The sequence below is a fragment of the Pseudoalteromonas sp. G5_S1_14_S5 genome, assembly GCF_054968605.1.
Genome location: NZ_JBQKUM010000001.1, coordinates 1 through 115,343, shown reverse-complemented (window position 1 = coordinate 115,343; position 115,343 = coordinate 1). Strand labels below are relative to the sequence as shown.

The 115,343-nt window shown below is 44.7% G+C and carries 97 protein-coding genes and 1 other RNA gene (1 of these 98 running past the window's edge); 52 read left to right on the top strand and 46 right to left on the bottom strand.

Features of this window, described 5'->3' with window-relative positions; genetic code table 11:
* The 6 genes from ACTRWI_RS00490 to ACTRWI_RS00465 form a co-directional block, all read left to right on the top strand.
* Positions 1-330, top strand: partial view of a YfgM family protein gene (locus ACTRWI_RS00490; protein WP_499128377.1) — the 3' portion only. 285 nt of this gene lie to the left of the window's left edge; only the last 330 of its 615 coding nucleotides appear in the window; its start codon lies off the left edge, out of view; the stop codon is at positions 328-330.
* Between the two features lie 10 nt (positions 331-340).
* Entirely contained in the window at positions 341-1,501 is a 1,161-nt protein-coding gene (gene bamB / locus ACTRWI_RS00485) for an outer membrane protein assembly factor BamB (RefSeq protein ID WP_004740326.1), read from the top strand.
* A gap of 158 nt (positions 1,502-1,659) precedes the next feature.
* Positions 1,660-3,141, top strand: coding sequence for a ribosome biogenesis GTPase Der (der, locus tag ACTRWI_RS00480; protein WP_499128373.1), 1,482 nt, complete (start codon positions 1,660-1,662; stop codon positions 3,139-3,141).
* A gap of 132 nt (positions 3,142-3,273) precedes the next feature.
* A complete protein-coding gene (locus tag ACTRWI_RS00475; RefSeq protein WP_499128370.1) occupies positions 3,274-4,173 on the top strand; it encodes an alanyl-tRNA editing protein in 900 nt (299 codons plus the stop codon).
* A gap of 273 nt (positions 4,174-4,446) precedes the next feature.
* Positions 4,447-5,448 carry a sensor domain-containing diguanylate cyclase gene (locus tag ACTRWI_RS00470; RefSeq protein ID WP_499128367.1) on the top strand — a complete coding sequence of 334 codons (1,002 nt, stop codon included), beginning with the start codon at positions 4,447-4,449 and terminating at the stop codon, positions 5,446-5,448.
* 36 nt (positions 5,449-5,484) lie between these two features.
* Positions 5,485-5,712, top strand: a complete 228-nt coding sequence (locus ACTRWI_RS00465) for a zinc ribbon domain-containing protein (RefSeq protein WP_499128364.1) — start codon at positions 5,485-5,487, stop codon at positions 5,710-5,712.
* Positions 5,713-5,802: 90 nt separating this feature from the next.
* Here ACTRWI_RS00465 and xseA read toward each other — a convergent pair whose 3' ends face one another.
* The gene (xseA, locus tag ACTRWI_RS00460; protein WP_499128361.1) at positions 5,803-7,143 is read right to left on the bottom strand and encodes an exodeoxyribonuclease VII large subunit; all 1,341 of its coding nucleotides are present in this window, start codon (positions 7,141-7,143) and stop codon (positions 5,803-5,805) included.
* Between the two features lie 242 nt (positions 7,144-7,385).
* Between xseA and guaB the strand changes: the two genes are divergently transcribed.
* The 5 genes from guaB to ACTRWI_RS00435 all read left to right on the top strand — a co-directional run bounded on the left by guaB (position 7,386) and on the right by ACTRWI_RS00435 (position 12,973).
* The gene (gene guaB / locus ACTRWI_RS00455) at positions 7,386-8,849 is read left to right on the top strand and encodes an IMP dehydrogenase (protein WP_499128358.1); all 1,464 of its coding nucleotides are present in this window, start codon (positions 7,386-7,388) and stop codon (positions 8,847-8,849) included.
* 365 nt (positions 8,850-9,214) lie between these two features.
* Positions 9,215-10,768 carry a glutamine-hydrolyzing GMP synthase gene (guaA, locus tag ACTRWI_RS00450; protein ID WP_499128356.1) on the top strand — a complete coding sequence of 518 codons (1,554 nt, stop codon included), beginning with the start codon at positions 9,215-9,217 and terminating at the stop codon, positions 10,766-10,768.
* Between the two features lie 306 nt (positions 10,769-11,074).
* Positions 11,075-11,311 (top strand): hypothetical protein, encoded by a 237-nt coding sequence (locus tag ACTRWI_RS00445; protein WP_499128353.1) that lies wholly within the window; start codon positions 11,075-11,077, stop codon positions 11,309-11,311.
* Complete coding sequence (locus ACTRWI_RS00440) at positions 11,308-11,952, top strand: Na+/H+ antiporter NhaC family protein (RefSeq protein WP_499128351.1); 645 nt, start codon at positions 11,308-11,310, stop codon at positions 11,950-11,952. The genes ACTRWI_RS00445 and ACTRWI_RS00440 overlap by 4 nt, the downstream gene beginning before the upstream one ends.
* A 427-nt stretch (positions 11,953-12,379) precedes the next feature.
* A complete protein-coding gene (locus tag ACTRWI_RS00435; protein WP_499128349.1) occupies positions 12,380-12,973 on the top strand; it encodes an acetate uptake transporter in 594 nt (197 codons plus the stop codon).
* Between the two features lie 119 nt (positions 12,974-13,092).
* Here the strand turns inward: ACTRWI_RS00435 and ACTRWI_RS00430 are convergent, their stop codons facing one another.
* From ACTRWI_RS00430 to ACTRWI_RS00410, 5 genes are all read right to left on the bottom strand, one after another.
* Positions 13,093-14,640 carry an alanine/glycine:cation symporter family protein gene (locus tag ACTRWI_RS00430; protein WP_499128347.1) on the bottom strand — a complete coding sequence of 516 codons (1,548 nt, stop codon included), beginning with the start codon at positions 14,638-14,640 and terminating at the stop codon, positions 13,093-13,095.
* A gap of 455 nt (positions 14,641-15,095) precedes the next feature.
* Entirely contained in the window at positions 15,096-15,971 is an 876-nt protein-coding gene (locus ACTRWI_RS00425) for an MBL fold metallo-hydrolase RNA specificity domain-containing protein (protein WP_499128345.1), read from the bottom strand.
* Positions 15,972-16,105: 134 nt separating this feature from the next.
* Positions 16,106-16,447 carry an MBL fold metallo-hydrolase gene (locus tag ACTRWI_RS00420; protein ID WP_499128343.1) on the bottom strand — a complete coding sequence of 114 codons (342 nt, stop codon included), beginning with the start codon at positions 16,445-16,447 and terminating at the stop codon, positions 16,106-16,108.
* Between the two features lie 142 nt (positions 16,448-16,589).
* Positions 16,590-17,357, bottom strand: coding sequence for a 1-acylglycerol-3-phosphate O-acyltransferase (locus tag ACTRWI_RS00415; protein WP_499128341.1), 768 nt, complete (start codon positions 17,355-17,357; stop codon positions 16,590-16,592).
* 191 nt (positions 17,358-17,548) lie between these two features.
* Positions 17,549-18,493, bottom strand: a complete 945-nt coding sequence (locus tag ACTRWI_RS00410) for a hypothetical protein (RefSeq protein ID WP_499128339.1) — start codon at positions 18,491-18,493, stop codon at positions 17,549-17,551.
* Positions 18,494-18,764: 271 nt separating this feature from the next.
* Here ACTRWI_RS00410 and ACTRWI_RS00405 point away from each other — a divergent pair, with 271 nt between their 5' ends.
* The 4 genes from ACTRWI_RS00405 to ACTRWI_RS00390 all read left to right on the top strand — a co-directional run bounded on the left by ACTRWI_RS00405 (position 18,765) and on the right by ACTRWI_RS00390 (position 24,330).
* Positions 18,765-20,477, top strand: a complete 1,713-nt coding sequence (locus ACTRWI_RS00405) for a class I SAM-dependent methyltransferase (RefSeq protein WP_499128337.1) — start codon at positions 18,765-18,767, stop codon at positions 20,475-20,477.
* A gap of 51 nt (positions 20,478-20,528) precedes the next feature.
* On the top strand, positions 20,529-21,257 hold the full coding sequence (locus tag ACTRWI_RS00400) for a DUF429 domain-containing protein (protein ID WP_499128335.1): 729 nt from the start codon (positions 20,529-20,531) through the stop codon (positions 21,255-21,257).
* Positions 21,258-21,336: 79 nt separating this feature from the next.
* Positions 21,337-22,146, top strand: a complete 810-nt coding sequence (locus ACTRWI_RS00395; protein WP_499128332.1) for a M15 family metallopeptidase — start codon at positions 21,337-21,339, stop codon at positions 22,144-22,146.
* A 303-nt stretch (positions 22,147-22,449) separates the two neighbouring features.
* The gene (locus ACTRWI_RS00390) at positions 22,450-24,330 is read left to right on the top strand and encodes an ATP-dependent zinc protease family protein (RefSeq protein WP_499128331.1); all 1,881 of its coding nucleotides are present in this window, start codon (positions 22,450-22,452) and stop codon (positions 24,328-24,330) included.
* Positions 24,331-24,527: 197 nt separating this feature from the next.
* Here the strand turns inward: ACTRWI_RS00390 and ssrA are convergent.
* Positions 24,528-24,894, bottom strand: a transfer-messenger RNA (tmRNA) gene (gene ssrA / locus ACTRWI_RS00385).
* 66 nt (positions 24,895-24,960) lie between these two features.
* Complete coding sequence (gene smpB / locus ACTRWI_RS00380; protein WP_004737567.1) at positions 24,961-25,446, bottom strand: SsrA-binding protein SmpB; 486 nt, start codon at positions 25,444-25,446, stop codon at positions 24,961-24,963.
* A 118-nt stretch (positions 25,447-25,564) separates the two neighbouring features.
* Between smpB and ACTRWI_RS00375 the strand changes: the two genes are divergently transcribed.
* The gene (locus tag ACTRWI_RS00375; protein ID WP_063522687.1) at positions 25,565-25,993 is read left to right on the top strand and encodes an SRPBCC family protein; all 429 of its coding nucleotides are present in this window, start codon (positions 25,565-25,567) and stop codon (positions 25,991-25,993) included.
* A gap of 3 nt (positions 25,994-25,996) precedes the next feature.
* Positions 25,997-26,305, top strand: a complete 309-nt coding sequence (locus ACTRWI_RS00370) for an RnfH family protein (protein WP_004737569.1) — start codon at positions 25,997-25,999, stop codon at positions 26,303-26,305.
* Between the two features lie 159 nt (positions 26,306-26,464).
* On the opposite strand, the gene bamE is transcribed toward ACTRWI_RS00370, so the two are convergent.
* The 3 genes from bamE to nadK form a co-directional block, all read right to left on the bottom strand.
* A complete protein-coding gene (bamE, locus tag ACTRWI_RS00365; protein ID WP_004735159.1) occupies positions 26,465-26,824 on the bottom strand; it encodes an outer membrane protein assembly factor BamE in 360 nt (119 codons plus the stop codon).
* A 167-nt stretch (positions 26,825-26,991) separates the two neighbouring features.
* On the bottom strand, positions 26,992-28,656 hold the full coding sequence (recN, locus tag ACTRWI_RS00360; protein ID WP_499128329.1) for a DNA repair protein RecN: 1,665 nt from the start codon (positions 28,654-28,656) through the stop codon (positions 26,992-26,994).
* A 591-nt stretch (positions 28,657-29,247) separates the two neighbouring features.
* Positions 29,248-30,132: an NAD(+) kinase gene (nadK, locus tag ACTRWI_RS00355; protein ID WP_004737572.1), complete on the bottom strand. Its 885-nt coding sequence runs from the start codon at positions 30,130-30,132 to the stop codon at positions 29,248-29,250.
* Between the two features lie 143 nt (positions 30,133-30,275).
* On the opposite strand from nadK, the gene grpE reads away from it, so the two are divergent.
* The 4 genes from grpE to dnaJ all read left to right on the top strand — a co-directional run bounded on the left by grpE (position 30,276) and on the right by dnaJ (position 36,317).
* Positions 30,276-30,857 (top strand): nucleotide exchange factor GrpE, encoded by a 582-nt coding sequence (grpE, locus tag ACTRWI_RS00350; RefSeq protein ID WP_004737573.1) that lies wholly within the window; start codon positions 30,276-30,278, stop codon positions 30,855-30,857.
* A gap of 391 nt (positions 30,858-31,248) precedes the next feature.
* A complete protein-coding gene (locus tag ACTRWI_RS00345; protein WP_499128326.1) occupies positions 31,249-32,523 on the top strand; it encodes a dicarboxylate/amino acid:cation symporter in 1,275 nt (424 codons plus the stop codon).
* A 469-nt stretch (positions 32,524-32,992) separates the two neighbouring features.
* Entirely contained in the window at positions 32,993-34,906 is a 1,914-nt protein-coding gene (gene dnaK, locus ACTRWI_RS00340) for a molecular chaperone DnaK (RefSeq protein ID WP_499128324.1), read from the top strand.
* A 268-nt stretch (positions 34,907-35,174) separates the two neighbouring features.
* Positions 35,175-36,317 (top strand): molecular chaperone DnaJ, encoded by a 1,143-nt coding sequence (gene dnaJ, locus ACTRWI_RS00335; protein ID WP_499128322.1) that lies wholly within the window; start codon positions 35,175-35,177, stop codon positions 36,315-36,317.
* A 135-nt stretch (positions 36,318-36,452) separates the two neighbouring features.
* Here the strand turns inward: dnaJ and ACTRWI_RS00330 are convergent, their stop codons facing one another.
* The gene (locus ACTRWI_RS00330; protein WP_499128321.1) at positions 36,453-36,884 is read right to left on the bottom strand and encodes a type IV pilin protein; all 432 of its coding nucleotides are present in this window, start codon (positions 36,882-36,884) and stop codon (positions 36,453-36,455) included.
* Between the two features lie 102 nt (positions 36,885-36,986).
* Between ACTRWI_RS00330 and ACTRWI_RS00325 the strand changes: the two genes are divergently transcribed.
* The 6 genes from ACTRWI_RS00325 (at position 36,987) to tadA (ending at position 42,521) form a co-directional block, all read left to right on the top strand.
* Positions 36,987-37,493, top strand: a complete 507-nt coding sequence (locus ACTRWI_RS00325; RefSeq protein WP_499128320.1) for a GspH/FimT family pseudopilin — start codon at positions 36,987-36,989, stop codon at positions 37,491-37,493.
* On the top strand, positions 37,474-38,106 hold the full coding sequence (locus tag ACTRWI_RS00320; RefSeq protein ID WP_499128442.1) for a PilW family protein: 633 nt from the start codon (positions 37,474-37,476) through the stop codon (positions 38,104-38,106). The genes ACTRWI_RS00325 and ACTRWI_RS00320 overlap by 20 nt, the downstream gene beginning before the upstream one ends.
* Positions 38,103-39,443, top strand: coding sequence for a hypothetical protein (locus ACTRWI_RS00315; protein WP_499128319.1), 1,341 nt, complete (start codon positions 38,103-38,105; stop codon positions 39,441-39,443). The genes ACTRWI_RS00320 and ACTRWI_RS00315 overlap by 4 nt, the downstream gene beginning before the upstream one ends.
* Complete coding sequence (locus ACTRWI_RS00310; protein WP_499128318.1) at positions 39,433-39,882, top strand: type IV pilus modification PilV family protein; 450 nt, start codon at positions 39,433-39,435, stop codon at positions 39,880-39,882. Before ACTRWI_RS00315 ends, ACTRWI_RS00310 begins: the two co-directional genes overlap by 11 nt.
* Before the next feature lie 297 nt (positions 39,883-40,179).
* Complete coding sequence (locus ACTRWI_RS00305; protein ID WP_499128316.1) at positions 40,180-41,742, top strand: AbgT family transporter; 1,563 nt, start codon at positions 40,180-40,182, stop codon at positions 41,740-41,742.
* 230 nt (positions 41,743-41,972) lie between these two features.
* Positions 41,973-42,521, top strand: coding sequence for a tRNA adenosine(34) deaminase TadA (gene tadA / locus ACTRWI_RS00300; protein ID WP_499128314.1), 549 nt, complete (start codon positions 41,973-41,975; stop codon positions 42,519-42,521).
* A gap of 59 nt (positions 42,522-42,580) precedes the next feature.
* Here tadA and ACTRWI_RS00295 read toward each other — a convergent pair whose 3' ends face one another.
* Entirely contained in the window at positions 42,581-42,712 is a 132-nt protein-coding gene (locus ACTRWI_RS00295; RefSeq protein WP_499128312.1) for a hypothetical protein, read from the bottom strand.
* A 313-nt stretch (positions 42,713-43,025) separates the two neighbouring features.
* A complete protein-coding gene (gene mltF / locus ACTRWI_RS00290; RefSeq protein ID WP_499128310.1) occupies positions 43,026-44,594 on the bottom strand; it encodes a membrane-bound lytic murein transglycosylase MltF in 1,569 nt (522 codons plus the stop codon).
* A 329-nt stretch (positions 44,595-44,923) separates the two neighbouring features.
* Here mltF and purL point away from each other — a divergent pair, with 329 nt between their 5' ends.
* Positions 44,924-48,835 carry a phosphoribosylformylglycinamidine synthase gene (gene purL / locus ACTRWI_RS00285; protein WP_499128307.1) on the top strand — a complete coding sequence of 1,304 codons (3,912 nt, stop codon included), beginning with the start codon at positions 44,924-44,926 and terminating at the stop codon, positions 48,833-48,835.
* 183 nt (positions 48,836-49,018) lie between these two features.
* Here the strand turns inward: purL and ACTRWI_RS00280 are convergent, their stop codons facing one another.
* The 4 genes from ACTRWI_RS00280 to ACTRWI_RS00265 form a co-directional block, all read right to left on the bottom strand.
* Positions 49,019-49,960 (bottom strand): VirK/YbjX family protein, encoded by a 942-nt coding sequence (locus ACTRWI_RS00280; RefSeq protein WP_499128305.1) that lies wholly within the window; start codon positions 49,958-49,960, stop codon positions 49,019-49,021.
* 274 nt (positions 49,961-50,234) lie between these two features.
* A complete protein-coding gene (dapD, locus tag ACTRWI_RS00275) occupies positions 50,235-51,266 on the bottom strand; it encodes a 2,3,4,5-tetrahydropyridine-2,6-dicarboxylate N-succinyltransferase (RefSeq protein WP_499128303.1) in 1,032 nt (343 codons plus the stop codon).
* Positions 51,267-51,754: 488 nt separating this feature from the next.
* Positions 51,755-52,048, bottom strand: coding sequence for a YebG family protein (locus tag ACTRWI_RS00270; protein ID WP_499128301.1), 294 nt, complete (start codon positions 52,046-52,048; stop codon positions 51,755-51,757).
* 88 nt (positions 52,049-52,136) lie between these two features.
* Positions 52,137-53,033, bottom strand: a complete 897-nt coding sequence (locus ACTRWI_RS00265) for a LysR family transcriptional regulator (RefSeq protein WP_499128300.1) — start codon at positions 53,031-53,033, stop codon at positions 52,137-52,139.
* A 160-nt stretch (positions 53,034-53,193) separates the two neighbouring features.
* Here ACTRWI_RS00265 and ACTRWI_RS00260 point away from each other — a divergent pair, with 160 nt between their 5' ends.
* From ACTRWI_RS00260 to recD, 4 genes are all read left to right on the top strand, one after another.
* Positions 53,194-54,189 carry a TDT family transporter gene (locus ACTRWI_RS00260; protein ID WP_499128298.1) on the top strand — a complete coding sequence of 332 codons (996 nt, stop codon included), beginning with the start codon at positions 53,194-53,196 and terminating at the stop codon, positions 54,187-54,189.
* Positions 54,190-54,316: 127 nt separating this feature from the next.
* Positions 54,317-57,793, top strand: a complete 3,477-nt coding sequence (gene recC, locus ACTRWI_RS00255; RefSeq protein WP_499128296.1) for an exodeoxyribonuclease V subunit gamma — start codon at positions 54,317-54,319, stop codon at positions 57,791-57,793.
* Between the two features lie 408 nt (positions 57,794-58,201).
* Complete coding sequence (recB, locus tag ACTRWI_RS00250) at positions 58,202-61,876, top strand: exodeoxyribonuclease V subunit beta (protein WP_499128295.1); 3,675 nt, start codon at positions 58,202-58,204, stop codon at positions 61,874-61,876.
* Positions 61,876-64,086, top strand: coding sequence for an exodeoxyribonuclease V subunit alpha (gene recD, locus ACTRWI_RS00245; RefSeq protein WP_499128294.1), 2,211 nt, complete (start codon positions 61,876-61,878; stop codon positions 64,084-64,086). The genes recB and recD overlap by 1 nt, the downstream gene beginning before the upstream one ends.
* Positions 64,087-64,624: 538 nt before the next feature.
* On the opposite strand, the gene argA is transcribed toward recD, so the two are convergent.
* Positions 64,625-65,962: an amino-acid N-acetyltransferase gene (argA, locus tag ACTRWI_RS00240; protein WP_499128293.1), complete on the bottom strand. Its 1,338-nt coding sequence runs from the start codon at positions 65,960-65,962 to the stop codon at positions 64,625-64,627.
* A 146-nt stretch (positions 65,963-66,108) separates the two neighbouring features.
* Here argA and ACTRWI_RS00235 point away from each other — a divergent pair, with 146 nt between their 5' ends.
* From ACTRWI_RS00235 to csdE, 4 genes are all read left to right on the top strand, one after another.
* Positions 66,109-66,597 (top strand): DUF2850 domain-containing protein, encoded by a 489-nt coding sequence (locus ACTRWI_RS00235; RefSeq protein WP_499128291.1) that lies wholly within the window; start codon positions 66,109-66,111, stop codon positions 66,595-66,597.
* Between the two features lie 90 nt (positions 66,598-66,687).
* Positions 66,688-67,791: a murein transglycosylase A gene (gene mltA / locus ACTRWI_RS00230; RefSeq protein WP_499128289.1), complete on the top strand. Its 1,104-nt coding sequence runs from the start codon at positions 66,688-66,690 to the stop codon at positions 67,789-67,791.
* Positions 67,792-67,904: 113 nt separating this feature from the next.
* Positions 67,905-68,714 carry a tRNA cyclic N6-threonylcarbamoyladenosine(37) synthase TcdA gene (gene tcdA, locus ACTRWI_RS00225; protein ID WP_004737606.1) on the top strand — a complete coding sequence of 270 codons (810 nt, stop codon included), beginning with the start codon at positions 67,905-67,907 and terminating at the stop codon, positions 68,712-68,714.
* Positions 68,715-68,755: 41 nt separating this feature from the next.
* Positions 68,756-69,187, top strand: coding sequence for a cysteine desulfurase sulfur acceptor subunit CsdE (gene csdE / locus ACTRWI_RS00220; protein ID WP_499128287.1), 432 nt, complete (start codon positions 68,756-68,758; stop codon positions 69,185-69,187).
* Between the two features lie 257 nt (positions 69,188-69,444).
* Here the strand turns inward: csdE and csdA are convergent, their stop codons facing one another.
* The 3 genes from csdA to ACTRWI_RS00205 all read right to left on the bottom strand — a co-directional run bounded on the left by csdA (position 69,445) and on the right by ACTRWI_RS00205 (position 72,496).
* The gene (gene csdA / locus ACTRWI_RS00215) at positions 69,445-70,656 is read right to left on the bottom strand and encodes a cysteine desulfurase CsdA (protein WP_499128285.1); all 1,212 of its coding nucleotides are present in this window, start codon (positions 70,654-70,656) and stop codon (positions 69,445-69,447) included.
* Between the two features lie 86 nt (positions 70,657-70,742).
* Positions 70,743-71,636, bottom strand: coding sequence for a 2-dehydropantoate 2-reductase (gene panE / locus ACTRWI_RS00210; RefSeq protein ID WP_499128283.1), 894 nt, complete (start codon positions 71,634-71,636; stop codon positions 70,743-70,745).
* A 110-nt stretch (positions 71,637-71,746) separates the two neighbouring features.
* Positions 71,747-72,496: an outer membrane protein OmpK gene (locus ACTRWI_RS00205; protein ID WP_499128281.1), complete on the bottom strand. Its 750-nt coding sequence runs from the start codon at positions 72,494-72,496 to the stop codon at positions 71,747-71,749.
* Between the two features lie 579 nt (positions 72,497-73,075).
* On the opposite strand from ACTRWI_RS00205, the gene ACTRWI_RS00200 reads away from it, so the two are divergent.
* On the top strand, positions 73,076-73,279 hold the full coding sequence (locus ACTRWI_RS00200; RefSeq protein ID WP_499128280.1) for a hypothetical protein: 204 nt from the start codon (positions 73,076-73,078) through the stop codon (positions 73,277-73,279).
* Positions 73,280-73,356: 77 nt separating this feature from the next.
* Here ACTRWI_RS00200 and ACTRWI_RS00195 read toward each other — a convergent pair whose 3' ends face one another.
* The 4 genes from ACTRWI_RS00195 to ACTRWI_RS00180 form a co-directional block, all read right to left on the bottom strand.
* Entirely contained in the window at positions 73,357-74,715 is a 1,359-nt protein-coding gene (locus ACTRWI_RS00195) for an AmpG family muropeptide MFS transporter (RefSeq protein ID WP_499128279.1), read from the bottom strand.
* Between the two features lie 52 nt (positions 74,716-74,767).
* Complete coding sequence (locus ACTRWI_RS00190) at positions 74,768-75,316, bottom strand: peptidylprolyl isomerase (protein WP_499128278.1); 549 nt, start codon at positions 75,314-75,316, stop codon at positions 74,768-74,770.
* On the bottom strand, positions 75,316-75,885 hold the full coding sequence (locus ACTRWI_RS00185; RefSeq protein ID WP_499128277.1) for a YajG family lipoprotein: 570 nt from the start codon (positions 75,883-75,885) through the stop codon (positions 75,316-75,318). The genes ACTRWI_RS00190 and ACTRWI_RS00185 overlap by 1 nt, the downstream gene beginning before the upstream one ends.
* A 67-nt stretch (positions 75,886-75,952) precedes the next feature.
* Positions 75,953-77,104, bottom strand: a complete 1,152-nt coding sequence (locus tag ACTRWI_RS00180; RefSeq protein WP_499128276.1) for a methyltransferase — start codon at positions 77,102-77,104, stop codon at positions 75,953-75,955.
* Positions 77,105-77,278: 174 nt separating this feature from the next.
* Between ACTRWI_RS00180 and bolA the strand changes: the two genes are divergently transcribed.
* From bolA to nqrM, 9 genes are all read left to right on the top strand, one after another.
* A complete protein-coding gene (bolA, locus tag ACTRWI_RS00175; RefSeq protein ID WP_004737616.1) occupies positions 77,279-77,587 on the top strand; it encodes a transcriptional regulator BolA in 309 nt (102 codons plus the stop codon).
* A 521-nt stretch (positions 77,588-78,108) separates the two neighbouring features.
* Complete coding sequence (locus ACTRWI_RS00170) at positions 78,109-79,449, top strand: Na(+)-translocating NADH-quinone reductase subunit A (protein ID WP_499128273.1); 1,341 nt, start codon at positions 78,109-78,111, stop codon at positions 79,447-79,449.
* A 5-nt stretch (positions 79,450-79,454) separates the two neighbouring features.
* Positions 79,455-80,699: an NADH:ubiquinone reductase (Na(+)-transporting) subunit B gene (locus ACTRWI_RS00165; RefSeq protein ID WP_499128272.1), complete on the top strand. Its 1,245-nt coding sequence runs from the start codon at positions 79,455-79,457 to the stop codon at positions 80,697-80,699.
* Positions 80,689-81,456 (top strand): Na(+)-translocating NADH-quinone reductase subunit C, encoded by a 768-nt coding sequence (locus tag ACTRWI_RS00160; protein ID WP_499128270.1) that lies wholly within the window; start codon positions 80,689-80,691, stop codon positions 81,454-81,456. Before ACTRWI_RS00165 ends, ACTRWI_RS00160 begins: the two co-directional genes overlap by 11 nt.
* Entirely contained in the window at positions 81,456-82,088 is a 633-nt protein-coding gene (locus ACTRWI_RS00155; protein WP_004737620.1) for an NADH:ubiquinone reductase (Na(+)-transporting) subunit D, read from the top strand. The genes ACTRWI_RS00160 and ACTRWI_RS00155 overlap by 1 nt, the downstream gene beginning before the upstream one ends.
* A gap of 7 nt (positions 82,089-82,095) precedes the next feature.
* Positions 82,096-82,692 carry an NADH:ubiquinone reductase (Na(+)-transporting) subunit E gene (nqrE, locus tag ACTRWI_RS00150; protein WP_004737621.1) on the top strand — a complete coding sequence of 199 codons (597 nt, stop codon included), beginning with the start codon at positions 82,096-82,098 and terminating at the stop codon, positions 82,690-82,692.
* Between the two features lie 29 nt (positions 82,693-82,721).
* Positions 82,722-83,948, top strand: coding sequence for an NADH:ubiquinone reductase (Na(+)-transporting) subunit F (gene nqrF / locus ACTRWI_RS00145; RefSeq protein ID WP_004737622.1), 1,227 nt, complete (start codon positions 82,722-82,724; stop codon positions 83,946-83,948).
* A 174-nt stretch (positions 83,949-84,122) separates the two neighbouring features.
* Complete coding sequence (locus ACTRWI_RS00140) at positions 84,123-85,127, top strand: FAD:protein FMN transferase (protein WP_499128267.1); 1,005 nt, start codon at positions 84,123-84,125, stop codon at positions 85,125-85,127.
* 16 nt (positions 85,128-85,143) lie between these two features.
* On the top strand, positions 85,144-85,398 hold the full coding sequence (nqrM, locus tag ACTRWI_RS00135; RefSeq protein ID WP_004737624.1) for a (Na+)-NQR maturation NqrM: 255 nt from the start codon (positions 85,144-85,146) through the stop codon (positions 85,396-85,398).
* Between the two features lie 136 nt (positions 85,399-85,534).
* On the opposite strand, the gene ACTRWI_RS00130 is transcribed toward nqrM, so the two are convergent.
* The gene (locus ACTRWI_RS00130) at positions 85,535-86,779 is read right to left on the bottom strand and encodes a diguanylate cyclase (RefSeq protein ID WP_499128265.1); all 1,245 of its coding nucleotides are present in this window, start codon (positions 86,777-86,779) and stop codon (positions 85,535-85,537) included.
* A gap of 189 nt (positions 86,780-86,968) precedes the next feature.
* On the opposite strand from ACTRWI_RS00130, the gene dinB reads away from it, so the two are divergent.
* Positions 86,969-88,021: a DNA polymerase IV gene (dinB, locus tag ACTRWI_RS00125; RefSeq protein ID WP_499128264.1), complete on the top strand. Its 1,053-nt coding sequence runs from the start codon at positions 86,969-86,971 to the stop codon at positions 88,019-88,021.
* Between the two features lie 74 nt (positions 88,022-88,095).
* Here dinB and ACTRWI_RS00120 read toward each other — a convergent pair whose 3' ends face one another.
* Entirely contained in the window at positions 88,096-90,030 is a 1,935-nt protein-coding gene (locus tag ACTRWI_RS00120; protein ID WP_499128262.1) for a RecQ family ATP-dependent DNA helicase, read from the bottom strand.
* A gap of 145 nt (positions 90,031-90,175) precedes the next feature.
* On the opposite strand from ACTRWI_RS00120, the gene ACTRWI_RS00115 reads away from it, so the two are divergent.
* From ACTRWI_RS00115 to ACTRWI_RS00105, 3 genes are all read left to right on the top strand, one after another.
* Entirely contained in the window at positions 90,176-90,649 is a 474-nt protein-coding gene (locus tag ACTRWI_RS00115) for a GreA/GreB family elongation factor (protein WP_499128260.1), read from the top strand.
* A gap of 106 nt (positions 90,650-90,755) precedes the next feature.
* Positions 90,756-91,514, top strand: a complete 759-nt coding sequence (locus ACTRWI_RS00110; protein ID WP_499128258.1) for a YggN family protein — start codon at positions 90,756-90,758, stop codon at positions 91,512-91,514.
* Positions 91,515-91,791: 277 nt separating this feature from the next.
* Positions 91,792-93,153, top strand: a complete 1,362-nt coding sequence (locus tag ACTRWI_RS00105; protein WP_499128256.1) for a sodium-dependent transporter — start codon at positions 91,792-91,794, stop codon at positions 93,151-93,153.
* Between the two features lie 155 nt (positions 93,154-93,308).
* On the opposite strand, the gene lipA is transcribed toward ACTRWI_RS00105, so the two are convergent.
* The 12 genes from lipA to leuS all read right to left on the bottom strand — a co-directional run bounded on the left by lipA (position 93,309) and on the right by leuS (position 106,057).
* Positions 93,309-94,274, bottom strand: coding sequence for a lipoyl synthase (gene lipA / locus ACTRWI_RS00100; protein ID WP_004737631.1), 966 nt, complete (start codon positions 94,272-94,274; stop codon positions 93,309-93,311).
* 4 nt (positions 94,275-94,278) lie between these two features.
* Positions 94,279-94,875 (bottom strand): lipoyl(octanoyl) transferase LipB, encoded by a 597-nt coding sequence (gene lipB / locus ACTRWI_RS00095; protein WP_499128439.1) that lies wholly within the window; start codon positions 94,873-94,875, stop codon positions 94,279-94,281.
* A 258-nt stretch (positions 94,876-95,133) separates the two neighbouring features.
* Positions 95,134-95,409, bottom strand: coding sequence for a DUF493 family protein YbeD (gene ybeD, locus ACTRWI_RS00090; RefSeq protein ID WP_004737633.1), 276 nt, complete (start codon positions 95,407-95,409; stop codon positions 95,134-95,136).
* A gap of 235 nt (positions 95,410-95,644) precedes the next feature.
* The gene (locus ACTRWI_RS00085; RefSeq protein ID WP_499128245.1) at positions 95,645-96,826 is read right to left on the bottom strand and encodes a serine hydrolase; all 1,182 of its coding nucleotides are present in this window, start codon (positions 96,824-96,826) and stop codon (positions 95,645-95,647) included.
* Between the two features lie 93 nt (positions 96,827-96,919).
* On the bottom strand, positions 96,920-97,759 hold the full coding sequence (locus ACTRWI_RS00080; protein WP_499128243.1) for a septal ring lytic transglycosylase RlpA family protein: 840 nt from the start codon (positions 97,757-97,759) through the stop codon (positions 96,920-96,922).
* Between the two features lie 3 nt (positions 97,760-97,762).
* Entirely contained in the window at positions 97,763-98,884 is a 1,122-nt protein-coding gene (gene rodA, locus ACTRWI_RS00075; RefSeq protein ID WP_499128242.1) for a rod shape-determining protein RodA, read from the bottom strand.
* Positions 98,884-100,776, bottom strand: coding sequence for a penicillin-binding protein 2 (gene mrdA / locus ACTRWI_RS00070; protein WP_499128241.1), 1,893 nt, complete (start codon positions 100,774-100,776; stop codon positions 98,884-98,886). Before mrdA ends, rodA begins: the two co-directional genes overlap by 1 nt.
* 6 nt (positions 100,777-100,782) lie before the next feature.
* Positions 100,783-101,253 (bottom strand): 23S rRNA (pseudouridine(1915)-N(3))-methyltransferase RlmH, encoded by a 471-nt coding sequence (gene rlmH / locus ACTRWI_RS00065; RefSeq protein WP_004737638.1) that lies wholly within the window; start codon positions 101,251-101,253, stop codon positions 100,783-100,785.
* 3 nt (positions 101,254-101,256) lie between these two features.
* Positions 101,257-101,574, bottom strand: a complete 318-nt coding sequence (gene rsfS, locus ACTRWI_RS00060) for a ribosome silencing factor (RefSeq protein ID WP_499128239.1) — start codon at positions 101,572-101,574, stop codon at positions 101,257-101,259.
* Positions 101,575-101,624: 50 nt separating this feature from the next.
* Positions 101,625-102,650, bottom strand: a complete 1,026-nt coding sequence (gene holA, locus ACTRWI_RS00055) for a DNA polymerase III subunit delta (RefSeq protein ID WP_499128237.1) — start codon at positions 102,648-102,650, stop codon at positions 101,625-101,627.
* The gene (locus tag ACTRWI_RS00050) at positions 102,650-103,315 is read right to left on the bottom strand and encodes an LPS-assembly lipoprotein LptE (RefSeq protein WP_499128236.1); all 666 of its coding nucleotides are present in this window, start codon (positions 103,313-103,315) and stop codon (positions 102,650-102,652) included. Before ACTRWI_RS00050 ends, holA begins: the two co-directional genes overlap by 1 nt.
* A gap of 165 nt (positions 103,316-103,480) precedes the next feature.
* A complete protein-coding gene (leuS, locus tag ACTRWI_RS00045) occupies positions 103,481-106,057 on the bottom strand; it encodes a leucine--tRNA ligase (protein WP_499128234.1) in 2,577 nt (858 codons plus the stop codon).
* A 262-nt stretch (positions 106,058-106,319) separates the two neighbouring features.
* Here leuS and ACTRWI_RS00040 point away from each other — a divergent pair, with 262 nt between their 5' ends.
* Positions 106,320-106,790, top strand: coding sequence for a zinc ribbon-containing protein (locus ACTRWI_RS00040; protein ID WP_499128233.1), 471 nt, complete (start codon positions 106,320-106,322; stop codon positions 106,788-106,790).
* A gap of 68 nt (positions 106,791-106,858) precedes the next feature.
* On the opposite strand, the gene lnt is transcribed toward ACTRWI_RS00040, so the two are convergent.
* The 5 genes from lnt to miaB all read right to left on the bottom strand — a co-directional run bounded on the left by lnt (position 106,859) and on the right by miaB (position 112,591).
* Complete coding sequence (lnt, locus tag ACTRWI_RS00035) at positions 106,859-108,376, bottom strand: apolipoprotein N-acyltransferase (RefSeq protein ID WP_499128231.1); 1,518 nt, start codon at positions 108,374-108,376, stop codon at positions 106,859-106,861.
* A 32-nt stretch (positions 108,377-108,408) separates the two neighbouring features.
* A complete protein-coding gene (corC, locus tag ACTRWI_RS00030; protein ID WP_499128230.1) occupies positions 108,409-109,299 on the bottom strand; it encodes a CNNM family magnesium/cobalt transport protein CorC in 891 nt (296 codons plus the stop codon).
* A 118-nt stretch (positions 109,300-109,417) separates the two neighbouring features.
* A complete protein-coding gene (gene ybeY / locus ACTRWI_RS00025; RefSeq protein WP_499128229.1) occupies positions 109,418-109,879 on the bottom strand; it encodes an rRNA maturation RNase YbeY in 462 nt (153 codons plus the stop codon).
* Positions 109,880-111,001 carry a PhoH family protein gene (locus tag ACTRWI_RS00020; RefSeq protein ID WP_499128227.1) on the bottom strand — a complete coding sequence of 374 codons (1,122 nt, stop codon included), beginning with the start codon at positions 110,999-111,001 and terminating at the stop codon, positions 109,880-109,882.
* 165 nt (positions 111,002-111,166) lie between these two features.
* Positions 111,167-112,591 (bottom strand): tRNA (N6-isopentenyl adenosine(37)-C2)-methylthiotransferase MiaB, encoded by a 1,425-nt coding sequence (gene miaB, locus ACTRWI_RS00015; RefSeq protein ID WP_004737649.1) that lies wholly within the window; start codon positions 112,589-112,591, stop codon positions 111,167-111,169.
* Between the two features lie 306 nt (positions 112,592-112,897).
* On the opposite strand from miaB, the gene ACTRWI_RS00010 reads away from it, so the two are divergent.
* Positions 112,898-114,073 (top strand): 2-octaprenyl-3-methyl-6-methoxy-1,4-benzoquinol hydroxylase, encoded by a 1,176-nt coding sequence (locus ACTRWI_RS00010; protein WP_499128226.1) that lies wholly within the window; start codon positions 112,898-112,900, stop codon positions 114,071-114,073.
* A 68-nt stretch (positions 114,074-114,141) separates the two neighbouring features.
* On the opposite strand, the gene ACTRWI_RS00005 is transcribed toward ACTRWI_RS00010, so the two are convergent.
* Entirely contained in the window at positions 114,142-115,188 is a 1,047-nt protein-coding gene (locus tag ACTRWI_RS00005; RefSeq protein WP_499128224.1) for a lactonase family protein, read from the bottom strand.
* Between the last annotated feature and the right edge of the window lie 155 nt (positions 115,189-115,343).

The following is a 115,343-nucleotide window of genomic DNA, read 5'->3' as shown; positions in this document are numbered from 1 at the left end:
GCAAAAGTACAAGTACAAGCGGGTGAATTATCTGCAGCACTTGAGCAGCTAGAGTGGGCAAAAGCGGCAACTAAGGATGCGGCACTTTCGCCATTACTGACTTACCGTGTTGCTCGTATCAAATCTGAGCAAGGTGAATTTGATGCTGCTTTGTCTGATCTTGCTGCAGTAACGGACGAGTCTTGGAAAGGCCGCGTGGCTGAATTACGTGGTGATATCTCACTTCGTAAAGGCGACACAGACGCAGCATACAGTGCTTACACAGAAGCACAGCAAGCTCTTGATGCGAGCCAAACGCTTCAAATCAAACTTGATGACCTAGCTAAATAAGGCGCTTTGAATGAAGAAGATGTTTCCAAAAGCGGCGTTGTGTGCGATTGCTCTTGGCCTGTTAGCTGGCTGTGCGGGTGAAGAAGACACCGTAATCATGGCGCCAGTACCAACGGTAAACAGTGAGTTCACTCCTAAACAGGAATGGTCGACCTCGGTTGGTGATGGTGTTGGTCACTACTTTTCAAAACTGACACCTGAGCTGGCTTACGACAAAGTGTTTGTTGCAAGCCGTGAAGGTCTGGTTAAAGCGCTTGATCCTGAAACGGGTAAAGAGCTGTGGAAAACAGATCTTGAGAAAGATGTGCTGGCTCGTTTGTCTGGTGGCTTAACTGCAGCTTACGGCAAAGTGTTTGTTGGTTCTGAAAACGGTGAAGTAATCGCACTGGATGAATCGACTGGCGAAGAGCTGTGGCGTGTATCGGTAAACGGTGAGGTGCTAGCATCTCCTGCCACTGACAACAACATGGTCTTGGTTCATACTAGCCGCGGTATGATGCTCGCGCTAGACCAAGAGACCGGTGAACAGAAGTGGACAATCAGTACTGAAGTTCCAAGCCTGACACTACGTGGCGACAGTGCTCCTGTTGCTGTTTCTGGTGGTGTGTTTTGGGGTACGGCAAATGGTCGTCTAGCAGCAGCTATTGTTGAGCGCGGTCAGTTAATTTGGCAACAACCTGTTGGTACACCAAAGGGCGCGACGGAAATCGATCGCTTGGTTGATGTGGATGCATCGCCAGTAGTACTGGGGGGTACTTTGTACACGGTTGGTATCAATGGTCAGTTGATTGCCATTGATCTACGCTCTGGTAAGCCAGTTTGGAAACGTAACTACTCGTCAGCGATTGATTTAGCAAGTGACGGCAGCCGTTTGTTCCTTGTTACAGATAAGGACCATGTGGTTGCAGTTGATGCTCGTAGCGGTACTGAACTTTGGAGTACTCCACTGCTAGAAAACCGTTTACTGACAGCACCTGCTATCATTAACGGATACGTTGTTGTGGGTGACACAGAAGGTTATCTTCATTGGTTAGATCGTTCAACAGGTGAGTTCGTTGCTCAGCAGTTGGTTGATGACAGCGGCTTTGCTGTAGCGCCAATTGAACTGCCTGAAGGCTACTTAGTGACGACTCGCAACGGCGATGTAAAGAAACTGACGATTAGCCAATAAAAGCGTGATATAATTCACAGTCGGCTCCTGGTTGGTAACAGCCAGGAGCCGTTTTATTGTTAAAAATTAATAAACCATGTGGTTATAGGTAAGAGTTTAAACTTGCGAACAAGTGCTTACCTATAACTACATTAAGAGAAGAAATTGTAGAGGTTGTTATGGTACCTGTTGTTGCTCTAGTAGGGCGTCCGAACGTAGGTAAATCTACGTTGTTTAACCGATTGACTCGAACTCGTGATGCATTGGTTGCGGATTTCCCTGGCTTAACGCGTGACCGTAAATATGGCCATGCTCAACTTGGTGAGCATGAGTTTATTGTTATCGACACTGGTGGTATCGACGGTACCGAAGAAGGTGTTGAAACTAAAATGGCAGAGCAGTCATTAGCTGCGATCGACGAAGCTGATGTTGTGCTGTTCATGGTAGATGGCCGTGCTGGTCTAACACCATCTGACGTTGCTATCGCGAAGCACCTTCGTCAACTAGAAAAGCCTTCAATGCTTGTAGTAAACAAGGTTGATGGTATTGACCCTGACGCAGCAAGTGCTGACTTTTGGCAGCTAGGTGTAGAAGACATGTACCAAATTGCTGCAGCGCACGGTCGTGGTGTTACAGCACTGATTGATCTTGCTCTAAACCCATTTGCTGAAGCACTGAAAGCTGAGCAGGGTGAAATTAGCGATCTAACAGAATTTGAAGACGAAGAAGTAGAGCAGGTTGATTTCACTGAAGAAGAAGCGGAACAAGAGTTTAAGCGTCTGCAAGATCAGCCAATCAAGCTTGCAATTATTGGTCGTCCAAACGTAGGTAAATCAACGCTAACTAACCGTATCTTAGGTGAAGAGCGTGTGGTTGTTTACGATATGCCTGGTACTACTCGTGATTCTATCTACATCCCAATGAGCCGTGATGAGCGTGAATACGTTTTGATCGATACCGCGGGTGTTCGTCGTCGTAAAAACATCAACGAGACTGTAGAGAAGTTCTCGGTTGTTAAGACATTGAAAGCGGTTGAAGATGCGAACGTTGTTCTACTTGTTATTGATGCTCGTGAGAACATCTCAGATCAAGACTTGAGCTTACTAGGCTTTGCATTGAACGCTGGTCGTTCAATCGTGATCGCAGTAAACAAGTGGGATGGCCTAGACAACGACGTGAAAGAGCGCGTTAAGAAAGAACTAGACCGTCGTTTAGGTTTCGTTGATTTCGCACGTATTCACTTTATCTCTGCACTTCACGGTACTGGTGTTGGTCACTTGTTTGAGTCGGTTCAAGAGGCTTACAAGTCAGCGACAACCCGTGTTGGTACGTCTGTTCTAACTCGTATTATGAAGATGGCGACTGATGATCACCAACCGCCTATGGTTCGTGGCCGTCGTGTGAAACTGAAATACGCGCACGCGGGTGGTTATAATCCACCAATTATCGTTATCCACGGTAACCAAGTTCGTGACCTGCCAGATTCATATAAGCGATTCCTGATGAACTACTACCGTCGTTCACTAGAAATCATGGGTACGCCAATCCGCATTCAATTCCAGAACAGCGAAAACCCATTTGAAGCTAAGACGAATAAGCTAACTATATCTCAAGAGCGCAAGCGTAAGCGTATGATGAGCATGGTTAAAGGACGTAAATAGTCCTCTCTAATAGATTTGATACCCGAGCCTGTCTCGGGTATTTTTTTAAGCAAAATTTACGTTATTTGATAACCGCACCTTGCGAGGAGTTATCAGTAAGCGACCTAGACTAGATTCCAAAAGAAGAACGACATGACAACGAGCGACTTGATTACACCTGCAGCAATCACACCGACCATCACCCAATTCTGCCACCAGACTTGGCAGCTTGAGGCAAAGGTTCTGCATGTTGAAAGTGATGAGAGCAAAGCCTACTTAATCACAGATGTGACTCCTTTTCACCCAATTAGCCATATTTGGCCAGATCACCCTGCGGATAAAGGCACTGTTAACTTTGGCGACCTGCAATATACCGTTGATGATTGCTTAGTGGGTGCGATAGAACAATCTACTGGAAAACTTTATGTAGCAGCAGATATTCCTGTTAAGCGAGATACAGAGGGTTGGGTATTTGTGGTGGTCCATCAGCTACCTGCATCTGCTTCTATGATAACGATTAACGAGCAGGTATCGTTATCGGTTGATAAAGAGTATCAAGCAAGCCTTAGCCGTGGTCATAGTGCGGGACACGTCGCCTTCTTAGCGTTGAATAAGGTCTTAGCTGACAGCTATTGGCGCAAAGATACAGACCGCAAAGATCCACTGGGCAGCTATGACTTTAATAGCTACGCTCAAGTAACCAGCTTTGTAACGCCTGAACAATGTACAGACACTTATCGCTTGGGTAAAACCTTGAAGAAGCGCGGCCTTAATGTGGCAGACATGCTAGCGAACCTTAAGGTCATTGAAGCAGATGTTAATGAGCTGATTTCTGTTTGGTTAGCACAACCAACGGCGGTTACGATGAGGCTAGAGGGGGAGGCTTTAACAGACTCTCGTTACTGGAAGTGGCAGCTTGATGCAGATACTCAGGTGACCATCCCTTGTGGTGGTACACACATTGGGAATACCGCAGAATTTGGTACGCTGTCCGTTAGGTTAACCCAGTTAGATGACCAAAACATTGAAATGCTGACGCATGTAATTCGATGATTTGAGCAATAGATCAAAAAAACTTGTGCTGCATATTCTATTTTTCACTGTCACTTTTAATATAATCAACTGTTTAAAATTGAAATGCAGCATATGTAACTTATGCTTTCGGTATGTGGTGATATAAATATTCTTTTTGGGGTAGATCGCTGATCAAAATAGATAAAGCGAAAGATCAACCTATGATCTTCGATTGTGTGTCGCGGTAATTAAGTGTGTTATTGTTAATCATCAACATGCTGTACCCGATTAAACAATTGAAAGCTTTAGTTAATGGAACAACAATTTTTATTAAAAGGCCACCGAGCAGTCAATAGGTTGCTTCGGAAGCTTGCCCTTGGGATGGATCGCAAGGACTTAAACCGCAAGATCATAGAGCTCACAGAACAGCTTTTTGGTCAGCGTATGGCTTCAATTTTAATGCTCAACGCTGAGTCTCAGACTTTGCACCTCGAATATGCTCCAAATTTGCCTGATTTCTATAATCAACAGATAGAGGGCGTTGGTATCGGTGTTGGAATTGGTTCGTGTGGTGAGGCTGCTGCGCTTAAAAAAGCAGTGATGGTCTCAGACATCAATACCCATCCTAACTGGGCACCTTTCTTAGCGTTAACAACCCAGGCTAACCTTCATGCGTGCTGGTCTGTGCCAATTCTTTCTTCAAACGGGCACGTGCTCGGTACTTTCGCTATTTATAGTCAATATGTTTCCGAGCCACATGAATTCGAGCTTGAGATCTTAGAGCTGCTCGCTTCTCTATATTCGGTGGCATTAGAAAAGTACGAGCTAGAAAACCAGCTTTACTTTTTCGCTAATCGTGATTCTCTTACCCATTGCTTGAATCGTCGTGCCTTGTTCAATGAAGCTGAAAAGGTCTTGGCCAAGCCCTTTTTTGCACAGAGGGTGATGGCGTGTCTGTTTGTCGATGTCGATAAATTCAAATTAATCAATGACACCTATGGTCACAGCTTTGGTGATGATGTGCTATTGGCGGTTGCTAGGGTGCTTGATGATGCTACTTCAGCGTGTGCCAAGATAGGCCGTTATGGTGGTGATGAATTTGTGGTGTTCTCTTGTTTTGATGACAAAGATAGCGTTGTTAGCTTTTATCACCGACTAGAACAAACACTACAACAAGCGCTTTATATTAATGATGTGCAGTTCTCAGTGAGTGTTGGTCTTGCTTGTGAAAAAGATCCACAGGGGCTAGATCAGTTGATCGCACAAGCTGATAAGAATATGTACCAAATCAAACAAGCGAAATCCAAGCAGTAGTAGATTGTAAAAAGAGTCGTGAATTAGGAAATACTAATGAGTAAAAATATCTGCCCTAAGTGTCAGTCAGAGCTTGGTTGGGACGGACAATATCACTGTGAAAATTGTCAGGCACATTTTACCAAAGTAGGGTTCTGCCCAGAGTGCAGCAGCCAGTTAGAGAAACTTCAAGCTTGTGGTGCCGCGAGCTATTTTTGTAATGGTGAGTGTAACGAGCTTAAATCTAAGTCGAGAGTAAAGTTCGAGTTCCAACCTGCGGAATAACCTTTTTACTAAGCGTTCTTATTAGATACAAAAAGCCCTGTCGATTATCGATAGGGCTTTCTAGTTTTTAACGTTCGAATTAGCTTTCAGCTAGCTCTTAGTTACTCTTGCCGTCACTTGCGACTCAATCACCCCATCTTCAACCTGAGTGGTGATCACTTCACCGACGTCGACGTCATTAATCGATGACACAGTCTTGCTCGATGCTGAATGGGTAATGCTGTAACCACGTTTTAGGGTTGCTAATGGACTTACGGTTTCTAACTTCTCGGCAGCCATCGCAAGCTGGTGGCGAGTGGTTAGCAGAGTTTTATCCATCGCATCTAATAGTTTTTGCTCAGAGCGTTGTAGATGAAGTTTTTGTTCACCCAAGCGTTTAACTGGTGAGTTCAACTGAAGCTGATGCTGCTTACGTTCGACACGCTGTGCATGCTGCTTTAGGTATTGAGCCATACCGCGACGCAGACGCATGTCTAGGTCATCAAGCTGCTGGCTCTGCTTTTGCAGTTGGTAGCTAGGATGTTGTCTTTCTAAGCGGTGTTTCAATGCTTGATTCGATTGAGCTTGTTTGATTAACATGTGGCGAATCGCACTCACTAAGCGAGCACGTTTAGAGGCGAAAGCTTGCTCTTTATGACTGTTGTCGCGGCTAACCAATTCAGCCGCAGCTGATGGCGTAGGCGCGCGCATATCGGCAACGAAATCGGCAATAGTGACATCCACTTCGTGGCCGACAGCACTGATGATTGGAATCTGGCTTGCAGCAATAGTGCGAGCAACGATCTCGTTGTTGAAGCACCATAAGTCTTCTAATGAACCGCCACCACGGCCCACGATCAATACATCACACTCATTGCGCTCATTGGCACGTCCGATCGCTTGGGCAATCTGAATTGCCGCTTCTTCGCCTTGAACCATGGTTGGGTAAACCACAACTGGTAACGAAGGATCACGTCTTTTCAAGACATCCAGAATATCAAACAGTGCAGCGCCAGTTTTAGAGGTGACAACACCAACGCGCTTTGGATGCTCAGGAAGAGGTTGTTTACTCGATTGAGCAAACAGCCCTTCAGCGGCGAGATTCATCTTCAGCTTTTCAAATTCTTGCTGAAGTTTACCGTCACCTTCTGGCTGCATGCTTTCGATGATCAGTTGGTAGTCACCACGTGGCTCATAGAGAGACAGGCGAGCTTTAACTAATACTTGATTACCATTTTGAGGTTTAAAGGTGACTCGGCGGTTATTGCCACGAAACATGGCACACTTAACTTGAGCGCGAGAGTCTTTAAGAGTGAGGTACCAGTGACCAGAGACAGGTGCAGAGAAGTTTGAGATTTCACCAACGAGCCACACTATTCCCATTTCGTTTTCTAGTAGGAGACGAACCTCTGAGTTGAGGCGAGAAACAGTAAAGATGTTTGGATTAGTCATAGATGCACTATCTTTCCTTGAAGGAAGGTTTTTCTTGGAACTTCACAGGGCGTGAGTATGGAAGATAGCGGTAATATAATACATATCAAGGGGGTAAATGCAAATTAAAAATACAAAAATGTGTAGCCAAGCGATTTCCCTGTGCGTATAATCCCTCCGCAATATCTAATCCAAAGCACTTCATTATGCGAAACGATGAAGTCGGATTTTTCTTTCTACTCCTCAATTGTGAGATATTGCAAATGCTAAGAATTGCCAAAGAAGCGCTGACATTCGATGACGTACTACTCGTGCCAGCTCACTCCACTGTTCTCCCAAACACAGCTGATCTTCGCACTCAGTTGACTAAAAACATTTCACTGAACATCCCTATGATTTCTGCGTCGATGGATACCGTGACGGAAGCTCGTCTGGCTATCGCACTCGCGCAGGAAGGTGGCATTGGCTTTATCCACAAGAATATGTCTATCGAGCAACAAGCTGAAATGGTTCGCCAGGTAAAAATTTTCGAAGCAGGCGTGGTTTCTCACCCTGTAACAGTAAGCCCTGACGCAACGATTGCTGATGTTGTTGCCCTGACTGAGAAGCACGGTTTTGCTGGCTTCCCTGTAGTGACTGAAACAAACGAACTGGTTGGTATCATTACTGGCCGTGACGTTCGCTTTGTAACAGACCTTTCTAAGAAAGTTGACGTAGTAATGACGCCTAAATCGCGTCTAGCTTCTGTTAAAGAAGGTGCAACTCGCGAAGAAGTTCAAGAGAAAATGCACGAAGCTCGTGTTGAAAAAGTACTTGTTGTAAATGATGACTTCCAACTAACAGGAATGATCACTGCAAAAGACTTCCATAAAGCAGAACGTAAACCAAACGCTTGTAAAGATGAGCGCGGCAGCCTACGTGTAGGTGCAGCTGTTGGTGCTGGTGCTGGTAACGAAGAGCGTGTTGCTGCTCTTGTTGAAGCTGGCGTAGACGTTCTACTTATCGACTCTTCACACGGTCACTCTGAAGGCGTACTTAACCGTATCCGCGAAACTCGCGCTGCATACCCAGATCTACAAATCATCGGTGGTAACGTAGCAACTGGTGCTGGCGCTCGTGCTCTTATCGAAGCGGGTGTAAGTGCAGTTAAAGTTGGAATCGGTCCAGGTTCTATCTGTACAACTCGTATCGTTACTGGTGTTGGTGTTCCTCAAGTAACAGCAATTGCAGACGCAGCGGAAGTTGCAAACGAATACGGTATTCCAGTAATCGCAGATGGCGGTATCCGCTTCTCTGGTGATATCTGTAAAGCTATCGTTGCTGGCGCATCTTGTGTGATGGTTGGTTCAATGTTCGCAGGTACTGAAGAAGCACCAGGTGAGGTTATCCTTTACAACGGTCGTTCTTATAAGTCTTACCGTGGTATGGGTTCTCTTGGCGCTATGTCTCAAGGTTCTTCTGACCGTTACTTCCAATCTGACAACGCTGCAGATAAGCTTGTTCCAGAAGGTATTGAAGGTCGTATCGCGTACAAAGGTCGTCTAAAAGAGATCGTTCACCAACAAATGGGTGGTCTACGCTCAAGCATGGGCCTAACAGGTTCTGCGACGATTGAAGACATGCGTACTAAAGCTGAATTTGTTCGTATTTCTGGTGCGGGCATGAAAGAATCTCACGTACACGATGTTCAAATTACTAAAGAAGCACCTAACTACCGTTTAGGTTAATAATACGTCCAAACGTTTGAATAATGTGCTGATTAAATCGGCACATTATTATACCAATCGTAGTAAATAACTGGTCACCCTAGCTTGTTAAAAACCTCGATAACTGCGTTAGGATTTTTGATTGTAGAATAACTACTTATCAGAAAATCCTGCCTTGTTCTCAAGCTTTTTTCCTGCGCTATTCCTGAACACTTACTTACTGTGATTGGTATTATATCTAGCGCCTGTTTTGATGAAGGTCTGATTTTCTCAAAACACGAGGTTAAAGATATCCAACGAAAACGTTTGCTTTATTTCTTGAAGAGTTAATCAGAGGTGAGTAAACTCGCCTCCGTTTGATCACATAGCCAATAAGACTGCTTAAAATGACTAAAAATATTCATGACCAACGTATTCTAATTCTAGACTTCGGTTCTCAATACACACAGCTAGTTGCTCGTCGTATTCGTGAGATCGGCGTTTACTGTGAACTTTGGAGCTGGGACGTAGACGAAGCGGATATTCGTGAATTCAATCCAGACGGTATCATCCTATCTGGTGGCCCTGAGAGTGTAACGAAAGAGAACTCTCCACGTGCACCCCAGTACGTGTTTGATTCAGGTGTTCCTGTATTTGGTATCTGCTACGGCATGCAAACTATGGCTGAGCAACTTGGCGGTAAAGTAGCAACGTCTACTGAGCGTGAGTTCGGCTACGCAGCGGTACAAGTGACTGGTGAATCAGCACTGTTCGCTGACCTTGAGTCTACTCAAGATGTTTGGATGAGCCACGGTGATAAAGTGGTTGAGATCCCATCTGATTTCACAAAGATTGCTGAAACAGACACTTGCCCATACGCAGCAATGGCAAACGAAGAGAAGAAATACTTCGGTGTTCAATTCCACCCAGAAGTAACACACACTAAGAACGGCATGAAAATGCTAGAGAACTTCGTTCTTAACGTTTGTGGTTGTGAAGGTCTATGGACCTCAGCTTCAATCATTGAAGATGCAGTTGCACGTATTAAAGAGCAAGTAGGTGACGACGAAGTTATTCTTGGTCTTTCTGGTGGTGTTGATTCATCAGTAGTTGCAATGCTTGCTCACCGCGCTATCGGTGACAAACTAACGTGTGTATTCGTAGATAACGGCCTACTTCGTCTGAACGAAGCTGAGCAAGTTATGGATATGTTCGGCAACAAGTTTGGTCTAAACATCATCAAAGTAGACGCTGAAGATCGTTTCCTAGAAGCGCTTAAAGGCGAGGCTGAACCAGAAGCTAAGCGTAAGATCATCGGTCACGTATTCGTGGATATCTTCGATGAAGAGTCAAAGAAACTGACAAATGCTAAGTGGCTTGCTCAAGGCACTATCTACCCAGATGTCATCGAGTCTGCAGCATCTAAGACTGGTAAAGCACACGTAATCAAATCTCACCACAACGTTGGTGGTCTTCCTGATGATATGGAAATGGGCCTTGTTGAGCCTCTACGTGAGCTGTTTAAAGATGAAGTACGTAAGATCGGTCTAGAGCTAGGTCTTCCATACAACATGCTTTACCGCCACCCATTCCCGGGTCCAGGTCTAGGTGTTCGTGTTCTTGGCGAAATCAAGAAAGAGTACTGTGATCTACTGCGTCGCGCAGATGCTATCTTCATTGAAGAGCTTCACGCTGCAGACCTTTACCACAAAGTATCTCAAGCATTCACGGTATTCCTACCAGTACGTTCAGTTGGCGTAATGGGCGATGGCCGTAAGTACGATTGGGTTGTATCTCTACGTGCAGTAGAAACGATCGACTTTATGACTGCTCACTGGGCGCACCTACCATACGACTTCCTAGGTAAGGTATCTAACCGTATTATCAACGAAGTTGATGGCATTTCACGTGTTGTTTACGATATTTCAGGTAAGCCACCAGCAACTATCGAGTGGGAATAATCTCTTAGAGGTTTAACTGCTATTTGATTTAGTTATTAAAAGCCCCGAACTCAGTTCGGGGCTTTTTTGTTTTCCACGTCTTATAGTCAATGGTTGTGGTTTGAAGGCGGCTTATTGAGCGTAAGAAACCAAATTAGTTGGAAATTAGATATCAGCTCAAGAAACCATGAGACGCATTGTTACCTTTAGCTATACATAAAACTATTACTCGCACTTTTTATAAATTCATACCGCAACAGCTAGGCTATTTCCCATGTGCCACATACTCTTTGATGGACTTATTAAGGGCAGATAAGAGAATCCATCATGTTAAAAATCATATATTTGGCGACTGTACTGGGCTGCACCTTGGCAGCACAAAGTCATGCGTCTTTGAACATTCAACCTGATCCGAAAAAACCGAATGGTTATCTTGTTGAAAAGTCGGCATTACAAGCTGCTGAACAAGCAAAAACCTCGGACCCTATGTATGCGATCTGGTCACAGGCTTATCATTCAGAGCTGCATTATCTTCGGCTTATTTCTTTGCCGCGATTACCTTGATCTCGCTGATGGCTTACTACGGCGTGAGAAAACTGTCGGATGGCGTTTCTGTGTACCTAAAAGGCATGGGTAACATGATGCCGGTTGCGATTATTTTGGTATTGGCGTGGGCATTAAGCACGATTGGTAAAGAGTTAGGTGCTGCGGCTTATATTGCAGAACAAGCGCAGATCGGTTTCCCTTACTGGTTAGTGCCTGCTGTAGCCTTTTTACTCTCGGCTATTATCTCATTCGCTACGGGTTCGTCATGGGGAACCTTTGCCATCATGATGCCGTTGGTTATCCCAACCGCGGTTGCAATTGATGCACCGCTGTTGGTTGCGATTGGTGCGGTGCTTTCTGGTGGTTTGTTTGGTGATCACTGCTCACCGATCTCTGAAACCACCATCCTCTCTTCAACAGGTGCCGGGTGTGATCAGTTTGAGCACTTTAAGACGCAATTACCTTACGCATTAATGAACGGTTGTATTGCTTTAGTGAGCTTTGTTGTCGCAGGCTTTACTGGTAGCTCGTTGGTCGTGTTAGGTGCACTTGTCGCCCAACGGGTTGTAGTAACACTGCTAGCCAAGCGTGACGCGAGTAAGAATGCATCTTCAGAAGTTCAATCTCAAGTGTCTGAATCTAAAACACAAAAAGCGTAATTTAAGATTACGAATAATAGACTAGATACGGGATGCGAGTAATCGAGTAACGAAGAGCTCTCTATTGTCCTTCATTTCATCCCTCACATTTCCTTTGTTCCATTCGTCATTCCCTATAGCGAGGCACGAGCGCAGTAGGGAATCTCTTTCGTTTATCCTTGGTGTAGATACCTAAAGGCAGGTTCTAGATTCTAGACTAGCTCTTCGCATCCCGTTACTCGCATCTTTTTATAGCGTGATAGTGAACTCCCACGCATATTCATCATGAATGTAAATTGCCAAAACTAAATCAAAATACCAATAGGATCATTTCAACAACCTTAGTTTTCGATAACTGGATTATCCCAAAAGCGATTTATCAATTAAAATTTCATTACAATTTTTATTGGTTTTTTTTAACCCCCTATTTGATAAAGGTAAATTCGCAATGTCGACCAAACTAGCTAACCCAGCGCCGTTAGGCTTAATGGGTTTCGGTATGACCACTATTCTTCTTAATATCCACAACGCAGGTTTCTTTCCACTAGATTCAATGATCCTTGCGATGGGTATTTTTTACGGTGGTTTAAGCCAAGTTATCGTTGGCACAATGTGCTTCAAACGTGGTGACACGTTCGGTACAACTGCATTTACCTCTTACGGCTTATTCTGGTTGACACTTGTTGGTCTAATCGTAATGCCTAAAATGGGCCTACCAGCAAGCCCAGCATCATTCATGGGTTGGTACCTACTTCTATGGGGCATCTTTACAGGCTTCATGTTCATCGGTTCTCTATGCTACCCAGTAGCGAAGCAAGTAGTATTCGGTTCACTAACTATCTTGTTCTTCCTTCTTGCAGCTCGTGATTTCACTGGTAGCCAACTGATCGGCACTATCGCTGGTTTCGAAGGTATCTTCTGTGGCGCTTCTGCTATCTACTTCGCAATGGCACAAGTAATCAACAACGAATATGGTCGCACAGTACTGCCAATCGGTGAGAAGAAAGCATCTCAAATGGCAACACAAGAAATCGCGGCATAATCTCGCGTTTCTTAGAAATATAAAAAAAGGGTTAGCCATGGCTAACCCTTTTTTGCATTTGCTTTAAAGAAAAACAGAATCTAGAGCAACTTATCGTTTAAAAGCTGTAATTGAAGGCCTTACGCTGAAGGCTGTTCTACTGGCTTGCTATCTGCCACTTCAGCTTCTGGCGACTTACCCGTTTTACGCTTGTACTTCTCTTCCCAGTAAGTTGCACCTTTGATGCCTAGTTTTACAGGGTTGAATATGTACTCGGTCACGCCTTTACTCTGTTGCTCTTCGTAGTCAGCCAAAGCTTTTAGCGCAGGCTTAGATATGAAGAAGATGATCAGAATCCCAACGATGTTTAACCACGCCATTAAGCCTACGCCAACGTCACCCATTGCCCATGCAAGGTTCGCTGCTTTGACCGTGCCGTAGAAAACCGCAGCGATCATGATAAGTTTAAGCGCAAACATCATCCCTGGGATCTTGATGGTGCGTCGCAGGTAAGCAATGTTCGTTTCTGCGATGTAGTAGTAAGCAAGAATTGTTGTAAATGCGAAGAAGAACAGAGCAAATGCGATGAATGGTTTACCAACACCCGGTAGTGCACTTTCAATCGCTAGCTGTGTAAATACAGGACCATTCGCGCTCACGTTTTCAGCAAGATTTTGCACAAGGAATGCACCTTCAGTCCCGCCATGTACATTGTAAGCGCCAGTGATGATGATCATAAACGCCGTAGCTGAACAAACGAGCAGTGTATCGATGTAGATAGAGAATGATTGAACCAAACCTTGCTGAGCTGGGTGATCAACACTTGCTGCCGCAGCTGCGTGAGGACCAGTACCTTGACCCGCTTCGTTTGAGTAAACACCACGTTTAACACCCCAACCAATCGCAGCACCGAAGCCTGCCATAGGTGTGAATGCATCACCGATAATCATAGAGAACACAACTGGCACTTGGTCAATATTAAGTAGGATGATAATGAAGGCGATGATGATGTAAGCCAATGCCATGAATGGAACAACAATTTGCGTGAAGTTCGCTATACGCTTAACGCCACCAAAGATGATGAAACCAAGAATAATTGAGATAACGGTACCAGTGAAGATTTTAGCGAAACTGAATGTACCTACCGCTGTTTCTATCATTGAACCTGAACCAAATGCAGCTTCTACAGCGTTACCGATACTGTTTGACTGAACACCTGGAAGTAAAATACCACAAGCAAAAATCGTCGCGATTGCAAAGATCCATGCGTACCACTTCTGACCCATTGCTTTTTCGATGTAGTAAGCCGGGCCACCACGGAACTGGCCTTCGTCTTCTTCTTTATAGATTTGCGCTAACGTAGATTCTGCAAATGCAGTCGCAGCACCAAAGAAGGCAACAACCCACATCCAGAATACCGCACCAGGGCCACCGAAACCGATAGCAGCAGCAACACCTGCAATGTTACCTGTACCTACACGGCCAGATAGAGAAACAGCAAGTGCTTGGAAAGATGAGATACCTTTATTCGAACTTTTACCAGATAGTAACAAACGCCACATTTCAAAAAAGTGACGGATTTGTACAAATCGAGTCATGACCGAGTAGAACAAACCAGCACCTAAACATAGATAGATAAGTACTGGACTCCAGATTATTCCATTCAAAAAATCAACGAATGACTGCATGAGTATTTTCCCTGTTAGTTTTACTTGTGATTGTTTTTCGAACAACACAATACTTCACTTGTAACCTGATTGTTAAATTATTTAACTGCTCATTCGGATTACTGTGACATAAAGCATGTTGTGGGGGCGGATTGTTAATAATTAGTGCTATTTAGATAGTTGTTTTATTTAAAATTAAATGCAACCGGTTGTATATTTTGGGTTTTAAAAAGTGCATAAATAGTGATTAACACAAAAGTGTGAGTTGTTTGAAGGATAGATAATGGGTTGAGATCGAAAACTGCTCTTTTAGTCGATTGGAAGTAACGGCTGTAACCGGCGGAATGTTATCGAGAAGTTAGAATATATCACCTCTATTTAGATCTCTGACAGCTTGAAGAGGAGGTGTTATTTTGAAGGAGGGAGTGGCAAGAGGGCACGCTACATCCGCAGCAGTGCCCAGTTAAAAGCCTGTTTTAAACAACATTGAATCCCTGTTTTATCAACTCTTGAGTGAATTCAGACTGGATATCTGGTTCGCCATGAATCAAATACACTTCTTTGGGTGCCACAGGAATGCCAGCAATAAAGCGCTTCAGATCTTCTTGGTCGGCGTGAGCAGAGTAGCCAGACATGCCATGAATTTGAGCACTCACTTCCACTTGCTTGTTGTCGATGGATACCTGCATTTCACCTTGTTGAAGCGCTCTTCCTAGCGTGCCGTGCGCTTGGTAGCCCGCCAGAATTACATCGGTTCGTTTATCGGGCAGTAAGGCGGATAAGTAGTTCATGATTCTGTCTCCCTGACACATACCAGAAGCCGCGACCAAAATCGCAGGTTCACCGGTTGAACGCAGTCTATTGACGATTTTCTTATGCATTCTGTGCCCATCGACAGTAATGCACTGCTCAAATGCCAGTGGATGACGTTTCAGTTCAAGCCGTTGTTTTGCCTCTTGGATCCAGAGTTCTTTAAAGCGTCGGTAGGAGCGGGTGACTTTCAGAGCCATCGGTGAATCAAGAATGATAGGAATGTCGGCACTGAGTTGATGCTCAAAGATCAGTTGCTCAATATCAAACAGGAGTTCTTCTGTGCGGCCAATACTGAATGCCGGGAGCAAGATAACACCACCATCGAGTAGCGAACGATCGATGATCGCTTTAAGGCGTTCGGCTCGTGTCGCAATATCATCGTGTGTGCTAGTGCCATAGGTCGATTCGATAAACAGGTAGTCGGCCTGTTGAGGAGGCATAGGATCGGGCAGTAACGATGTATTACTTGGCCCTAAGTCTCCTGAAAACACCACTACTTGTTGATTGGGTAACTTTATCTCAATATAGGCAGAACCCAAGATATGCCCGGCAGGTTGAAAACGAGCATACAGAGTATTTGGCCTACTATGATCCTTTCCGTTATTTTGCTATATATCAGCGATAGGAAACCACTTTCTATAAGGCTTAGGAACAATTAATGAATGGAGCTTTTTCAGTATTCGCTTTGTTTATGGCTTAGCCCTTGCAGCTTTAAGCCATCTTCAATCATCAAAGGGGCAAGTTCAGCGGTTGCTTGAGTGCAATAAATCGGTTGGTTGAAGCCAGTGGCGAGCAACCAAGGCAGTCGCCCAGTATGGTCTATGTGAGTGTAGGTTAACAGTTGGGCATTGAGGTGGGATGTTTCAAAATCGATATCAAGAGGGCGTGTGTCTTTCCCCTGAACCTCTTTACCTTGAAACAAGCCACAATTGATAAGTACGGCTTGGCCGGAATCTCTTAACTCGTGACAAGATCCTGTGACCGTATGTTTACCGCCATGGTGAATCACTTCCATCGTTTACTCCCATTGCTCTATGCCGTTTCCCGCGCTTTATTTTGCGGATAACCGTCGGCAAGTAAAACAAGAACAATGAGAGTTGCGATCGTAAGATCTCTTTTTCAGTAATTGAGCGATAACTCAATGTTTTCGCTGCGAGTTAGCTCGTAGAAGAATGGTCGGAATCAAGTCTAGGGTTTTGTTGTGATTCCAATCTAGCGACTTCAGCATCAAGCTCTGCAATCTTCTCAGCCATTAACGCATGGCAGTGATTCGCCAGTTCTCTTGCGTCACTCAGCTTGTAACCTGACACATCAATAGGCTCAAGCATCTCAGTAATCACAATACCGTTGTTTAATCGGTTAAAGTCGATTTTGTTGTGAGTGGTGCTCGTGCACATCGGTGTGATAGGCACACCTGCCTCAATCGCCATTCGGAAAGCGCCCGTTTTGAACGGCAAGAGCCCGCGCCCTTTACTACGTGTTCCTTCAGGGTAAACCCACACTGAGAGATCTCGCTGATGAATCGCTTCTGCCACTTGTTTGATCGTATCGCGCGCTTTCGACTTGTCTTCACGGTTGATCAGAATGTTCCCCGTGATCCAATACAGTAGACCAAAGAAAGGCACTATCAATAAATCACGCTTTCCCAGAGAAACGGTACGTGGCCTTAGCATTCCAGGATCGGTGACAAAATCCAACACACTTTGATGGTTAGAGATATACACGCTCTTTTCTGGTGTGGGTGCATTCTCTAGGCCACGCTGAACCAGTTTTATGCCAAGGAGCTTCTGTAACTGGTTGAACCAACGGCAGAAAAAGTACACATGCTTTGGGTTCTTAGGGCTAAACAAGCAGTAAACAAAGGCAAAGGCTGTGGTGAAAATAATAAACACCGTAGCCAAGATAATACGAAGAACAGAAAGCAAAATTGACTCCTTACTCACTACAAGAGTGCAGTGATTAAATAGTTTCAGGTAGTGGAAGTCTTCACTCTATTTAACTGAAATGCAACAATTAACTGTGTGAGACGTCTTTTTTTAGATCTGTATATAAAACAATGACTAACAATCACTCATAGATAGGCTTACCGAGCTTACACGTGTTCACCAGTACGGGGTTATGAGGGCCAATATTGCTTATTTGGGTCTGTTGTTTCTACCCATTCAGGATTTTGGCGAGCTTCCAAATAGAGCTGAAGACCGTTATAAGACATGAAAGCCGCAGGGCCGCCAAGGTGTTCGAAATAGTCAAAATAGTCATCTTCAAGTGCGCATAGCTGAGCGAAATCTTCTACTTTGTTCGCCAGTGCCCATTGAATCGCAAACACCGGAGCCGTTGAGCCAGCAACCGACACTTCTTCAATATTGGGGTTAAGCATCGCATTAGCCTGTTCCAGTAGAATCTCTTGCTGTTCAGATTCTTGCAGCAGCACCTCATCGATGATAGCCAAACGCTTGGAATTCGGGACATTCTTGTTCAGCTTTGCAATTCTTAGTGCGTAGCCAAATCTTTCTGATGAAACAATATTGACCAGCTCCGACAGCAGTTCTTTGTCTACCCCGCTAGCCCTGGTGAAATAATCGATACAAGAATGGATTGAAGCATAACGAGTGCCTGCAAACTCAAAGCCACTGGTTTCGTCATAGGTCTCAATGGCGATGTTATCAAGCGACAAAGGCCAACCTTGATACTCGACTCGTTGCTTGGCTATTTGAAACATCTTCCAAGCGCTGCGCCCAAAGCCACCAAGTGTCGCGCCCGTAAATTCACTGTCTATCAGCTCTTGCTCTGTCCAGTTCTCACCAATACCTAAGTGCTTGGCATACTTATCAATGAGCGCATGCTTTATCTGGTCGCGCACCGCCCAAATCGAAGTTAGGTCTTTGGCATATTTCACACGCGCGCACTCTTTACACGCTGGCAGTGCTATCGGCGCATGACCAACCTTGGCAAAAAGCGAAGCGGTTTTAGGAAACTCAACCGTGTGATTAGAAGGCTCACCACAAAACCAACAGCTGTGGCGCAGGTTGAATGGGATGTCTATGTAAGAGTATTGAGTCATTGAGCGTCTATCGGCTGAGTGTTGAGGTTGGGGACATTACGGTAAAACAATTATCTCTGTTCGATTGTCGCCTTGCACCTGGTTTGTTTCACTTTTCCCCCCGAGTTTGATTTTAGGCGCTTGTTATCTGAATGGGTTGGTGGAGATATGTTTATATAAAACAGCGACTAATGGTGAATGTTGATGGGAGTGGCTGAACCGATATGTGCCGCTAGTAATCTTGTTAGGTCACTATTACTATGGAGCTAGACTCCTTACTCCAATAGCGCATATGTCTTCATCGATTCCTTTTTACGATAAAAATGCCCGCAAACTTTGCCAGCAGTACCACTCTGTTGCTTTCGAAGCTGTTCATAAAAGCTGGCAAGCTTATTGGCCTTTAGAGGGCGATAAGGTGCTAGATGTAGGGGCGGGATGTGGCCGTGATGCGTTATGTATGCAAAAGGCTGGGGCGGAAGTCATCGCGATAGAACCCAGTGCGTCATTACGTATGCAGGGCTCAGAATACACTGGGCCAGATGTTACATGGTTGGATGATTCACTCCCATCCTTGAGTCGAACTGAAAACCTTGGAATGCGTTTTGACCTGATACTAGTCAGTGCTGTGTGGATGCACCTTGCACCGTCATATCGAGGGCGAGCATTCAGAAAGTTATCTAACTTACTCGCTCCAAATGGCAAATTGGTGATTACGCTACGTCATGGAGAGTTTCATGACGACCGAGAGGGCTATGAAGTTTCGGTTGAAGAGCTTGAGCGTTTATCGAAGAACAGTGCTTTGTTGGTGCGTCATGTCGATGATAGCCAAGATACCTTGAAGCGCAGTGAGGTTTGGTGGCAAACCGTAGTGATGACCTTGCCAGATGACGGCTCTGGTGACTTAAACAAAGTGCGTCACATTATTGTGAATGACAATAAATCGGCCACATACAAATTGGCTCTGTTAAGAACCTTGCTGCGAATCGCAGATGCCCATTCAGGTGCTGTGATTGATCGAACCGATGGCAAAATATCTCTACCAGTGGGTTTGGTTGCTCTGTATTGGGTTAGGCAATTTAAGCGTCTCATTGATATCGATATAGAAGGCGTTGGGGTTCAGCAAAATAGTAACACGAGTAAAGGCCTAGGCTTTGTAAAAGACGATGGCTGGAACAAGCTCAAGCATCTCAGTGCCGATGATTTAGCGATAGGCACTCTGTTTATTGGTGATGAAGCCAAAGCATTGCAGAAGTTGTTTTCACAGACGATCAGCACCATTAAATCGGGCCCTGTGACCTTTATTTATCAGGGTACTAAGGAGAATAAGTTGTTTGAAATACTCCCACCTCAACAGCGACGAAAGAGTCGAGAATCACTAGTTATCGACAGTGAATTCTTAGCAAGCTTTGGTTACTTCACACTGGATGAAAGCTTATGGCAATGTTTCAGAATCTATCACTCTTGGATTGAGCCGCTAGTCGTGAATCAATGGGTGATAGAGATGCAGCGTTTTGAGTTAAATCGACAGCGCAACATTTCACTACAGACCTATCATGACTGTTTAGTCTGGATTGACCGAAACCACGACACTCGTGACGTACGCAAAAGAGTTGAGCAACTTAGAGCTGAACATGCAGACATTGTCAGCATCTGGAGTGGAAAATCGTTAAAAAATGAGTATCACATTGATCACTGTCTGCCTTTTGCTTACTGGCCGAATAACGATAAGTGGAACCTCTTTCCAACCACAAGCAAAGAGAACTTAAGCAAAAGTGACAAAGTGCCTACCGCTGAAAAACTTCGCGCGTCTAAACCTCGTATTCTCGAATGGTGGCAATTGGCGTGGAGTGATTCGGCTCATTTTGAACAGCAATTCTTTTCTGAAGCGGCTCTTTCTTTACCTAATATTCCCCCACAATGTCGAGACTTCGAAGAGGTGTTTGACGCAATGGGTCTGCAGGTGCGTGGTGTAAAAAGTCGACTATTAATCAATGAGTGGCATTGAGCGTCACGCTTACCCGCTAATTTAACCCTTTATGTAACGGTAGAGTAAATAATGAAATACATCGGAATTGATGGCTGTAAGGCGGGGTGGATCGCTTGGATTGTCTCTGATGATCAGGCGCCAGTGTTTAAAGTAGTGAAGGCGCTCGATGAGTTAGCGAGTGATCTTATCGGTGCGACGGCGCTTATCGACATGCCGATTGGTTTTAGTGATGCGCAGGCTCCAGATCGTTTATGCGACAAAGCAGCAAGGCGTTTTCTAACCAGCAAACGTGGTGCTTCGGTGTTTCCGGTTCCGTGCCGTGAGGCGGTTTACCAAACCGATTACATTGCGGCGTGCAATGCCAATGTGCAGCAGCTTGGTAAGAAGTTCTCTAAGCAAACTTGGGGTATTGTTCCAAAAATCCGAGAGCTAGATAAACTCATCGATAATCACTCACATTTATCTATCAGAGAGTCTCACCCTGAGGTGGTGTTCGCTGCCTTGAAAGGGGAACCGCTTACCTTCTCGAAGCGAACCCAAGAGGGCAAAGAAGAAAGGCTTTCTATTATTGAGCAACTCGCCCCACAATGGTGTGAGGCTGTGGCGTTAGCTATCTCAAACACCAAGCGTAAAGATGTCGCGATAGATGACATTTATGATGCATTTATATTGATGTTGATTGCTTATCACGCTCCAACATTGTCGTGCTTGCCAGAACTTTCTGAGATTGATGGAGAGGCGGATAAGGATCAGAATGGTCGAGTTCGCGAAATCGTTTATTGGAACAAAGTGCACTAGCGAAGTATGCGCTCTGTTAGGTTGAGTGTGTTATTTTCCACTCCCTATCTTTTTACTCTTGATGTTTTTGAGCCTTGATATGAATCGTTTAATTGTTGGTTTGCTGGTAACTTTGAGCAGTGCGGTGAGTTACGGTCAAGTAGCACCTGTGTCCCAATGGCAATGTGACATGATGAAAAAGAACAAGGTATTGAGTAGCGGAGCACCTGTTGGCTGCGAGCGTCTATCCAAAGTGGACTTTGATTTCATTAACTTTAAAGGCGAAACGCAGCAGGGGAATATGATTGTGTTTGATGTTATCGCCCCTTCTGTTGAACAACTCTTTTTAGAACTTAAACAGCGTAACTTCCCACTGCATTCTGCGCGCCTAATGCGTGAGTTCAAAGGTGATGATAACGCCTCGATGGAAGCGAACAACAGCAGTGCGTTTAATGCTCGGCCTATCACTGGTGGAGGAGGTTGGTCGAAGCATGCTTACGGTGTGGCAATCGATATCAACCCAGTTCAAAACCCTTTCTTAGCGTTCGATAGTAACGGAACCATCACGGTCAAGCCCTCACAATCGGCGACTAGCTATGTGAACAGAACGCGTTTTCGTGCTCGCAATAACATTGAACGCCGAGGCATGGCGGAAGATGTGGTCGAGTTGTTTGCACATTATGGTTTTATGATCTGGGGAGGGGACTGGAATTCCCCAATTGATACTCAGCATTTCGAAGTGGGATCAAGGAAGTTCGTCAATCAACTGCTCTCTAAACCCAAACCAGAAGCCAAAGTGTTATTTGAGCGATACGTCGAAACTTACCGCCAATGCTTTAATAAAAATAAAGGTGAGGGTGCAGAAAAAGCTCGTGCTATCTGTGCAAAGAAAACAGTCGGGACTTTTTAGTGCTATGTTTATCTAGAACCGTTCGTGTTTTAGCAAGTTAAGCTCGCTTCACGGGTATTTTTAATCGCTAAGGTCAACGCGCGTCGTTGGCCTTTTGTGTATTCGTTTCTCCAATAACACACTGAGTATCCAAACGTTATTGAGTGTCTGTTAGTCACAATTGATGAAATAATGCGATGCAAAGTCATCGGTTTGTCATTGAAAAAGTCATAGCGTAAACGTTATGTGAGAATCATTGCTGGTGGGGGAACTTATTGCCATTTCACCAGTATTATTAGTGAACTGATCACAACGGACTAACTAATGAAAAAGATCCCTTTGACTCTAACTCTTTTAAGTTCTCTATTTTTGTCACAATACTCTTTGGCTACAGACACCTCTAACACCACGCAAAATCCGAGTTACGAACTTGATGGTAAAGTGATCTTAGGGCGAACTGAGAATGTGTACTTCTCTGGCGTTCAAGGGCTAAAAGACGTCCCTTTCATGGGTAAAATCGACACCGGTGCAGAAACCACTTCGATGCATGCTGAAGATATTCATGTGAGAAGTCTCCATGCCGACTACAAGAACCTCAAAGATGAGGAGTTGATGGCGGCATTGGTCGAAGAGGTTCGGAGCAACAGAGCTCTCCACTACAGTGATTGGGATGGCAGCCACTTTGCAAAGTATCAGGCGATCGTTTCTTTTAAGGTGCAAAACCCGCGGACTGGAGAGAAAGTAAAGGTTGAGGCCCCTTTAGAGCGTGTCAGTGTTATACGTAGTCGCACTAGTAGTAAGCCATTGCTTCGTCCGACGGTAAAGATGTCTCTGACCATCGCTAATCAAGAACTAAAAACTGACGTTAACCTCACGGATAGAAGCCATTTCTCTGCACCTGTATTAATCGGTAAAACCTTCCTAGCGGACAACGCGTTGGTGTTCGCTGGCTACGACTATTTGCAAGAGCAAGAGAACGCAACGGTGGTTGGTCGTAAAGAGGTGGTGTCTATTTCGGGCATACCAATGAATGCGACCTTCTCTTTAAAGAATCGCTACAGTACCCTACATGCAAAAAATATTGATGTAGACAAAAAACACAGCGAAGTCACGTTTGATATCGTCGGTAACACTGGCAAGCAAAAAGAGGTGACATTACCGTTAGTTCGTATGCTAAATGTGAGCGGAAATCAGAGGCCTCTTGCGTATGTACCAGTTCAACTCGATGAGAATACCATTAAAGATGTGCTTGTTTATTTGAGCGAGCATTCAGGCGGTACTTCTCAGTTAAAGGTAGGGACGAATACCGCCAGCGAATTCTTTATGATTGATACCAATGCTGAGAATTTGCTCTCACAAGGTTCATCGAGTTTTAGCAATGTGGTTGAAGTGGGTTCCCCAATGATTATCTCACCGGAAGAGGACATCACACTTGATGGGTTCTCGCTAAAGGCTGTGGCTTCTTTTACTGTAAACACGCCTTTATTGAAGGTGGACAGTTTTGAAATTGTCGGCAAGGGCAAAGATGAATCGGTTGAGTTTTACCTAAGTGACGCGAATGGCGAACAGCAGAAAGTCACAAAGCCAATCATTAAAAAGCTCAAAGTTGGGGACGATACTCGCCCAGTAGTGAGCGGTGAGTTCTCGGCTTCTGGCAAGGTTCGCACACAAGAGTTTGCTATCGATGTATTAAACAGCAACGAAAAAGAAGCTTACTTCATTCTCGGTAAGAAGATGGCGAAAGAGGGCGTTTACGTAAACACGCGTTCTGACTACCTATTGAAAGCCGAGCCTTTGTTTAAAGTCGGGCACATTGAAGTGGTTGAAGTGAACGGCATGAAATTCCCTGCCAAGCTAGACACAGGTGCTGATGTGAGCTCTATGAACGCGGTGAACATCAAGCGATTCAAGAAAGACGGCCAAGACATGGTGACCTTTACTTATCAAAACAACCAAGGCGATAAGCAAGAGTTCACCAAGCCAGTGATCGATGTGATGCGCATTAAAGCGAAGAAAGGCGAGAAGGTAAACATTCGCCCTGTCGTAGAAATGAAAGTGAAGTTAGGCGACCTAGAGAAAGAGGTGAGAGTGAACCTTCAAGATCGTTCTCGATTTGAATACAGCATGATTCTAGGTAAGAACTTCCTGAAGTACGGCGCGGTAGTCAGCAGTGATGAAGATTACGTTCTAGGGAAAATGGAGTAACGGCCCAACTTACTAAAAGCGAAAGAGAGCAGTTCTAAACGGCCACACATTTCAGTAATGGGATGTGTGGCTTTTTAATAACTAACTGTTTTGATGAGTTATTAGCTCGTTGTATTACCGCTGAACACATCTTATTTTGTGGCCTTTAGACAAACAAAAAAGGGCCAACTCTTTCGAGTTGGCCCTTTCCAAACGTTTGGTGGAGCTGGCGGGAGTTGAACCCGCGTCCAAAAACTATTCATCATTGGTACTACATGCTTAGTCGATCTTTAAATTCACCAGCAACCTGCGAACCGACACGCTAGTTAAAGGCTAACCTGAATTATAATTCGCGCTTTTCCTCTCAGGTGGGAGAAGCCACGCTAGCTTGTTTGGGTTTGATCTCTTGTTGATCCCCGTCTTACGAGCGGAAGCTAGGGCAAGAGAGCTCTGAGCAGGTTATTAAGCTGCTAGTGCGTAGTTTTCGTCGTTTGCGACTATTTTTTTGCGGCTTTTTACGTGGCCAACCGCCCCACGGCATGCACCTCAGACTGCAAAATTCCTGTCGAATCCTAAATCAGCCCCAAAGTGTTCTTGCATAGTACCAGAAAAGCTATGCCTGTCTAGCACTGTGCGTTTAAGTGCTTAAAATTAGCGCAAATTACTCTTCATAATTCGTGCTTTATCTCTCGCCCAATCTTTTTCTTTCATATCAGTACGTTTATCGTGCAGTTTCTTACCTTTTGCTACGCCAATTTTAATCTTCGCCCAAGAGCGAGACCAGTAAAGTGCGGTTGCGACAAGTGTCATGCCTTCACGGTTAATACGACCGAATAGGTTATCGAGCTCTTTTCTCGACATTAGGAGTTTACGGACACGTGTTGGGTTCGCCACGATATGAGTACTCGCTTGAGTAAGCGGAGTGATCGTCATACCACTAATGAATGCTTCGCCATCACGGATGTAAACGTAGCTTTCTGCGATATTGGTTTTGCCTTCACGTAGGGATTTTACTTCCCAGCCTTGTAGCTCAAGCCCCGCTTCTATTTCATCATCGATGAAATATTCGTGGCGAGCTTTCTTGTTAAGCGCAATGGTATTACTACCGGCTTTTGATTTTGATTTATTCTTTGCCATAATGGCCTCATTATACGGATTGCGCGAAAGATGGGGAATCCTTTTTATTTGCGCTCTGGCTCAATACCATTAAAATTGTGGTTTGTTTAATGTAACGCTGTCTTTAACAGGAGTCTATATGCCAAAGGTTACTCGTTCAGCATTAGTATCATTTAGTGCTGACCAGATGTTTGACTTGGTCAATGATGTTGCTCGTTATCCTGAATTTTTGCCAGGGTGTTCTGGTTCTCGTGTGATAGAGTTTTCAGATTCAGCAATGGTGGCTTCGGTTGATGTTTCTAAAGCCGGTATTAGCAAAACATTTACAACGTCTAATCGTTTAGCGGATGGCGTTGAGATCTTGATGGAGCTGGTGGACGGCCCGTTTAAGAAACTGCAAGGCGGTTGGTATTTTACCCCATTGGATGACCAGGCCTGTAAGGTCGAGCTTAAGTTAGAATTTGAATTCTCTAGCCGAATGATTGAAATGGCATTTGGTAAGATTTTCAATGAGCTAACGACCAACATGGTGAGCGCATTTACTCAACGAGCGAAACAGGTTTACTAAACCATGACTATTGAATCAGATATGATCCACGTAGAAGTTGTGTTTGCACTTCCGCATGAACAGCGTGTGTTTACTTTGGTTGTGAACAAGAATGCGACCGTTGAAGAAATTATTGCGCAGTCTGGTGTTTTGGAACTGTACCCAGAGATCGACTTAGCGAAAAACAAGGTTGGCGTGTTCAGCCGTAACGTGAAGTTAGATGCAACGGTTCGTGATAAAGACCGTATAGAAATTTACCGTGCTCTGCTGGCTGATCCAAAAGAGATTCGACGTAAACGTGCCGAACAAGCAAAAGCAGCTGCTGCTAAATAGCATCGAAAATGAATTAAATTCACAGAGAGCTCGCCACATTGGCGAGCTTTTTTGTGTTTGTGAGTGAGATTTAGTGGGTTAATTTGTAAGCAAATATTAAAAAGCCTGCTCATTGAGCAGGCTTTTAAGATTCTTGATTGAGAGCTTGTCTACTGAAAGCTAGCGAAGGCTTTCGAAGAACTCATCACTGGCTTCAAAATCACCGTTGATCGTAACTAGGGTGCCAGTAGCATCAAAGTTCACGACGAGGTTTTTCTGAATCGGGTCTTCATGACCTTTTTGGTGGTGGTAAATGTAGTACCACGTATCTGGGTAGCCATTTTCGATAAGCATAGGTGAGCCCATAACGTAACGAACTTGTGTTTTTGTCATGCCAAACTTGAGCTGGTCGACAGCTTCTTGTTCAACATAGTTACCCTGATTGATGTCAATTCGATAAACCAACTTCTCTAGTAGAGAGCAACCGGTCAACATTGTTAGTGCAAGTGGAACTGCAACTAACCACTTTTTAATTCGCATAGTTTGAGATCTTTCTTCGCTAAAATACTGCCTGATAATAAACAAGCTCCAGCAAGAAGTAAAAAGCTCCTTGCGCTTTGAGCTTGTTATGACTGGCAATTTTGAATTTAGTTGCAAAATTGCCAATATTTTTCATCAAATTATCAGAAAGTTGCTGAAGATTTAATCTAAGCTGCGACTAATAACTCTTTTGCGTTGGCAAGGGTCGACTCGGTAATTTGGCTGCCACCAAGCAGTCGAGCCAGCTCTGAAACGCGTTGTTGCTCATCAAGTGTGTGCATTTGAGTTTCGGTTTTACCTGATTTCGTGTTCTTTGCCACAAACAGCTGCTGATGACCGCAACCGGCAACTTGAGGTAAGTGAGTCACACATATTACCTGAGTTGATTCGCCCAGCTTACGCAGCATCTTGCCGACTACAGCAGCGGTTGGGCCACTGATACCCACATCCACTTCATCGAAAATCAGACTTGGTGTATCGACTTTTTGCGCGGTGATCACCTGAATCGCTAGTGAGATACGTGATAGCTCACCACCGGACGCCACTTTAGCGATTGGTTGCATCGGTTGGCCTGGGTTGGTAGACACAATGAAGGTCACGTTATCCATCCCCAATGGTGATGGGTGGGTGTTGGTGTGGTTTACTTCAATCGCAAACTGCGCTTTTTCCATGCTGAGCTCGTGCATGCTTTGCGTGATCAGCTTGTTAAGCTCTTTCGCGTAACGAACGCGAGATTTATGCAGCTTCTCAGATTTTTCTACGAATGATTGGTATTGGTTTTCAACGTCATTCGCTAACTCTTCAAGCTTTTCATCAGAGCAGTCCAAGGCTTCAACTTGTTGTAGTAAGTCTTGATGGTGTTTATACAGCTCTTCAGGCAATACGTGGTGTTTACGTGCCATCGACATCACTTTAGAGAAGCGCTCCTCAACGTAAGCCATGCGACCTGGATCGACATCGATGCTATCAAGGTAAGTTCTTAGCTCGCTGTTGGTCTCTTCAATCTGAATAATGGCTTCAGACAGCATATTTGGTAGCTCAGCAAGTCGCTCGTCTAATTCTGCTAATTGAATTAGGGAGTGATTGGCCGATTGCAGAATACCAAGCGCATTAACTTCTTCACCTTCGTAAATAAGTTCGATAGCTTGCTGGCAGGTTGAGGCCAATTCTCCGCTATTGGCGAGGCGCTTATGCTCTTGTTCGAGCTCTTCATATTCTTCCTCCCCAATAGATAACTCGTTTAACTCTTTGATTTGGTATTCAAGAAGCTGTTTCTGAGCTTGGTTTTGTTGGCTGTTTTCACGTAACTCTTTTAGGTGATTGTCTGCTTGGCGCCAAGTTTGATAAGCGTTACGTGTCGATTTCAATAGGTTTAAATGGCCCGCGTATTGGTCAAGCATTGCCATTTGGTAGTCGCTTTTCATCAGCTGGTGATGCGCGTGCTGACCATGAATGTTGATCAGCAGTTGTCCTAGGGATTTCAATTGTGAAAGAGGAACCGGGCTACCGTTAATGAATGCACGCGAGCGACCTTCTTTAGAGATGGTTCTGCGCAGGATACATTCGGTGCCGTCTAGAAGTTCGTTATCTTCTAACCAGCGAGTTGCGTGCAGATTGTTCTCAAGTAAGAAAGCAGCACTGACTTCGGTTTTTTCTTCACCTTGTCTAACCATTCCTGCATCAGATCTCCCTCCAAGACACAAACCTAAAGCATCGATTGCAATAGATTTACCCGCACCAGTTTCCCCAGTGATTGTTGTCATGCCTTTAGAAAGTTCTAGCTGTAAAGACTTAACAATAGCGAAATTATTAACACTTAAATGAGCCAGCATTTTTATTTACCTGTATAATTGAACAATACTGTATATAAGTTCAGTATATACTGTTTCTTTATACAGTAAAGCCGGCAGGTGAAAATTTTTTGTGAGTTCGATCAAATCAAACTTCGTTTGTAGGTGCTTGATATTGAGGTCTATTTACGAAAAGAGATTCCAGACACCTCTGCCTTCGGTTCTGGAATGACGGTTAGGGTGAGGTTTACTGTCCGTAGCTGTCATTCCCTAGAGCGACGAAGGCGCGTGGTCGGGAATCGTTTTGTGATTTGTTTTGGTGGATGAGATTCCAGACACCTCGTTCCTCGGTTCTGGAATGACGGTTAGGGTGAGGTTTACTGTTCGCTGCCGTCATTCCCTATAGCGACGGAGGAGCGTTGTCGGGAATCGTTTTGTGATTTGTTTTGGTGGATGAGATTCCAGACACCCCGTCCCTCAGTTTTGGAATGACGGTTAGGATGAGGTTTATTGTTTGTAGTCGTCATTCCCTATAGCGACGAAGGAGCGTAGTAGGGAACCTATTTGGTAATAAAAAAGGCTGACGAATATTGTCAGCCTCTGAAACTTTCGGTTGTTACTAGTGCCGTTTAGCTAGAACAGCTTACTCGACCAGCCCAGTTTGTTACGTAGGACATGGTAGTAGTTGTAGTCTTTCGGATGGATCAGCTTGAGCACATTTGGGCTTTGGTAAATGTGGATTTCGTCGCCTGGAGATACAGGTAGAGAGATTTGGCCATCGCAGCTGACTTCTTGAGTGCCGCGGTTATCAGGCGATACGATCAATTTAATGTGACGTTTCCCATCGACAACAAGCGGTCGGCTTGAAAGCGTGTGAGGAAACATGGGTACCAAAGATATCGCATTCAAGCTTGATGACAAGATTGGGCCGCCGCCAGAAAGCGAGTAGGCGGTAGAACCAGTTGGCGTCGACACGATCAAACCATCAGAACGCTGCGAGAAAGCGAAGCTGTCGTCGATGTACACTTCAAACTCGATCATGTGCGCGACTTGGCCAGGGTGAAGTACTGCTTCGTTTAGTGCCGCGTTATGGCTTTTTATTTGGCCGTGGCGGTGGATCTCTGTTTCAAGCAGGAAGCGTTCTTCTTCCATGAACTCGCCTTTGAGAACATCGGTCAACGCGCTCTGGAAGTTTTCCGGGTTGAGATCGGTCAGGAAGCCAAGGTTACCTCGGTTCACACCAATAACTGAAATATCGAAACGAGATAAGATTCGAGCAGCGCCGAGCATGTTTCCGTCACCACCGACTACAATGGCGAGATCGGCGCGTTTACCTAAGTCGACCAGGCTAGAAAAATGTTCTTTTGGGATATCGTCTAAAATACTGGCGAGTCTGTCATCAACAAACACTTGATAACCCTCTGCACTCAGCCACTGATAGAGTTCTCTATGAGTCTGAATTGCTTGCTGATCTCGAGGTTTACCAATAATGGCGATCACTTCAAATGGCTTTTTCATAAGGTTTCCAAACGAATTAGGCTTGAATCAAAATTCTTCATCCCCATAATAAAGGCAAGTTGAACGTCTATGCGAGTGTTTTATATCAATTTGAGGCGCAAACCCGCCTGTCACTTGCATTGGAAACGAATTCTGGAGATATCATGAGCAACGAAGAAAACAAAGTAACCGAAGAAGAACTAGATCAGATCATTGCTGAAGCAGAAAAAGTTGAAGAAGCTGAACTAAACGCAGACGCTGCTGATGAGCAGGAAGCAAAGATTGCTCAACTAGAAGCGGCATTGCTAGCTAGCGAAACTAAAGTGAAAGAGCAGCAAGACTCTGTTCTTCGCGCTAAAGCTGAAGTTGAAAATATGCGTCGCCGTAGCGAGCAAGAAATTGATAAAGCGCGTAAATTCGCTTTGAACAAGTTTGCTGAAGGCCTACTGCCTGTTATCGACAACCTTGAGCGTGCAATGCAAGCTGCAGACGCTGAAAACGAAGTGGTTAAGCCACTATACGAAGGTGTTGAGCTTACGCACAAAACATTCGTGGACACAGTTGCTAAGTTCGGTCTGAAAGAGATCAACCCTGAAGGTGAAGCGTTCAACCCTGAATTCCACCAAGCGATGTCTATCCAAGAAAGCCCAGATCACGAATCAAACACGGTTATGTTCGTGATGCAAAAAGGCTACGAGCTAAACGGTCGTGTCGTCCGTCCTGCAATGGTAATGGTTGCTAAGTAATTGAGTGGTGCTTGCATAGCGAAAGGTTCGACCTTTTACTGATTAAGCGAGCAGCAGTTACAACATAATTCACTAGTTGATGTGAAATAAGAAGAGAGGCTTATGCCTCTCTTTTTTTATGCCTACCACTTGAGAGTTCGCGTAAATAGTCCGTCAAACTGCATTAAGGATGTCGTTCTTTGTATTTCAAACAGAACAGCGGTTTAGAGTTTTATGTTATGAAACTGGTTGTAAATAAGAAAATGTTTTGATGTCACAATTGTGATATTTTTGTAAACAAATGCTTTTAATTGTTATCTTTGTATGTAAAATCCACTGCCATATAGCGATATTACTCGCATATACAACTATAAAAGTACAAATTTTAAACACAACAGACTGGAGAAGAACGATGGATAAATCGCTCTCAAGTAAGATTTTTGTAGGCCTGTTTATCGGCCTGATTATTGGTACTGCTATTCAGTACCTATTCAGCGGAATCGCTATTTTTGACACTTACCTACTTGGTGCTGCAGAAGGTGCTGGTGGTATGTTCGTATCACTTATCAAGTTGCTAGTAGTGCCTCTTGTATATGTATCTATTGTTTGCGGTATCGTTGAACTAAAAGATATCCGTTCATTTGGTCGTCTTGGTGGTAAAACCTTTGGTCTTTACATTATTAACACCATCATCGCGATCTCTGCTGCTCTAACGATTGGTCTTATCTTCCAACCTGGTGCGGGTGCAAACCTAGCAGGTACGGTTTCTGAGACGATTGCACTTACAACAACAGAAACACCAGACATCTTCTCTCTTGTTGTGAACATCGTTCCTAGCAACCCAGTACAAGCATTCGCAAGCGGCGACATGCTACAAATCATCTTCATGGCGATTCTGACAGGTCTTGCTATTCAAGCGCTTGATTCTCGTGGTGGCCCAGCTATCAAGACGTTCAAGATGGCTAACGAAATCATGATGAAGCTTATCGGTCTAGTAATGAGCCTAGCGCCATACGGTGTATTCGCTCTGATGATTCAACTAGGTGCAACACTGGATGCAAACACGCTAATGTCAGTAGCTGGCTACGTAGCGCTTGTTGTTGCAATGCTTGTGTTCTGGATCTTCTTCTTCTACCCGATGATGGTGAAGTCATTCACTGGTATTTCTCCAAAGCAGTTCCTACGTGCAACTCGAGAGCAAGTTCTATTCTCACTATCTACTGCAAGTTCGAACGCGACAATCCCAGTAACAATGCGCACTCTTACTGACAAGCTAAACGTATCGAAGTCAGTAGCGGGCTTCGGTGTACCACTAGGTGCAACAATGAACATGTCTGGTGTATCTATCTACATCGCACTAGCAACTATGTTCGTAGCAAACGCATTTGGTCAGCCAATCAACACTGCTGATATCTTCACTCTAGGTCTAACTATCTTGCTACTGTCTATCGGTGCTGGTGGTGTTCCAGGTGGTGGTGTAGTAATGGTAGGTGTTCTATTACACCAACTAGGTCTACCACCAGAAGGTCTAGCTATCGTTGCTGCTGTAGACCGTATCTGTGACATGTTCTGTACTTCTTCAAACGTAGTGGGTGACACAGCGGTAAACACTATCGTTGCTAAATCTGAAAACGAAATCGGCGTTGAAGCAGACGAAGAAGTTGAACTGAAGAAAGCAGAAGCTTAATTTAAAGTTCTTCCTTCTATAGACAATGTCTATGTTGAAAGCCTTGATTGAAAGCGGAGCCCAAGTGGCTCCGTTTTTTATTGAATGATAAAGATAGATATTATTTGGGGTGCTGTGGAGCAGCGCGGTTGCGTTGAGTTTTTCTTGGCGTTGATCGTTAGCCATAAGACTTGTACAGCAACACCAGATGTTTTCCACACAAGGAAAAACGGTGCTTTTGAATCGAATTCCGGGTTTATTAGTGTGTTAATGATATGCATTCTTACCTAATCATTCTTTTTATTAAAATAAATGTAAAAAAATCCGTTTCTACCCTTGAAAAGGTATCGTGAGCCCTTATCTATGGTGCATACGAAAGCAAATTGTATTTGCACTTTAATTTTGTGTATTAGGGTTGAATCTCTAATTACCACCCCCACATCAGTGGGTATAGCAAAAACTTAATAGAATATATTTCGGAGATAGCCTGATGGGTAAAATCATTGGTATTGATTTAGGTACTACTAACTCTTGTGTTGCTGTTCTTGACGGCGACAAACCACGCGTAATCGAAAATGCTGAAGGCGAACGTACAACAGCATCAGTAATCGCATACACAGAAGGCGAGACGCTAGTTGGTCAACCTGCAAAACGTCAAGCTGTTACTAACCCTCAAAACACACTGTTCGCTATCAAGCGTCTAATCGGTCGTCGTTTTGAAGATGAAGAAGTTCAACGCGATATCGAAATCATGCCTTTCAACATTGTTAAGGCTGATAACGGTGATGCATGGGTAGAAGCGCAAGGCCAAAAAATGGCTGCTCCTCAAGTATCTGCTGAAGTTCTTAAGAAAATGAAGAAAACAGCTGAAGACTTCCTAGGCGAAGAAGTCACTGGCGCAGTTGTAACTGTTCCTGCTTACTTCAACGATGCTCAACGTCAAGCAACTAAAGATGCTGGTCGTATCGCTGGTCTAGATGTTAAACGTATCATCAACGAACCAACGGCTGCTGCTCTAGCATACGGTCTAGACAAGCAAGGCGGTGATCGCACTATCGCTGTTTACGACCTTGGTGGTGGTACATTCGATATCTCTATCATCGAAATCGATGAAGTAGAAGGCGAGAAGACTTTCGAAGTTCTTTCAACTAACGGTGACACTCATCTTGGTGGTGAAGATTTCGATAACCGCATGATCAACTACCTAGTAGATGAGTTCAAGAAAGAGCAAGGTATCGACCTTAAAACTGATCCACTAGCAATGCAGCGTGTTAAAGAAGCAGCAGAAAAAGCGAAAATCGAGCTTTCTTCTACTACTCAAACTGACGTAAACCTACCTTACGTTACTGCTGATGCGACTGGTCCTAAGCACATGAACATCAAAGTGACTCGTGCGAAGCTTGAGTCTCTAGTTGAAGACCTAGTACAACGTTCTCTTGAGCCTCTAAAAGTTGCTCTAGCGGATGCTGACCTATCTGTAGGCGAAATCACTGACGTTATCCTAGTTGGTGGTCAAACTCGTATGCCTATGGTTCAAGCTAAAGTTGCTGAGTTCTTCGGTAAAGAAGCTCGTAAAGACGTAAACCCTGACGAAGCAGTAGCAATGGGTGCTGCAGTTCAAGGTGGTGTACTAGCTGGTGACGTTAAAGACGTACTACTTCTAGACGTTACTCCTCTATCTTTCGGTATCGAAACGATGGGTGGCGTAATGACTAAGCTAATCGAGAAAAACACAACTATCCCTACAAAAGCGGATCAAGTGTTCTCTACAGCTGAAGACAACCAAAGCGCGGTAACTATCCACGTACTACAAGGTGAGCGTAAGCAAGCGACTTACAACAAGTCTCTTGGTCAGTTCAACCTAGAAGGTATCCAACCAGCACCACGTGGCATGCCACAAATCGAAGTAACTTTCGACCTAGATGCTGACGGTATCCTAAACGTATCTGCGAAAGATAAAGCGACTGGTAAAGAGCAGAAGATCACTATCCAAGCATCAGGCGGTCTGTCTGAGGAAGAGATCGAAGCAATGGTACAAGAAGCAGAAGCTAACAAAGAAGCGGACAAGAAGTTCGAAGAGCTAGTAACTGCTCGTAACCAAGCTGACCAAATGATTCATGGTACTAAGAAGCAAGTAGAAGAAGCTGGTGAAGCTCTACCTGCAGACGAGAAAGAGAAGATCGAAGCAGCTATCGCGGCACTAGAAGAAGTTAAGTCTGGTGACGACAAAGAAGCTATCGACGCTAAAGTTCAAGAACTTATGCAAGCAGCTCAGAAGCTAATGGAAATTGCTCAACAACAAGCTCAAGCACAGCAAGCTGGCGCTGAAGCGGGTGAGCAACCTAAGCAAGACGACGATGTGGTTGACGCAGAGTTTGAAGAAGTTAAAGACGGCAAAAAATAATTTCGTCACAGAGTAGCTTAATTTCATGTTAGAGGTTGAGCTACCTGCTTAGAAATTACATAGTCTCAATGACTTACTAGTGCGGGCGTCAGAGGAAACTCTCACGCCCGTATATTTGTATTTAAGCTTGTCAATCTAGATAATGGCTCTCGAATCTCGAATCTCGAATCTCGAATCTCGAATCTCGAATCTCGAACCTTTATCTAGATTGATACACAGACTACTGAAGTTACTTTTTGGTAGTAGCAATTATTTGGTGACCTAGAACATGTCAAAACGTGATTTTTACGAAGTATTAGGCGTAAGCCGCGATGCATCAGAGCGCGATATTAAAAAAGCGTACAAGCGCTTAGCAATGAAATTCCACCCGGACCGTAACCAGGGTGATGAGAGCGCAGCGGACAAATTTAAAGAAGTAAAAGTAGCGTACGAGATCCTAACCGATCCTCAAAAGAAAGCAGCTTACGACCAATACGGCCATGCAGCTTTTGAACAAGGCGGCATGGGTGGCGGCGGTTTCGGCGGCGGTCAAGGTGACTTTGGCGATATCTTCGGTGACGTATTTGGCGACATCTTCGGCGGCGGTCGTCGTGGTGGCGGTCAACAACGTGCACAACGTGGTTCAGACCTACGTTACAACATGGAACTGACTCTAGAAGAAGCAGTTCGTGGCGTATCTAAAGAGATTGAAGTACCAACACTGGTTGAATGTGACACTTGTGATGGTAGCGGCGCGAAGAAAGGCTCTTCTGCGCAAACTTGTGGCACTTGTCATGGACACGGCCAAGTACAAATGCGTCAAGGTTTCTTCGCGGTTCAGCAGACTTGTCCTACTTGTAACGGTAAAGGCAAGATCATCAAAGACCCATGTAACTCTTGTCACGGTCAAGGCCGTAAGCAGAAGACGAAAACACTTAGTGTTAAGATCCCTGCTGGTGTTGATACTGGCGATCGTATTCGTCTATCTGGCGAAGGTGAAGCGGGAGAGCAAGGCGCTCCAGCTGGCGACCTGTACGTGCAAGTTCACGTAAAAGAGCACAACATCTTCGAACGTGATGGCAACAACCTTTACTGCGAAGTACCAGTAAGCTTCTCTATGGCAGCTCTAGGTGGTGAAGTTGAAGTTCCAACACTGGATGGTCGTGTGAACCTTAAAGTGCCAGAAGAGACACAAACGGGCCGTATGTTCCGTATGCGTGGCAAAGGCGTGAAAGGCGTTCGTGGCGGCGGTGTGGGTGACCTAATCGTTAAGCTAGTGGTTGAGACGCCAGTTAAGCTAAGCTCTCGTCAGAAAGAACTTCTACGTGAGTTTGAAGAGACATGTGGCGGCGAAGCGGCAAGCAAGCATAAGCCTAAGTCTGAAGGTTTCTTCAGTGGCGTTAAAAACTTCTTCGATGACCTAACTAAGTAATTAGGTTATTGAAATATTAAGTTATCGATACTTTAACTTAATGACGAAAATAGAAAGCCTGCTCATGTAGCAGGCTTTTTTGTGTCTGTTGAAAAGAGAAAAGAGGTGACACATTAGCTTCATTGTCTTGCCTCGTTATTTCCAACACGCTTCTGGCTCTGAGACACCAAAGTGGTGTAGCTCCAAAATATCAGTCTTTGAGTCTAAGCAGTCATCGTTTGTCTGTGGGGCGTGCGGCTCAGCTTGAATAGTATAGGTGGTGCTGCTTGCTGAGATAGCGAGCGTGTATCGGCTTGTATCGGTATCGCAAAAACTGCATGTCCCGGCGGAAATAATCCCTTGCGCTGCAGAGGCATAATCGCCCATGTATAGGGTTTCCAACTCTAATTGTATCTTGGTCAGGTCGGCCAACGCGGTGACACGATGGGCCTTCATGATGTGCTTGGTATAACTCGGGTAGGCGATTGCACCAAGTATTCCCACGATGATCACAGCCAGCAATAACTCGATCAATGTCATCCCTCTCATGCTTGTTTTGTTACTGTTGCATATATTTTTTCGAATCATCGCGAGTAGTTTCCTTTTATAACTCAGTACATTCTTCTCCGGTGGTAGCATCGCTGCAAGATTAAATACGGTTACGCACTGAATTACATAGGAATTTGGGAAATGACTCGCGGGTTTACTTTATTAGAGCTGTTAATAACGGCATCGGTACTGTCGATACTGATAGCGACGGCTGCCCCGAGTTTTAGTTCGGTGACTCAATCCGTCAAGATGCAGCGGTTGGCAGGGGAGCTCAACGGTTTCTTAATTCAAGCTAAGTCTGAATCGGTGAAAAGGAATCAGGATCTCTGGGTGCATTTTTCTACCGCAAAAAATGAAGTGCAATCGACTGGTGATTGGACGGTAAGGTTGAAGCCGACTGAAGATCTCACTGGAGAAACTTTACTGCAGTTGTCGGGCGAACCATTTCGCGATGTCTCGTTTTCTCACAACTACACAGGTGAAAGGATTAGCTTTGAGAGTGTCAGGGGGAGACCAGCCAGAGGCACGATCTATATTTCTCCCAATACATCTTCAGCCGACCGTTTATTGATTAAATTATCTAGCCCTCCCGGGCGCATAAAAGTGTGTGGTGAGTCGAGTGCGCAGTATGGCTATGATGCGTGTTAAGTCCGTAGTGGTAGGACTCAGCAAGCAACAAGGCACTTCATTGGTTGAGTTAATGGTGGCCTCTGTTATTGGTATCTTCGTTATCTCGATTATCGGCAGTGTTTTTATTACAGGGCAGAGAATAGCCAAGGACAAGGGCATTGAGTTACTGCTGCTACAAAACCTAACTAGCACCATACAAGTGATGAAAGAAGATATCCAACGAGCGGGTTACGACGGCTCAAACGGTTACTCAATCAAGTTATCTGGTGCAAGCAATACGATTCAAGTGAGTGGTGGCGTTGCGGTCGGCTTTGTTTATTTTAGAGAGGGTTCGAGCGACAATAAAAACTATCGTAATATTGTTTACCAAAAAAACGGCACCAAACTGCAAATATGTGAGAAAGGCACCACGGTATCAGAGGCGATCCCCACGTTTGAACAGGTTACTGGCTGCTATTCACTGTTCGATGACACCATTATGGATGTCGATGAGTTCAATATTACGTCTCGGGTATTAGAGCAGAACTCGATAAAGAGCACGCTCACGGATATCAGTATAACTGCATCAATTCCAACAGCTGCGGTGACCAAGTCAGTGTCTGTTTCTATTAAGCAGAGGAATTGGCAATGAGGAATTATGCAAAGCAGCATGGCGTAGTGACATTGTTGATTACATCGGTGCTTTTGCTTGGAGCATTAGTCGTGACGTTAGGCTCCTATCGAAGCATTTTCCATCAGGTGAAAGTGGCTCAAAATGAAGTTCAAGGCAGGCAAGCACATTGGCGATCGGAAGGTGGACTGGAGTGTACTTACGCTTATCTACTTGAATTAGAAAAAAGTGTTGCTGATATACAAGATACCAGTACTCGCCCAGCAGACTTTGCGGGTTGGTGCTCTCCTTATCAAAACCAGCCTCAAATCGATGTGTCGAGCACGGCTAGCTCTAGTACGTATTTGGTGATGTCTTCTTCGAACACCAACTCCCTTTTTAAAACGATAAGAGAACAGTCCCAGTTAGGAACGGGAGCAATTCAGTCGACAGGACCAATAGAGATAGTTGGTACGTTAAGTCTCAAACCAACAGCGAAAGAAGAGCCAATCAGTGGTAATGAATATGAGTGTGTCAGTGTCTCTTTTGCTGATCTGTTTACTTATCAATATGATGCTACTCACGATGATTCAGGGCAGGTTTTGGGGTTAGAAGTCCTTAATCCTACTGTTGATGGTCCCTTTTCTGGTTTCGATGGCGTTTGTCATAGCGATTATAAAACGGCGATACCGAAAGGCACTTCCGGTAGTTCCTATTCGATCTATGCCCCTGATTATTTTCAAGGAACCAACCCACCGCCGTTCAAGAAAGACTTCAATCCAGATCCTAATATGAATCCGTTTTACACCTTCTTTGGCATGGCTAGAACGGAACAAAACATTCTCGACCTGTCGCAAGATACGGACTTGTTTAAGTATGTTCAGCTATTGAACGCGACGGAGTGTGGCCATGAGATCATGGACCACTTTACTATAGGCGAAACCAAAGGGCTGTGGATTGAGGGGAACTGTCATATCAATGCAGCGGTAGTAGCTGCAAATAACTCCTCTCAACTTCTCGTGATTCAAGATGGTGTGCTCGCGCTGAATGGCTCCATGACCTACAACGGGGTGATTTATCACTTGGTTGATTACCAAAAGAGCCATGTGAAAACGCGAGTCGATAACTTTTGGAACTCGCTTGCGGGTAACAACGTGTTTGCGCCTTTTATCAAAGACATCGATGAGGCTAGCGTGATTAAAAAGAGTGTCGGGATTCAGTTTGCCTCCGGTTTACCTTCTGGTGGCCTTATCTTTGATTCTCCCTCGGGATTGACGACCATTGTGGGGGATATGGACATGGATTTCCGTGCGGATTCGAACCCAAGTGACCCGCCTTTAACTTACCAATGGCAGCGAGGTTCGTGGAATGATTTCTAATAATTCTGGCTTCAGTTTACTCGAGGTACTTATCTCTTTTCTGCTGATTGGCGTTGCGTCGTTAGGGCTGGTTAAATTACAGGTGTATGCGGAACAAAAGTCGGATCATGCGCTCCAGAGTGTCGAAGCTTTGCATTTTGCAGAAAGGCAGATGGAGTTTTATCGAACACGCGCGCTCAATGTTAGTGGTGCGGTAGGGCTGATTCCCTTTGAGGAACTAAATCAGTCGAGCTACTGTCTCAACATCGTGAGTTCAGAACCGTTATCCGGTTTATCGGGTTCTGCATATTCGATGACATGTGAAGTTACTAATGCGAGCGGAGCCTTATCTGGTGCCCTCAAAAACATTATTGTCACAATCGCATGGCAAGATCGTATGAACCGTACGCAAAGTATTCACCTCGAAACTATGCTCTCGAAATACAGTGAGTTTGACTGATCCCTAAGCAAACGTTTACTGCATGCCAAGGCTTACGCCACTCCTTTTATGGACAATTTTCACTCCTCGGACATTGTTTAATTACTGGTTAAATCCATGTATATGGAGTGGTGTTTTTTGTGTTTTTATATTGTTGTAGTTGTATGGTGTTTTTGCAAAATATGTCTCCATTTGTGGAATTTAGGGTGGAATCTTGTGCTTTTTATGGGGGCTTTTAATAGAATATATGCAGTACCAATAGGCCGTGGTAAAAATTTATATTAGGCCTAAACAAACAACATCACATATGGAGTTACAATGAGTAACCAAGCCGTAAAAAAAGCACCATCGACTGACAAGAGCAGTGGAATGGATCGCTTTCTAAACTTCATTGAACGCGCCGGAAACAAAATTCCAGATCCAGCAATCCTGTTCTTCTGGGCTCTAATTATCGTATGGGTAGCATCTGCACTTTTGTCGAATCTTTCATTCGATCTAATCAACCCTCAAACGGGTGCTGCTCTAGAAGTAAATAACCTACTGACAGGTGAAGCGCTTGCTAGCTTCCTAGCGAATATGGTTACTACGTTCACAGGCTTCGCACCACTAGGCATCGTACTTGTTGCTATGCTAGGTGTTGGCGTTGCAGACTCTTCAGGCTTCATTACGACTGGCCTTAAGAAAATGCTGAACTTCACGCCAGCTAAGCTACTTACACCAATGCTAATCTTGGTTGCTATCGTGTCTCACACAGCAGCTGATGCAGGTTATGTGCTAGTAATTCCTCTTGGCGGTATCATCTTCCACGCTGCGGGTCGTCACCCTCTAGCGGGTATTGCAGCAGCATTTGCTGGTGTATCTGGTGGTTTCTCTGCGAACTTCATTCCTTCGGGTATCGACCCACTACTAGCTGGTTTCACGCAAACAGCGGCAAACGTTCTTGACCCTGAATACGTGATTAACCCTCTAGCGAACATCTTTTTTACTGGCCTATCTTCAGTTCTTATTGTTTCTATCGGTTGGTACGTAACTGAGAAGATCATCGAACCTCGCCTAGCGAACACGCCAGTTGATGAAGATGCTGAAGAAGCACCTGATCTAGGTACGTTCACTGCAATCGAATCAAAAGCATTCAAATACGCAGGTTGGGCAATGGTTGCTGGTATTGGTCTGCTTGTTGCGGCTCTAATCCCTGAGAACTCTGCACTGCGTTCTCCTGAAGGTGAGCTAACAGCATTCTCTGCACCAGTGATGAAGTCTATCGTTCCTCTTATCTTCATCCTGTTCATCATCCCAGGTATCGTTTACGGCCGCGTTGCGGGTACATTTAAGAACAGCAATGACGTAATCAAGGCGATGTCTGAGACAATGGCTACGATGGGCGCGTATATTGTAATGTCGTTCTTCTGTGCACAGTTCTTATCGGCATTCGGTCAATCAAACATCGGTACTATGCTGGCACTTTACGGTGCTGAAGGCCTGAAAGCGATGGACCTTCCTGGTGAAGCGACAATCGTTGGTATGATTCTACTAACGGCTTCAGTTAACCTTCTTGTTGGTTCAGCTTCGGCTAAGTGGGCACTTATCGGTCCAATCCTAGTTCCAATGCTAATGGTTGTGGGTATCTCTCCTGAGCTATCTCAAGCTGCTTACCGTGTTGGTGACTCAGTGTCTAACATCATCTCTCCACTAATGGTGTTCTTCCCACTGGTTGTTGTTTACTGCCAACGCTACGTTAAGTCTACAGGTATCGGTACTCTAGCCTCTCTAATGATGCCATTCTCGATTGCAATGCTAATCGGTTGGTCTATCTTCCTGCTAGCTTACTGGGCTCTTGGTATTCCACTAGGTATCCAAGCACCTTACACTTACACAATGTAAGATTGAACTAAGCAAAATTAAGCTTTATTCATTTCCAAGCCCGCACCGAAATGTGCGGGCTTTTTCTATTATTTAGAAAGAGATAAAGATATAGTTAAAATTAAAAACTAACCTCTATTATCTAGCTCGTGGTTATTGTTCATCACCTCTTTGTTGTGCATCATCACTAATATTAGGTATGCTTCATCGCATACCTTTTTTGTTTCTATTGTTTGTTTTTGGAGTCCCCTTTGTCAGACCATCAATTCACCCCTCAAGATGAAATCTTCATGCGACGAGCTATCGAAGTGGCCAAAAAAGCGGAGAGTGAGGGAGAGGTACCTGTTGGTGCCGTACTGGTAAAAGGTGGTGAGATTATCTCCGAAGGGTGGAACCGTTCGATTGGCAGCCATGACGCAACAGCACATGCTGAAGTGGAGACCTTGCGCAAAGCGGGGCAGGTTCTGGAAAATTATCGGCTGCTTGATACCACCTTGTATGTCACGCTTGAGCCATGTCCTATGTGTGCCGGTGCCTTGTTACATAGCCGAGTTAAGCGCATTGTTTTTGGCGCGCCAGATCTAAAAGCAGGTGCGGCAGGGACGGTGTTGAACTTGTTTGAAAGCCAAGCTTCTTATCACTATGCCGATGTTGAACACGGCCTATTAGAGGATGAGTGTCGCGAGCAATTACAGGCGTTTTTCAAGCGACGTCGCAAAGAGATAAAAGAGAAGCGCAAGCAAGAGCGTTTGTTGGAAGAGCAGCAGCTGGAAGCTGACAAGGCTCGTAAAAAGAAATAGCAGTGAGACTAAGGCACTCTCACCGTTAGAGTGCCAAACAAACTTACTTGGTCATGCGTTTACTCGGCAAGCATCTGCATGAAAGCACGGTTACGCCAAATGATCTTCTTCTTATTATTTAATAGCATACGCTTACGACGGTTTGCAGCAACTGTCTTATCAAGGCGTTTCGATTTCAGTTTCTTCATCATTTCAATGATTTCCTATTGGTCGTCTAACTGTGTCGTTTGGACTAACGATTTAATTATAGTGTGATTCGTCTGTTTGTTCTGTCGCGCGAAGCTGACTTAGAAGAGCAACTCTATTCTTAAGCCTCTAACTTCGGCCAATGGCCTAGCGCAACAGAACGCTAATTTTGATTGTGGTGAGTCGTTATAAGGGGCGATTATTACTGTAATATGACATAGCCTTTATCACGGTCTTTTATCCACATCACTCCTCTGTGTAAGCGATAGAAAGCGCAATAAAAAAGAGCAATGCGGGAAGGCATTGCTCTTTTGGTTTCTATTTCGAAGACTCAGAACCACTTACTGTTGATTCTGCAGCGCTGATGCTGGATTCAGCCCCAGAAGTTTCTAAAGGTGGAATAACGATCAACCCTTCAAGACTCTCCTCTTGTTCTTTATTACGCTTATTAACGTGGCCGATGATGCTTTGGTAATAACGACGAATGTTCTCTACGTAGTTTCTAGCTTCATCACCACGGGCATAACCATAGCGAGTTTGGCTGTAGTATTTCTTCTGTCTTAGTAGAGGTAGTCTGTCTTTTACATCACCCCAAGCATCAGGATCTCCGCCTTGCGCTTTGGTTAAGCGGCGTGCGTCCATCATGTGTCCGTAACCGACGTTGTATGAAGCAAGCGCAAACCAGATTTTCTCGTGTTGCGTGATTGAATCTGGTACTCGGTTCACGATACGGCGCAGATATTCAACACCACCTTGTACCGACTGTTTAGGGTCGAGACGGTTGGTCACACCAACGCTCTTCGCTGTCGGCAGTGTCAGCATCATCATGCCACGAACACCAGTTGGTGAGCGTGCGACTGGGTTCCAGTGCGACTCTTGATATGCTAGTGCGGCAATCAAACGCCAGTCAAACTCTTGCGAATACTTCTGAAACAGTGGTGACCATTTGGGTAGCTTGCTGTCAAGTGCGCGGATAAAGGCACGAGTATCAACGTAGTCAAAAGTGCCAATGTGACCAATGTACTTTTCTTCTAGCAAAGCAAGTTGACCAGACTGTTTTAGATTGCCGAAGAACTCAATCAGCAATGCGTAAAGGCTTTCATCTTCAGACTTCTCTAAGTACCAAGAGATAGGCTGGTCTTCCGTTAGCTCGAACGCCAGCGCTACGTCTGGGTATAGGCGTTGTGCCAGCGATAGCTCGATTGAGTCGGCAACCGTGAATAGGCGCTCGCCTGTTGATACTTCTTTTAGCAAGTCATTGATATCAGCATCTTTAACTGCTTCGTAGATGAAGTCTTGGTGCGTGTTCTGTAATTGCTTAAGTGTTGGTTCGAAGTGCGAGTCTTTGACCACAACTAAAGAGGGCGTCAGAGTCTCCTTATGTGATGCGTCTTCTGATTCAGCTTGCGCTTTGATGAATTCAGCCTGGCGCTCGTTCTCAAACTTGATCAGTTGAACAAGGTTTCTTGGACGCCATTGGCCTTTTTTGTACACCACCTGTTGGCTTACATAGTAATAAGCCGGCGCTGCACGATAAGCACGTGTCAGCTTGTTGTTTTGTGTTAACCCTGTAGCGATAAGGTCGATCTCGCCTTTCTTTAAAGCGGGAAAGAGGCCGGATAGGCGGTAAGCCGGTTTAACTTCAAGCTTAACCCCCAGTTCTTGTGCAAACTCACGGGCCAATTCGTAATCGAGACCAGCAGGGCCATCGGGACCGATGTAATAAGAGAGTTGGTTATTCAGAGTACCGACACGAAGCACGCCACGCTCTCGTATCTGCTCGAGGACACTTTTAGGCTCAGACTCAATCTGGCATGCGGTTAGCCCAAACAGAGCGATAACCAGCAGAAAGGACTTAGAGAAAAAGATGAGAGAAAAATTAGGCATCAAAATGAAATCTCGAAAAGTGGAGCCCCTTTATACCAAACCCCGCCAGACTGGCAAAGTAGGTTTCATTAAACAGATGTAAAAGTGGTGATAAATGCAGCAAAAACACCATTTGCTCAGAAACATGAAAAAAAATCACGCAAACGGTTGCTTTTGGTGTTACGTCACAAAAAAAAATGCTTTATAATGCGCTCGCATTGAAGAGGTGGAATCGGCATAGGTTTTTAAATCTTGGGGAATAGCTTCGAAGAAAACAGTTAGGTTTCCTCTTTAACCCACTGAATTTATTCCAATATCACCTTAATCAACTGCATAAGAGACCTAAGTACATGAGAATTTTGCGTGGCTCCCCAGCTCTATCTGAGTTTCGTGTAAACAAGCTTTTAGAGCTTTGTCGTGAATTAAGCTTGCCTGTAACAGGTATTTACGCTGAGTTTGCCCACTTTGCTGATTTAACAGCAGACCTAGACGCGTCTGAAGTTGAGAAGCTAGAAAAGCTACTGACTTATGGTCCAACGATTGAAGAGCATGAACCTGAAGGTTTACTGCTACTTGCTACTCCTCGTCCAGGTACTATTTCTCCTTGGTCTTCAAAGTCGACAGACATCGCTCACAACTGTGGTCTTGATAAAGTCGTTCGCCTTGAGCGCGGTACCGCTTTTTACATCGAGACATCAACAGAACTTTCTGAGCTTCAACTGGTTGAACTGAAAGCGATTCTTCACGATCGTATGATGGAAGTGGTTTTCACTGACTTCGAATCTGCGGCAGCATTGTTCACCGTTGCTGAACCGGCACCTTATGCGGAAGTTGATCTTCTTACAGGCGGCCGTAAAGCGCTTGAAGAAGCAAACGTTACCCTAGGTCTTGCTCTTGCAGAAGATGAGATTGATTACCTACTTGAAAGCTTTGTAACTAAGCTTGAACGTAACCCGACTGATATCGAGCTAATGATGTTTGCACAAGCGAACTCAGAGCACTGTCGTCACAAGATCTTCAACGCTGACTGGACTATCGACGGCGTTATGCAAGAAAAATCTCTGTTTAAAATGATCAAAAATACGTTTGAAGTGACGCCTGATAACGTACTTTCTGCATACAAAGATAACGCAGCTGTTATGACAGGCTCTGAAGTAGGTCGTTTCTTCCCAGATCCAGAAACTCGCCAGTACAACTACCACCAAGAGAAAACACACATCTTGATGAAAGTTGAAACGCACAACCACCCAACGGCTATCTCTCCATGGCCGGGCGCATCAACAGGTTCAGGCGGTGAAATCCGTGATGAAGGCGCAACAGGTATCGGTGGTAAGCCAAAAGCTGGTCTTGTAGCGTTCTCTGTATCTAACCTTAAGATCCCGAACTTTGTTCAACCTTGGGAAACAGATTTTGGTAAACCAAGTCGTATTGTTACTGCATTGGATATCATGCTTGAAGGCCCTCTTGGTGGCGCGGCATTCAACAACGAATTTGGTCGTCCAAACCTACTCGGCTACTTCCGTACTTACGAAGAGAAAGTAAACTCTCACGCAGGTGAAGAAGTACGTGGTTACCACAAGCCAATCATGCTGGCTGGTGGTCTTGGTAACATCCGTGACGAGCACGTTCAGAAGAGAGAGATCCCAGTAGGTGCAAGCCTAATCGTTTTAGGTGGTCCAGCAATGAACATCGGCCTTGGTGGCGGTGCGGCATCTTCAATGGATTCTGGTTCTTCTTCTGAAGATCTCGATTTCGCTTCGGTACAACGTGAAAACCCAGAGATGGAACGTCGTTGTCAGGAAGTTATCGACCGTTGTTGGCAGCTAGGTGATGCGAACCCAATCGCATTCATCCACGATGTGGGCGCTGGCGGTATCTCAAATGCACTTCCTGAGTTAGTAGACGATGGCGAGCGTGGCGGTATCTTCAACCTACGTGACGTGCCAAACGATGAGCCGGGTATGAGTCCACTTGAAATCTGGTGTAACGAATCTCAAGAGCGTTACGTAATGGCGGTTGCAGACAAAGACATGGCAACGTTCGACGCTATTTGTAAGCGTGAACGTGCACCTTACGCAGTGGTTGGTAAAGCGACGGAAGAGCGTGAACTTAAACTTGAAGATTCACACTTCGACAACACGCCAATCGACATGCCAATGGACATCCTATTAGGTAAAACACCTAAGATGCACCGTGATGCGAAAACGCTAAAAGCGAACAACCCAGCGATTGACCGTTCTGGTATCGAAATGAACGAAGCGGTTGACCGTGTTCTTCGCCTACCAACTGTCGCAGAGAAAACATTCCTTATTACTATCGGTGACCGTTCGGTAACTGGCCTTGTTGCTCGTGACCAAATGGTTGGCCCATGGCAGGTTCCTGTTGCTAACTGTGCGGTAACGGCAGCAAGCTACGACTCTTACCATGGCGAAGCGATGTCTCTTGGTGAGCGTACGCCAGTGGCACTACTAGACTTCGGCGCATCGGCTCGCCTAGCGGTTGGTGAAGCAATCACAAACATCGCAGCGACTAACATCGGCGATATCAAACACATTAAACTGTCGGCGAACTGGATGTCTCCAGCGGGTCACCCAGGTGAAGATGCAGGCCTTTACGAAGCGGTGAAAGCCGTTGGTGAGGAGCTATGTCCAGCACTGGGTCTAACTATCCCAGTAGGTAAAGACTCAATGTCAATGAAGACGAAGTGGGAAGAGAACGGCGAGCAGAAAGAAGTAACGTCTCCGCTATCTCTTGTTATCACTGCATTTGCTCGTGTTGAAGATGTTCGTAAGACGACTACGCCTCAGCTTCGCACCCCTGATAACCTTGAAGGACTTGGCGACACTTCACTAGTTCTTATCGACCTAGGTAATGGCAAGAACCGTCTAGGTGCAACGGCACTAGCGCAAGTTTACAAGCAGCTTGGTGATAAGCCTGCAGACGTAGACAACGCAGCACAACTGAAAGGTTTCTACGAAGGCGTTCAAGCACTAGTTGCTAACGACCAAGTAGTGGCTTACCACGATAAAGGCGATGGCGGTCTATTCGTTACTCTTGCTGAGATGGCATTCGCAGGTCACTGTGGTGTTAATGCTGATATTGCAGCTCTAGGCGAAGATACTCTAGCTGCACTATTCAACGAAGAGCTAGGTGCGGTAATCCAAGTTCGTAACGACGACCTAGACGCTGTTCTTTCAACTCTTGCAGCAAACGGCCTAGAAGCGTGTTCACACGTAATCGGTTCTGTTGAAGCATCTGATGAGCTAGTGATTAAGTCTGGTGAGTCTGTCGTGATTGAACGTAACCGTACTGAATTACGTACTATCTGGGCTGAGACGACGCATAAGATGCAAGGTCTACGTGATAACCCAGTTTGTGCTGACCAAGAACATGAAGCGAAGAAAGACAACTCAGATCCAGGTCTGAACGTAAAACTGAGTTTCGATGTTAATGAAGATATCGCTGCACCGTTCATCAACACGAGCGCTAAACCTAAGATGGCGATTCTACGTGAGCAGGGTGTTAACTCTCACGTTGAAATGGCAGCAGCGTTCGACCGTGCAGGTTTCGAAGCGACTGATATTCACATGAGCGACATTCTTACCGGTCAAGCGGTACTGGATGAGTACAACGGCCTTGTAGCATGTGGTGGCTTCTCTTACGGTGACGTACTCGGCGCTGGTGAAGGTTGGGCTAAGTCGGTTCTGTTTAACGATTCGACTCGTGAACAATTTGAAAACTTCTTCAAGCGCGAAGATACCTTCTCTCTAGGTGTGTGTAACGGTTGTCAGATGCTGTCTAACCTGCGTGAAGTAATCCCAGGTGCAGAGTACTGGCCACGTTTCGTTCGCAACGAATCTGAGCGTTTTGAAGCACGTTTCAGCCTAGTTGAAGTTCAGAAATCAGATTCTGTATTCTTCGACGGCATGGAAGGTTCTCGTATGCCAATCGCAGTTTCTCACGGTGAAGGCCGCGTAGAGGTGCGTGATAACGACCACCTAAACGCGATTGAAAATTCAGGCACGGTTGCTTTACGTTATGTTGATAACCACGGTAACCCAACGCAGCAATATCCGAACAACCCGAACGGTTCGCCAAACGCTATCACAGGTTTAACAACGACGGATGGCCGCGTGACTATCATGATGCCTCACCCAGAGCGTGTATTCCGCACAGTGGCTAACTCTTGGTCTCCAGAAGGTTGGGGCGAGAATGGTGCTTGGATGCGTATGTTCCAAAACGCACGTAAGAACGTGGGTTAATCATGCTGTGTTAATCTGATTAGATTAAGCAGAAGTCAAAAGCGCAGATCGAAATATCTGCGCTTTTTTGTTCATTTGGTCAGTATGTTTGAAGGTTGCTCAACAATTAATTGTTATTATAAACGAGGAAATTGTTTTTTATCATTGTCTATTTACTCTCAGAGTGGATGACATCACTTCGGTTCAAATAATTGAATTGCTTGATTCGTTTGGTAAGGCAATTCTTGATAAAGACTCAGTCAGATCCTCCTCCAATTTATCAAGTAGAGCGTACCTTTTTGAGTAGAGGTTACGCTTACTTCTTTTTAAATGAGTCAGGTCTTTGCGCTCTAATTTAACTGGAATCTGATAAAAGAACTTACTCACTTTTTGTCCGCCCACCTCTTCCCACAAAGAGTCATAATCACTGCTAATAGCACCTCTTTTTGAACCCAAGTATCGCAAAGCTTGATATACATGACCTTTATTTGATACTGCGATCACTTTGTTCACTTCAAAATACCTAGCAAACATTAAGCTCAAATTGAGCATTAGAGCTTTAGGGCGAAGGCCGTGAAGTGTTCGAGTTATTTCTTTAATCTTAATCTGACTATCAATGACATGACGGTTGGTTCCTTGTAAGCAACCTATGTGTAACACTCTGTCATTTTCATCTTCAGAGAGGTTACACGTAATTGAATATATGGTCTGGCCAGAATGCAATTCTACAAGCTTAATGCCGATAGACCCCTCTCTTGACTCACCTGGATAAAGCTCAATCCTGTAAGGTTGACCATTCCGATCTTTGAAGGTTGTTATCTCGAATGGTTTTTCATAAAGGTTGATAACTTTGCTATCAAACTTATCAGTTAAAATTTGAAAATGCGATCGTATCAGCTCTAGCCTTTGGGTAGATGAGAAACTAGGAGAGATGAATGGTTTCAATGGCTTTTCAAAGAGCTTGTAGTCGTTTTCAAAGACTGCTGTTAGTTTTTTATCCTTCTGTAAATCGAACATTCCTTGGGTAACTTGGCGATTGAGTAATCCCCACATAACAAATCGAATGTTTTTACGAAGGTAGTCTACTCCATAACAATGCGGGTGAACTTTCTTTGATAGATTGTGGAGTTTTTTTAAACTGTGCATGAGAATTTTGTTCGAAATGAGTGGATCAATTGAGATGATTATACAAAATAATAAAACACTGTTCAAAATGTCATGGCCATTTAGTTAGGTGTTAGCAGGGAATTTGCTCCTCTGAGCTGTTTCTGCCATGTGTCACAGGATAAGATGGATTTGTTAGAAAGTGTGTATGTTAGTGGATTAAGGGGAGGACATACTTTTGGATACTAGCAAAAGAATGAAGAAAGCCGTTGGATTTCACCCCAGCGGCTTCGTATTTCTAGCATCGGATACTTGATTAGTTGTTGCTGTGTAGTTCGCTGTTCAGTTCAACAGCAGACTTGTTCGCTAGACACTCTATTTGACCAGTGATCGAGTTGCGACGGAACAGCAGATCAGAAACGCCAGCTAGGTCGCGAGCTTTAATGATTTCTACTTCGTTACCTTCTTTATCTAGCATGCGAACTTTCGTACCAGCCGTTACATATAGACCAGACTCAACAGTACAACGGTCGCCCATTGGGAAGCCAAGACCTGCGTTTGCGCCTAGTAGGCAGTTTTCGCCGATAGAGATAACCATAGTACCGCCACCAGACAAAGTACCCATGATAGAAGCGCCGCCACCGATGTCTGAACCGTTACCGACAACAACACCTGCAGAGATACGACCTTCAACCATGCTTACGCCAGTTGTACCAGCGTTGAAGTTGATGAAACCTTCGTGCATGACTGTTGTACCTTCACCCACATGTGCGCCAAGACGAACACGGGAAGTGTCAGCAATACGAATACCTGTTGGTACGACGTAATCCACCATTTTAGGGAATTTGTCTACGCAATCTACAGATAGAGCACGACCTGCAAGGCGAGCTTCGATTTGACGCTCAGCCAGTTCAGGAAGATCGATTGGACCTTCGTTTGTCCATGCTATGTTGTGCAGTAGACCGAAGATGCCGTCAAGTACTGTACCGTGTGGTTGAACTAGACGGTAAGAGATGAGTTGCAGTTTTAGGAAGCCTTCAGCAACAGATGCTGGCTTCTCGTCTGTCGCAAGAACGACAAGAACAAGTGGCTGTTCAGATGCTGCTGCTTTTTCCGCGAAAGATGCGTTTGCTGCATCGTCGTTTGCTGCGAATGCTTTCGCTAGTTCTGCGCTTTGTGCAGCAGAGATTTCGATAGCTTGGTTGCCTTCAGTGTAACCTGCTACTTCACCAACAGCCGCTACTAGAGCGTCGCTTGGGTTTAGAAGTGGGCTAGGGAAGAACGCTTCAATGATTTTATTGTCGCGGTTTTTGGTTGCCGTACCGAAGGCAAGTGAAAAGAAAGCCATGTTGAATCTCCATGTGTTGAGTCTTGATTTTGCTATTTCATAACAGCGGCTCGAATAACCAGCGTCGTCGTTAGCAAAGTTAATTTAATTACGTTCATCATAAAGAGAGCGCCCTCGTTATGAAAGGGCGCATCGGGATAAAGTCTGTAAAATGATATTGCTTGTCTTTTGAGAGATGTTTTTCTGCAATGAGAAAATACTGCAGAACATCACAAATGAACGAATATAACAGTCAATATTCCTTTTGAATGTTCATTTAAACAAACGGTGCACTGTGCGCTTGTTCGCTCACTTTCATTAGCGCCTTGCCTACCGATCACTGCCAGTATTGGCATTGCCGGTGATAAAGCAGCGATACTTAGTGCTGTCTCTTATCACCTTCTGTTGCGTTTTGAGTCTATCAATTCACTTTGAAGCATGTGAAAAAAACGCCAATGACTGACTCTGATTAGAGGTGTCATTGGCGTTTTTTAGAAAGTTTCAGCTAATTAAGCTGCATCTTCTTCTGCGTCTTCAACCGCTTCAAGCTTCTTCGCTTTTTTCGGAGCTGGTTTACGCTTCGCACCTAATGCATAAAGAACTTCTTCTTTGTTCTTAGCTAGGTACATTGCAAGTTCTTCTTGCTTGCTTTCATCTTCAACTAAATCGCTTTTGCCTAACAGTTCAAAAAGCTCATCAGCCATATCCAGCATTTTGTCGTATGCGTCAGCTTCGGCTTTAGAGGTAAAAGTCATTTTCTCTTCTCCGTTGCGTTCCACCACGTACTTGACGATAACAGCCATGGTTAATCCTCTAAGTTTGATAAATTTTACTGGCTTTTTATACAGTTTCTGAGGCTGAAAGTCCAGTTGGAGCTCGCACTATCCGGCCTCAATCTTGATGTGTCGCCCAGTCTTCACAATAACTCATGAAAGATTTCAGTAACGGGCTTTGGTATTTTTCTTTGTGGACCAGCATCCAGAATCGGCGCTTCATATCAAGTGGCACATTAAGTGCTTTTACTCGGTCAGAATTGATCGCCCTTTGAGCTGCTAAACGAGACAAACAGGCAAAGCCCAGACCGGCAGAAACAGAGTTGATGATTGCTTCTGTGGTGTTTAGCTCAAATGATTCGTACCAGTGCTCGATTCGCGGTGCGACCGCACGTAGGAAAAACTCACGGGTTCCAGAACCTGACTCACGCAATATCCAGTGGCTGTTCTCTAGATCTTGTAATGCAATTTGCTCTTTTGCTACCAGAGGGTGTTGATTACTAACGATAATACACATCTCATCGCTACTAAACTGGCTTGAGATTAACTCTGGATGGAGTGTTTTTCCTTCAATTAACGCGATATCCAGTTCATAATCCACCAACTTTTGACAGATCAGAGCACTGTTTGAGATGAACAAGCTTTGGTCTTGGTGCTGAGTTTTTTCTCGAAAGCCAGACAAAATAAAAGGCGCAACCTGATTACCAATCGTGTCACTCGCGCCAACCTTGAGATTGCCACTCAAGGGCTGGTCGTCACGGAACAAAACATCAATACCAGCAGCACGATGTAATATCTCATCGGCCAATGGGAGCAACTTATGTCCCTCTTGGTTGAGAATTAATCGGTTGTTGACCCGGTCGAATAGAGAATGGCCTAGCTGTTTTTCCATTTCACTGAGTGCCATGCTAACCGCGGCTTTAGAGAGAAACAGAGCTTCCGATGCAGCGGTAAGTGTCGAATGTTGGGTAATGGTGACAAACACTTTGAGCTGTTTGATTGAGATATTAGCCATCAGGTTCCTAGTTTTACGCTGCTGGTGGAATAGGTTGTTCAGTATTGATGAACACTTGTTATATATAATTGGATATCCCTTTACGAAGTACAAGCGTATTATGGCTTCAACAAGCTGATGAGTTCACAAGTTTAGTGAATTAAGTTCAAGAGAGGCTCACATGATTCAACGTATTAAATATAGATTAACAGGAGCTCCAACACCCATGGCAGGGTTAGCACTTGCAATCGCAAGCTTAGGCTGGTGCTGGGATGGCGTTTTAGTCGCACAAGGTATTTTGCACACTCCTGGTTTAGTGCAGTGGATCAGTGCGGGTATTGCGGCGGTATTACTTCTTGTTTTAGCTGTGAAGTTTCTGATTCATGGCCATCTATTGCGTGAAGATCTTGCTCACCCAGTGGTGGGTAGTGTGGTTCCAACATTTGCGATGGGCTGCATGGTGGTATCAGCATCTTTAGCGTCGATTTCTCAATTCTTTCAAGAAGCGATGTGGTTAGCGGCGGTTGCTTTACATGTTGTGTTCTTGGTGAGCTTTTTGTACCACAGAGCAAAACAGTTTGAGATTCACCACATGGTGCCAAGCTGGTTCGTACCGCCAATCGGTATCATTGTGGCAGACGTTTCTTTCTCTGGTAATCCAGTTTTAGAGCCTGTAGCGAACGCGACTTTGGTATTCGGATTATTGGTTTACGCTGTGATGCTACCACTGATGGTTTACCGTTTGATCTCCTCTCACGAAGTGTCAGATGCCGCAAAACCAACGATTGCGATCATGGCAGCACCAGCAAGCCTATCTTTGGCGGGTTACTTAACCGTTACTGCTAGCCCTTCACCAGTGATTATTGGTTTGTTATTTGGTATTGCGGTGTTGATGACGTTCATTATCTACATGGCGTTTTTCAAACTACTGCGTCTGCCATTCAGCCCTGGCTATGCAGCGTTTACCTTCCCAATCGTGATTGGTGCAACAGCCTTGTTTAAATTGGCTGCGTGGATGCAAGCACAAGGCATTGAAGCGCATTACGTTAATCAAGTATTTGGCCTTGCATACCTTGAACTGATTGTGGCTACTTTGGTGGTGGGTTATGTCGCTGTTCGTTACTACATGAACTACAAACCTCATCGTGTTTTAAGTGAGATAGCGGGCAGATTGTAAAGGGCAATAGTTCAAAAGATAAACGGACCTTAAGCTTTCGGTATTTCAAAAGCTTATATTCCTAATCCAAACTCAGCACTTATGCTAATCTGGCAGTATATTGTGGCAAGATTAGCGTGAGTGCACTTTGTTTACTGTTTACCATTCCAATAAAGTTGATACTTTAAAAATTCTTCTCGTTCACTTGATCAAAAGTGACCCTTTAGCCAATCCTTTCGAAAAAGAGCAGATCTTGGTTCAGAGCCCGGGTATGTCTCAATGGCTTAAGATGGAACTCGCCAAAGAGTTTGGTGTAGCAGCAAATATCGATTTTCCTCTTCCAGCAACTTTCATTTGGGATATGTTTACCCAAGTGCTTCCTGACGTACCGAAACGCAGTGCTTTTAACAAAGAAGCGATGACGTGGAAGCTAATGAGTTTGCTGCCCGCGAAACTTGACCACCCCGATTTCTTACCCCTACAGCGCTATCTTGAAAACGATGAAGACGGCTCTAAGTTGTATCAATTAGCCGAGAAAATTGCCGATATTTTCGATGGCTACTTGGTGTATAGAGCTGAGTGGATGGCGATGTGGGAAGCGGGCGAGCCCGTTGCAGAATTGATTGATAGTGAAGGGCAACAAGAGCACCCTTGGCAGCCAATTTTGTGGAAGGCACTCTACGAGCAAACACTGTCTCAAGGCCAATCAAAATATCACCGTGGTAACTTGTATCACGACTTCATTGAAGCATTAGCTAACCAACAAGGGCAATTACAACACCTGCCGAAACGTCTGTTTGTGTTTGGTATTTCGTCGCTGCCCCCTCGCTACATGGATGCTTTGAAAGCGCTTGGCGAAAAGATTGATGTTCACCTGATGTTTACCAACCCTTGCCAACATTACTGGGGTGATATTCGTGACCGTAAATACTTGGCAAGAGTAGAAGCGCAGCGTCGTAAGCAGTTTGCTTTGGTTGATGGCTTGCCTCAGCTAGAAGGCGAAGTCTCGCCACTGAAAGATGGTATTGAAGCCAATGTCGAAGATGAGCTGCATACTAGCCAAGCAGTAGGCAATAGCTTACTCGCATCCATGGGTAAGCTAGGCAGAGACAATTTGTTCCTGCTGTCTCAATCAGATAGCGAAGAGCATGAATTCTTTATTGATGTCGAGAGAGACAGTCTGCTGCATCAACTGCAAGCCGATATTCTTGAGTTAGAAGAACACCAAGACGATCACATCTTAGATTCAAGTAGCCATAAACAGGTGGTTGAGTTGGGCGATCGCTCGTTGACAGTGCATGCTTGTCACAGCCCTATGCGTGAGGTTGAAGTTCTTCATGATCAGCTGCTAGCAATGTTTGACGCTGACCCGACATTAAAGCCACGCGACATCATCGTGATGGTGGCAGACATCAATGCTTACAGTCCTGCGATTCAGGCGGTATTTGGTAATGCTCCGGGTGAGCGTTATATCCCTTACTCGATCTCGGATCGAACGGCAGACCAAGAGAGCCCGATTCTGACCGCGTTCATGCAGTTGGTCGCGCTACCGAATACGCGTTGTTTAGCGTCTGAGTTGTTAGAACTACTAGAAATACCAGCGATGATGGCACGTTTTGGCATTGATGAATTTCAATTCGAGCAAGCTAAGCAGTGGGTTGAAGAAGCAGGTATCCGTTGGGGTGTCGATTCGTCTACGGCAACTGAGTTTGATTTGCCTGCCACCGAGCAAAATACCTGGCTATTTGGTATCCAACGCATGCTATTGGGCTATGCGATGTCGGATTCTGCAGGTTTGTTTGAAACTGAACACTCTCCAATTGCAGCTTATAACGAAGTTCAGGGCATTAACGCCGAACTTGCTGGTAAGTTAGCGCACTTTATTGAGCGTATTGCTCATTACCGTCAACGCCTTGCTGAGACGCAATCCATCGATATGTGGCGTGAAACCTTGCTGCAAATGATTGATGACTTCTTCGCCGTTGAGTTAGAAGGCGAGGTGGTGCTTAAGTCGATTCGCGATGCACTTTCTCAACTGAATGAACAGCTTGATGATGCCTTGTACGAACAAGAGCTATCGCCAAGCATTATCTACCAGTACTTAAACAATAAACTGTCGGGCGCGCGTATCAGTCAGCGTTTCTTAGCGGGGCAAGTGAACTTCTGTACTCTGATGCCGATGCGTTCTATCCCGTTCAAAACCGTTTGTCTATTAGGCATGAATGACGGTGTTTACCCTCGCTCAATGCCGCCAGAAGGTTTCGATTTGATGAACGGACGTACTCGTCCCGGTGACCGTTCTCGTCGTGATGATGACCGTTACCTATTCTTAGAGGCGATGTTGTCGGCGCAAGAATGTTTGTACATCAGTTACGTCGGCCGCTCGATTCAAGATAATACTGAGCGAGTACCGTCGGTGTTGGTTTCAGAGTTGATTGAGTACTGCCAGCAGAACTACTGCCTAAGTGACGATCAAGCGCTACCAAGTGATGATTCTGGTATCAAGCTGACTCAAGCGTTCAGCTTTGAGCACACCATGACGCCGTTTAGTCCGGCAGCCTTTACACTAGGTGATGAAAGCTATGTATTGAGTTACGCCAAAGAGTGGCTTCCTGCGGCTAACCGTTCAGGTGAGCGCAGTGGTGAATTCAATCGTGCTTTGGATGACTATTTGCTTGGGGCGACTTATCCGTTAGAACTCGATTTGGTTGAGCTACAGCGTTTCTGGCGCTTGCCAGTGCAATACTTCTTTAATCGTCGTCTAAAAGTCGTGTTTGAGCCACCGCTTCCGGTAATGGAAGACGACGAGCCGTTCGTGCTTAATGGCTTGGAGAGCTTCCAGCTTAAGGATGCTCTGCTGCAAGTGCTGCTTGATAACCCAGAAGGGGCGGATGAAGCGGTTCGCTTGTTTGTTTCTGAGCAAAAAGCACAAGGTCGCTTACCAGTTGGTGCTTTTGGTGATATCGAGTTTGAAACCAACCGTGTTCAAGCGGAAGACTTAGCCAAAGAGATTCGATTTGTAAGTGGGCAGCCACAACAAGATCTCGAGGTAAATATTGAATTCGACGTGCTCGGTGAGGGCAAACCGGTTCGTTTGATGGGTTGGCTAACTCAAAATTATCAATCGGGCTTAGTACGCTTCCGTAGCGGTAAAATTCGTTCGCAAGACTACTTGGCTGCATGGATTGATCACTTGTGTTGTGCGGTGATGGAGCATGGCAAAACAACTCATATAATTGGTTATGACAGAAAAGAGGGCGTGGTTCACCAAACGTTACAACCTGTCGGCGATGCACAGCAGGCGAAGGGTTTATTGGCTGAGTTAGTGCGACTGTTTTATCAAGGTATGACAGCACCACTTCCGTATTTCCCCAAAACCGCATTGGCAGGCGTTGAAGCGGGCTTTAGCCGCGGTAAGTGGGTCGATGATGAAGAGAAATCGCTCAAGAAAATGGCCGATACTTTTAATGACAGCTTCGCCTTCACTGGCGAGGGGCGAGATACCTACATCTCGCGTATTTGGCCTAAGTGGGATGATGAGCTGGCTGCTGAGTCACGCATGTATTCAACACTTGTGTTACAGGCGGCAAGGTTGGCTGCTGCCGATCTGGAAGAACAGGAGTAAGTGGGTGTGATCGACAAGATCAACCGCATGTGCGCAGAGTCAATGAAAGACGAAAGAAAGTCGCTGGTAACCATTTGGGGTGCTTGCTTTCAGTGTGAAGGGAATCAAGGTGAAGAGAAGTAAGGTACAGGAAATAAAGTGGCCGCCAGTAAATCATTATTAGTGTAGGGCGTTCGCTGTACGGCCACAGGTCAGAGGGACCATTATTCTGTGGTTCTAAGTAGGCAATGAGTATAAGACTCGAATCGCGCTCCTGAACTCGTGGGCGCATAGTAGCGAGGCTATCCGAATTGATCCGTGAGAGAGATCGCACTAACTATTAACAAATCAGCTTAGGACGTAAATTGAATGACGTTTTCCACGCTAAGTCACATTTGTAACAACATATTTATCAGAAGGCAGTAAGGCATGACGACCAAAAGCAGTGTTCAGGTAATTGCTCCGCAGACACTTAACACCATGACGTTTCCACTTCATGGTGCGCGTTTAATTGAAGCATCGGCGGGTACAGGTAAAACATTTACCATCGCAGGCTTGTACTTACGCCTACTGCTCGGACATGGCACGGCAGTACCACAAGGTGAGCTGTTGGAAGTAACCCGACACCATGAGCCGCTGACAGTAGACCAAATATTGGTAGTGACCTTTACCGAAGCGGCAACCGCAGAATTGAGAGATCGTATCCGTGCGCGAATCCATGATGCGCGCATTGCGTTTGCTCGCGGGCAAAGTGACGACCCAGTGATTGCTCCTTTGCTGCAAGAGATCGTAGACCACGCTGGCGCTGCAAAAACACTGCTTAATGCCGAAAGGCAAATGGATGAAGCGGCGGTGTACACCATTCACGGCTTCTGTCAGCGTATGTTGACTCAAAATGCCTTCGAGTCTGGCAGCCGATTTGATAATGAGTTTGTGACAGATGAAAGCCATCTTAAAGCGCAAGTGGTAGCCGACTATTGGCGTAAGCAGTTTTATCCGCTGCCGATTCAACTGGTTGGTGAGGTTCGTAATATCTGGGGTTCACCGGCTGCATTATTGGCAGACGTCAATCGTTATCTGACGGGCTCTCCATTGAAGCTAACCGTCGATGCGATGTCAGGTGATTTGCAAACCCTGCACAACCAAAATTTAGATAAAGTGAAGCAACTTAAAGCGCTGTGGTGTGAATCCGAAGCGGACTTTTTGGCTTTGATTTCTGCTTCGGATGTGAACAAACGCAGTTACACCAAGAAATCTCTGCCGATATGGTTAGAAGCGGTGACGGCATGGGCACAGAGCGACACTCATGATTATCAATATCCAGACAAGTTAGAAAAGTTCTCTCAAGCCACGTTCATTGAAAAAACACCGAAAGGCACTGCACCTCAGCACGCTGTTTTCGAAGCGATTGAAGATTTTCTAAATAACCCAGCCGATTTGAAGGCTCCGTTATTGGCGCACGCGATTACCCATTGTCGAACTATGTTAGCCAAGGCAAAACAGCAGAAGCAGTGGTTGTCATTTGATGACCTACTGACTCAGTTATCTGCATCTATTGATGTCGATGAGCAATCATTGCTGGTGGAAAGAATTCGCACCTTATACCCGGTAGCAATGATCGATGAATTCCAAGATACCGACCCGCTGCAATACAGTATTTTTAGCCGAATTTATCTCGATAATCCGCAGTGTGGTTTGTTTATGATCGGTGACCCAAAGCAGGCTATTTATGGCTTCCGTGGCGCAGATATCTTTACCTATATTAAGGCGAGAAACCAAGTTAGTGCTCACTACACCTTAGGCACCAACTGGCGTTCGAGTGCTGATATGGTCAGCGCAGTAAACCAGGTATTTATGAACTCGGACAGCCCGTTTATCTATGATCAAGACATTCCATTTTTGCCTGTTGCAGCCAGTCCATCTGCCGATAAGCGCCAATGGGTAATGAATGGTGAAACTCAGCACGCACTCACTTTCTGGCTGCAAGAGGCTGAAGAAAAGCCGTTACCAAAGGGCGAATATCACAAGGCAATGGCAGAGGCGACGGCGAGTCAAATTCAAACCATTCTGACTGCTTCTCAAAATCAGCAAGCTTATTTCGATAACGGCAAAAAACAACATGCCGTGAGTGCGGGTGATATTGCTGTCTTGGTTCGAACTGGTAGTGAAGGTCGTCTGATTAAGAATGCGCTCTCTGAACAAGGCATTGCAAGTGTGTATCTTTCGAACCGAGACAGTGTATTCACCAGCTTGGTTGCGCAAGATATTCAACGCTTGCTACTAGCTGTGATGACCCCTGAAAACGACCGTGCATTGCGCGCGAGCTTGGCCTCTGAATTGTTCGCTCTGGATGCGGCTTCATTGGATGAACTCAACAACGATGAAGTGGTGTGGGAAAATGTGGTTAACGAATTTCGTGAGTATCGCAAGCTATGGCTACAGCGTGGCGTGTTACCAATGCTTCGCAGCGTGATCAGCAAGCGACATTTGGCGGAACGCTTGCTGGAAGAAGAAAATGGTGAGCGCTCACTCACTGATTTGATGCACATAGGTGAATTGCTGCAACAGGCAAGACAAGATCTCGACAGCGACTATGGTTTGTTGCGTTGGTTGGCAGAAGCGATTTCCGATGCACAAAATGGTTTAGGCGGTAGTGAAGATGACATTCAACGCCTTGAATCAGAGAGAAACTTGGTTCAAATCGTTACTATCCATAAGTCGAAAGGTTTGGAATATGACTTAGTATTTCTGCCATTTGTTGCGAGTTACCGAGAAGCGAGCGAAGGCAAATTCTACGACCATGATTCAGACACCACAGTACTGGATATTACCGGTAGTGATAGTGCTTTAGCCCAAGCGGATAAAGAGCGACTCGCGGAAGACCTGCGTTTGATTTATGTAGCGCTGACTCGTGCCGTTTATGGCTGTTTCATTGGCATGGCACCACTGCGTAAAGGGCGTTCAACCAAAGAGCCTACCGGCGTGCATTTGAGTGCGATGGGCTATTTGGTTCAAAATGGTCAAGAGCAAGGTATTGCCGAATTGCATCAGGCTCTTGCAGCCATTGAGAGCAAGAACTCAAGTGTCCTGCTAGCCGAAACACCAACCGCTTACGAGCAAGTGTTTGTACAAACGGAGCAATTGAGTGAAGACTTACATGCGAACGAACTCAAGGCTTCCATCGACAGGGCTTGGCGTATTACCAGTTACTCGGGGCTTGTAAAGCAAGGCAGTCACGGTGCGAGTCATGACGCGACCATTGAGGTGTCTGGTTTTGATATTGACTCGGCAGATGAGCAGGATGAGTCTGAGTTGATTGAACCTGAACGTTCTATCTTTACGTTCCCTCGTGGTGCTCGTCCGGGTACTTTCTTGCACACCTTGTTTGAGGAGGTTGAATTTACCGAGCCAGCAACCAGTGAACACAATACGCAAGTAATCACTCACTTATTAGAGTCTGAGCAATACGAATTAAAGTGGCTACCTGTGCTTCAACAACTGGTTGATACGGTGCTGAACACCGCATTGGATGGCAAGAACTTAAAACTAAGCGAGAAAGACTCAACACAACGCTTAGTTGAGATGGAGTTCTTACTGCCAATCGAAGTGTTGGCTGCATCTGAATTGAATCAAACCATTCAATATCACGATCCGTTATCGGCTAAAGCGGGCGACCTAGGTTTCCAAACCGTGCAAGGCATGTTGAAAGGCTTCATCGATTTGGTGTTCGAGCATCAAGGTAAATACTATGTACTCGACTGGAAATCGAATCACTTAGGAGATGATGTTGCCGTCTACCATGGTGAAGCATTGAAATCGGCGATGGCCGATCACCGCTATGATCTTCAATATCAGATCTATGCATTGGCGTTGCACCGTTTCTTACGTAGTCGTGTTGCCAATTACAGCTACGAACAACATTTTGGTGGCGTGTACTATCTGTTCTTACGAGGAATGGACGGCCAATCTCAGCAAGGTATTTTCTCCGCTAAACCAACGCTGGCTTTACTTGATGAAATGGATCAATTGATTGACGGAAAAGTGATAGACAGACGTTCAGCACAATTGAATGACGATGAAACTGGACAGATGGGACTTTTATAATGACAACAACGACCACTAATACCAGCATAGATACTGCGAACACAGCAAAGCCAATTTCACTTATTCCTGAGCAACTTATGGATGTACTCAAGTTTCTTGCGGATAAGGGATCTATTCGTCAGTTGGATTATCAATTTTCTCGTTTTATTGCTCAGCAAGCCACGAGATACTCTCAAGAGATCGGCTTTCTTGCTGGTGTAGTGAGCCATGAATTAGGCAAAGGACACATTTGTATTCAGCTGATACAGCAGCATACGACAGGCCATGAACAAACGGCAGATCTAGCTCAGTTACTTGGGTTGTACGGTGAAACGGCTTTGCAATTGGATCAAAAGTTGTTAGGTATTGATTGGTTGGCTGTACTTCAATCGTCCAATTTGGTTGGATCAACCAATGACTGTGTTAAGCCGATGATGTTTGATGGGCAGCGTGTCTACTTACAGCGTTACTGGAACTACGAGGTTGTGCTGGCAGACACGTTAAACCGTTTAAGTAAGCCGGTAGAGCTCAATATTGAACAGAAAAAGGCGCTGACGGAAACCCTCAATCAGCTCTTTGAGCGCAGCTATCACTTTCTGTTTAACGCCTTAGCCAAGGCTGAAGCAAACCAACAAACGTCTCAGGTACTACGCCAACAGCTGGTGTGTGATCATCTTGATATCGTCGATGAGCAATCTCTGAATTGGGGGACAATTGACCAAACGATCGTCAAAGCTAAGCAGGTAACGGACTTAGATGTTCTAGACGATTTGGTACCGCTATCAGCATGCTTGAACTGGCAAAAAGTGGCGGCAGCGGTGGCACTGAGTCGTCGTTTTGCGGTGATTTCCGGAGGGCCGGGAACCGGTAAGACAACCACGGTAACTAAGTTATTGTCGGCGATGGTCGAGCAATCACTAAGCCAAGGTAAAACCCCAACGATAAAGCTAGTTGCACCAACGGGTAAAGCGGCGGCGCGTTTAACAGAATCAATCGGTAAAGCGATTGAGCAACTGCCATTAGCGCCTGAAGTTAAAGCCAACATACCAACGGAATCGAGCACTTTACACCGATTACTTGGCGCGATTCCCAACCGTGCTGAGTTTAGACACAACCGACGTAATCCACTTCACCTTGATATCTTGGTGGTGGATGAAGCATCGATGGTCGACCTGTCGATGATGTATAAGCTGGTGGATGCGCTCCCTGAACACGCAAGGCTGATTCTACTTGGGGATAAAGACCAGCTTGCTTCCGTGGAGGCTGGGGCAGTGTTAGGTGACATCTGTTCGTTTAACTCTGCTGGTTATAGCAGCGCACAAGGCAACTTGATTGCGGAGATGACGGGTTTCGATGCGATAGCCAATTCACAGCAGGCAAAAGCGGGAGTCGTTAATCCTCCTGCCATTGCAGACAGCCTATGTATGCTGCAGAAGAGTTACCGTTTCGATGCGCGTTCTGGTATTGGTCAGCTGGCAAAAGCAATCAATAACGGCTCTGCAAATCAAGTAGACCAAGTGTTTGCCAAAGGTTTTGGCGATATCGAAAATCATCCTCTATCGAGCGACAGCTATAACTTGATGCTGCGTACCTTAGTTAGTGAGTATGGCGCGTATCTCAATCGAATGAATGTTCCATTGGAAGAGCGAGAAACTCAGGAAGCGAGAGCCAAATCGGTACTCGATTTGTTCAGCCAATGCCGACTACTGTGCTCTATTCGTGAAGGTGATTTTGGTGTTAATGGCCTCAACCACAGAATAGAAAGAGCGCTTGCCGCAAGGTGTTTAGTGAATCCACATAATGATGAATTGTGGTATCACGGGCGACCGGTGATGGTAACGCGTAACGATCATGGCTTGGGGTTATACAATGGTGATATTGGTATCTGTATGCTTGAGGCGGATTCAAGCCAACCTGACTCAACGCCTCGTTTAAAGGTCTATTTTGAATTGCCTGATGGCAGTGTGAAAGCGGTACTACCAAGCCGAGTACCTGATCATGAAACCGCTTATGCGATGACAATTCACAAATCCCAAGGTAGTGAGTTTGATTTGACCTTAATGATTCTGCCACCAGATTTCAGCCCAATTTTGACACGAGAGCTTATCTACACTGGGATTACGCGTGCGAAGAAACGACTAATGATGTTCAGTGATACGAACGTATTGAAGCGTGGAATTAAGGTGAAAACAGAGCGAGTGAGTGGCTTAGGAAGTCGTTTAACTCATTAGAAATAAATGAGATATTTTTACAAAGCAACCATCCCTGGTTGCTTTGAGCGCGCTAGGAATCAGTGCCTAAAAACGCTCGAGTAAACGATATGTGGTTTATCTTGTATTTTGCTTGGCAATTCAAAATAAACTCTTTTAGATTTTCGCTCACAGGGAACACGCAGTGTATGTCTAGCCCTTCTAAGAATTGGTTATCAGCCATATCCCAAAAACTTTGCAGCGAGTTACAAACAATGGTTCTCATATCAATGTTGCTCTTTTTGCTGTTTATATCAACGACCAGAGCATCAAGCGCCTGCTGATCGTTAACGGGTATAGCAATCCGTGCAGTAACCACTTCGATTCGCTCAAATGATTTGTGTCATAGGGCATTCGAGGTGGTTATTCCAATAAAAACATTTGTTATTTTGTTAAAGCGACTAAATTCTAAACAATTATGTTTGTGAGTTAAAGTGCATATCTAATAAATCTAATATAGAAAACGATTACATTTGCAATTATTTTCCCTTTGAAGTCAGATTCTAGTCCAAAACTTTATTTACACATTTAACGCTAAGATTTTTGAGTTACGTTGATAGTTGTATAGGCCCTGTTTTTCCATCGGTAGCTTATCAACTCCAATCTCGTAAAACCCCTGTTCACGGAACCAATGCAGGCTATGTGTAGTTAAAACGAAAATTTGGTCGATATCACGAGACTTCGATTGATGACGCATATAATCCAGTAATATTTGCCCGCGGTTGCCATCACGATAATCAGGATGAATAGCCACACAAGCCATCTCCGCCATATGATCTTCTGGGTATGCATAAAGCGCTGCGCAACCGATAATCAGTCCATCTTTTTCAATAATGGTAAATCGGTGGATTTCTTGCTCTAGCTGTTCTCGAGAGCGGCGCACTAAGATACCTTGTTCTTCAAGAGGGCGAATAAGGTCAAAGATACCGCCAATGTCGTCAATCTGAGCTTGTCTTACTTGCTCGGCACTCGCCATCACCACTTGGGTTCCAATACCGTCGAAAGAGAACAGTTCTTGGATCAGAGCGCCATCCACTTTGTAGCTAATTAAGTGGCAACGAGGTACGCCTGCACGACAAGCGGAAATTGCTCCTTTTAGGAAGCGCATGGTTCCGGTGCTCATGTCTTCAACTGGATTCTGACTTTCGGTTAAGCGTTCAAGAATTTGTTTAGCATCTTTAGGAAAGAGCTCGGCGAGCACATTGCCGTTATGGTCTGTTACCCCTTGCTCAGAGCAAAAGCCAATAAGCTTGTCGGCTTTTAAATGAATCGCTACCTGGGTTGCGACTTCTTCTGAGAGTAGGTTAAAGCTTTCGCCTGTAACGGAGCTAGCAATAGGGCCAAGCAACACGATTGAACCTTGGTCGAGCGTGCGATTAATCCCCTCGATATCGATTCGACGAATACGTCCGCTATGGCAATAGTCTGTGCCATCATCCACACCCAGTGGTTGTGCTGTAATGAAGTTGCCACTCATCACGTTAAGCTGAGTGCCTGCCATTGGCGTGTTGTTTAAGCTCATTGAAAGACGTGCGGTGATGGCTAGTTGAAGCTGTCCAGCAGCCTGCATAGCCACACCCAGAGCATATTCATCGGTGACTCTAATGTTCTTGTGATAGGGTGTGTGGCAATCTTGTTTCGTCAGCAGTTGGTTGATCTGTGGTCTTGCACCGTGAACGAGAACAATCTTTACTCCAAGACTGTGGAGCAGAGCGATGTCACTAATTATGTTACCAAAGTTCTTATCGGCAACGGCTTCGCCTCCCAACATTATGACCATGGTCTTGCCACGGTGTGCGTTTACATAGGGGGTTGATTGTCTAAAGCCTTTTACTAGCGCTGTACTTCTTAGTTTCACAGAACAAGTCCGGTTTGTTTATTTATTCGGTAATTTAGCATTTAAATTCAGAGTTAAACAACATCTTTTTGGAATAAAGCGCAAACAATTCCCATCTTGGCTTCATTATATAAAGTGTCTCAGTGTAGAATGCGCACAGCATCTTCATGAGTAGTAACCGAATGCCACAAGCTTCAACAAAAAAGAATAAAATCGATGAGATGACTAAAGGTCTCTACAATGAGGCTGAACAGCGCAATCAATCTCCATTGAAGCGCAAGATCATAGAGCGTTGCCTGGTGGTGCTGGCTCTGGTCGGTTCGTTTGCTGTCGTATCGCTTTATGGTGATGTCATCACTCGTTTGCAGGAGGCTGCAACGCCAAATCATTTGCTGTATGGCACTTGGATTGAGCAAGATGTGGCTCATTATGCAACGGATGAGTTTGTGTTGAATGCCAATGGAGTGTCTGTCGCTGGTTCGATTATCGCGACCAGTTTTGAATTTGACGGCAACTACTTCGAGTATAAAGCGGGAGATAAGACGTACCGCTTCCGTATGAGCAATTCTGACAACACAGAGATGACGTTGGATTCAGAGAGTCATTACAATCCCGTCTTTCGTTTAAAAGGCCACACTGATAACTCCGTCCGATAGGTTATCTCCTTGTAAACTCTTACAAACTAAGATTGTGTTATCTCATCGTTTTTGTCATCCTCGATGCATAGAATTTTTAGGATGACTCTTGTGATTAAAAAATGGCTTCCCCTTGTCGCTGCCTCAGTTTTATTTGGCTGTGCTCAACCCACCGATCTCGCTCAACAACACCTCGATGATGAATTTCCTCGCACCTTAAATAAGGTCGATGTAGTAGAGTCTAATAAACCAAGAGATTACACGACATTTGCGGAGCAAGCTGAGATGGTTGTGTCTCGCTCACCGTCGATGGCGAAAATCTACGAGCCGCTATACAAGCAACTTAATGAGTGGGCGATGCTGAGTGGTGACCCAAGTGAACTCGCAAACTTTGGTGTTCAAACGGCTCAGCTTGGTGGTGGAGATAAGCAAGGTAATGTGCTTTTCACTGGCTATTTCTCTCCAGTAATGGAACTGCGCCATGAAGCGAATGAAGAGTATCGTTACCCAGTTTATGGCCTTCCGGAATGCGATAAAGAGTGTCCAACCCGTGAAGAGATCTACAATGGTGCATTAGACGGTCAAGGGCTTGAACTTGGCTACGCTGCCAACCGTATTGGCCCGTTCATGATGGAAGTACAAGGCAGCGGGTTCGTGCACTTTGGTGATGACGATACCTTGCAGTATTTTGCGTACGCAGGAAAAAACAACAAAGCTTACGTGAGCATTGGCCGTGTGTTGATCGAGCGAGACTTGGTTCCCCGCGAAAAGATGTCGTTGAAGGCGATCAAAGAGTGGGTGTTGGCAAATGACCCTGAAGTCGTTAAAGAGCTGTTAGAACAAAACCCATCTTTCGTTTTCTTTGAAGCAAGAGATGACCTATCGGTAATGGGCAGCGCAGGTATCCCTCTATTACCAATGGCTGCAGTTGCAGGTGATCGCTCTATCTTACCAATGGGAACGCCGATTCTTGCAGAAGTACCGCTGCTAAATGCCGATGGTACTTGGAGTGGGGTACACCAACTAAGACTGTTACTAGTTCTAGATACGGGTGGTGCGGTTAAGCAAAACCACTTGGATCTTTACCACGGTATGGGACCACGTGCAGGTACTGAAGCGGGTCACTACAAACATTTTGGCCGAGTGTGGAAATTGGGCTTAGATGGTAGCGCGACAGAAGCTCCGTGGGCTTTACCACCTGAAAAGGTCGAGTAAACGACAATAAAATAGGGCATTGAAAGCGAATCGCTAATCCCCTAGACTTTTTGTTCAAGAGTGCGTATAAAACGCACTCTTTTCTTTTTCTCAGAAATAAATTGGCGGCAACAATGCGTGAATTGACCACTCCAGCTTCAGAAAACTATGACCAACGATTCGGTGGTACTCGTCGCCTGTATGGTAATAGTGAAGTCGACATACTTAGAGCGGCACATGTGTGTGTGATCGGTATTGGTGGCGTTGGTTCATGGGCTGTTGAAGCGCTTGCGCGTACTGGCGTGGGTGAGCTGACATTGATCGATATGGATGATGTGTGTGTTACGAATATCAACCGTCAGATTCATGCAATGTCGGGCACGGTCGGCAAGAGCAAAATTGAAGTGATGGCCGAGCGTGTTAAGCTTATTAACCCTGAGTGTAAAGTTAATCTGATTGACGATTTTATTGGTCCTGACAACCAGGCTGAATACCTGTCGAAAGAGTTCGATTTTGTGCTGGATGCTATTGATAGCATGAAGGCTAAGGCTTCGCTATTGGCGTATTGCCGCAGTAACAAAATCAAAGTGATCACCACTGGTGGCGCGGGTGGGCAAATCGACCCAACGCAAATTAAAGTGGCTGATCTGACTAAAACCATTCAAGATCCGCTTGCGAAGAAACTGAAAGATACGCTGCGTCGTCATCATAACTTCCCTAAGAATCCTGCGCGTAAGTTTGGCATCGATTGTGTGTTCTCGACCGAGCAGCTTAAATACCCACAAGCTGATGGCAGCGTATGCGCGGCGAAAGCGACAGCAGAAGGACCAAAACGTATGGATTGCGCGACCGGTTTTGGTGCTGCAACCGTGGTAACCGCGACTTTTGGCTTTGTTGCCGTTTCGCGTATTGTAGAAAAGATCATTCAAAAGCACAGTAAGTAACTCGCTACTGTACGTCTAATAAGAATTTACTGGATATAAAAATGATGTCATTCCCGAGCTCTCCATTCGGCAAAGAAATTACTAGTGATAATATTGTCGCAAAAATGCAGGCTTTCAACGGTTGGGAAGACCGTTACCGCCAAGTAATTCAATGGGGTAAGAAACTGCCAGTAATGCCTGATGAGCTCAAAAGTGAGCAGGTAGTGGTATCTGGTTGTGAGAGCCAGGTATGGTTAGTTTCGCAGAATGTCGACGGTGTTTGGTACTTTTTTGCCGATTCAGACGCACGTATTGTACGCGGACTTATTGCGTTAGTAATGGCGGCATATGACGGTAAAACATCAGAGCAAGTTCAAGCGTTCGACATTGATGGTTATTTCGCAGAGATTGGCTTGATTACGCATTTGAGCCCTTCAAGAGGAAATGGACTTAAAGCGATTGTGGAGCAGATCAAGAATCTTTCTAGTTCGTAACTGTCCCAATACTTTTTCACAATAATGCTTTAAAGAGATTCCAGATACTTTGTTCCTCAGTTCTGGAGTGACGATTTCTAACTGTATTTCGTCATTCACCAAAGCGACGAAGGGGCATAATAAGGAATCTCGTTTGGATAGTATTGCTATTAGAGATTCCAGATACTTCGTTCCTCAGTTCTGGTATGACGAATTCTAACGGTGTTTCGTCATTCCCTAAAGCGACGAAGGAGCGTAATAGGGAATCTCGCCATCCCCTAAAGTATATCAACGGCTTTTTCTATCGCCGATACGAGCTTTTCAACATCATCCATATTGTTGTATATGCCAAATGAAATTCGCACGGTTCCTTTTACCTTGAGTGCATCCATTAATGGGTGTGCACAGTGGTGACCAGCGCGAACGGCAATACCTTGTTGGTCGAGTAATGTTGCAATATCTTGATGGTGAACGCCATCCATAACAAAAGTAATTACGCTCGAATTGGGCTTATAACCGAGTATTTGGATGTCGTCCAATTGACTTAGTGCTTGATAAGTTTTGTGTTGTAGCTGGTGGATATGATCTTCAACGTCTTGTTGTTCAAACTGATGTAACCACTCGATTGCTGAACTTAATGCGATAGCTCCTGCTACGTTTGGTGTGCCTGCTTCGAACTTACCAGGCAGTGCAGAAAACGTGGTGCCAGAAAAAGAGACACGTTCGACCATTTTGCCACCGCCATGCCATGGCGGCATCGCTTCAAGTAATTCAAGTTTGCCGTAAAGTACGCCAATCCCTGCTGGAGCATAGAGTTTGTGCCCCGAGAATACGTAGAAGTCTGCGCCCAAAGTGGCAACATCCACAGGTTCATGAACGATACCTTGTGCGCCATCGACGACAACCACGACGTTCATCTCATGTGCCTTTTCGATAACGTGCTCAATCGGTTGGCGAGAACCCGTTACATTGGTTATCTGAGCCAGAGCGACAATCTTGGTTCGCTTCGTTAACAATGTATCAAAAGCAGCAAGGTCGAATTCGCAGTCAGATGTCATCGGGATTTTGATGACTTTAGCACCGGTTTGTTCTGCTACGATTTGCCAAGGGACGATGTTGGCGTGGTGCTCCATTTCGCTCACTAGGATTTCATCGCCTGGTTGAAGGGTGCTTCTAGCGTAAGTTTGAGCGATAAGGTTGAGTGCTTCGGTGGCACCGCGAGTCCAGATAATCTCTTTCGATGAGGCTGCGCCAATAAACTGAGCGACCTTGTCTCTAGCGGCTTCAAATTGGCTGGTGGCGTGCGCGGTTAAGCTATGACTACCACGATGAACATTAGCATTCTGCTTGGAGTAATACTGGCTAATGGCATCAATAACTACCTGAGGTTTTTGTGTGGTTGCCGCGCTATCTAAGTAAATCAGTGGTTGCTGATTGATGGTTTGTGATAGCGCAGGGAACTGCTCTCGGATGTGATTGATATCAAGCATCTATTCTTACCTAAATCTTGGAAATTGGTGCCAGCGTTATGCTGAGCGGTATCATTATTCTATCGCGACTTATTGATTGGCGCAGGCTAATCTTGTTTCTTCCAGCTACTTTCTTGTTCTTTGACTTGTGTGAAGAGTGTTTGGTTAACGGGAACGTCGATTTTATGCTTATGTGCTGTCTTTAATAGAAAGCCAGTAATGAAATCTATCTCGGTCCTTCTTTGATAGAACATGTCTTGTTTCATTGAGGAGTTATTCCTTGCCGTCGCTTGAATAACGTTGTTGACGCTAGTTTTCAATTCGTCGAAGGAGCAACTAATGCCCTCAGCCTGCATAACTTGCGTTAACTCTTCAATGATAGCGGTTAGAGTATTACCAAAGCGTGGTTCGGACAGCTCTCCATTCTTGATTTGCTCAAGGCCAGTTAGCGGGTTGATTGCACAATTGATCGAGAGTTTGGTCCACAAAGCGGTATGTATTTCTGGGTTCCAGCATACGCTTGGCAGTGCGTGATTGAGGACATCGACTAAGAAGGTGCATTTCTTTCCATTTTGATTAAAAGCCCCTAACTGAGTTTGACCAGCACCTGTGTGAACCACATGATTGCGGTCGGGTTTGAATGCTGCTTGAGTGGTGGTCGCTAATATAACTGGATGAGTATTAACTAGATCAGCTATTGCATCGACAGCGCCCATGCCGTTGTGCATGAACATTAAGATGGCATCGGAGTCGATATATTGAAGCAGTGGCGTGATAGCATCTTCGACTTGCCAAGCTTTTACGGTGAAGAGCACCAAATCGCTTTCTGAAAGCTTTTCTTTGTCGTTATTGCTAAAGGAAATCGAAACTTGCTCGTCAAGAGATAGATCAACAAAGGGTTCAGAAGAGCGACTCCACAAAGACACATTATGACCAGTTTGAAGCAGTTTTATCGCCCATAAAGCGCCAATCGCTCCGGGACCAACAATAGTGATGTTCACAGCAATACCGAGATAAGAAAGTGATGCTGCAAGGATAGCGAGGCATTAAATGAAAGCAATAAAAAATGGCACCCGAGGGTGCCATTTTATCTAATGAAGTTTTAACTTGATTAGAAGTTGTACTGTAGACGGTAGATGATTAGATCTTGGTAGTCTTCACGAGCTAGCTTGTTTACTGTGTAACGGTATAGTACACCTGTTGACCAGTTTTCGTGGAAGTTCCAAAGAGCGTTGATGCTACCATTTAGACCCCAATCACCACCTTGAACAGCAGAGTATTCATCGTTTCGAGCGAATTCGTATTCACCCCAAGTTGAGAACGTGAAGTTTTGACCTGCGATGTCAGTGTTGTAGTAGCCAACCCAACCAGCCATACCACCGTTTGAACCGCTAATATCGCCAGAGTTGATTTGGTGTGCACCGATAAATGGTGTGAACGCCCAGCCGTCACCGCTTAGGCCTGTATAGCCAAGACCTAGGACACGGTTTTGCTCATGGAAGCCAGCATCAGTATCTGTATTGTAAACTTGTGCGTAAAGGCTAACCTTTGTGTCCATTAGGTTGTAATGGATGGTACCTTTGGTTGAAGCTCCGCGATCATCACCAGAACGGTCAACACCTTCGTAGTCGTAGAAACCATAGATTTGACCCCAGTCAAATGCAGCGCCGCCTTCGATACCAATCACAGCTTGGTTACGGTCAGAAATATCACCACCGAAGTTGTCATCATCGTTACCGAAGCCTTGGTCCCAAACTTGGTAGTCAGCATACATGCCGCCAAAGCCATATAAGTATTCTGCTTGAGCAGGGATTGCTGTTGCAGCTGCAACTACGCCAAGAGCTAAAAGTGATTTACGCATAATGGAACTCTCTATGTTTGAAATAAGTAACCCGCTAATCCATGCGTGTTTGTGTGTCCGAGTGGCGAGCATAATAGCGATTTTGTTCTCAAATAAAAGTGAGAAAGAGTGAAAATTGCAATTATTAAGGTGAGTTTGATCACACTAATGATCTAAAGAATGGAACTTTAAGGTAGTGATGCATCTTGATGCATTGCTAATTCTATTGGTTTTGTGGGGTGTTGATTGTTTTTTGTATTAATTGGTGAATTGATGTCCTAAGCAAACGATTATACTAAATTGAGTGATATACATATCAAAATCAACAGTTTTCCTTTCTATGTGCTTTTCTCACTAAAAGCGGATAAATCTCTCCTCATATAAACCCACTTCCTGATCTATTTTTAATCAACTTCGTAATGGTGGAATCAATTGATGAGCAACCGGTGTGACGAGCGATAATCTTCGAACTCTTTTGATTTGTTTCGATCACCGAGAATTTTAAGACGGGTCCCTAATGCAAATCCAACAGCGGCATCTGAGGACATTTACCTAACAGAAAATGTTGGCACTGCTGGAAGTACACCAGCGCTGAGTGACGTGAAGTTTAAAGATTATGCTAATGGTACCTATGTTGCGGCTAGATCTTACTTTGTGACCATTACTGTCGCGGGTCAACCGTCGGTTGTAGAGATTGACTCTGCTTCAGCAACCTTGGCTGATGGTGTTGTTTATCATGTTGTAGCTATAGATGATTCGGCCGGTACTGGCTTCAACCTTATAGTGAGTGACACAACAGACTAGCGCTTACCAAACCAAAGTAACAAAGTAAAAGAGGGTAGCGTGATGCTACCCTCTTTCTATCTTGCTTTCTTTGTCTGTTATTCGTGGTTGTTTTTCGCTTTTTCTAATAAATCTGCGAAAAAGTGGCGCAGCGAATAGAGCATGATCAAACTTGGAATCACCATCAGTGCAGTCAGAATAAAGAAGGTTGACCAATCATTGAGGTAATCAACCAACTCACCACTGAAGGAAGCTAAAGTGGTACGGCCGAAGTTTCCAAGTGAAGCAAGTAGGGCATACTGTGTTGCTGAAAACGCCTGACCTGTTAATAGCGTTAGGAAAGAGACAAACGCAACGGTAGAAAAGGCCGTTGTGAAGTTGTCAACAATAATAGTAGCTAAGAACAGCGTCTCACTCGGGCCTGTCTGAGCGATCCAAGCAAACATTAGGTTACTTGCTGCCATTGCCACGCCGCCTATCATCAGTCCGCGTACAATACCGAACTTCACATTGAAGATACTGCCTACCAAAGTGAAGAATATCGTTGCACCCCAACCAATTAATTTGGAGTAGTGGCCAATTTGTTCGTTACTGAAACCTATCTCTTTATAGAAGGTGATCGACATTCTACCCAAGAAGGCTTCACCGATCTTAAATAGGAAAACAAACAGCAGCAGGGTAATCGCAACCTGAACACCATTTCTTTTGAAGAAATCATAAAAGGGCTCAATGACCGTTACACTGAACCAAGCGACAAGCTTTGAGCCGACTACTTTATTGTGTCGTTGCTGAGCTTGTTCTTGTAGGGCCTCACGCTGAGTGTTTGGCTCACCGACAAAGAGGGTGAATAACATAAGTACGACCACAACACCTGCCATACCGTAGTAAACACCATTCCAACCAATAGAGTCTGCGTTAATAAAGGCAAGGTAGCCTGGTAGAGAATAGCCCGTCCACCAACCCACAACAGCCATTGCAGAAGCTTGTGGCAGTTTTGATGCTTCAGATTTTGGGAAGGTATCGATACGAAATGCATCAATCGCGATGTCTTGCGTGGCAGAGGCAATAGCGATAGCGAGCGCCAACATTGAGGTAAACGCCAAATTCTCAGCGGGATTGACGCCGGCGATGAATAAAGTGCCAACTAAAACAATGGATTGGCAGAAAAATATCCAGCTACGTCGTTGCCCTAGAATCGCGTGTAGCACCGGTAATTTGACTCGGTCTACCAGAGGTGCCCACAAAAAGTTAATGGCGTATACGGCAAATACACTACCAAAGTAACCAATGGCTGCACGGGTTAAACCTGCGTCTTTAAGCCAGCCAGACATGTTGGAGCCAATAAGAACCCACGGGAAGCCGCTTGAGCAGCCGAGCATGAACACCCACAGTAAGCGCTTATCGAGATAGCTGCGGAAAGTTTGCATCCAGGAAAGAGAGGGAGTGCCTGATGACATAAGTCGTCCTTGTATAGAAAAACGCCCTTAAGAAGTAAGGGCGTTGTTTAGATTACTTAAGAAGGGTTACTTTCGTGATGACAATTGGATCAACAGGGATATCTGCCATACGACCCATTCGCTTAGTTGGAATGGTCGCCATCTTTTGAATTACGTCAAAGCCTTCGGTTACTTTACCAAATACTGCGTAACCCGGGTTGCTGCCTTTCGCGTTTAGGAAATCGTTGTTTGCATAGTTAATGTAGAACTGACGAGTCGCAGAGTCAGGTGCATTAGTACGAGCCATTGCGATGGTTGCTGTGTCATTTTTCAGACCATTGCTGCCTTCATTTTTGATCGGAGCATACGTTGCTTGTTGCTGCATGTCTTGATTAAAGCCGCCACCTTGCGCCATAAAACCAGGAATAATACGGTGGAAGATAGTGCCTTCGTAACTGCCATCTGCTACGTATTTTAGAAAGTTCTCAGAACTAATTGGTGCTTGCTCTTGGTTTAGCTCGATTGTGAAGTTACCTAGCGTCGTTTCCACGTTGACTTTAGGACCAGCCCATACGCTCACGCTCACTAACATTAATGCGATAGAAGATAGAATACGACCCATTAGAAACGCTCCTTCATGTAAGTTTGCAGTTCTTGGTCATTGGCGATCTCTTTAAGCACTAAGTCGATAACATCGTTAAGTACCATTGCGATATCGTCGTTTGATGCGCTTAATGCACCAGTGCGAGTCGCTGTACCATTAAATGTCTTAACCAGCTTGCCTTCTGGTGTTTCAGCCGTAACTTCAAGTGTTACTTTTCCGTCCATTTGGTTTTCCATAATGGTGTGTTCTACGGTAACTAGTGCTTCTTGAATCTCTAAAACAACAGAGTTTTCGCTGTTTACGCTGGCACGAAAGCCTTGAGACTCAAATTGTTGTGCAATAGCGTTTTCTAGAGAAATGCGCATGTTTTGCTTAGCGTGAATTGGCTGAATGTTAGCTCGGCCGCTATCAACAAGTGCAACATACTGAGCAGCACGAACATCTTTACTGGTTAGTGTGTAGTTTTTGTCTTGTACTAGGTTGCTTGAGCTTAGTGAAGCTTCTGGCATTACATTGATCTGTTCTTTCTGAGGGGCTGAGCATGCTGTCAAAGCCATTATAGAAGCAGCCAAAATCAGTTTTTTCATTCCGTTATCCTTTCTAAATTCACACCAGAAGCTCGGTATTTTAAATTCTTATAAAGCAGTCTACTGCCTATTTGTTAAAATTAGCAGGTTCTCTTGTTGCTTGTAATATCTCAAATTTTTGGTTTAGTTCAAGCGTTTCAACGTTCGCTTCACCAAATAATCTTGCTAATTTGACATCGTATCCGAGGTGTCGGTTGCCAATAACAATTAATTTGCCTCCATTGCTAAGAACATGCTTTGCATCACAGAACATTTGCCATGCAATGTGATCGGTAATCGCTTGTTGTTGATGGAATGGAGGGTTACACAAAACTAGGTATGTGCTGTTTTTCTTAAAACCGTCCAAACAGTTGTTAGCAATGAACTGGAAGTTACCCTCTTCCCCAAGGTTATCTTTTACGTTTTGACGCGCTGATTCTATGGCCATAAAACTTTCATCGACACACGTAATACGAGCTTGTGGATTCAGTTGACCAGCTTTGACACTCAGTACACCGTTACCACAACCAAGATCGATGATATGACGTAACTCTGGATCTTGAGGGATATGTTCTAGCATATAGCGAGCGCCCTGATCGAGTGCTTCCCCTGAGTAAACATTTGGTAAATTTTTCAGGCGGATATCTTCACCATCAACGTCCCACTCAACGAATGCTTCAACCTTGTGAATAGGCTGACAGTTTGGAGAAGAGAACACCAACCGATGCTTTTTCTTCGCCAGTGATGTTTTGGTTTCACCTAAGTACTTTTCAAACAAATTCAGCGTTGATGTGTGAATCTCTTTTACCTTGTTGACGCCAATCACTTGGCAACCTTCTGGCAAAGCTTGGCGTAATTGGCTTAGCTGCCATACCAAATGGCGGTTGGTTTTTGGTAGCTGCATCAGTACAAGATCGATACCATGAGGGATATCATCCATAGAGTTTAAAAAGTTGACGCGATTGCACTGATTACGTTGTAGGTTTTTCAGGCTGCCACGATGAGAGATAAATGAGTCGCTCATCATGGTCACATCGTGATCTTTTGAAAACCAAGCGGATAGGGCACCAAAGCTGTCGTTTAAGATCAGAATACGTTTGCCAGGTTCAAGGTTCATCTCTTCTACATGGTTAATAATGTATTCGTCGCCCGCATCCCAAGCTTGAAGCGTTTCATTTGAACGTTTAGGGAAACGATGTAAGGTCAAAGTTCTATCGTGAAGGGTAAGTTCAGTTTTCATTACTTGGGATACTTATGTGAGAAATAACAAAGATATTGTCTCAAATGCGAGCTGAACAAGATAGGGAAAACTCGATTAAACCTATGCTGTTCGTTATTAAATACTCAGACAGTAGCCTTGTTAGGGTTTATACTCACTCCACAGATAATGCCAACCCGTTATTAAGGAATCACAATGATCCAAGAAGTTATCGAAACAAAATTGCACAATGAGTTTTCACCAAGTCACTTGAATGTGATTAATGAGAGTTATATGCACAATGTTCCGGCTGGCTCTGAGAGTCATTTTAAGGTGATTGTTGTGAGCGATGCGTTTGAAGGTTTACGTCTTATTGCTCGTCACCGAGCGGTAAATAAAGCACTTTCAGAAGAGCTAGCGAACAATATTCACGCTCTATCTATTCACACTTATACAAAAGATGAATGGTTGAAGCAGCTAGATAACGTGCCAGACAGCCCAATGTGCATGGGTGGGGGCAAGTGATAGATTTAATACATATAAAAATAGGTGGCTATGCCGCCTTTTTTATCGCCTAAATTATCTTTTTTTTGCCGTTATATCACTCAATATGATGGTAAATTGAACGTCTGGAAGTGCCTACAATGAGTAGTGCTTTTATTAACAGCGTTTCAACATAACTCATAAAATACCATTTTGTGACAGAGTGTTAATCTCTTGTTTAAAACACCTTTAAAAGCCAATTTATCTGTGCGGCTCGTCAAATTTATACATATTCAAGAGTCCATATGCTTAAATTCTCACTAAATAAACGTGCTATTCAAGTTATTGGTCATGGCATCAAGAGGCCAAAAAATGCTAGAATACGCCACCTGATAAATCTCGCATGATTTATGTGAGAATTTTATTAAGATAATGTTGCGATTTTGGTATCTCAAATTTACCGAAACCGGACACTGTAATGTCGTGTCTAAGGGCGATTTTAAAACGTCCTGAATTTACGCAATTAAAAGAATCTTTTTCCCGATAAAGTAGTGCAAGTGCGTATGATTACAATAAAGAAGGGTTTGGATCTTCCTATCGCAGGAACTCCATCCCAGGTGATTAATGATGGTAAGTCCATCACTAAAGTCGCCTTGCTTGGCGAAGAGTACGTTGGTATGCGTCCTACGATGCATGCTCGCGTTGGTGATGAAGTGAAAAAAGGCCAAGTTCTTTTTGCAGATAAAAAGAACCCAGGCGTTGTATTTACTTCTCCAGCAAGCGGTAAAGTTATTGAAGTGAACCGTGGTGCTAAGCGTGTTCTTCAATCTGTAGTGATTGAAGTAGCAGGCAATGAGCAAATCACGTTCAATAGCTATGAAGCTAACCAACTAACAGGCCTAGACCGTGAAACGGTTAAAGCTCAGTTAGTTGAGTCTGGTTCATGGACCGCTCTGCGAACTCGTCCGTTCAGCAAGGTTCCAGCAATTGATTCTGAAACTCAGGCTATTTTTGTAACTGCGATGGATACTAATCCGCTAGCAGCTGAGCCAGAATTAATCATCAACGAGCAGTCTGATGCTTTCGTTGCTGGTTTAGATATTCTTTCAACTCTGACTAACGGTAAAGTGTACGTTTGTAAAAAAGGTACTAGCCTACCTCGTTCAGCTCAGTCTAACGTTGAAGAACATGTTTTTGATGGCCCTCACCCTGCAGGTCTTGCAGGTACGCATATGCATTACCTATCCCCGGTAAATGCAGAAAACGTAGCGTGGAGCATTAACTACCAAGATGTTATCGCATTCGGTAAGCTTTTCCTTACTGGTGAGCTTTACACTGATCGTGTTGTTTCTCTGGCTGGTCCAGTAGTAAACAACCCACGTCTAGTTCGTACTCAAATTGGTGCTAGCCTTGAAGAGTTGACAGACAGCGAGCTAATGCCAGGCGAAGTTCGTGTGATTTCTGGTTCTGTACTAACTGGTACACAAGCAACCGGTCCACATGCTTACCTTGGTCGTTACCATCAGCAAGTTTCTGTTCTACGTGAAGGTCGTGATAAAGAGCTATTCGGCTGGGCTATGCCTGGTAAGAACAAGTTCTCTGTTACTCGTTCATTCCTTGGTCACCTGTTTAAAGGTCAGTTGTTCAACATGACAACGACTACAAACGGTAGTGATCGCTCAATGGTTCCAATCGGTAACTACGAGCGCGTAATGCCTCTAGATATGGAACCTACATTGCTGCTTCGTGATCTATGTGCAGGCGACGTTGATAGTGCACAAGCACTAGGTGCGCTAGAGCTAGATGAAGAAGATTTGGCATTGTGTACCTTTGTATGTCCAGGTAAGTACGAGTACGGTCAACTACTTCGTGAATGCCTAGATACGATTGAGAAGGAAGGGTAATTTTCATGGGCCTTAAAAAGTTTCTTGAAGACATCGAGCATCATTTTGAGCCAGGTGGTAAACACGAGAAGTGGTTCGCGCTTTACGAAGCAGCGGCTACTGTGTTCTACACGCCAGGTTTTATCACAAAGAAAAGCTCGCACGTTCGTGATAGCGTTGACTTAAAACGTATCATGATCATGGTTTGGTTAGCGGTATTCCCAGCAATGTTCTGGGGTATGTACAACGCGGGTGGCCAAGCTATCGCTGCACTTAACCACATGTACGCAGGCGCTGAACTAGCATCTGTAATCGATGGTAACTGGCACTACTGGCTGACTCAAATGCTTGGCGCCTCATTAGGAGCCGATGCAGGTGTTGGCAGTAAAATGCTACTTGGTGCGACTTACTTCCTACCTATCTACGCAACGGTATTTATCGTTGGTGGTTTCTGGGAAGTTCTGTTCTGTATGGTGCGTAAGCACGAAGTTAACGAAGGTTTCTTTGTAACTTCTATTCTTTTCGCGCTCATTGTTCCGCCAACACTTCCTCTATGGCAAGCAGCTCTGGGTATTACCTTCGGTGTTGTTGTTGCTAAAGAGATCTTTGGTGGTACAGGTCGTAACTTCCTAAACCCTGCGCTTGCTGGTCGTGCGTTCCTATTCTTTGCATACCCTGCACAGATTTCAGGTGACGTAGTTTGGACTGCTGCGGATGGTTTCTCTGGTGCAACTGCGCTTAGCCAATGGGCTCAAGGCGGCGGTAGCGCGCTAGTTAACACAGTATCTGGTGAAGCGATCACTTGGATGGATGCGTTCATTGGTAACATCCCAGGTTCTATCGGTGAAGTATCGACTCTAGCACTTATGATTGGTGCAGCGATGATCGTTTACATGCGTATCGCTTCATGGCGCATCATTGCAGGTGTAATGATCGGTATGATCGCTGTGTCTACGCTATTCAACGTGATCGGTTCTGACACTAATGCAATGTTCAGCATGCCTTGGCACTGGCACCTAGTTCTAGGTGGCTTCGCATTTGGTATGTTCTTCATGGCAACAGACCCGGTATCAGCATCATTTACTAACAAAGCTAAATGGTGGTACGGCATCCTAATCGGTGCAATGTGTGTAATGATCCGTGTTGTTAACCCGGCATACCCAGAAGGCATGATGCTTGCGATTCTATTCGCAAACCTATTTGCTCCCCTGTTTGACCACGTTGTAATCGAGAAGAACATTAAGCGGAGACTAGCTCGCTATGGCAAGTAATAACGATAGCATTAAAAAGACGCTGTTTGTTGTTATCGCATTGAGCCTAGTGTGCTCAATCATCGTTTCAACAGCTGCAGTTGTTCTTAAACCAAAGCAACAAAATAACGCGGTTCTGGATCAACAAACAAAGATCCTAGAAGTTGCGGGTGTTGACCTTGAAGGTGATATCCCAGCACTTTACGCAGAGAACATCGAACCTCGTCTAGTTGATTTCGCTACTGGTGATTTCGTTGACGGTGATGCTTCTGCATACGACCAACGTAAAGCGGCTAAAGATCCGGCTCAGTCAATCAAGCTCTCAGCTGAAGATGACATTGCTAAGATCCTTCGTCGTGCTAACACAGGTACTGTTTACCTAGTGAAAGACGGTGCTGAAACTACTAAAGTTATCATCCCTGTTCATGGTAACGGCCTATGGTCAATGATGTACGCATTCGTTGCGGTAGAAACTGATGGCAACACAGTTTCTGGTATCACTTACTACGAGCAAGGTGAAACTCCTGGACTTGGTGGTGAAGTTGAGAACCCAACTTGGCGTGCTCAATTCGTTGGTAAGAAATTATTCGACGAAAACCACAAGCCAGCTATCAAGGTAGTTAAAGGTGGTGCTCCTGAAGGTACTGAGCACGGTGTTGATGGCCTTTCTGGTGCAACACTGACCAGTGTTGGCGTTCAACATACATTTGACTTCTGGTTAGGTGATATGGGCTTTGGTCCGTTCCTAGCAAAAGTTCGTGACGGAGGTCTGAACTAATGTCTAGTGCAAAAGAAATTAAAAAGAGCATTTTAGCGCCAGTATTGGATAACAACCCAATCGCGCTACAGGTTCTTGGTGTGTGTTCTGCTCTTGCGGTAACCACTAAGCTAGAAACAGCATTTGTTATGACTATCGCGGTAATGTTTGTTACTGCTCTGTCTAACTTCTTCGTTTCTCTAATCCGTAACCACATTCCTAACAGTGTGCGTATCATCGTTCAGATGGCAATTATCGCATCATTGGTAATCGTGGTAGACCAAGTGCTAAAAGCATACTTGTATGATATCTCTAAGCAGTTATCTGTATTCGTAGGCCTAATCATCACTAACTGTATTGTTATGGGTCGTGCTGAAGCATTCGCCATGAAGTCTGCGCCAATCCCGTCTTTTATCGACGGTATTGGTAACGGTCTTGGTTACGGTTTCGTTCTTATCACTGTTGGTTTCTTCCGTGAGCTTCTAGGCTCTGGCAAACTATTTGGTATGGAAGTACTACCTCTAGTGAGCAACGGTGGTTGGTATCAGCCAAACGGCTTGATGCTTCTAGCACCTTCTGCATTCTTCCTAATTGGTTTCTTGATTTGGGCGATTCGTACGTTCAAGCCTGAGCAAGTAGAAGCGAAAGGGTAAGGTAGTCATGGAACATTATATTAGCCTACTAGTTAAATCGATTTTCATCGAAAACATGGCACTTTCTTTCTTCTTGGGTATGTGTACATTCCTAGCTGTATCTAAGAAAGTGAAAACGTCTTTTGGTCTTGGTGTTGCGGTAGTTGTAGTACTTACAATCGCTGTTCCTGTAAACAACCTTGTTTACACAAACATCCTGAAAGAAAACGCGCTTGTTGAAGGTGTCGATTTAAGTTTCCTTAACTTCATCGCATTTATCGGTGTTATCGCGGCACTTGTACAAATCCTAGAGATGGTTCTTGATCGTTTCTTCCCACCTTTGTACAACGCACTAGGTATCTTCCTTCCATTGATCACAGTTAACTGTGCAATCTTTGGTGGTGTATCTTTCATGGTAACTCGTGACTACAACTTTGCTGAATCTGTTGTTTACGGCTTCGGTTCTGGTGTGGGTTGGATGTTAGCTATCGTTGCTCTTGCGGGTATCCGTGAGAAGATGAAGTACTCTGACGTACCTCCAGGTCTGCGTGGCCTTGGTATCACGTTCATTACTGTTGGTCTGATGGCGTTAGGCTTTATGTCTTTCTCTGGTGTTCAACTGTAGGGTAAGCACCCAGTAATAAGGAATAACAAATGTTTAGTATTATTCTTGGCGTAGCGATGTTTACCATTATTGTACTGGCTCTAGTATTAGTGATTCTTTTCGCTAAATCTAAGCTTGTACCTACAGGTGACATCACAATCGCTGTAAACGATGATCCATCTCTAGCAATCACGACGCAGCCGGGCGGTAAATTGCTTGGTGCTCTAGCTGGCGCTGGCGTATTCGTATCTTCTGCTTGTGGTGGCGGTGGCTCTTGTGGTCAGTGTCGCGTAAAAATTAAGTCAGGTGGTGGCGACATCCTTCCAACTGAGCTTGACCACATTACTAAAGGTGAAGCGCGCGAAGGTGAGCGTCTTGCATGTCAAGTTGCAATGAAAACTGACATGGATATCGAACTTCCTGAAGAGATCTTCGGTGTGAAGAAATGGGAATGTGAAGTTATCTCTAATGATAACAAAGCTACCTTCATCAAAGAGCTTAAGCTGCAAATCCCTGATGGCGAATCAGTACCTTTCCGTGCTGGTGGTTACATCCAGATTGAAGCACCAGCTCACCACATCAAATACTCTGATTTCGATGTACCAGAAGAGTACCGCGAAGACTGGGACAAGTTTAACCTGTTCCGTTACGAGTCTAAGGTTGATGAAGATATCATCCGTGCTTACTCAATGGCTAACTACCCAGAAGAACATGGTATTATTATGCTGAACGTGCGTATCGCTACGCCGCCGCCTAATAATCCAGATGTTGCACCTGGTCAAATGTCATCGTTCATCTGGTCTCTTAAAGAAGGCGACAAGTGTACTATCTCTGGTCCATTTGGTGAGTTTTTCGCGAAAGATACAGACAACGAAATGGTATTCGTTGGTGGTGGTGCGGGTATGGCTCCAATGCGCTCACACATCTTCGATCAGCTTAAGCGTCTTAACTCAACTCGTAAGATGTCTTTCTGGTACGGCGCACGTTCTAAGCGTGAGATGTTCTACGTAGAAGACTTCGACGGTCTACAAGCTGAAAACGATAACTTCGTTTGGCACTGTGCTCTGTCTGATCCAATGCCAGAAGATAATTGGGATGGTTACACTGGTTTCATCCACAACGTACTTTACGAAAACTACCTGAAGGATCACGAAGCTCCTGAAGATTGTGAGTACTACATGTGTGGTCCACCGATGATGAACGCTGCTGTTATCGGCATGCTGAAAGATCTTGGTGTAGAAGATGAAAACATCCTACTAGATGACTTCGGTGGTTAATCCACTTAAGTGATTGATATTATGGCTGACTCCTACGAGTCAGCCATTTGTTTTTATAAGACAGCTTTTGACAACATATTGGCTTATATAAGAAAGAGTAAGGCATTCAAAATACCTATTTTTTACTCTTATTTTTCCTTATATAAATCCTCAACATTAGACAGGAGTAAGCAAGTGAGAATTTGGCTTGTTGCATTAACTTCTTTGATTTTTCTTGCGGGCTGTGAGCAGTCAAGAGAGCAAGTGCATTTGAGTGGTCCAACGATGGGCACGAGTTACAATATTAAATACATCAATGGTGATGAATTTCCTGAATCTAATGAAGTTCATAATGAGATCGACCGCTTACTTGAAGAAGTGAACGATCAGATGTCGACATACCGTGAAGATTCTGAGTTGAGCCGCTTCAACCAATACAGAGGTGCTGACGGATTCGAAGTGTCTGAACAAACAGCAACGGTTGTGAAAGAAGCGATTCGTTTGAACGCTCTTACTGAAGGAGCACTGGATGTAACGGTTGGTCCTTTGGTTAATTTATGGGGCTTTGGTCCTGAAGCCCGCCCTGAAGTTGTACCATCTGATGAAGAGCTAGCGGCTCGCAAGGCTAAGATTGGTATTCATCACCTTAGCGTTGAGGGGAATATGTTGAAGAAAGACCTACCTAACCTGTATGTCGATCTATCAACCATTGCGAAAGGCTGGGGCGTTGATGTAGTCGCAGATTACCTAGATTCTATTGGTATCCACAATTACATGGTTGAAGTCGGCGGCGAAATTCGCCTGAAAGGTTTGAACCGTGAGAATGTAGGCTGGCGCATCGCAATCGAAAAACCAAGTGTTGATGAGCGTAATATCCAAGAGATCATCGAACCGGGTGACATGGCTATCGCAACCTCTGGTGATTACCGTAACTATTTTGAACGTGATGGTGTTCGTTACTCACACATCATCAACCCTGAAACAGGAAAGCCTCTTCACCACAAAGTGGTTTCTGTAACAGTTTTAAACTCGTCTTCAATGACTGCAGACGGTTTATCTACAGGCCTTATGGTCTTAGGTGAAGAGAAAGGAATGGAAGTCGCAAACCAACATAACATCCCAGTGTTCATGGTGGTAAAAACAGCAGATGGCTTTAAAGAAGTTGCTTCTGAAGCATTTAAGCCATACTTAGGTAAATAAGGTAAGCGAGATAATTATGAATACATTTCTGATTACATTTGGTGTTTTTCTAGCTGTGATTACAGCGATGTCGATTGGCTACATTATTCAAAAGAAAGTAGTTAAAGGTAGCTGTGGCGGCTTAGGTGCTGTTGGTATTGATAAAGTATGTAACTGCCCAGAGCCTTGTGATGCACGTAAGAAGCGTGAAGCTCGTGAAGCTTACCGCGAAGAAAAACTGGCTGAGCGTCAGCAAAAAGAAGCAGCTTGGAATAAAGATCGTATTGCTTAGTTTCTATGGACGATTAGATATTTATATTCCCCAAATAAAGATTAATCTATTGAATAGTAAATTTATTTGGGGAGATCGTTTGTTAAAAATTCAATATTAAATAAATCCTTTTTAAGTTTATCTGTTGGAAGTTAGTCTATTTTTCGTTATCTAGTTGAAAGTTGTTACGGGCGAAGATGACTTGGTTTTTACCTTGTTGTTTTGCGGTATAAAGTAATTTATCTGCTGCTTTGATCTGCTTATCTAAAGGGGCCTGAAGATCAGTCGCTCCAATACTTACGCTCACTTTGATGTTGTTTGAATTATGACAAATCTCATAGTCTTCAATAGCACTTCTCATTGATTCTAATGCTTCTACAAATTGTACGAATGGTCCACTTGTTAAAATACAAAACTCCTCGCCACCAAAACGAACGGTGAGATCGTTTGTAAAAAATTTCTTAATTATTCTTCCAACCTCAATCAATACAGCGTCACCTGCATCATGCCCATAAGTGTCATTTACGTTTTTAAAGAGATCAATGTCCATCATTGCAATATTTCTTTTTGAGGGTATTGTCGGGAGTTGGCTGAACATGTAGCGGCGGTTCCATAGACCTGTGAGAGCATCCTCGTTAGCATGGCGAATTAGTTCATTAGTGGCCTCTTTCATATCAAGGATTTGGTGGATACGGCAGAAAAACTCCTCTTGATTGAAAGGTTTGTAAAGAAAATCATTGGCACCAGCCTTGAGAAATCGAGCTGTCAAAGTGCGATCGTCACTTCCAGAAAGCCCGAGAATTGCGAGTTGGTTACGATCATGGTTCTTACGGATTTCGTGGGTCATTGAAATACCATCTTTGTTTGGCATATCATGATCAGTAACAATAATAGTAATATCGTTATTTTTATTGAGAACCCTTAATGCGTGGGCACCATCTTCCGCTTCTATTGTTTGAATATATTGGTGTTCAAGGAGTTGAACGATATATCGCCGTACAACTGTAGAATCATCCACAACCAGAGCTTTGTGGTTTCGATTATTTGAAATCCGTTTAATTAATGGAAGTAAATAACTAACAGGGGAAAAGTTGTCTTTTAGGATGTAGTCTATAACCCCCTTTGCTAGAACAGCTTCCCTAAGTGTATTATTGAATATGCGTGTGAGTACAATAATCTTCTGTTGATAGCTGAGTACAACATCGATAATTTCGCCGTCTTGACCATCAGGTAAACAGTAATCCAAGACAGTGCATAAAAAGTTTGTTTCTCGTTCTAAAATAATTTGAGCTTCTGCGACAGATTGAGCAGTTTCAACTTCGTAGCCTGCATTATTCAACTGTTGGTACAAGTAGTTTCTGAATGTTCGACTATCCTCTACTACCAGTATCTTTTCTTTCAAAATTGATTCCTACTTGTACACTATATTTATCATTAATAATAATATCAGAATACGGTTAATTATTGAAAATTATCATAGTTAGTTGGGTTGGAGGCTATTTAAAATCGAGTAATTATTAAGTATACTGTTTTTATATACAGTTTCGAGATTGAGTTACTGGTTAATGTGTAGTGCGGGGACCAAGAGAAAGTGAGAAAAATAATCCATGTCGATATGGACTGTTTTTACGCGGCTGTAGAAATGCGAGATACTCCGGCTTACCGTAATCGACCGTTAGCCGTAGGTGGTCATGAAAAGCAGCGTGGTGTGCTCAGCACATGCAATTATGAAGCGCGTCAGTTTGGTGTTCGTTCGGCCATGCCGACAGCTAAAGCGCTACAACTCTGCCCTAACTTGTTAGTTGTGCCGGGAAGAATGTCGGTTTATGTCGAGATCTCTAAAAAGATCCGTGAGATTTTCTCTCGGTATACATCTGTGATCGAGCCGTTGTCCTTGGATGAAGCATTTCTTGATGTGACCGACTCAAAGCAGTGCCATGGCTCTGCAACACTTATCGCTGAATCGATTCGTCGTGATATTTGGAATGAACTCAACCTAACAGCGTCTGCCGGTATTGCTCCTATAAAGTTTTTGGCGAAAGTAGCTTCGGATATGAATAAACCTAACGGGCAATTCGTTATCCCTCCACAAGACGTACAAGCGGTAATCGATGAACTACCACTTGAGAAGATCCCTGGCGTCGGCAAGGTGAGTATTGAAAAGCTTCACCAAGCAGGTTTTTTTATCTGCAAGGATATAAAAGAGTGTGACTATCGCGACCTACTACTTAAATTTGGTCGTCAGGGCGCCTCACTGTGGAAGCGCAGCCATGGTATCGATGAGCGAGGAGTCATTGTCGAACGCGAGCGAAAATCTGTTGGGGTTGAGCGAACCTTTACCCAAAACATATCGACTTACGCTGAGTGTTGGCAGGTGATAGAAGACAAGCTGTTTCCTGAACTTGAAACTCGATTGGAAAAAGCGAGCCCAAGCAAAGCGATCATCAAGCAAGGTATTAAGCTTAAATTCGCTGATTTCCAGCAAACTACTATTGAGCACATTCATGCTTCTCTTGACCGAGAGCACTTTAAAGAGCTGTTAAGTGAAATACTAAAAAGGCAGCAAGGGCGAGAGATACGCTTACTAGGTTTGAGTGTGATGTTGCAGCCCAAAGACCAAATGCGTCAGCTGAGCTTTTTCTAAATACAGAGGTTGGCGAGTGCTTTTCATAAAAACCGACTCAGCTTTTTGGCTTCGTCGGTTTTTATCGTTTAGAGTTATCTTGGAAGCTGTTTTACGCGCTCTAAGGTGTTGGCGAAAGGTTGTTGCTCTAACTTTCCGTAGCCAGCCATTTTGCTTGCTTTGAGTTTGGTCGAAAGTGGTGTGGCGATTCCACAAAGAAAACGAGTGATGGCTTCATCGGTTATCAGTTGTTGGCTTGCTGAAATAAACTCATGAATCCATGTCATGACTGTCTCATCATCGATTGATTCAACATCAACGCTTGGCAAGGTTGCTACTTGACCGCGACATACGGAGCAGTGACCGCAGGCTTTTGGCGCTTCGTTGTCTGCAAAGTAGCTTGCTAGGCGCGAGCTTAGGCAGGAATCAGCCTCAAAGAAGCTCAGCATTTGATTAAGACGATTTATCTCGCTGTTCTCTTTTCCTTTAAACAAGTCAGTGAGTCGCTCAGACAACTGCAACATCTCTTCAGAAGTATTGTGGATCGCGTAAACATCGGTGATCTGTTTACTTTCGAGTGCAATCCAGCCCTGCTCATTAAAGTAATCGATAGCAGCAATTACGCGTTGACGATCAGCTTGGAAGTGAGTCCAAAGTGCTTCGAAGTCAACCTGGCACCAAACTTTCGCTTGCGGAGAACACTGGAAGACCGCTTCAACAAAGTTACGACGTTCGCCTTGGAATTGCTCGCAGATCTGCTGTTTAGGGCGAATGAACTTAAATTTGTAGTCCGCAAAGTAGCTGTACTTCGGCTCAATCACGCCTTCAATTTCGAGGTAAACCAGCAGTGTTTTAAGCGGCAGCTGGCGAATGTTAGATTCACGCGAAAGTTGGTTAAGCATGATTTCCCATTGATTAGCGCCAGATGGCCCAATGTTTTGGTTTTCGTAGATCTCTTTCAATACTGTTTGGATGGATATGTTGTCCGGTGTATCGCCAAACACGAAGTTCTCAAGCGTGCTCAAGCCGTGTTTGTTAGCTAGTAAAATACACTCAGAAGCTTGTCCATCACGGCCAGCTCTTCCTATCTCTTGTGAGTAGTTCTCTATCGATTTTGGTAAGTCAAAATGAATCACTCGGCGGATATTTGATTTGTCTACACCCATACCAAATGCAATCGTCGCCACAATACAGTGCACGTCATCATTCATGAATTGTTGTTGAATGGCATCTCTATTTTCTGGTTTAAGACCGGCGTGATAAGCCACAACGTTAACCCCAGCATTGCGGAGCTGTTGAGCAACCATCTCTGCCGTTTGTTGCAGAGTGACATAGACAATTGTGGGTGCTTGCGCCGCTTGGTTGACCACATTACATAAGCTTTCTAACTTATTAGCTTGTTCGCATGGCTGAATAGATAGGTCGAGGTTTTGACGATAGAAGCCTGTCACCACAACACGATCTTCATCGATATCGAACTTAGACTTCATATCTTGAATAACAGATGTTGTGGCGGTCGCTGTGAGCAGCAGCACCTGTGGAATATTAAGCTGCTTTTGATATTGAGGCAGCTTAAGGTAGTCTGGTCTGAAGTTGTGACCCCATTCCGAGATACAGTGCGCTTCATCGACCACAAGCAACGAGATAGGCACTTGGGAAATAAACTGGCGAAAACGTTCGTTCTTTAATCGCTCTACTGAGATCATCAGTATCTTTGTGTCACCATTGCGTACGGATTGCATCACTTGCTGGGTGGTTTGCCTGTCTTGGCTTGATTCGATTGCAGCCGCGCTGATGCCTTTGCTGTGTAGGAAAGAGAGTTGGTCTTTCATCAAGGCGAGCAGTGGTGATATCACCAAGGTAAGGTGGGGCAACTCTAAAGCGGGTAGCTGATAACAGAGTGATTTCCCCGAACCTGTCGGGAATATTGCCGCTGTCGAGTGACCAGATAGAACATTATCAATGACTTGCTTCTGTCCGTTTCTCAGTGAATCGAATCCGAATACTTGTTTTAGCTTCTGCTCAATCATTTGTGTTCTACCTGAATTTATAAGTATTGTCTTGATGCTAAAGCGAGCACTGATTGATGATAGCGTCACTTGAAGTATCAAATCTCTTGCACCTAATTGTACCTAATTCTATTCTGTAGCTCCTATAGAAAAGCACCCCAATAGTATGAATAAGTCTGAGCTCCGCCAAATAATCTTAGATCAACTTGAATCCCGACTACGTATCGCGCAGTCCGCGACACAGCGCGCTATTGATGCTGCGACTGATGAAGAGACGGTACCTGAACACAAGTACGATACGTTGGCGTTAGAAGCCTCGTACCTTGCTCACGGACAAGCGGTTAGGGTGCAAGAGTGCGAAGAGGATATTCAGTGTTACCGAAACCTAGTTTTACGTGACAGTGAGAGGGTAACAGTTAGTAGCTACGTTGTGGTGATTGACGAGCACGATCAAAATAAGCATTTTTTCATGGGGCCAAGAGTCGGTGGGCTTTCTGTTACCTGGAACGGTAATGAGGTATCTATTGTGACGTTGAATGCGCCGTTTGGTCGGGCGCTTATGGGCAAAGAAGTCGGCGACGAGATTGAGTTTAGCGTTGCTGATAAACCGTTTTGTTACGAAGTGGTTTCTATTGATTGAGCCCCGGGTAAATTGATATAAACCTTGCCCTGACAAAGAAGTATAAACTCGGGGGTATAGTAATCTGGCAGATTGATGAGAGGATGTTATGAAAAGCAATGTATTTATGAAAAACAGTGTATTAATTGCATCGTTAACAGCGGCGATCTCTGTTGTGAGCCTGCCAACATTTGCAGCTCAATGTCGAGTTGATTTGAAGAATGAGTTGCGAATCGATGACCAAAAAGTCGAAATTCATCAGGTAAATGGTGATACAGCCTTATTCGATGATAAGAACGATCTCTATATCCATGGCGAGAAAGTTGAGCTTGATGCTGACCAACAAGCAGCGATTGAAAAATATCGCGAGAGTATGAGTGAGTACATACCGCGAGCTAAGCAGATGGCGAGCGAAAGTCTCGCATTAGCCAATGATGTGATTGACGATATTGCTGTCAGCTTGGACTCTCCAGAATCGTTTGATAACGTAAAAGAGTCGATGAAAATGTTTTTCGCAGACCTAGAGGCCCGCTATTACAAAGACGGTGAATTGGTTTTGCCTGCAGACAGCTTTGAGTCGATGGCCAATGGTTGGTCTGAAGATTTCGAAAAGGCTAAAGAGATCTTTAATCAAGAGTTTATCTCTAGTGCTTTTAATGCCATGTCAGAAAAGATGAAGCAAGAAGGCGGACTCAACCTGACGGAATTGACAGACAGCATGGCTGAACTCAAACTGAAAGTTGAAGAGCGAATGAAGCAGCACGCTAAGCAGATGGAAGAAGAAAGCGCAGAGTTCTGTGATTCTCTTGATGAGATGGCGGAACAAGAGCAAGAACTGCATGAAATTATTCCAAACTTAAAAGATTATCAAGTATTCACGATTTAATTCTAGTCTTGTGATGGATAGCAAGAGCACCAGTTGGTGCTCTTTTTGTTTGTATTGTTTACCCCACGCTCAATACCTGATTTGGTTTTGGGGTGTTCTGATAATCCTTGTATTTATGGTAATGGGAAGCTATTGAACTGGGTTTTTGTTAATTTAGTGGTTCTAAATAGCGCATTGATTGTAAAAATTAGAGAATTGTTCATTTATTGGTTGTGTCTACCATTACTTTTTATTACTGTACTACCCAACTAGTTCATTGATTCTTTGTGCGAGCAATATGGACCAACAATCTTCTTCTTCAAGAGAGCTGTTTAGTTCTCGTTTAGGCTTTATTTTAGCTGCGGCTGGTGCTGCTGTTGGCTTAGGTAATATTTGGGGTTTTCCGACTCAGGTAGCGAGCAATGGTGGTGGCGCCTTCCTACTGGTTTACCTGATCATGATTTTCGTGGTTGCGTTCCCTATGCTGGTGGTTGAAATGGCGATTGGTCGTCATGGTCAAGCCAACCCAGTTGATAGCATGCGTTCACTGACGAGTAATCCATTAGGAAAGAAGGCCGGTGAATTTGTTGGTTGGATTGGGTTAAGTGTCCCAAGTGCCGTATTGGCTTTTTACAGCATTGTTGGTGGCTGGTTGATCTGCTTCCTAATTGGCGCAGTCGCTGATCTTATTGGTTTAGAGGCGGCTGCTGATTGGTTTAAAGGCTTCAGTGTTGAGCGTAATGTATTTGGTACTGTAGCGTTCTACGTACTAACCATTCTTATTGTACAGGGCGGTGTTAAGCAAGGTATCGAGAAGTGGTCGACGCGCTTAATGCCAGCGCTGTTTGTTTTGTTCGGCTTGTTGTTCGTGTACATCATGACTCAAGCTGGCGCAATGGAAGGCTTGAAGCATTACCTAGTGCCTGATTTTGAAAAGGTGTGGGACAGAAAACTGATTTTAGCGGCGATGGGACAAGGCTTCTTCTCGCTAACGATTGGTGGCTGTTCAATGTTGGTTTATGGATCTTACTTAAGTAAGAGAGAAAACCTGCCAAAAATGGCAATGAACGTGACGCTGGTTGATACCGCAGTGGCTTTTATTGCTGGTTTAGTGGTAATGCCTGCAATGTTTGTTGCGATGCAAAAAGGCGTACAAATCTATGCAGAAGATGGCTCGCTGTTAAGCTCTGACACGCTAGTGTTCACGGTTCTACCTTTGATGTTTGATAGCTTAGGTGTACTTGGTCAGATCTTCGCAATTGTTTTCTTCTTGTTGCTAACCATTGCTGCGTTGACGTCTTCTATCTCAATGTTAGAAGGCCCGGTAGCGTTAGTGAGCGAGCGTTTTAATACTAGACGTACGCCAACAAGTTGGGTGATTGGTGGTGCAATCGCGCTATTTAGTGTGGTGATTGTTTACAACTTTGCTGCGATGTTTGGCATGGTTGCGATGATAGCGACACAGTACCTACAGCCAATTGCTGCATTGATGTTCTGTCTGTTTGGTGGATGGGTGTGGAGCCGAGCTTCAAAAGTGAAAGAGCTTGAGCAAGGCTGCCCGGACTTTCAACTTGGCTGGTTTGGTAAGGTTTGGCCGATGTATGCGAAGTTCGTGTGCCCAATCTTAGTGGCAACGGTCATCTGGGCTTCTTTCGGTTAATTCGCCGTTATTGTTCACTTGTCTATCGTTTAGGCCTGAATGTACCAAAGCCGCTCTCATAGAGCGGCTTTGTTGTATCTGAATGGGTTTGTTGATAAGAAAAAGGCGCATTCCCGAGGGAATGCGCCTTTGAAACTTAGGAGATAAGTACTCGCTTACTTGATTTCCATACCTTGTGCTTGCAAGTCTGCATGGTAAGAAGAACGTACAAACGGACCACATGCTGCGTGAGTGAAGCCTAGCTCAAGAGCAATCTCTTTTAGTTCGTCGAACTCTGAAGGCGGCACGTAGCGTTCTACTGGTAAGTGGTGGCGGCTTGGTGCTAGGTATTGACCAAGAGTCAGCATAGTTACGCCGTGCTCACGAAGGTCTTTCAGTACTTGAATGATCTCTTCTTTGGTTTCACCAAGGCCCATCATAACGCCAGATTTTGTTGGGATGTCTGGGTGCTGCTCTTTGAACTTCTTCAGTAGATCAAGAGACCACTTGTAGTTCGCACCTGGACGCGCTTTACGGTATAAGCGTGGCGCTGTTTCCAGGTTGTGGTTGAAAACATCTGGTGGATTGTCTTTCAGTAGCTCTAGTGCAACGTCCATACGACCACGGAAGTCTGGAACCAGCGTTTCGATACGAATGTTTGGGTTTAGCTCGCGGATCTCACGGTTACAGTCTGCAAAGTGCTTAGCACCACCGTCGCGCAAGTCATCACGGTCAACTGAAGTGATTACTACATACTTCAGTTTCATGTCTTGAATTGTCTTCGCCAGTTTCTTCGGCTCTTCTGCTTCAGGAGCAACTGGACGACCATGGGCAACATCACAGAACGGGCAGCGACGTGTACAGATAGCGCCAAGAATCATAAACGTTGCAGTACCGTGGTTGAAACACTCGGCTAGGTTAGGACAAGACGCTTCTTCACAAACTGAGTGCAGGTTGTTTTTGCGCATTGCTGACTTGATTTCTTGGATACGATGGCTGTCTGAAGGAAGTTTAATCTTCATCCATTCTGGCTTACGTAGTACTTCTTTCTGTTCAGCAGGCATATTCTTTACGGGAATTAATGCCATTTTGTCAGCGTCACGATATTTAACGCCTTTTTCCATTTGGATTGGTTTGCTCATGATTTTATGCTTCTGCTGTAATGTTACTGGTGGCTTGAATGTCTACTTGGTCATAGCCGAGCAGCTCTACGAGCTCTTGTATTAACTGTTGCTCAACGTTCTCTAATTCACTTGGTCCGCCTAGCTGGCTTACTTGTACCATTTCCATACCTTGGTAACCACATGGGTTAATGCGTAGGAATGGGGACAAGTCCATATCGACGTTCAATGCTAGCCCATGGAATGAGCAACCACGTCGAATTCGTAATCCGAGTGAACAGATTTTCTTGCCATCGACATAAACACCAGGAGCGTCAGGTCGGGCAGCTGAATCTATATTGTAAGCTTTCAGAGTGTTGATTACGAGGTTCTCAATATGAGTAACCAAATCGCGCACTCCGAACTTCTTGCGGCGGATGTTAATCAGAAAGTACGCCACTAACTGACCTGGGCCGTGATAAGTCACTTGGCCACCGCGATCGCTTTGTATCACAGGAATATTGCCAGCATTTAATACATGCTCAGCTTTGCCTGCTTGTCCTTGAGTGAAGACTGGGTTGTGTTCAACCAACCATACTTGGTCTACGTCTTCTTCTGTGCGTTCGTCTGTGAACTTATGCATGGCTTTCCATACAGGTTCGTAATCCTGACGGCCTAATTTTTTTACGATTAGCTTATTTTGCAAAGCGGCACTCCCTCAAGGATTAATAAAGTGAACGTATTATAAACGCGAAACATGATTCTAACTACAGATGGACTGCAAGGTTTTTCAACTTTCTTTGTATTTATTTAAAATTAAGTTGAATGAATTTGACCGCAATAGGGTGCTATAAACAAAAACAGCGGCAATAAGCCGCTGTTTTTCATGCGTAATCGAGGATTACAGAACCATACGAACGATTTCGATCTCGCCTAGTTCTTTGTATAGCGTTTCCACCTGCTCAATTGAAGTCGCTGTGATGTTGATAGAAACAGAGTGGTAGTTACCCTTTGCACTTGGTTTTAGTGTTGGGCTGTAGTCACCAGGAGCATGACGCTGGATCACTTCTAGCACTAGTTCAGTCAGTTCTGGCTTAGCGTGGCCCATTACTTTGTAAGTGAATGAACAAGGGAACTCTAAGAGGTCTTTTAGTTTTGCATCAGAATTGATGTTCATGATTAGCTCCAAAAGGCTAGACTCTCGCAAATTGGCGGAAGTCGATAAAAAGCGTGTTCGGTCAGTAGACTCGAGTAATAAGGCGGAATATTACGTGTAAATATCACCGAACTCAAGATCTACAAAAGCCGCACATGGCGGCTTTTTTTTCACTAAAGAGTAAATAATGAACTTACTCATTAGGTTAGCTTTCCTACAAGCCAAGGTTTTGTTTAGAACAAAACCTTGGACTTAATTAGAATAAACCTTTGAATAGCAATACTAGGTAATCCCATAGGCGGCTAAATAGGCTGCCTTGCTCTACGTTTTCAAGTGCTAGTAGTGGGTATTCCGCAACGTCTTCACCATCAACTTGGTAGAAAAGTTTACCAACAACATCACCTTTGCTGATTGGCGCTTCTAGCTCTTTCTCAAGTACAAAGCTCGCTTTAAGATCTTTAGCTTGGCCGCGAGGCAGAGTTACGAAGGTATCTTCATCAACCCCCAGTGCTACCGTATCTTTGCTACCCATCCAGATTTTTTCTTCTACGAAAGTTTCACCTGCGGTGTGTGGTGCCACTGTTTCGAAGAAGCGGAAGCCATAGCTAAGTAGCTTTTTGCTTTCTGTTTTACGAGCGTTGGCATTTTTAGTACCCATCACAACCGCAACTAGGCGCATTTTGCCTTCTGTTGCTGAGCTTACTAGGCTGTAACCGGCATTGCTTGTGTGGCCTGTTTTAATACCATCAACGTTCATGCTCTTGTCCCACAACAGACCATTACGGTTGTATTGGGTGATGCCGTTGTATGTGAATTTTTTCTGTGAGTAGATACGGTACTCATCTGGAACGTCACGAATTAGCGCCTGACCAAGCAGTGCCATATCGTAAGGTGTTGAGTATAGGTTCGGGTTGTCTAGACCGTGCACGTTCGCAAAGTGCGTGTCTTTCATGCCGATAGAGCTTGCCCATGCGTTCATTAGGTCAACGAATGCGTCTTCTGAGCCAGCAATGTGCTCAGCCATTGCAACACAAGCATCGTTACCTGATTGAATGATGATACCGCGGTTCAGTTCTTCAACTTTAACCGTTGTGCCAACTTCAACGAACATTTTTGATGAATCTGGGAAGTTTTTAGCCCAAGCATTTTCACTGATTACAACATCGTCGTTTAGGTTGATGTTACCACGCTCAAGTTCTTGACCGATTACGTAGCTCGTCATCATCTTGGTTAAACTTGCTGGAGAAAGTTGAGTATTCATCTCTTTCTCTGCTAGTACTTTGCCTGAATGGTAATCCATCAGAACAAAACCTTTAGCGGCGATTTGTGGTGCATCAGGAACAACAATTGGAGCAGCGAATGACGATGTAGCTATTGTTGCTGAAAGCGCAACAGAAGTAGCAAAAATCGTTTTAACAAGTTTATTAGATTTAATCATTTTGAATGCAATTATTTGGTGAACTATTCATATCTTACCAGAATCACTCTGTCACACCAGAGCGCTGAGTACCAGAGGTTACTGTCAGATTAATTAGCGAGTTAGCGTGTGCTTCTTGATATAAGCAGAAGGGTAACCCATCAGCTTAACTTGTTCTAATTTCTCTTGAGTCAGAGCATAGTCATGAAATGGCCCAAGCATCAGTCGGTATTGATCATCATTTGGCTGCAAGAAGCTTGCTACTGCTAGCTTTTCGCTGAGACCTTTGGCTAACTTCTCCGTTCTGTCTTCATGTTGCGATGTTGCGACTTGAATAATAAATTGTGGCAAAGCTGCCTTTTTCTTAGCGTCAGTTGGCATTGCCACCTTGATTACTTCAATTTCAACATTTGCAGTGCCAGTCCTTAAGACATCGAGCTTGTAAGCTGCCGCATAGCTGAGGTCAATGATTCGCCCTTCATGGAATGGACCGCGATCATTAATACGCACAATCGTTGTTTTGTTGTTGTCGGTATTAGTGACTTTTACATAGCTTGGAATAGGCAATGTTTTGTGTGCCGCTGACATCGAATACATATCGTAAATCTCACCATTCGACGTCAAATGACCATGAAATTTTTTGCCGTACCAAGATGCCTTGCCTTTCTCGGTGAACCCCTCGGTTTCCTTTTCGATTTTGTAGTCTTCACCGCGCAGAGTGTAGTCACTGTTACCACCTAGGCTGTAGGGTTCGTATTGAGGGTGTGCGTCCTCTAAATGCTCGACCGAGATAGGGGCATCAGGCGCAATATCAGAATCAATATCGTAACGGCCACTTGGCTTTTGCGAAGCGCAGCCGTTGATTAAGAGCGCTAAGCCTACCATTGAGACAATTTTTTTAATTGGCAGCTCATCAACTAAAGATGTTTTTTTTGAAAATTTTGTAATAGACATCGATTAGGTCGCCTTTGAGAATGCTTTTCTGTGTGTGTGAATCGACATTAAAATACCAAAACCAGCCATTAGGGTAACCATAGAGGTACCGCCATAGCTGACCAAAGGAAGAGGCACACCTACAACCGGTAGAATGCCACTTACCATGCCAATATTTACAAAAATATAAACGAAGAAGCTCAGTACAATACTGCCGCCCATCATTCGACCAAAGGCTGTTTGCGCTTGGCTTGCGAGGTACAAACCACGTCCAATAATAAACAGATAGATAGCAAGTAAGAACAAGATACCTATCATGCCCCATTCTTCGGCGATAACTGCGAAGATGAAGTCAGTATGGCGCTCAGGAATGAATTCTAGTTGAGACTGAGTCCCTTGTAGCCAGCCTTTTCCGGAGATACCGCCTGAACCTATCGCAATCTTACTTTGAATGATGTGGTAACCTGCACCTAATGGATCGGATTCAGGATCAAAAAGGGTTCTTACACGCACCTTTTGGTATTCACGCATTAAAAAGAACCACAGAATTGGGATAAATGCGCCTAAGGCGACAGCAGCACTGGCAATGATTTTCCAGCTAATACCTGCTAGGAATATCACGAAGATCCCCGATGCCGCGATAAGGATAGAGGTGCCTAAATCGGGCTGCTTAGCGATTAGAATGGTTGGTACAAATACCATAACCAGCGAGATTGCCAAGGTTTGGAATGTTGGTGGTAGTGAACGCTTACCAATAAACCTCGCCAGCATCAGAGGTACGGCGAGTTTTAAGAGCTCTGAGGGCTGGAATCGAACAAAGCCAAAATTAAGCCAGCGCTGCGCACCTTTGGAGGCTTCGCCAAAGAAAAGTACGCCTAGTAGCAGAATAACGCCGCCAGCGAATAGCACTGGGGCTAAAGTCTCATAGGTACGTGGTGATATCTGAGCTAAGAAGATCATTACGCCCAAAGACAGTGCCATACGCATCGCCTGGCGATCCATCATCGCTAGGCTCTGTCCACTCGCGCTGTACATGATTAATAAGGCAAAGCCCATTAAAGCTAGAATGCCGAGTAATAGTGGCAGATCGATATGGAGCCTTTCAAATAAGGCTCTGTTTCGTCCTGTTGAAGGGTCAAGTTTCATTATTTTATTGGCTCGCTTTGATAATCTTCTGCAAGGATAATGTGGTCTAGAATTCGTCGCACTACTGGAGCGCCGTTAGAAGAACCACCACCGGCATTTTCTAGAACAATCGTAACAACGGCCTCTGGATCTTCAAGCGGTGCATAGCCAGTAAACAATGCGTGGTCACGTAGGTGCTCAGCGATTTCATCGGCGTTGTACTCTTCATCTTCTTTCAGACCAAAGACTTGTGCTGTACCTGACTTACCTGCGGTAACGTAAGACATATTTTGGAATGAGCGTCTTGCTGTCCCTTTTTTACCGTGGTTAGCCAGCTTCATACCTTCTTGAGCGATATCCCAGTACTTCTTCTTAACGCCTGTTAGTGGCGGGTAAGTTTCAATGTCCGACATAACTTGCTCATTGAATGGGTGACCGTTTTCAATGGTGGCACGTAATAGGTGAGGTGCTGTTACCTCGCCCTTATTGACCAGTACAGAGGTCGCTTTTGCAATCTGCATCGGTGTGGCCGTCCAGTAGCCTTGACCGATACCTACAGGGATTGTGTCACCTTGGTACCATGGCACACGGTGTCTGGCCATTTTCCAGTCTCGGGTTGGCATGTTGGCTTTACTTTCTTCGTAAATGTCGATGCCTGTGTAGTCGCCAAATCCAAACATCATCATCCATTTGGATATGCGGTCTATACCTAGGTCATACGCGATCTGGTAGAAGAAAGTGTCCACCGACTCCTCGATGGCTTTTACGATATCGACTTTACCGTGTCCCCAACGTAACCAATCTCGGAATGGTCGAGTTTTAGAGTTCGGGATCTTCCAATAGCCAGGGTCATTACGTGTGGTATTTGGAGTAATGACACCTTCTTGTAAAGCTGCAACGGCCATAAACGGTTTGATTGTTGATGCTGGTGGATAGATGCCAAGTGTGGTTCGGTTTACCAGAGGGCGGTTCTTATCCTGAAGCAGTGCGTTATAACCTTTAGAGGAAATGCCATGTACGAACGCATTAGGGTCATAGCTCGGGCTTGAAACCATCGCTAATACGCCGTTATCTTTTGGATCCAATACAACTGCAGAACCACGACGACCATCGAGTAGCTTATGAACGTAAAGCTGAAGGTTGATATCCAGGTTCAGTACAATATCTTTACCCGGAACAGAAGGAACAAATTTGAGCGTGCGAATCACTCGCCCGCGGCTGTTGACTTCAACTTCTTGGTAGCCGGCTATGCCGTGTAGCAAATCTTCGTAATAGCGCTCGATACCGAGCTTACCGATATCACGGGTCGCTTGATAATTCGCATCTTTTTCTTCGCGCACCAAGCGCTGCATATCACGGTCGTTGATTCGAGAGACATAGCCAATAACGTGAGTAAGCACATCACCGTAAGGGTAGAAGCGCTTTAAAGTACCTGTAACTTCAACGCCTGGGAATTTGTGTTGATTCACCGAGAAGACAGCAACCTGTTCTTCTGTAAGCTGGTTAAGAATGGGCACTGATTTAAAGCGTCGTGAATTACGGCGCTCAAGGTTAAACCGTTCAATACGCTCTGGTGGGATCTCAATTAACTCTTGTAGACGTACAAGTGTGTCGTCCATATCTTTAATTTTTTCTGGTGTGATTTCTAGGTCGAAAACCGGACGGTTCTCGGCAAGAAGTACACCGTGTCGATCGTAAATCAAACCGCGGTTTGGTGCGATTGGCACTACCTTAATACGGTTGTCGTTAGAGCGAGTTTTATAGTCTTGATATTGGTTGACCTGAATGTTGTACAGGTTACTAACCAACAAGGACATCATGACTATGATGCCTGCAAACGCAACAAAAGCACGACTAGTAAATAGTCGTGCTTCTGCTTTGTAATCACGGATTTGGCTACGTTTACGTAACATTAACGCTTATTCTCGATGATAAGGGTGGTTAGCAGTAATGCTCCAAGCTCGATACAAGCTTTCAGCCATGATAACGCGTACTAATGGGTGAGGGAGAGTAAGCGCAGACAGAGACCAACTTTGGTCCGCGGCCGCTTTACATGCAGGTGCTAATCCTTCAGGCCCGCCAATCAGTATAGAAACATCACGTCCATCTAGCTTCCAGCTTTCTAATTGCTCAGCAAGTTGTGGTGTGTCCCACTTTCTTCCTGGGATATCTAGAGTGACAATTCGGTTGCCTTTTGGCACTGCTGCCAACATGGCTTCGCCTTCTTTTTGAAGAATACGAGCGATATCAGCGTTTTTACCACGCTTACCTGCCGTGATTTCAACGAGCTCTAACGGCATGTCATGAGGGAAGCGGCGTTTATATTCGTTAAACCCTTCTTCAACCCACTTCGGCATTTTGGTGCCAACCGCGATTAACTGGATCTTCAACGTCTAGCCCCAAAGTTTTTCTAGTTGGTACAGTTCACGATGCTCTTCTTGCATAACGTGCAGCATGCTTGTACCCATATCTAGTACAACCCATTCGCCTTCTTGCTGACCGTCCATACCAAGAGGTTCAAGACCGGCTTTCTTTACTTCGTCAGCAACATGCTGAGCAATTGAAGCTACGTGGCGTTTAGATGTACCAGTACAAACGATCATGTAATCCGTCACACTTGATTTGCCTTCTACATCGATGGTCACAATAGATTCTGCTTTCATATCGTCAGCTTTGTCTGCAAGAAAGTTTTTTAGTTCTTCACGTAACACTGGGTGTTCCTTAAATCTGAATTTGGTTCTACTAAGATCATAACACGCTTTTATGTGTGAGATGGTATTGAAGCTGAAGGGATACAAAACTCAACGCTCAACTGATGGATTAGTGGCCAAGGCGACTGCTCATACTGAGTTTTGGTTATCAACTCTGCTTGGGTAAGTAGCGCAAACAGTGAGTGTAATTGAGAAATTGAAACTCTTGTTAGCGCGGCGTTATAAAGCGGCTTTTTCGATTGCCAGATGCGATGCTTTTCGAAAACCTGACTGATCGGCATGAGTTTCATTTGCTGCTGCATTTGCAGTAGCAACGCAAGCTCTCGTTGCACGCTTCTCAGCAGAATAACCGGTTCGACACCTTCAGCTTCGAGTTGTCTTAGGATTCTCTGTGCTCGATTCCCTTTCCCTGCCAATAGGGCATCGCTCCAATGGAATGGAGTAAAGTGGTTGTGTCGGCTCAGAGACTCTTCTAAGCGTACTAAGGTTAGCTTTCCATCTGGATACTGAAGCGCCAGCTTTTCGAGGCTTTGTGTGAGTGCAAACAGGTTGCCCTCATGCCATTGTGCCAGCATTTGAATAGCTTCAGGATCTGGCGATAATCCGACTTGGCGACAGCGTGCTTGAACAAATTGAGGTAGTCTGCTGACATCTGGTGTCAGGCAGCTTACCCAATGCCCTTGATTAGAGAGTGCTTTAAACCATTTAGTGTTTTCTTGGGCTTTTGTCAGTTTGGTGCCAACAAGAATTAGCAATATATCGCTGTGGATATGCTCAGAGATAGCCAACAGTTCTTTGGCTATTGCGGCATTCACGCCTGACTCTGGCAGCTCAAGCTCAATGATTTGTCGGCTAGAAAACAGGCTTAGCGCTTGAGTACAGTCATAGACTTGATTCCAGTCCATACTGTTATCAATCGCAAAGCGGTGACGCTCCTCGAAACCTTGTTGTTTAGCCGCTTTTTGAATCGCTTCTCTACTTTCTTGCAAGAGCAGTGGCTCATTACCAAAAATCAGGTAAACGTTACTCAGCTGCTTAGCAAGTTGTTCAGGTAAGCGGTCAGCAAAAATACGCATCAAATAAACCTATTATTGAGCAGATTCGCTGAGCTCTGGCTGTTCATCTGTGTTTGGTTCGATTTAACGTCGTCAATCTCAATATTCTTGATGTTGTATTGCTTCTCAAGCTCTTTTACTTGAACGTTTTCTAACGATTCTAGATTCATGCTATCTGCGGCAATATTAGCTTTTAGTCGAGCCATCTGACGAAGGATTTGGCTAGTTGCTAGCTTTCGCATTTCATCTTCGATCATGTCGCGTTCAACCGATTTTGCAAGAGCCGTTAACGGGTTGTCTAGGTAGCTGCGAGTCACACTGGTTGAGAAGGTTTTTGAACCGAGATCTGGAATAGTTACGCGGTATGAAGCACGGAACGTAAGTTCTTTCTCAGCGGCACGAGTATCCTGGTACAAAGAAAGTGTACGCTCACCAACACTCTCGCTAATGATGTGCAGGTTAGGGGTATTTTCAGTTGGTGGCACAATTTCTACATCATTCATGCGCAGTTGGCCTTTCATCATACGTGTGAACGTACTGTATTGGTCGTAACTGGTTACCGAGATCTTGCTGAGTTCTTCTGGTACCGAGTAGTCACCGCGCAGGTGAAAACCACAGGCACTGAGTACGCTCACGGTTAGAACAACAATAGTAACTTTCAATGAAGATAGTGAAATCAGGCGCATTATTTGATGGCTCTCATGAAGGTAGAATACTTATTTAAAGGCTTTAGCTTGTTGAAGTCATGTTAGTAACTGAAAGTAAAGCGTTTAAATAAGTAGACAGGGCAATGTCATTACCCTGTCTAAAGACTGCAAAAAACGAATTAAGTTCGTTTTAGTCTACTAAGATTAGTTAGCAACAATGTTTAGAAGCTTACCTGGTACGAAGATAACTTTACGAATCGTTAAGCCATCTAGGAACTTCTTAGCGTTCTCATCGTTCAGACCAAGCTCACGAACCTGCTCTTCTGTTGCATCAGCTGCCACAGTTAGCTTTGCGCGCAGCTTACCGTTGATCATAACAACGATGGTCTTCTCGTCCTCAACTAGTGCTTTCTCGTCAAATGTTGGCCATGTTGCTGAGTCAACCTCCGATTCGCCAAGAGCAATCCACATTTCGTAGGAGATGTGAGGAGTCATTGGGTAAAGCATGCGAACTACTGCTTTCAATGCTTCGTCAAGGATTGCACGATCTTGTGCTGATTCTTGAGGCGCTTTCGCTAGCTTGTTCATCAGTTCCATGATCGCAGCGATCGCTGTGTTGAACGTTTGACGACGGCCGATATCGTCAGTTACTTTCGAGATAGTCTTGTGGACATCACGACGAAGTGCTTTTTGGTCACCAGAAAGTGCTGCAACGTCAACAGGCTCAGCTGCGCCCTTAGAAGAGTGAGCGTGAACCAGTTTCCAAACACGTTTAAGGAAGCGGTTTGCCCCTTCAACACCAGATTCTTGCCACTCAAGTGTCATGTCTGCAGGTGATGCAAACATCATGAATAGACGTACTGTGTCAGCACCGTACTTGTCTACCATCTCTTGTGGGTCGATACCGTTGTTTTTCGACTTAGACATTTTGATCATGCCTGAGTGAGCAACGTCACGGCCTTGGCTATCTTTCGCAGATGTGATACGGCCTTTACCGTCACGCTCTACAGAAACATCAGTAGGAGCAACCCACTCTTTAGTGCCTTTCTCGTTTTCGTGGTAGAACGCATCTGCTAGTACCATGCCTTGACATAGTAGTTGCTTGAATGGTTCGTCAGACGTTACGTAACCAGCGTCACGTAGCAGTTTATGGAAGAAACGAGAGTACAATAGGTGCATACAAGCGTGCTCAATACCACCGATGTACTGGTCTACAGGTAGCCAGTAGTTCGCTTTTTCTGGATCTAGGATGTCGTCAGCTTGTGGTGAACAGTAACGAGCGTAGTACCAAGAAGACTCCATGAACGTATCGAACGTGTCTGTTTCACGTAGAGCAGGTTCGCCGTTGAATGTTGTTTCTGCCCAAGACTTGTCAGCCTTGATTGGGCTAGTCACACCATCCATTACCACATTTTCAGGAAGAATGACTGGTAGCTGGTCTGCTGGTACTGGATGAACTTCACCATCTTCAGTCGTTACCATTGGGATAGGCGCACCCCAGTAACGCTGACGAGATACCCCCCAGTCACGTAGACGGAAGTTTACTGTTTTCTTACCTTTGCCTTCAGCTTCTAGCTTCGTAGCAATTGCATCGAATGCTTCTTGGAAAGCAAGACCATCGAACTCACCAGAGTCGAACAGCACGCCTTTCTCAGTGTAAGCTGCTTCAGATACATCTAGCTCAGAACCATCTTCTGGCTTGATTACTGGAATGATATCGATGCCGTACTTAGTTGCGAACTCGTAGTCACGTTGATCGTGAGCTGGAACCGCCATTACTGCGCCTGTGCCGTAATCCATAAGTACGAAGTTTGCTACGTATACAGGAACAACACGACCGTTAAGAGGGTGGATAGCCGTTAGGCCAGTATCCATACCTTTCTTTTCCATCGTTGCCAGTTCAGCTTCAGCCACTTTAGTGTTGCGGCACTCTTCAACGAATGCAGCAAGCTCAGGGTTGTTCTTCGATGCTTTCTCTGCAAGAGGGTGACCTGCAGCGATACCAACGTAAGACACACCCATCAGCGTATCAGGACGAGTCGTGTACACTTCTAGTGGCGTTTCTTCACCGTTAACAGCGAAAGATAGCTCAACACCTTCAGAGCGACCGATCCAGTTGCGCTGCATGGTTTTAACCATTTCAGGCCAACCTTCAAGGTTGTCTAGGTCATCTAGTAGCTCTTGAGCGTATTCAGTGATCTTAATGAACCACTGTGGAATTTTCTTTTGCTCTACTGGAGTATCACAACGCCAGCAGCAACCGTCTTCTACTTGCTCGTTTGCTAGTACAGTTTGGTCGTTTGGACACCAGTTAACAGAAGAGGTCTTCTTGTACACTAGGCCTTTTTCGTAAAGCTTCGTGAAGAACTCTTGTTCCCAGCGGTAGTATTCAGGTGTACATGTTGCGAATTCACGATTCCAGTCGTAACCAAAGCCAAGAAGCTTAAGCTGGTTTTTCATGTATTCGATGTTTTCGTAAGTCCATGGTGCAGGTGCTGTGTTGTTTTTTACAGCTGCGTTTTCTGCAGGTAAGCCGAATGCATCCCAACCGATTGGTTGCATTACGTTTTTACCTTGTAGACGTTGGAAACGAGATACCACATCACCGATGGTGTAGTTACGCACGTGACCCATGTGCAGTCGGCCACTTGGGTACGGGAACATAGAGAGACAGTAGAATTTTTCTTTGTTTGGGTCTTCACTTACAACGAAAGTTTCGCTGTTATCCCAGTGTTGTTGAACCTTTTGTTCAATCTCTTGCGGGTTATATTGTTCTTGCATCGATGGTATCCGGTTATCTTGGAATTTGTGAGTTCGGTTAGAACAGAATCTTACAGATCGTCATAGAATACCTAAAGGAGCTTAGTACAACAATAGTTATACCCTTCATACTTGCAGTTGCTGACTTGTAGATGGCGTAATTTTCACTGAATTTCGCAGGGCAACTATACTTAAGAGTATGAATTGCATTTGTTTGTAAGCGAGAGTGCACAGTAGCGCTATGTTTACTTACTATAACGTTCTTTATCTTAAGGAGGTTGTTATGCCGAAGAAAAAAGCACTTTATGAAGAGGTGGTTGAAGAGGTTATCGAAACCCTGAAGCATAGTCCTGAAGAGCTCAACAACAAAATTGAAACATCAGGCAAATATGCGAAAGCCGCCAATGACATGACTAAAGATGAGCTATCGCTGATCTCGGCTTACGTGAAGTCAGACTTGAAAGAGTTTTCTGAGAGCTATGAAGAGAGCAAAAGTGGTCCATTTTATTTGATGATTGCAGACTCTATATGGCAGGGGCTTCTAGATATTACCGATCGCACTAAAGTAGAGTGGGTTGAGCTATTTCAAGATTTAGAGCATCAAGGCTTGTATCAAGCTGGCGAAGTGATTGGCTTGGGGAGGCTGGTCTGTGATGAGTGTGGTCATCAAACAGAATACAACCATCCAACGACCATCATACCGTGCATTAAGTGTGGCTCGAAAGGGTTTAGTCGCAAAGCACTGAAGCCGTAAATCTCTCCCAATACGACATCAACAAAAAGGGTTGTCCAAACGGCCAACCCTTTTTGTTGATGTCGAATCTAGCTCTTTGGTTTTCTCATAATCCAGCCAATTACCAAGCTTAGTAGCACCCAAATATACAAAGGCCAAGTACCGACCACGCGGTAAGGAGTTTGGCCATCTGTTGAAACAAGCTCAGCTTTTAGTACTGCCGTTTCAAACTGGGGTATATGCTTGATGATATTACCTTTGTAGTCCGTCACCGCTGTCACACCGTTGTTAGTCGAGCGAATAAGCGGCTTACCAAGCTCTAGGGCACGCATTTGAGCGATTTCCATGTGTTGTAGTGGACCAATTGAACGGCCAAACCACGCATCGTTTGAGAGCGTGAGAATAAAGTCTGTATCGTCCGTCACATTTTGTCTTACTTGATCATTAAAGATGATCTCATAACATAGAGCTGGCGCTAGGTGACGACCGTTAGCAACAATGTTTTGCTGGATTAAGTCGCCACGGCTGAACGATGACATTGGCAAGTTAAAAAACGGTGCTAACGGACGCAATATGTCTTCAAACGGCACAAACTCACCAAATGGAAGTAGGTGATGTTTATGATAGCGTTCATCTGGGTCGTAGCTGTATTCTCCGTATGGGTTAACACCAAGAGAAAGAATACTGTTGTAGTATTTCTTATCTTCAGACTGGTTCAGTACACCTGTGATGATGGAGCTGTTGTTCATCTTAGCTGCGCTGTCTAAGTTACGCAGAAAAGAGGGTATCTCGACTTCAAAAGCAGGGATCGCGGCTTCTGGCCAGATGATGATATCTGCATCCCAGTTTTCTCGGCTGAGATCGGTATATTTCATCATGGTCGGCCAGCGGTGACTTGGCAGCCATTTGCTGTCCTGGTCGACATTACCTTGAATTAACACCACTGAGGTGGTTTTTTCAGGATTCGGCGTTACCCAATCGATGTTTCGAATACCAAAGCCAGTACTAAACACAACAGCAGGGATGACAGCGATGCTCCAGGCTCTGTTGATAACAGCGTAAGCAAACGCGGATGCTGAAACGATAATCGCAAGAGTCACTAACTCCACACCACCAATTGGTGCGAAAGAGCCCAATGGAGAGTCGATCTGGCTGTAGCCTAACCATAGCCATGGGAAGCCAGTCATTACCCAACCGCGTAGCCAATCACTGATTAACCATAGTGCCGGAGCGGCTAGAAAAAATCGGCTTAAGTTATTGGCGGGGAAGAATTTGTTTAAGCTCCAAGTAAATAGCCCTGAGTATACGGCTAAATAGCCAACGAGGAGTGCCATCAAAAATAGGTTGGCAGCTAGTGGCATACCGCCAAAGCCGTCAATACTGACGTATACCCAGCTGATTCCTGTGGTGAACTGACCTAAGCCCCATGCATAACCAATCCAAAGCGCGCTTTTAGGAGAGCGATTGTGAACTAAAAGCAGTAATAAAACAGGGCTGAGAATGGCAAGAGGCCAAATTGAGTATGGAGCGAATGAGAGGGTGGTTATAGCGCCAACAAAAACGGCCGCAAGCGGCCGTAATAGGCGATGAATAAAAGTCTTAGTCATCTAATTTCTGTCATCTCTTTAGAGAGAAGTGGTTATTCTTCGATAGTCGGAAGAGGCTGCTCGTCAGGAATGGTTACCTGTAGCTGAATCACGCGACGATTATCTGCTGACGTTATTTTGAAATGGTAGTTTTCGATTTCTACAATTTCGCCACGAACTGGCAGATGACCGAGTGCTGTCATAACCAAGCCGCCTACGGTATCCACTTCATCGTCACTGAAAGCAGTATCAAACGTGTTGTTGAACTCTTCAATGGTGGTTAAAGCTTTAATAGAGAAGGTATGCTTACTCAGCTTACGGATATCCAATTCTTCTTCATCGTCGAACTCGTCTTCAATTTCACCAACGATTTCTTCGAGGATATCTTCAATGGTTACTAGGCCCGAGACACCGCCAAACTCATCAACAACGATAGACATGTGGTAACGCTCTTCACGGAACTCCTTAAGCAGGCGATCAACACGCTTACTTTCAGGAACAACGACCGCAGGGCGAATCACTTGTTCGATATCAAATGGGGCACTGTCTGAACCCAGGTACTTCAGTAGGTCCTTCGCTAATAGAATGCCTTCAACATGGTCTTTATCTTCACTTATCACTGGGTAGCGAGAGTGTTGAGCATCAGTAATCAGCGCAATCAATGTATCTAAATCATCGGTGCGTTCTACTGTAACCATTTGAGAGCGAGGCAGCATGATATCACGCACTCGCATCTCTGAAATCTCCATAACACCCTCGAGCATGTCGCGAGTGTCGTGGTCAATTAGGTCATTAATTTCTGAGTCGCGGATTACATCTACGAGCTCTTGGCGGTCTTTTACCTCGCCTTGAAATAGTTGGCCTAGGCGTTCAAAGAAGGACTTTCTACTCGGACCTTCAGATTTTTTACTTCCCTCAGAAGTGGGGGGGTTACCTTCGTTCATGACTTCTCAAAAAATAACGCTATCAGAAGTGTGATAGCACACATCACAACTCAGATTCCTGAAAAATACAGGTTCGATGAGTCATTGTTTCTCTGCAATCTACGTAACTAGAATCGATTTATTTTTCTAGAATATATGGGTCTTCAAACCCCATAGCTTGCATGATTTCTGTCTCGAGTGACTCCATCTCTTCAGCTTCATCATCTTCGATATGATCATAACCTAGCAGATGCAGACTGCCATGTACAACCATATGAGCCCAGTGTGCTAGCAGAGGCTTGTTTTGCTCTTCTGCTTCTTTTTCGACAACTTGGCGACAGATAATGAGATCACCTAGAAGATCTAACTCGATCCCAGGCGGAGCCTCGAATGGAAAAGAAAGCACGTTAGTAGGCTTGTCTTTACCACGATATTCATGATTTAGCTGGTGGCTTTCTTCTGTATCTACGATACGGATAGTAAGCTCAGCGCTCTTTTGAAACTGAGGTATAGTCTTGTCCAACCAAATCTGAATGTCCTGCTCTGTTGGAAGACCTTGCTCATTTTCGACCGCTAATTGTAGGTCTAGTTCAATAGACATCTATTTATCACCTTGTTCTGCAATCACTGAACTATTTTGTGTTGCTAATTGTGTCGTAACCGCTTGCTGAGTCACAAGAAGTTGTGCTTCACGCTCTTCACGTTTACGCTTTTCAAACTCTTTACGCTCTTTTTGGTCTTTCGCTTCCCATTTCTCGTAAGCGTTAACAATACGAGCAACCACTGGGTGACGCACCACGTCTTCAGACATAAAGAAGTTAAAGCTGATGTCATCGACTTCACTTAGAACCTCGGTCGCATGACGCAAGCCAGATTTTGTCCCACGAGGTAAATCGATTTGAGTGATATCACCTGTGATTACCGCGCGCGAGTTGAAACCAATACGAGTTAGGAACATCTTCATCTGTTCAACAGTTGTGTTTTGGCTCTCATCAAGAATGATAAACGCGTCATTCAGTGTACGACCACGCATGTACGCAAGAGGTGCAACCTCAATCACGTTACGTTCAATCAGCTTCTCAACACGTTCAAAGCCTAGCATTTCAAAAAGTGCATCGTAAAGTGGACGCAAGTATGGGTCTACTTTTTGGCTTAAATCACCAGGCAGGAAACCTAACTTCTCACCCGCTTCAACAGCAGGGCGCGTCAATAGAATACGACGGATCTCTTGGCGTTCTAATGCGTCGACGGCAGCAGCGACAGCTAAATATGTTTTACCCGTACCAGCAGGACCAATACCAAAGGTGATGTCATGAGTCACCATGTTCATTAGGTATTGTGCTTGGTTTGGTGTACGAGGCTTAATTACGCCTTTCTTGGTCTTAATGAACACTTCTTTGCCGTGTTCAATATCAGACTCTACATTCTGTTCTAAAACACCAGACTCTTTGATAGCCAAGTGAATTTGTTCTGGCTCGATGTCTGGAATCGTGCCTTTGACCGGAGCAGATTCAACATAAAGGCGTTTAACAATATCGAGTGCAGCAGCAGCCGTGTGAGGCTTGCCAACTATAGTGAAAAAGTTGCTGCGGTAGTTAATCTCGACACCTAAACGGCGCTCCAGGTGTTTGATATTGTCATCGAATGGGCCACAAAGGCTTGCAAGGCGATGGTTATCTGCGGGTTCTAGATTGATTTCTAGGGTAACGATTTTATTGCTCAAATTAGCCTCTCATTTTGTGCCACCCACTCTTTTCAACAAACAAAGAGCAAGAAGCCCGATTGGGACCGGGCTTCTAGTGGCGATTTCCCTATTTCTAAGATGGTCACTTAGTTAGGTAATTTCAAGCTTTGTTGGTCAGCTTTTTGCTGAACCTAGATGTTTTGCTTATGGCGTAAATGTTGCCACACCCAGCTCATCTTCACGTTTTGTGTTAGCCATCATCTGCGTTGGAGAGATGATGCTACGAAGGTCCATATCCTTCTCTGTACGAACCAATTCACCACGTAGAGAGTTTGCGAATACGTCAGTGATCTTCACATCAACAAATTGACCGATTAGATCGGCGTTGCCTTCGAAGTTAACAACACGGTTGTTCTCTGTACGTGCGCGAAGTTCCATTAGGTTTTTCTTCGATGGGCCTTCAACCAGTACACGTTGCTCAGTACCAAGCATTAAGCGAGAGTAACGCATTGCTTGCGAGTTTACGGTTTGTTGTAGTTCGTATAAGCGATCTTTCTTCTCTTGCTCTGGTACGTCACATGGGTAGTCTGCAGCAGGTGTACCTGGACGAGGAGAGAAGATAAAGCTGAAGCTCATATCGAAATCAACGTCTTTGATCAGTTTCATCGTGTCTTGGAAATCTTGGTTAGATTCACCAGGGAAACCAACGATAAAGTCAGAACTGATTTGAATGTCAGGACGCGCTTTACGAAGCTTACGAATAATCGACTTGTACTCGATAGCTGTATGAGGGCGCTTCATCATCGTAAGGATACGGTCACTACCACTTTGTACTGGTAGGTGAAGGAAGCTCACAAGCTCTGGCGTATCTTCGTACACTGCGATGATGTCATCACCAAACTCAAGCGGGTGGCTTGTTGTGAAACGAATACGATCGATACCATCGATAGAAGCAACAAGACGAAGCAGCTCTGCGAATGTGCAGATATCACCTTCGTGAGTTGGACCACGGTATGCGTTTACGTTTTGACCTAGCAGGTTAACTTCACGTACACCTTGCTCTGCAAGTTGAGCAACTTCGAACAGTACATCGTCCATTGGACGGCTAACTTCTTCACCACGGGTATAAGGTACTACGCAGTATGTACAGTACTTAGAACAGCCTTCCATTATAGAAACGAATGCCGTTGCACCTTCAGCACGAGGCTCTGGTAGGCTATCGAACTTTTCGATCTCAGGGAAAGAGATGTCCATCACTGGCGCTTCGTTTGATAGAGAAGATTTGATCATCTCTGGAAGACGGTGCAGTGTTTGAGGACCAAAGATAACGTCTACGTATGGTGCACGTTGACGAATGTGGTCGCCTTCTTGAGTCGCTACACAGCCACCCACACCGATTACCACACCTTCTTTTTTATCTTTTAGCGTTTTCCAACGACCAAGCTGGTGGAATACTTTTTCTTGCGCTTTTTCACGGATAGAACAAGTATTCAGTAGTAGTACATCTGCTTCCTCAGGTACTTCAGTTAGCTCATAGCCATTTGCGGCATTTAGCAGGTCAGCCATTTTTGATGAATCGTATTCGTTCATCTGACAGCCCCAAGTTTTAATTAGCAGTTTCTTACTCATTTTTTGTTCGCTCGATCGTTAGTTTAATTTAAGGGAGCAAATCGCCCGGTGTCTATCCGCGGAGTCTATGGCCATAATTAGGTATTCATTTTATGGCTCACCCTAGCGGCAAGCGGCGTATTGTACTGGTTTCAAAACCGACTGACTAGTGGTCTGATAAAATCTCTTCGGAAGTGGTTTTTATTCTCGTTAACATTAGATGTAGCAAGGAGTAACCCATTTTTCAAATAAGGTTTTTGGTTACAATTTCGTTGTGAAAACGTACAATCAAAAACAGTCAAAGAATCAAACTGATAAGTACAAAATATGAACAGTTACGATATTGTAGTCGTCGGTGGCGGCATGGTTGGTGCGGCAACAGCGATTGGTTTTGCTAAGCAAGGGGTGCAGGTTGCTGTGATCGAAGGCTTTGCGCCCCAAGCATTTGATGAGTTGCAAGCGATGGATATTCGAGTATCAGCGATTTCTCAGGCGTCAGTCGATTTACTTGACGAGCTTGGCGCATGGCAGAGCATATCAGCAATGCGAGTATGTTCTTACAAGCGCCTAGAAACGTGGGAACATCCAGAATGTCGTATTCGATTTGATGCAGCGTCACTTGATTTGCCTCGTTTAGGCTACATTGTTGAAAACCGACTTATTCAATTGGGATTATGGTCACAGTTTGATGCTTATGACAACTTAGATCTGCTGTGTCCCGAAAAGTTGGACTCTATCGAATTTGGCGAAACTAATACCGTAAAGCTTCAATCTGGTAACGAGTTGTCAGCGAAGTGGGTAGTTGGTGCCGACGGTGCAAATTCCGCGGTTAGACAGCAAGCGGGCATTGGTATCACTGCTTGGGACTACCGTCAGCACTGTATGCTGATCAATGTGGAAACCGAGCTTTCTCAGCAAGACATTACTTGGCAACAGTTTTTGCCGAGCGGCCCGCGTTCATTCCTTCCTTTGTGCTCTTTTAGTTCAGGGGACCAGGAAGTCGGGCAGGGCTCCTTAGTTTGGTACGACTCGCCATCTCGCATTAAGCAACTGTCGGCAATGAGTCCAGACAAGCTTCGCAATGAAGTACTTGCTAACTTTCCTGCGGAGTTAGGGGACATCAAAGTACTTAACTCTGGTTCTTTCCCTCTTACTCGACGTCATGCGCAATCCTATTTTAAGAATAACTGCATTCTGGTTGGAGACTCGGCACACACGATCAACCCATTAGCAGGGCAGGGCGTGAATTTAGGCTTCAAAGATGTTGCAGCGCTATTGGATTTAACTAAAGAAAAAGGCGAGCTGAATCATTCTGTAGCAAGACGCTATGAGGTGATGAGAAGAGGTGACAACCTATTGATGCAAAGCGGTATGGATTTCTTCTATAAGACGTTCAGTAATGATATTGGCCCACTTAAGTTTGTGCGTAATGCTGCACTCAAGCTAGCAGAGAACTCAGGGCCAATTAAAGCCCAAGTACTTAAGTATGCCTTGGGCCTTTAATTGAGTGTTTCAGACTGTGTAAAAAGAGAAGGAGAGCGAATGCTCTCCTTTTTTGTATTCGATGAGCTCTATCGCTGCTGTGTCACACAAACAGGCGCATCTAATTCTAATGAATACCCCGTGTAAACCAGAGAGCCGTCTTCAGTATTTCGTTTGAATGACGTGATGTTATTCGAGTGCTGGTTTGCGACGATAAGCCATTCACCGTCATGAGTAATATGAAAATCACGAGGGAAATTGCCTTCGGTATTATAGCTATCAATAAAAATAGGCATTTTCGTTGTTGGCTCGATTCTGAAGCAACTGATCATTGATTGATGTCGACAAGAGACATAGAGGAATTGCTCATCCGGTGATAGTTTTATTGCAGCGGTAGCCTCTCCTTTTTCCATATTTGGCAGCGCGTCGATCTCTTCGACAATACTCCAGTTCCCAAAAGTTTTCTCCATCATCAGTATCGTTTCAGAGAGCTCACAGATCACATAGGCCTTGTCTTCATCCTTATTGAAGACGAGATGACGAGGTCCATTGCCTGCGGGGACTTTAATGGATTGCATCGGTTCGTCTAGAAACTCTTCCTGTTCCTCATCAAAGCAATAGAAGTTGATTCGATCAGCGCCAAGGTCGATAGTGACAAATTGTGGTGAGTTTTGTAAGAACAGGCATTGATGAGCATGTGGCGTTGTTTGACGCTCTTTATTAGGCCCTGAACCCACCATAGTTATTGTTTTAAGTCGTTTATCGATATTGCCATCGATACTTAAACTAAAAATATCGAATGAACCTGATGAGTATTGAGAAGTAATAGCAAACTTGTGGCTAGGATCAATCGCGATGTGGCAAGGGTGCTCGCCAGCGATTGTGTCGGAGTTCTTAACCGTCTTTGAGTAAGGGCTGGGTATATGAATCAGCTGCGGTTGTTTTGGCTGATCTACTTCAGACGCAGTATAGACACCACGCTCTGTCGCTACAACAAAAGATGGGTTAGCACACTCTGAAACGAGCTCTAAAGGTAATAGTTTACCGTTTTCTAAGTCTAACTGAGTCTGATGTACGCCTCGGCTTTTACTGGGAGTGTCTGTGTAGCAACCGATCGTTAAAGTGAGGTTTTTCATAAGGCGTCATACTCAATTCGAAAGTGGAGCAGACATTGTCTTATAAAAAAGTCATGAAGTGATTAAATAGGGAGAAATACTTGGTGACGTGGTTATCAGATTTACATATTCCAGATAAAACAAAACCCAGCTAAAAAGCTAGGTTCTATTTATTG

Bases quoted from the DNA above. Each gene is read 5' to 3' on its own strand.
- ACTRWI_RS00310 (WP_499128318.1), top strand. From the start codon at position 39,433: ATGATTTCTAATAATTCTGGCTTCAGTTTACTCGAGGTACTTATCTCT.
- guaA (WP_499128356.1), top strand. From the start codon at position 9,215: ATGACTAAAAATATTCATGACCAACGTATTCTAATTCTAGACTTCGGT.
- ACTRWI_RS00165 (WP_499128272.1), top strand. From the start codon at position 79,455: ATGGGCCTTAAAAAGTTTCTTGAAGACATCGAGCATCATTTTGAGCCA.
- ACTRWI_RS00105 (WP_499128256.1), top strand. From the start codon at position 91,792: ATGGACCAACAATCTTCTTCTTCAAGAGAGCTGTTTAGTTCTCGTTTA.
- ACTRWI_RS00120 (WP_499128262.1), bottom strand. From the start codon at position 90,030: ATGATTGAGCAGAAGCTAAAACAAGTATTCGGATTCGATTCACTGAGA.
- ACTRWI_RS00430 (WP_499128347.1), bottom strand. From the start codon at position 14,640: ATGCAGTCATTCGTTGATTTTTTGAATGGAATAATCTGGAGTCCAGTA.
- ACTRWI_RS00405 (WP_499128337.1), top strand. From the start codon at position 18,765: ATGTCTTCATCGATTCCTTTTTACGATAAAAATGCCCGCAAACTTTGC.
- ACTRWI_RS00400 (WP_499128335.1), top strand. From the start codon at position 20,529: ATGAAATACATCGGAATTGATGGCTGTAAGGCGGGGTGGATCGCTTGG.
- ACTRWI_RS00040 (WP_499128233.1), top strand. From the start codon at position 106,320: ATGCCGAAGAAAAAAGCACTTTATGAAGAGGTGGTTGAAGAGGTTATC.
- mltF (WP_499128310.1), bottom strand. From the start codon at position 44,594: ATGCCTAATTTTTCTCTCATCTTTTTCTCTAAGTCCTTTCTGCTGGTT.
- nqrM (WP_004737624.1), top strand. From the start codon at position 85,144: ATGAATACATTTCTGATTACATTTGGTGTTTTTCTAGCTGTGATTACA.
- recB (WP_499128295.1), top strand. From the start codon at position 58,202: ATGACGACCAAAAGCAGTGTTCAGGTAATTGCTCCGCAGACACTTAAC.
- bamE (WP_004735159.1), bottom strand. From the start codon at position 26,824: ATGCGAATTAAAAAGTGGTTAGTTGCAGTTCCACTTGCACTAACAATG.
- dnaJ (WP_499128322.1), top strand. From the start codon at position 35,175: ATGTCAAAACGTGATTTTTACGAAGTATTAGGCGTAAGCCGCGATGCA.
- purL (WP_499128307.1), top strand. From the start codon at position 44,924: ATGAGAATTTTGCGTGGCTCCCCAGCTCTATCTGAGTTTCGTGTAAAC.
- ACTRWI_RS00235 (WP_499128291.1), top strand. From the start codon at position 66,109: ATGAGTAGTAACCGAATGCCACAAGCTTCAACAAAAAAGAATAAAATC.
- ACTRWI_RS00435 (WP_499128349.1), top strand. From the start codon at position 12,380: ATGTCGACCAAACTAGCTAACCCAGCGCCGTTAGGCTTAATGGGTTTC.
- corC (WP_499128230.1), bottom strand. From the start codon at position 109,299: ATGAACGAAGGTAACCCCCCCACTTCTGAGGGAAGTAAAAAATCTGAA.
- nqrF (WP_004737622.1), top strand. From the start codon at position 82,722: ATGTTTAGTATTATTCTTGGCGTAGCGATGTTTACCATTATTGTACTG.
- ACTRWI_RS00085 (WP_499128245.1), bottom strand. From the start codon at position 96,826: ATGATTAAATCTAATAAACTTGTTAAAACGATTTTTGCTACTTCTGTT.
- bolA (WP_004737616.1), top strand. From the start codon at position 77,279: ATGATCCAAGAAGTTATCGAAACAAAATTGCACAATGAGTTTTCACCA.
- ACTRWI_RS00370 (WP_004737569.1), top strand. From the start codon at position 25,997: ATGACTATTGAATCAGATATGATCCACGTAGAAGTTGTGTTTGCACTT.
- ACTRWI_RS00305 (WP_499128316.1), top strand. From the start codon at position 40,180: ATGAGTAACCAAGCCGTAAAAAAAGCACCATCGACTGACAAGAGCAGT.
- recN (WP_499128329.1), bottom strand. From the start codon at position 28,656: ATGCTGGCTCATTTAAGTGTTAATAATTTCGCTATTGTTAAGTCTTTA.
- ACTRWI_RS00475 (WP_499128370.1), top strand. From the start codon at position 3,274: ATGACAACGAGCGACTTGATTACACCTGCAGCAATCACACCGACCATC.
- dnaK (WP_499128324.1), top strand. From the start codon at position 32,993: ATGGGTAAAATCATTGGTATTGATTTAGGTACTACTAACTCTTGTGTT.
- bamB (WP_004740326.1), top strand. From the start codon at position 341: ATGAAGAAGATGTTTCCAAAAGCGGCGTTGTGTGCGATTGCTCTTGGC.
- ACTRWI_RS00375 (WP_063522687.1), top strand. From the start codon at position 25,565: ATGCCAAAGGTTACTCGTTCAGCATTAGTATCATTTAGTGCTGACCAG.
- smpB (WP_004737567.1), bottom strand. From the start codon at position 25,446: ATGGCAAAGAATAAATCAAAATCAAAAGCCGGTAGTAATACCATTGCG.
- ACTRWI_RS00270 (WP_499128301.1), bottom strand. From the start codon at position 52,048: ATGGCTGTTATCGTCAAGTACGTGGTGGAACGCAACGGAGAAGAGAAA.
- ACTRWI_RS00345 (WP_499128326.1), top strand. From the start codon at position 31,249: ATGGATAAATCGCTCTCAAGTAAGATTTTTGTAGGCCTGTTTATCGGC.
- csdE (WP_499128287.1), top strand. From the start codon at position 68,756: ATGATGTCATTCCCGAGCTCTCCATTCGGCAAAGAAATTACTAGTGAT.
- ACTRWI_RS00470 (WP_499128367.1), top strand. From the start codon at position 4,447: ATGGAACAACAATTTTTATTAAAAGGCCACCGAGCAGTCAATAGGTTG.
- ACTRWI_RS00330 (WP_499128321.1), bottom strand. From the start codon at position 36,884: ATGATTCGAAAAAATATATGCAACAGTAACAAAACAAGCATGAGAGGG.
- ybeY (WP_499128229.1), bottom strand. From the start codon at position 109,879: ATGTCTATTGAACTAGACCTACAATTAGCGGTCGAAAATGAGCAAGGT.
- holA (WP_499128237.1), bottom strand. From the start codon at position 102,650: ATGCGTATTTTTGCTGACCGCTTACCTGAACAACTTGCTAAGCAGCTG.
- guaB (WP_499128358.1), top strand. From the start codon at position 7,386: ATGCTAAGAATTGCCAAAGAAGCGCTGACATTCGATGACGTACTACTC.
- ACTRWI_RS00190 (WP_499128278.1), bottom strand. From the start codon at position 75,316: ATGGGTCGTATTCTATCTTCTATCGCATTAATGTTAGTGAGCGTGAGC.
- ACTRWI_RS00205 (WP_499128281.1), bottom strand. From the start codon at position 72,496: ATGCGTAAATCACTTTTAGCTCTTGGCGTAGTTGCAGCTGCAACAGCA.
- der (WP_499128373.1), top strand. From the start codon at position 1,660: ATGGTACCTGTTGTTGCTCTAGTAGGGCGTCCGAACGTAGGTAAATCT.
- nadK (WP_004737572.1), bottom strand. From the start codon at position 30,132: ATGAAAAAGCCATTTGAAGTGATCGCCATTATTGGTAAACCTCGAGAT.
- ACTRWI_RS00465 (WP_499128364.1), top strand. From the start codon at position 5,485: ATGAGTAAAAATATCTGCCCTAAGTGTCAGTCAGAGCTTGGTTGGGAC.
- ACTRWI_RS00325 (WP_499128320.1), top strand. From the start codon at position 36,987: ATGACTCGCGGGTTTACTTTATTAGAGCTGTTAATAACGGCATCGGTA.
- ACTRWI_RS00295 (WP_499128312.1), bottom strand. From the start codon at position 42,712: ATGATGAAGAAACTGAAATCGAAACGCCTTGATAAGACAGTTGCTGCA.
- lnt (WP_499128231.1), bottom strand. From the start codon at position 108,376: ATGACTAAGACTTTTATTCATCGCCTATTACGGCCGCTTGCGGCCGTT.
- leuS (WP_499128234.1), bottom strand. From the start codon at position 106,057: ATGCAAGAACAATATAACCCGCAAGAGATTGAACAAAAGGTTCAACAA.
- ACTRWI_RS00160 (WP_499128270.1), top strand. From the start codon at position 80,689: ATGGCAAGTAATAACGATAGCATTAAAAAGACGCTGTTTGTTGTTATC.
- ACTRWI_RS00195 (WP_499128279.1), bottom strand. From the start codon at position 74,715: ATGTCATCAGGCACTCCCTCTCTTTCCTGGATGCAAACTTTCCGCAGC.
- ACTRWI_RS00320 (WP_499128442.1), top strand. From the start codon at position 37,474: ATGGCTATGATGCGTGTTAAGTCCGTAGTGGTAGGACTCAGCAAGCAA.
- csdA (WP_499128285.1), bottom strand. From the start codon at position 70,656: ATGCTTGATATCAATCACATCCGAGAGCAGTTCCCTGCGCTATCACAA.
- ACTRWI_RS00260 (WP_499128298.1), top strand. From the start codon at position 53,194: ATGATTCAACGTATTAAATATAGATTAACAGGAGCTCCAACACCCATG.
- ACTRWI_RS00315 (WP_499128319.1), top strand. From the start codon at position 38,103: ATGAGGAATTATGCAAAGCAGCATGGCGTAGTGACATTGTTGATTACA.
- ACTRWI_RS00155 (WP_004737620.1), top strand. From the start codon at position 81,456: ATGTCTAGTGCAAAAGAAATTAAAAAGAGCATTTTAGCGCCAGTATTG.
- ACTRWI_RS00410 (WP_499128339.1), bottom strand. From the start codon at position 18,493: ATGACTCAATACTCTTACATAGACATCCCATTCAACCTGCGCCACAGC.
- ACTRWI_RS00080 (WP_499128243.1), bottom strand. From the start codon at position 97,759: ATGTCTATTACAAAATTTTCAAAAAAAACATCTTTAGTTGATGAGCTG.
- ACTRWI_RS00445 (WP_499128353.1), top strand. From the start codon at position 11,075: ATGTTAAAAATCATATATTTGGCGACTGTACTGGGCTGCACCTTGGCA.
- ACTRWI_RS00185 (WP_499128277.1), bottom strand. From the start codon at position 75,885: ATGAAAAAACTGATTTTGGCTGCTTCTATAATGGCTTTGACAGCATGC.
- ACTRWI_RS00005 (WP_499128224.1), bottom strand. From the start codon at position 115,188: ATGAAAAACCTCACTTTAACGATCGGTTGCTACACAGACACTCCCAGT.
- ybeD (WP_004737633.1), bottom strand. From the start codon at position 95,409: ATGAACATCAATTCTGATGCAAAACTAAAAGACCTCTTAGAGTTCCCT.
- lipB (WP_499128439.1), bottom strand. From the start codon at position 94,875: ATGCATAAGTTCACAGACGAACGCACAGAAGAAGACGTAGACCAAGTA.
- lipA (WP_004737631.1), bottom strand. From the start codon at position 94,274: ATGAGCAAACCAATCCAAATGGAAAAAGGCGTTAAATATCGTGACGCT.
- nqrE (WP_004737621.1), top strand. From the start codon at position 82,096: ATGGAACATTATATTAGCCTACTAGTTAAATCGATTTTCATCGAAAAC.
- ACTRWI_RS00265 (WP_499128300.1), bottom strand. From the start codon at position 53,033: ATGGCTAATATCTCAATCAAACAGCTCAAAGTGTTTGTCACCATTACC.
- ACTRWI_RS00390 (WP_499128331.1), top strand. From the start codon at position 22,450: ATGAAAAAGATCCCTTTGACTCTAACTCTTTTAAGTTCTCTATTTTTG.
- ACTRWI_RS00395 (WP_499128332.1), top strand. From the start codon at position 21,337: ATGAATCGTTTAATTGTTGGTTTGCTGGTAACTTTGAGCAGTGCGGTG.
- ACTRWI_RS00010 (WP_499128226.1), top strand. From the start codon at position 112,898: ATGAACAGTTACGATATTGTAGTCGTCGGTGGCGGCATGGTTGGTGCG.
- mrdA (WP_499128241.1), bottom strand. From the start codon at position 100,776: ATGTTACGTAAACGTAGCCAAATCCGTGATTACAAAGCAGAAGCACGA.
- ACTRWI_RS00170 (WP_499128273.1), top strand. From the start codon at position 78,109: ATGATTACAATAAAGAAGGGTTTGGATCTTCCTATCGCAGGAACTCCA.
- recD (WP_499128294.1), top strand. From the start codon at position 61,876: ATGACAACAACGACCACTAATACCAGCATAGATACTGCGAACACAGCA.
- ACTRWI_RS00115 (WP_499128260.1), top strand. From the start codon at position 90,176: ATGAATAAGTCTGAGCTCCGCCAAATAATCTTAGATCAACTTGAATCC.
- ACTRWI_RS00180 (WP_499128276.1), bottom strand. From the start codon at position 77,104: ATGAAAACTGAACTTACCCTTCACGATAGAACTTTGACCTTACATCGT.
- xseA (WP_499128361.1), bottom strand. From the start codon at position 7,143: ATGACTAATCCAAACATCTTTACTGTTTCTCGCCTCAACTCAGAGGTT.
- ACTRWI_RS00420 (WP_499128343.1), bottom strand. From the start codon at position 16,447: ATGGAAGTGATTCACCATGGCGGTAAACATACGGTCACAGGATCTTGT.
- tcdA (WP_004737606.1), top strand. From the start codon at position 67,905: ATGCGTGAATTGACCACTCCAGCTTCAGAAAACTATGACCAACGATTC.
- dapD (WP_499128303.1), bottom strand. From the start codon at position 51,266: ATGGCTTTCTTTTCACTTGCCTTCGGTACGGCAACCAAAAACCGCGAC.
- ACTRWI_RS00050 (WP_499128236.1), bottom strand. From the start codon at position 103,315: ATGCGCCTGATTTCACTATCTTCATTGAAAGTTACTATTGTTGTTCTA.
- ACTRWI_RS00280 (WP_499128305.1), bottom strand. From the start codon at position 49,960: ATGCACAGTTTAAAAAAACTCCACAATCTATCAAAGAAAGTTCACCCG.
- miaB (WP_004737649.1), bottom strand. From the start codon at position 112,591: ATGAGTAAGAAACTGCTAATTAAAACTTGGGGCTGTCAGATGAACGAA.
- grpE (WP_004737573.1), top strand. From the start codon at position 30,276: ATGAGCAACGAAGAAAACAAAGTAACCGAAGAAGAACTAGATCAGATC.
- rodA (WP_499128242.1), bottom strand. From the start codon at position 98,884: ATGAAACTTGACCCTTCAACAGGACGAAACAGAGCCTTATTTGAAAGG.
- ACTRWI_RS00110 (WP_499128258.1), top strand. From the start codon at position 90,756: ATGAAAAACAGTGTATTAATTGCATCGTTAACAGCGGCGATCTCTGTT.